Genomic DNA, 113175 nt, shown 5'->3' with positions numbered 1-113175 from the left:
AGTTGACCGGATCGAGGCTCTTCAGCTCTTTCTCGTTGATCCGCCCCATGTAACCGACCGAGTGCGCAAAATGCGCGCCCTGCGGATAGTGACGGACCAATTGCGCGACCACTTCCACGCCGGGCAGGCGGAACTGGTTCACCGCGATCCGGGCGATCTGCTCTTCACTCAACTCGAACAGGATCGGCACCGGCTCGAACGGCCGACGGCCCTGACGCATGCGCTTCTCGAAAATCACCCGATCCTCGGGCGTCAGCTCCAGCACTTCGACGATCACGTCGAGCACTTGCTGCCAGTCGCCGGAACGCTCGCGGGTCATGCTCAGGCTGAAGCTTGGCCGGTTGTCCGCGACCACCACGCCATTGCGGTCGAAAATCAACCCGCGGGTCGGTGGAATCGGCTGCACATGGACGCGGTTGTTTTCCGAAAGTGTCGAGTGGTACTCGTACTGGATCACCTGCAAGTAATACAGCCGCGCGATCAACACACCGATCAGCAGCATGATCGCAATGGCCCCGAACACGACGCGGCTGCGCACCAGGCGTGCGTCCTTTTCGTGGTCCTTGATGCGGATCGGCTGAGACATGGGGGCTGGCTTACTTGTGGTAAGGGTGACCGGACAACACGGTCCAGGCACGGTACAACTGTTCGCCGATCAGGATCCGCACCAGCGGGTGCGGCAACGTCAGCGGCGACAACGACCAGCGCTGATCGGCACGGGCGCAGACTTCCGGCGCCAGCCCTTCCGGGCCACCCACCATGAAGTTGACCGTGCGCGAATCCAGCCGCCAGCGGTCGAGCTCGACCGCCAGTTGCTCGGTGCTCCAGGGTTTGCCGTGGACTTCCAGCGTGACGATCCGCTCGTTCTGCCCGACCTTGGCCAGCATGGCTTCGCCTTCCTGGCGGATGAATCGGGCCACGTCGGCATTTTTGCCACGGGTGTTGAGCGGTATTTCCACCAGTTCCAGCGCCAGCTCGGACGGAAGACGCTTGGCATATTCATGCCAGCCTTCTTCCACCCACTTGGGCATGCGTGAACCGACGGCGATCAGGCGCAGTCGCACAGCAATCCCTTACAGCTGGTCTTTGTTGAGCTTGGTGAAGTGCTCGTGGGTGTTTTCCGGGCTGTGGTGCTTGGCGTCGGCCGCACGGCTCTGCTCGGCACCGGCCCACAGGCGCTCCAGGTCGTAGAACTGGCGTGCCGAGGCAGTCATCATGTGCACGATCACCAGGTCCAGGTCGAGCAGCACCCAGTCGCTGTCGCCCTTGCCTTCTTCGCCCAGCGGCTTGGCGCCCTGTTTTTTGACTTCTTCGCGAACCTTGTCGAGCATCGCGTTGATCTGGCGGTTGGAGGTACCGGTGGCGATGATCATGTAGTCAGTGATGCTCTGCTTGTCGCGAACATCGATGATCTGGATGTCTTGCGCCTTGACGTCTTCCAGAGCGGCTACGGCGATCTTGACCAGCTCGTCGCCTTTCAGCGGTTCGTTGGTGTTGACCGGCTCAGGCAGCGGGGCGCTCTTGAATGTGCCTTTGCGCTTTACTTTGGTTTGGTCTTTGTCAGTCATATAAAACTCGTTTTGCTCATATATTCGGCGGCTTGGCGACACGTGGATTCGTATCAGTGAAGCACGCCTTGTTCAGTTCGACGCACGGTACAGACCGTGCGCATCGATGTAGGCCAGGACCGCGTCGGGCACCAGGAAACGTACCGACTTACCGCTGGCCAGCAGTTGACGGATCTGGGTGGCGGAAACCGCGAGCGGTGTCTGCCAGACGAATGCAATCTGTCCGCTCGGCCCTTTCAGGGCCAGCGGGTCGCTCACCGAACGCGCTGCCAGCAGGTTGCGCAAGGCATCCGGCGGTTCGCTGTCGGCGTCCGGGCGCTGTAGCACCAGGATGTGGCAATGCTGGAGCAACTCTTCCCAGCGATGCCAAGTGGGCAGGCCGCAAAATGCGTCCCAGCCCAAAAGCAGAAAAACCTGGGTCTCGGCGGGCATTTCAGCGCGCATCGACTCCAGGGTATCAATGGTCCAGGACGGCTTGTCCCGCTGCAGTTCGCGGGCGTCCACCACCAGCGGCGGCATGCCGGCCACCGCACACTCGACCATCGCCAGCCGATCCTGCGCCGACACCTGCGGCGCCCCGCGATGGGGCGGGCGCGCATTCGGCATCAGGCGCAACTCGTCAAGCGCCAGCGCTTCGGCGACTTCCAGCCCACCGCGCAAATGGCCGATGTGCACCGGGTCGAACGTACCGCCCAGGACGCCGATGCGTTTAGGGCGGGACTCGCTGCCGGTTTGCGGCGCTGTCAGGTCGAGGTCGGTCAAGTCAGACCGTCGCCTGGCCGCGCAACTGGCCATCACCGACCACGATGTACTTCTCGCAGGTCAGCCCTTCGAGGCCCACCGGGCCGCGGGCGTGCAGCTTATCAGTAGAAATGCCGATCTCGGCACCCAATCCGTATTCAAATCCATCGGCAAAGCACGTCGGCGTGTTGATCATCACCGACGCCGAATCGACTTCCGCCACGAAACGACGAGTGTCAGCGAGGTTTTCGCTGACGATCGAGTCGGTGTGATGAGAGCCATAATGGTTGATGTGTTCAATGGCCTGATCCAGACCGTCGACCACGCGAATCGACAGGATCGGCGCCAGGTATTCGGTGCTCCAGTCGTCTTCGCTGGCGACAACGGCGTCAATGATTGCCCGGGTGCGCTCGCAACCTCGCAACTCGACGCCTTTTTCGCGGAACTGCGCGGCCATCGCCGGCAGGAAATCCCTGGCAACAGTCTGGTCGACCAGCAACGTCTCCATCGCACCGCAAATTCCGTAGCGATAAGTCTTGGCATTGAAGGCAATGCGCTGGGCTTTCGGCAAATCGGCATGGGCACTGACATAGACGTGGCAGATGCCGTCCAGGTGCTTGATCACCGGCACACGGGCATCGCGACTGATACGTTCGATCAGGCCACGACCACCGCGCGGCACGATCACATCGACGTACTCGGGCATGGTGATCATCGCGCCAACGGCGGCCCGGTCAGTGGTTTCGACCACTTGCACCACGGCGGCCGGCAGTTCGGCTTCGGCCAGACCGCGCTGAATGCACGCGGCAATTGCCCGGTTGGAATGAATCGCCTCGGAGCCGCCGCGCAGGATAGTCGCGTTGCCGGACTTCAGGCACAGGCTCGCGGCATCGATGGTCACGTTGGGGCGGGATTCATAGATGATCCCGATCACGCCCAGCGGCACACGCATCTTGCCGACCTGAATGCCCGACGGGCGGAAGCTCATGTCACGGATCGCTCCGACCGGATCCGGCAGTGCAGCGACCTGACGCAAACCGACGATCATGCCGTCGATGCGTGCCGGGGTCAGTTCCAGACGTTCCAGCAAGGCTGGCTCCAGACCATTGGCGCGACCGGCGGCCAGATCCTGTTCATTGGCTGCGGCGAGCTCGGCACGGGCGGCGTCCAGGGCATTGGCAGCAGCCTGCAAGGCGCGGTTTTTCTGCGCGGTGCTGGCACGGCCGATGACCCGGGAAGCTTCGCGGGCGGCGCGACCCAATCGGGTCATGTAGTCAAGAACGGACTCAGTCATGGTCTGCTGGGGTCTTGGCAAAGAGGAAAGCGGCAGATTATAGCTGTCGCGTCCCGGGACTAACAGCGGTGACGGGCGGATGGTCGAAATGAACGCGGATTCGCCGGTGTTCAGGCCCAATTAAGCCTTCCGTTGTTATCATCACGACCTCCTGAGTCTGGATAAACGTTGCCTGCCATGTCCAACCTGACCGTTCGCAACCGCACCGAACGCCTGCCGCTGGGGCTGCCGGACGCTTTTTTCGACCGAGATGCGCAAGTACTCGCGCAGGATCTGCTCGGCAAAGTCATTCGTCACCGGGTCGGCGATCTGTGGCTGAGCGCGCGAATCATCGAAACCGAAGCCTATTACTGCGCCGAAAAAGGCAGCCACGCCTCGTTGGGCTACACAGAAAAGCGTAAGGCTTTGTTTCTGGATGGCGGCCACATCTATATGTATTACGCCCGGGGCGGCGATTCGCTGAATTTCAGTGCGCAGGGTCCGGGCAATGCGGTACTGATCAAATCTGCCTATCCGTGGGTCGATGAAATCAGCGGGCAGGCGAGTCTGGCGCAAATGCTGTTGAACAATCCCGACGCTCAGGGACGTGCGCGTCCTTCGCAAAAGCTCTGCGCCGGGCAAACCTTGCTGTGCAAAGCGTTGGGATTGAAAGTGCCAGTGTGGGACGCCAAGCGTTTCGATCATGAAGTCCTTCTGGTGGAAGACACCGGGCCGGCACCTTCGCACATCATTCAAACCACCCGACTGGGCATTCCCCATGGCCGTGACGAGCACCTGATGTACCGTTTTGTCGACGCAGCCTATGCGCAGTGGTGCACGCGGAACCCGCTGCGACGCGGTCAGGTCGAAGGCCGGGATTATTTTCTGCTGTAAACACAAACCTGTGCAGCCTTTGGCAACTCCTGCACAGGGATCATCAATGGTTTGGAGTTTTTCTGTATGGGCCCATGGCTCGATAGCGTGACCGGGTGGCTGGCGGCCAATCCGCAGTGGCTGGCTGTTGCGGTGTTCATTGTTGCCTTCGTGGAATGCCTGGCAATTGCCGGCCTGATCGTGCCGGGCACCGTGCTGTTGTTTGCCGTCGCCGTTCTGGCTGGCAGCGGCGCTCTGTCGCTGAGCGAAACCCTGTTGCTGGGTTTCCTTGGCGGGATTCTCGGCGATGCTGTTTCGTATTTCCTCGGCCGCCACTTCCACCAGAACATTCGGCGTCTGCCGGGGCTGCGGCATCATCCGGAATGGATGGCCGGCGCCGAGTCGTATTTCCAGCGCTACGGCATTGCCAGCCTGCTGGTCGGCCGCTTCATCGGGCCACTGCGACCGATGCTGCCCATGGTCGCCGGTATGTGCGACATGCCCTTCCCGCGCTTCGCCGCTGTCAGCCTGCTGGCCGCCGCCGGCTGGAGTCTGGCCTATCTGCTGCCGGGCTGGGCCACCGGCGCGGCCTTCCGCCTGCCATTGCCTGAAGGCTTCTGGCTGGAAGCCGGGATTGTTGCCGGCAGCATCGCTGTCATGGTCGGGCTCAGCGTCAACAGCAGCCTGCGCCGCCACCGTCGGGCGACGATCTGGATCAGCAGCATGAGCCTGCTGATTCTGATTGGCCTGTTCGTAGGCTATCCGTACCTGACAGCGCTCGATCAAGGCGTCATGACGCTGGTGCAGGAACATCGCCAGCCCATGCTGGATGAAATCGCGGTCACGCTGACTCTGATCGGCGAGTTCCGCAACATGCTGCTGTTCAGCGTCCTGCTGACCGGCCTGTTGCTGCTGTGCCGGCAATGGCGCCAGGCAATCTTCGCCGGCGGCACGCTGTTGATCACTGCACTGGCCAACACCGGGACCAAATACTTCTTTGCCCGGGTGCGCCCGGAAGTGCTGAGCGATCCACTGACCACTTACAGCATGCCCAGTGGCCATGCCTCAGGTTCTTTCGCCCTGTTTCTGACCCTGGCCGTGCTGGCGGGGCGCGGACAACCACCGCGCATGCGCCTGACCTGGTTGTTGATCGCCTGTATTCCGGCACTGTCCATCGCCCTGTCACGGGTCTATCTGGGAGCTCATTGGCCAACTGACGTATTGGCCGGCGCCATGCTCGCCGCCTGTGTCTGCGCCGCCACATTGTGGCTGAGCCAGCGCAAGACCCCGCTCAATCCCATGCCATTCAAGATCTGGTGGTTGATCCTGCCAGCGATGGTGGCGCTGTTCGGCTTTTTCGTGCTGCGGCATCTGCCCCATACACTGTTGCGTTACGCCTATTGAACGAGCCGATATACAAGCCTTATTCCTTTCGCGCTGCTCTTTTAGGAAATCTCCGACATGAGCAGCGCTGTTCCCTTATCAAAATTTACTTACCCAAGGGAAAACTTCTTATTGCCAAAACTGCAACTTCCTACACTTCAAACTAAAAACAATAGAAGTTACACATCATTTAGAAACCGCCACAACAACGCCTTCCATAACTCGAAAAACCGGTTAGATTAAATTCAAACCCATTGAAACCCGCCGACACTTGCTCAACACAGTGAACATGCTTGCACTTGCCTGCCAGACAAAAACTTCACTTACACATCGAGGGTTTCAATACATCAACTGATTTCGAGAGTTTCATGAGTCCAAAAACACCCCGCAAACCTTCCCTGCCCTCAACACAACAACCTGATGCGAACGCATTCCCACCGCAGCGAATCGATACCTCCCTCCCCCCAGGCGGGCCTTCGACTTTCCGCTTACTAGGTTTCCCAGGTGGCCAGGAACCCGTGCACAACACTGGCGGCCATCCGAACCTGACTAACACCCCGCCTGCCGTTGTCGTCCAGGCCATACCGGTTCCACGATCGCCGCATCTCGCCCGGGATAAATCGCCAGACACTTATTGGCTGCGCGATGAATTTCTGCGCGGAATGAAACCGGCAGAGGACGACGGCTTTCGCTGGATCGTCGGACGGCAGTTTGTCGACGTCGAACATGAAGGCCGTTTACGCACCACCCATGTCGGCCAGGATGCCGCCGGCGTTTATCGCTGCAAGTTGCTCGCCGAGCGAACAGCGTCCGGCTCGGTGCTTTACAGGAACGAAGGAAGATTGACCTGGCGCCTGACGGAACATCCAGCGCCTGCCATGGCCCCGACAAAACGACCTGCGCCGTCCGCGAGCGATCAACCCGGCGCCGCCCCGGTGGCGAAACGGCCTCGACCCGCCCACCTCGATTCGAATCGCTACAAGGCATCGCTGCGGTCACCGGATGCCCAAGGCTATTACGAACTGACACCCGCATTCGCGGTGAACCCGGCGGTCACGCAATTTGCCTTCAGGGATCAATTCGGCCGGTGGATCCCGGTCGATCCACCCGCTGGCGGATTCGCTGCCCAGCCTGCACATTTGCAGCACTGGACCGATCACGAGATCTGGCAAACGTATGACCTCCACGGTCAGGAACTCGTGCGTTTTCGCGTCGAAGCCCAGGCCAATGGCAAGCGCCCGCAATGGGCGGAACCTGTAGTCACAAACCCACACACAGACTTGCTGCGCGACGCCCTGCGCTGGCTGCAGCCAACCATGAACCTTAAACAGCGCGAGGCATTCCTGCAGTCCTACAACCTGCTGCCCAGTCAATTGACCCGCTTGCAACACGACTTGAAAACCGAGCCGAAAATGCCGCAATGGGCACAGGCACACAAACGGCTGATCGACGACGTCGACAATCCGCAGCGCCTCGAACAGATGAGCCGCGACGCCGTCGAGGCGCTCAACCTCAAGCGCGATGCCCGGCATGACTGGTACAACCCCGAAACCAGCCTGACTGCGCCCGTGCGCGAAGCGCTGCTGAGCCAGCTCGGTTATAGGCGCAACAAGAACAACTGTTTGTACAGAACGGACGTTCCGGCGCTGTTCCGGGGCGATGAACGCACACCGTTCGAACTCGCCAGTGACGGCTTCATGCTGCCGCGATACCAGCACAGCCCCGGGGCGACCACACATAAGCCGATGAGCGCGACCTTCAGCCTCAAAGAAGGAAAGATGTACGCGCGCGCGCCTGATCCTGAGTACTTGCGCTTCAACCGCCAGACCAACAAACACCCGGGAAGAGAGGCTGACGATAGCGCTTCGGGCAGCGATGCCAGCGACACAGAAAGCACCTCGTCGTCCGAATGGTCCGATGCCGCAAGCCCGGTCCCGTGGGATCACGATCGACACTACGCATCAACCCGCACACGGCAGCAGGAAATGTTTTTGTATGTGCTCGACACCCGCCACCTGGAGGTGGTGCCCCATGAAGAAAACATGAGTTTCAATTCCGCGGCCCGCGACACACCCCCCACCTGGTTTCCCGACGATGACTTCGAAGGGCTGATATCGGTCAGCCGCAGCGGTCTGGGTGCCGAGCGCATCTGGCTGCTGAACTCAGCCCTGACCAAAGCAATGAAGATCGATGACATCCGCACTCAGGCAGGCGCCAGTGCAGAGCGCATCGAAGCCGCTACCCATGGCGGACAGCCGAACAAATTCGAATACGACCAGTTGATCGATAACGCCGAAGCCGCTGGCAAGCCTGTACTCAGGCTGTCGGGCAACGGCGACGAGTTCGCCTATGACATCAACTGGCCGGAGCCGCCAAGGCCCACGTCTCAAAATCAGTAACACACCGGTACGGACACCGCCCCTGCACTTTCATTAAAGGATTAATGACATGTCAAAACCTATCGCTGCACCCCCGCACATTGCCAACCTGAGCCCGATTCAGGTCGCCACCATCAGCACCTCGGCCAACCCTCATTCGCCATCGGCCGGCGTTCTCAAGGACGCAACCCCGGCAGACGATGCGGGTGCCCCCTACCGACGCACGCTCAAAGCCCTCGACCAGCATTTCGGCCCCTTGCGCATCGGCGAGGTGATGGCCAGCCGCGTCGAACTTCAGGCTTTGGGCGCGAAGGTCAATGGCCAGCCCATCAATACGGCGAATGCCGGCATGCAACGAGCGGATCAACGCTTTATCGACGGACTGAACTTCAATGCCGACAGGGTGCAGGCGCGCTTGAGATCCGTGGACATCGCAGACAGCGGCGAGGCGGCCATGCTGTTCTACGAAATCGCCTGCAAACGTTCCATCGATGCCACACCGCTGTTCGTCGCCGACACCACCATAGATCCCGGTAGCGCGATGGATCGTCTGAACCAATTGGGCAAAGCCGTGCAGAAGCTGGATATTCACCGCACCGACGCCCTGGAAAATGCCCCGGGCTGGATCAGCAAAAACAAAAGCTATCTGATGAGTGGTGCCGGTGTCGGTATGCAAGCGTTCGGCATCTACAGCGGTTACATAGCGATGATCGATGCGATCAAGCATGGCGACACGCTGGAAGCGGTGTTTCAGGGGGGCTCCATCGCTGCTGAATTCGGCTCATTGATCATCGAACGAGGGCTGACCAAGACCGGCGAAGCGATGCTCAGGAATGGCGGTACCGCACTGAAGTATTTCCCGTTGACCTCGGTGGGCAAATACATGAGCCGCGGTGCCGGAATGTTCGCCAGCGCAATCACCCTGCCCTTCGACATTGCCGATGCGATCAAGTCATTCAATGCCGCCGCGACAGCGCAGGGCAAAGAGGCTCAGGATCACTATGTCAACGGCAGCCTGAGCGTAGCGGGTGCGGGAATCAGCCTGATACTGGGCGTTGCCGCGCTGGCCGGTTTCGGCAGTACCGCAGGACCGGTCGGACTCGTCGCCGCCGGATTGCTCATTGCCGCCTCGATGATCTACCAGGCCGCCAGAGTCGTAGACGACATCGATGACTACATCGAACTGACCTTTGAAGAACGTCTGCGCTCGGGCTGGTTCGCCTTCACCAACAAGGAACTGGACAAGGACGTACTGGATCGTTTCAAGATTGCCAAGGGCTATCGAGACCACCAGCAACAACTCGAATTATCGGCCAAAGACATGCTGGAGGGTGCCTACAAACACTCCATCGAGCACGTGATCAACGGCGCCTTCCAGGTGGAGTTGAAGCCCGTTGAAATCTGGCGCTACCAATGGGACGAAAGCGCTGGCGAACAACCGTTCAAGCTCGACAGCCAGGCAGTGGTTGTCGGCGGTGACGACGTGATTGATGCCGGCGACGGCCTGCCCGCCAGTCTCAACGGCAAAGTTTCCGGCAGTGCCGGGGACAACAAAGGTGTTTTCTGGCGTCTGGGTGATGGCAATGACCGGGTCATCGGGGTTCGGGACAAGCCCAATCTGTTCACCTATCGCGCGGATCACAAGGCACTGACCGGGGGCGACCGCAACGATGCTTTTTATCAGGACATCACCGAGCAGGAATTGAACCGGACCGGCAAACCGGCGCATCTCAATGTGCTGGATGGCGGAGCAGGTTCCGACACGCTGGCCTTCGAAGGCAGCCGTCCGCTCAGCGATACCCGCCAGGTCGGCCACGACATCAGTCTGCACAGCGGCAGGGTGCTGCTGCGAGCCCTCGATCCTGCGGTGAATGCGATTGAGGTCGCGCACCTCACCTCAATCGAAAACGTCTCGACACTGCGCCAGGGCACCAGCCGGATCGAGGGAAACGACGAGCCCAATCAGATTTCCGCCCATGGCTCCGACAGCATCAGCGCGGGCGCCGGCGACGACACGATTGCCCTTTACGGAGTCGACTGTCGGGTGGAAGGCGGCAGCGGCGCAGATCGTTATTACATCGCGAATACCAACGTTCGAACGACCATTGTCGAGGACGGTGAACAATCAAGCCTGATCGAATTCGGCTGGCCCGCGGACATCATTCAGCGCTGGCAGATCCTCGGCACCTCGCTGGTGATCAGGTCATTGCGTGGCGAGGATGGCAACGATCCCGAGCATGTGCTGACGCTGGAAAATGTCTATCAAAGGATCGATGGCAAACGCCAGCTGAAAAATGATCGATTCCGCTTCAAGACCCAGGATGGTTATGAACTGCTGGCGCAGTTGCCTAAGCAGCTGGATGACGTACCAAGTCAGGATATCAAGCCTGCAGTGGTCGTGATCGGCCAACCGGCCCCTGCACCACAGATCGTGAATGGCGGCACAGTGGAGATCGTGGAACAAGGCTTGAAACAACACTTTGTCTGTCGAACCGATCGTCAGGTGGAGTTTGTCGCCCGGCACAACACTGCCAAAACGTCCCGCATTGTTTATCTGGAATTCGACAACACTGAAATCATCGACGTGCAAGTCAGCTATGACGTGCAGGTGCGCGAAGGCGTCTCGGGCAACACCCACCTGTACTACAAGGACTTCACCCTGTCGGTCAGGCTGCCCTCGAAAGTCGTGATGTTCAAAGGCATCGTCCAGCCCATCGCGGCGGCTACCGGCTACAGTGGCAGAAACAGCCTGAAAGTCACTACGCCATACCTGCAGCAAAACATTGTTCTGATCATGCAGGACCAAGTCTCATACCGACTGCAAGTGCCAGAACTGGATTATGAAGACGATGCGAAGAGCCCCGGGCTTCGCGTACGCAGCACTCGCAGTTGCCTCAAACAACGCAACGGCAATTACCGTTTTGTCAGATCGCTGGTCAGCGCAAAGCCATCAATCACGGCACAACCCAGTCGCATCACCATCGACAAGGGTCCGCACACAGGCATTTATGTGCTCGAAGGCCAGAGTTCGACTTACGATGTGCATCTTGCCAGCAACACCATCATTCGCCTTTCGACCCCAGGTGCTACAGCCAAAACCGCGGATGCTTCGACCTGGACGTTGTATACCCGAGCAATGGAAGAAACGGTCACCCGCGACGACATGCAACTGGACGGCAAGCGTTTGCGCATCGCCAGCGTCACGATTGAATTGCCCGAAATCGACAACGACGCGCCGGTGGAATCCATCAGCGTGGCCACTTCGTCCGGCAATATTTATGAAATTTCCCTGCTGTTCGAAGTACTGCAACTTTACGTCATCGATGCCAGCGCCTACGCCAGTGTCGAAGCATTGTTGGCCGAGATCAACGCACATCAACAACGAAACGAACTGGCGACGAGGGTTCATGTAACCCACATCGGCATCAAGGCAAAAACCGTCAGCACAGTGGTTTACAACTCAGTGCACAAGTACTGGAGCCTCGATAGCGATCCGCAGGCGAGAATCAACCCGCAGGATCTGGTCTTTTCAAGCAACAGGACCTGACCGCGACCTGTCCGTCTTCAACAAGGTGCCCGGGTGAATCACACGTTCAGGCGGGCACCTGCCCACGTCAGCCAAAGGATGGCTGGCTCAATCACATGGAGTGACCTTTATGCGCCAAAAACCTGGGCCGCTACGCCCTTCCCCGACATCCGAAACGTCCGGCACCTCGACATCCCGTACGGTGCCCCACGAACGTCCAGTCGAGCCGGACTTCCATTTGCATGGTCGCGTCAGGCCGGATGGCACGAACGAATCGCCGGGTTTTCATGCCGACGACCCTCACAGCAGCACCGCGAGAGTCGAGCCCAGCATAACGATCACGCAGATGCCCGAGACGCAGATCGCCCGGCGCGGGGCGGCGACGTCGCCTCTGCAGCCCTATTTGCAAAGAGTCGACGCGTCTTTGGGCCACGATGCCGACGGATTGAAGGTGCACAAGGGACGCAAGTTCGCCGACATCGCCAACGAAGATGGATCAGCCGCCGACATGACGGTGATGGTGGCGTTCCACGACCTGATCAAGGCCTATCGGGCGCGGTTGCCCAGTGAGCGGGTGCCATCAGGGCCTCCGCTTTATCGAGTGGCCGACAGTAACCTCTGGAGTCTGAAGAAGCCCATTGAGTACTACTCTCCCGAGCGCTACACCTTGAATGAAAGACTTACTTATTATTCTCGTTATGTGCCAGACGCACAGGGCTACTACGCGGTGCACGAAACGGCGCTTGTGCCGCATCAGGGTCGGGTGATCTCAAGCAGGAATGTCGGCTTTGCCTTTGAGGATACTGACGGCAGGCTGGTTAAAGTCGAACCGAGCGAGGCTCGCGGAGATGCATCCGTACCTTTGAAACTTGCGCACTGGACCGATGGTGAAATATGGAATGCGTACAACATTCACGGTGCAGAAGTGCTGGCCTTTCGTGACGAAGCCCAAGCCCTCGGCAGAGCGCCAGAGTGGGCAAGGCGCGTAGACAATGCCAATCAGGACAAATCGCTCTTGAATTCCATGAAGTGGTGTTACCCGCAGAAATCCCGAATTGAACGCGCCGAACTTCTGCGCAGCTACAACTTGAGCATTGCCCAGCAAAAACGCTTGATTCCTGACATGGACAAGGGTTTTCCCGAATGGGCCGAACAGCACAAGCAATTGACCCTGAGTAATGATGAACAGCGTTTCAGCCAGATTGCCGAAGAACTGGAACCGTATATTCTCAGGTTGAGAAATGAAGGCGAGCATCCAAGCAACGCGCTACCCGATGTCGAGTTGCGTTATCAGAACGACTTTCTGGAAGGCTATCTAATGCACTCAGGCTACAAGCGAAATGTGCACGGGATGCTATACCGAACCGACATCCCCGGCATGTTCCGTGCCGATCTGCGCACACCCTTTGAACTGGCGCGAGACAAGCGCCTGTTCAGACTGAAGGGCAACTACTACGACTCCACCACGGAACTGCCTTTCAGCACGACCTTCAGTCTCGACGACGCCTTGGGCTACATGAACTTCGATTACTATTCCGACCCTCTGCGGTACAACAGCCAAGCCAATCGATATCCGGGACATGTCAGTTCTGACAGCGGCTCGTCGTACGGAGGGCGCTTTGGTTCGACGGACGATTCTGACAATTCGTTTGAACTGGACTATTCGCACGACTACCCATTGCGTCGGCGCAAACAAGCCTTGGGCTTTCTTTATATCATCGACACCCGCGGCGTCGAGGTGGTCCCCCAAGCGGAAAACATTTATCTGAACAACATGGATTTTCAGGGCGATAAACTGGAAGGCCAGATATCCATGCCCAAGCGCGGAATCAGCGCCGAGCGAATCTGGCTGGTGCACTCGGACCGCAGCCGGGCTGCACGAGTTGAAGATGTCTTTCGAGAGGCCGGAGATAACGTTGAGTCTATCGAGCAAGCAACATGGGATGGGACCCTCAGGACTCATACCTTTTTTCGCCCTACCCCCTATGACGATCTGATAGCGAAAATCGCCAGCTCCGGCGGAGTGATTCTGGACTTGCCGAAGGGTGCTGAGACGTTTTCGAACGACATCATCTGGCCCGTTCCCGAGCACTACCGTACCTGATCCGACAACCATTAAAACGCGCTACTCATCACAGCGATGAATAGCGCGCCTCATCATGCGGCGAGGGGGAGTTGATCAATAATCTTGAGTACAAATATTACCGGCTTGTTGTTAAACGCATTATGCCCGGTGACATTGGGGTCGACGTTGTTAAAAACATTCATTCTATCAGCGGTATTTCGATACAACGGTTTGTTGTTCGACTCGCTCTCAATTTCAATATAAAGCGGTCCCGGTTGAAGATCACGGAAGACCGCCCGTGACAGCCCCACTGTCCTGATCGAAAACAACTCACCCGATTCTTTTTGGCTCACCAGCACATTGTGCGTGCGACTTTCGATAAACAGTCGCGCGCCGTCGTGAACACCGCGCAAGGCAACAGTGATCGCAAAGCTGTCGCCATGGGGCGTGAAGGTCAACAACAGCGGTTTGTCATCTTCGTGATCGGCGAGTGTCAGAAAGCGGGTCTCGCGTTTGTCGGCCAAGGCCACTTCCACCTCCATTTGCTCACGCCGGGTAAGGCGCGGATCGCGCAGGCGCTGACGCAAACGCTGATGATTGAGCACCACGGGCAGACCGTCGACATATAGATTTGCGGTAAATGCACTGTTTTCTTTTTTATTCGTAGACATGTAACCACCTCTGTGCGGACACCTGCCGTCGGCAGTCTCTGCGCGGCAGATTGTTTCGCACATCACAAAATAGTTCAGGCAATCGCGGCTGCGGCCACGGACTCGGCTGTCGCGGTAATTCGAGGGATATCGCCGGCAGGCATTCTGGCGGCTTTACGTTTGCGTCGTGCGAGCACCATCAAGTCCGAGTATGTGGCCGCGGCATCAACAATATGATTTGCGTTGTGATCGACTCCGGCATTCTTGAGAATATATTTACCGGCAATGTCGTCCCAGAAACCCCACTCATCTTCATAAACAGTCATGATTCATTCCTTATTGTCATTCAGGTCACCCGCGTCCTGCGGGCAACTTGAAGTTAAGTCAAAGGGTTCATCACGACAATGCTGGCAAGTGCCAGTATTTGATTCAAATAACAACTAGGCAAACAACTCGCCCTGCAACTCATCGAGCAATGCCTGGATCGCATCCAGCCGCTGCTGCGGATCGTCGAGTTGCAACAGATCGATCTTGTCCTCTTCGGCAAACGGCAGCAGATAGGCCAATTGATTGGCCAGCGATTGCTGCCCCAGCGCGTCGGTGCCCATGTTCAGCGCTTCCACCATCGGGTGCTCGGCCAATGCCTTGAGCAGCGCCACCAGGTCAGCGTCTTCGTCCTGCAGCGGTTGCTCGGGTTCGTCATCCAGCCAGTCGACCTCAGCGAGGATCAACTGGTCGCGCTGCACTTCGGTACGCAACACTGTGAACCGCCGCCCGCCCTGCACACGAATGCCGAGCAAGCCGTTGTCCTGCTGCTGGAAATCGGTGATACGTGCTTCACAACCGACCAGCGCGAACCCTTGGGGCGCGACGCCGACTTCGTGCCCATCAAGAATGCACACCACGCCAAAGCCGCCGCCCTGTTTCATGCAGCGGCCGATCATGTCCAGGTAGCGCGCCTCGAAGATCTGCAAGTCGAGATTGCAGCCGGGAAACAGCACTGTGTTCAGCGGGAAAAGCGGCAGACTCATAGACATTTCCTTACACCACCATCGACACCGCCAACGGCAGGAACACCGCCGTGGCCACGCCCATCAGACTCATCGCCAACGCCGCAAAAGCGCCGCACTCATCACTTTCCTGCAACGCCACCGAGGTGCCGACCGCATGTGCGGTCATGCCCAGCGCCATACCGCGCGCTTCGGGGCTGTGCACGCCGAGGCGGGTCAACAGTGCCGGGCCGAAGATCGCCCCAATCACCCCGGTGATCAGGACGAACACCGCCGCCAGCGCGGCGACGCCACCGATCTGCTCGGCCACCAGCATCGCGATCGGCGAAGTCACCGATTTCGGTGCCATGGTCATCAGGATCATGTGCTCGGCACCGAACCACCAGCCCAGCAACACGCCCATGCCCGTGGCAACCACCCCGCCTATCACCAGCGTAGTAAAAATCGGCCAGAACAATTGGCGAATACGCCGCAGGTTGAGGTACAGCGGCACCGCCAGTGCCACAGTCGCCGGGCCAAGCAGAATGCTGAGGATCTCGGTGCTTTTGCGGTATTCGGCATACGTCAGGCCGCAGCCGACCAGCACGCCGATCACCAACAGCATGGAGACCAGCACCGGTTGCAGAAAGATCCAGCGGGTTTTCTCGAACGCCGCCAGCACCAGTTGATAGGCACCGAGGGTGATGCCTATGCCGAACAGCGGGTGATGAATGACCGAAGCCCAAGCGCCCTGCCAGTCGAAAAGCATCAGGACTCCTCCGACGTGGGTGCGTGCCGTCTGACCAGGCGCTGCATCAGCACCCCGGCGAAAGCCATCGACAGAATCAGCGACAGCACCAGCGCGCCGACAATCGCCCAGAAATCTGCAGCGATTGCCGTGGCGTAAACCATCACGCCGACGGCTGGCGGCACCAGCAGCAATGGCAAATAACGCAGCAGACTGCCGGCCGCGAGATTCAACGGCTCACCGACTTCACCACGCATGATCAGGAAGACCAGCAACAGCAGCAGACCGATGATCGGCCCTGGCAGCACCGGCAACAGCAAATGATTGAGCGCCGTGCCGAGCAATTGAAACAGCACCAGCAGGGTCAGGCCACGTAGCAACATCCGACATCTCCGTCTTACTTTTCGCCCAGCAGGGGCTCGGCATTATAAGCACGCCTGCGCTATGGATCGGCATTCGCCAAAAGCATGGTCGGTTGACCGGAGCAAATCGCCATGATGATCTACAGTGGTTCGCAGGGAGGTCAAATCCCCCCACCTGAAAAACTATAAAACCGATGAACCCAAGGAGAGTCTCAATGCCCTATGTTCCCGTTGCAGAGCTCAAAGATTATGTCGGCAAGGAACTCGGACGTTCCGAATGGCTCACCATCGATCAGGAACGCATCAACCTGTTCGCCGAAGCCACCGGTGATTATCAGTTCATTCACGTCGACCCGGTCAAAGCCGCGCAAACGCCCTTTGGCAGCACCATTGCCCACGGTTTCCTGTCGTTGTCGCTGATTCCGAAATTGATGGAAGACATCCTCATCCTGCCGCAAGGCGTGAAGATGGTGGTCAACTATGGTCTGGACAGCGTGCGTTTCATCCAGCCAGTGAAGGTCAATTCCAAAGTTCGCCTGAAGGTCGATCTGGGCGAAGTGACCGAGAAAAAACCGGGCCAGTGGCTGCTCAAGGCCACCGCGACACTGGAGATAGAAGGCTCGGACAAACCTGCCTACATCGCCGAGCCGCTGTCGCTCTGCTTCGTCTGATGGTTCTGGATGCGAAGCAGCGCACGCTGTTTCGCGTCAACACTGGTTTTACCGGCTGCATTAGGTCACGTAGCTGCGGCATACTCGGTCGCCTAATTGCCCGGATCCCGCTATGCGCTCACTTGCTCGTCTTGCACCCCTTGCCTTGACCCTGATGCTCACCGCGTGCGGCGACGGCGAATCGCTGTTGCCCCCGGATGCGCGTCTGCCCGACGGCGGACGCTATCGCGGTGAACTGGTCGATGGCTTGCTGCAAGGTCAGGGCCGCGTCGACTACCCCAACGGCAGTTGGTATGCCGGGCAGTTCGACAAGGGCCAGTGGCATGGTCAGGGCGAATGGCACGGCAGCAATGGCGAAGTTTATCGCGGGCAGTTTCAGCAAGGCCTGTTCGACGGCCAGGGCAGTCTGACCACTAACGCCAGCAGCTACACCGGTGGCTTCAAGCAGGGACGCCGCGAAGGCGAAGGTACCCTGAAAGAAAACGGCATGACCTACCGTGGCGAATTCAGGGCTGACCAGTATTCCGGGCTCGGCCGCCTGGAAATGGACGACGGCAGCTCCTATCAAGGCCAGTTCGCCCACGGCAAACCCAACGGTGAGGGTCAGCGCGGCGATGCCAGCGGCAACTCGTTCAGCGGGCATTTCGTCAACGGTCAGCTGGAAGGCAACGGTACCTTCAACAGCGCAGACGGCGACATCTATGTCGGCGGCTTCAAGAACAATCAACTGCACGGCAAAGGTCGCTACGAAAACGCTGACGGCGATGTCTGGCTCGGTCAGTTCAAGGAAGGCGCCCTGACCGGCAAGGGCGAACTGATCGGCGCCGACGGCAGCCATTACATCGGCGTGTTCAGTGACTGGCGCTTTAGCGGTCAGGGCCGTCTGAACCTCTCCGATGGCAGCTTTTACATCGGCGGCTTCGACAACGACAGCTACTCCGGACGCGGCACTCTGGTGCTTACCGATGGCAGCGTGCTGAGCGGCATCTGGATCAATGGCCAGCGCGTGCGCAACGCCGATGGCAAGTTGCTGCCCGATACACTCGAACTCGGCTTGCTCGCTCAGGGCCGCCTGCTCGATGACGCGTTGGCCGCCATCCCCGCTTCGACCCCGGCTGTCGAGTTGTACACGTTGACCCTCGGCGGAGACGGCAAGCAAAGCGTATTTCTGCGTGAATCCGATTACGTCGCCAATATGCTCAACACGCGCTTCGGGGCCTATGGCCAGATTCGCCTGGTCAACCACCGCGACCATCTCGGCGATCGGCCGATGGCCACCCGCGAGAACCTGCGCCGCGCCGCGCAAACCCTCGCCGAACGCAGTGGCCCGGAAGACTTGCTGTTCATCTACCTGACCAGCCACGGCACCGCCGAGCATGAGCTGGTGCTCGACCAGCCGCGCATGGAACTGGCCGATCTGCCCGCCGACGAACTCGCCGCGGTGCTGGCGCCGCTGAAAAACCGCGACAAGATTATCGTGATTTCGTCGTGCTACTCCGGCGGCTTCATCCCGGCGCTGAAAGACGAGCGCACGTTGATCATGACCGCCTCGCGCGCGGATCGGGTGTCTTTCGGCTGCTCGGAGGAAGCCAACTTCACTTACTTCGGTGACGCGTTGTTCGCCCAGGCCCTGAACCAGACCGATGATCTGGAGCAAGCTTTCAAACTGGCCAGGGCCACCGTCGCCGAACGGGAACTGGCGGACAATTTCGAAGCCTCGGAGCCGCAGATCTGGGCGCCGAAAACCGTGCTGTCGCACTGGCAACTGCTGCGCAAACAGCAAGCCAGAAAAGCTTTGCAAAGTGCTGCGTTGAACGACGGAGCGACAAAGAGCAACTAAGCTGAACAGTATCAAGGGAGAGACACTATGTACTTGACACCTCAGCACGTATTGCTTGCCGGAGCCACCGGGTTGACCGGTGAACATCTGCTCGACCGTTTGCTCAACGAGCCGACGATTTCTCGCGTGCTCGCCCCGTCCCGTCGGCCATTGGCCGAACATCCGCACCTGGAAAATCCGGTAGGTGATCCGCAGGCGTTTCTGCCGCAGCTCAGTGGCCGCGTCGATATCGCCTATTGCTGCCTCGGCACCACCATCAAACAGGCCGGCTCGGAAGCGGCGTTTCGCGCAGTGGATCTGGACATGGTGGTGGCGTTCGCCAAGCGCGCGCGGGAGATGGGCGCGCGGCATCTGATCGTGATCAGCGCGATCGGCGCGGATCCGAAATCCTCGGTGTTTTACAACCGGGTCAAAGGCGAAATGGAGCAGGCCTTGCGTGCGCAGAACTGGCCGCAACTGACCATTTGCCGACCTTCATTGTTGCTGGGTGAACGGACTGAACCGCGCCTGGCCGAACAATTGGCCGGGCCATTGTCGAAGCTGATCCCCGGCAAATACCATGGGATCGAGGCGTGCCAGTTGGCGCGGGCGATGTGGCGGTTGGCGCTGGAGGAACAGGATGGAGTGCGGGTGATCGAGTCGGATGAATTGCGCAAGTTAGGCAAATAATCTTGCGGTGCCTGGGCTGGCCTCTTCGCGGGCAAGCCCGCTCCCACAGTGTTCTTCAGCGACCACAGATTTTGTGAACGACATCGAAACCGGTGGGAGCGTGGCTTGCCCGCGAATGGAGTGCGCAGCACTCCTCTACAATCCGCCAGTCGCCTGAAAACTCACGCCAATCACCGTCAGCAGTGACAACGGCAACAACAGCGTATCGAGCAACGCACTCGCCGGCAGATCCACCCCCGGATAACTCGGCGCCTCAGCCCCGAAACGGTCCATCGCGCAACATCCACCATTCAACGCATACAGATCCAGCCGCGTTCCGGAGTACACCACCGGCGCCCCCGGTTTGGCTGCATCCAGCGTGCGCGCCGTCGCACACCCGGTCAGCAACAACGCCAGCCCGATCGCCAGCAGCTTATTCATCGCTGCTCAGATGATGCTCGCCCCAACGCGGCAGCATGTCCTGCGGAATGCCGAGCAGATTGAGGATTCGCGCCACAACGAAATCGATCAGGTCATCGATGGTCTGCGGCTGGTGATAGAACCCCGGCGAGGCCGGCAGAATGGTTACGCCCATGTTCGACAGCTTGAGCATGTGCTCCAGATGAATGCTCGAATACGGCGCTTCACGCGGCACCAGAATCAATTGGCGACGCTCTTTCAAAGTGACATCAGCCGCACGTTCGATCAGGTTGTTGCAGGCGCCCGTGGCAATCGCCGACAGCGTCCCGGTGGAGCACGGCACCACCACCATCGCTGCTGGCGCGCCAGAACCCGAAGCGACCGGCGACATCCAGTCTTCCTTGCCGTACACGCGGATCTGCCCAGCAGCGGCGCCGGTGTATTCGGTCAGGAACGCCTGCATCATCTGCGGCTTGGGCGGTAGCGTGACATCAGTCTCGGTGGCCATCACCAATTGCGCAGCCTTGGAGATCAGGAAATGCACCTCGCGATCTTCCCGCACCAGGCAATCGAGCAGGCGCAGGCCATATTGGGCGCCAGAGGCACCGGTCATGGCCAGCGTGATGCGTTCCGGGCCGTTGCTCATTGCAGCGCCTCGGCGAGTTTGCCGTGCAGGCCTCCGAAGCCGCCATTGCTCATGATCACCACGTGAGTGCCGGGCTGGGCCTGGCTTTTCACGCGCTCGATGATGCCTTCCAGCGAGTCGCTGACAATCGACGGCACCGTGCACAGTGCGGCGGTGGCGGCCAGGTCCCAGCCAAGGTTGGCCGGGGCGTACCAGATCACCTGATCGGCATCGACCACGCTGTCCGGCAAACCGTCACGGTGGGCGCCAAGTTTCATCGAGTTGGAGCGCGGTTCGATGATGGCGATCAGCGGTGCGTCGCCGATGCGCTTGCGCAGGCCATCGAGGGTGGTGGCAATTGCCGTCGGGTGATGAGCAAAGTCGTCATAGATGGTGATGCCGCGTACTTCGGCGACTTTCTCCATGCGGCGTTTGACGTTCTTGAACGCGCTCAGACCGGCGATGCCCATCGACGGCACCACGCCGACATGACGCGCAGCCGCCAAAGCGGCCAGGGCGTTGGCGACGTTGTGCTGGCCAGTCAGCTCCCACTCGACGGTGCCTTGCGACACACCTTCGAACATTACTTCGAACGCCGAACCGTCCTCGCTCAACAGTTTGACCTGCCACTGACCGCCGGCGCCGGTGGTTTGCACCGGGGTCCAGCAGCCCATTTCAATCACACGTTGCAAGGCCGGCTCGGTGGTCGGGTGGATGACCAGACCTTCGCTTGGGATGGTGCGCACCAGATGGTGGAATTGCCGCTCGATCGCCGGCAAGTCCGGGAAGATGTCGGCATGATCGAACTCAAGGTTATTAAGGATCGCAGTGCGCGGACGGTAGTGAACGAATTTCGAGCGCTTGTCGAAGAAAGCACTGTCGTACTCGTCTGCCTCGATCACGAAGAACGGCGTGCCGCCCAAGCGAGCGGACACCGAGAAATTCTGCGGCACACCACCAATCAAAAAGCCCGGGCTCATGCCGGCGTGTTCCAGTACCCAGGCGAGCATGCTGCTGGTGGTGGTCTTGCCGTGCGTACCGGCCACCGCCAGCACCCAGCGCCCTTGCAGTACATGATCGGCCAGCCACTGCGGGCCGGACACGTACGGCAGGCCTTTGTTCAGCACATATTCCACTGCCGGATTGCCGCGGGACATGGCGTTGCCGATCACCACCAGATCCGGTGCCGGATCAAGTTGCGCCGGATCATAGCCCTGCGTCAGTTGAATGCCTTGGGCTTCCAGTTGCGTGCTCATCGGCGGATAGACGTTGGCGTCGGAACCGGTCACGTGATGGCCCAGCTCTTTGGCCAACACCGCCATCGAGCCCATGAAAGTCCCGCAGATACCCAGAATATGAATGTGCATAGTCGACCTCGTAAAACATGGCCGCAGGTTAGCGTAGGGAGGGGGAAATCGCACTCTTTAGGTGAGGGGCGGGGCTGAGTGGGCCTGGCATTTTGGCTCGACTGAAGTTTGCCGCCCCTCACCCCAGCCCTCTCCCGAGGGAGAGGGAGCCGATCTCGGTTACCTTCAAATCCTGAGTTCGGCTCGATAACCCAGGTCGGCGCAGATCGCTAAAACACCCCGTTCAGTTCCCTCTCCCAAGGGGGAGGGAGCCAATCCACGTTGCTTTCAAATCCTGAGTTCGGCTCGCTCGTTCAGGTCGGCGCAGATCTCCAGAACACCGCGGTCAGTTCCCTCTCCCGAGGGGGAGGGAGCCGATCCACGTTGCTTTCAAATCCTGAGTTCGGCTCGCTCGTTCAGGTCGGCGTAGATCTTCAGAACACCGCGGTCAGTTCCCTCTCCCTCTGGGAGAGGGCTAGGGTGAGGGCCTTCTAACTGACTCGCCGCGCGATCCCGTGCTTACGCAGCTTTCTATAAAGAGTATTGCGGCTGACACCCAGTTGCTGCGCCGTGTGGGTCATGTGCCAGCGGGTTTGCTCCAGCGCATTGAGCAGAGCCGACCTTTCGGCGTCTTCCAGTGGATGATCGAATTCCTTAACCACCAATACTGCCGCACTCCCCTGCCGAATCATCACCGGCAAATCCTCAATCCCGATCCGCCCCTCATCACACAACGCCGCCAGCGTGCGCAGCACATTGCGCAACTGCCGCACATTGCCCGGCCAGTTGAACGCCAGCAGCGCCTGCCGCGCGGCCTCGTCGATCACGATGTTTTCGCCGCCCGCCTCTTCGGCCAGCAGAAAATCCAGCAACTGCGATTTATCACTGCGGGCGCGTAACGCCGGCAATGCCACTTCCAGGCCGTTGAGCCGGTAATACAGATCCTCGCGGAAGCTGCCGTCGGCGACCCGCTCCAGCAGATTGCGGTGGGTGGCGCTGATGATTCGCACATTGACTGATTCCGGCTCGCCACCGATCGGCACCACTTGCCGGTCCTCAAGCACGCGCAACAAGCGAGTCTGCAAAGCCAAAGGCATATCGCCGATTTCATCGAGGAACAACGTGCCGCCATCGGCCTGCTGCAACTTGCCACGCATGCCGTCCTTGCGCGCGCCGGTAAAGCTGCCGCCGCGATAGCCGAACAGTTCGCTTTCGATCAGGCTTTCAGGAATGGCCGCGCAGTTGAGCGCGACGAAGGCTTTGGCGCAGCGTTGACTGGCCTGATGCACGGCCTTGGCGAAGGCCTCTTTGCCGGAGCCGGTTTCGCCGTTGATCAGCAGTGGCACATCTCGCTCGAATACGCGCAAGGCTTTTCGGAAATCGGCCTGCAGCGCCTCATCACCGAGACAGATGCCCGACAGGCGCGGCGTTTCAGCCACGACTGGCGCCGCCACCGTCGGTAAAGGCTTGCGCGACTCACCGCGCAGCACGGCAAACAAATGCCGGCCGTCACGGGTGCGCAGCGGCCAACTCGCGCTGGCATTCGCACTCGCACGGCCCAGCAATTCATCCAGCGAACAATCGAAAAACGCCTCGACCGATTTACCCAGCAAGCCGCCACGAATATGCCCAAGCAAATTCAGCGCGCTCTGATTGACCGCACTGATCCGCCCTTCGCCGTCAAACGCCAGCAAGCCCTCGCTGAACAGCCCGACCGACTCAGCCTGCAGATGAAAACGCAGCAACCATTGGTTATCGAAACAGCGCAGGAAGTAGCAACTCTCGATCATCTTCGCCGACAGATTGACCAGCGCCATGGTATGGAACTGACTTTGCCGCGAGACATCGTGGCGCGCCGAAGACACGTCAAGCACCGCCAGCAGTTCACCGTGCGGATCGAACACCGGGCTTGCCGAGCAGGTCAGGCCGGTGTGACGGCCGCGAAAGTGTTCGTCCTGATGAATGGTCAGGGCCTGACGCTCGACCAGGCAGGTGCCAATGCCGTTGGTGCCCTCGCAGGCCTCACTCCAGTCGGCGCCGAGCCAGAGCCCGGCGCGTTCGAAGATCTTGCGTTCGGCAGGCGCGGTAACGCAGTTGAGGATCACCCCGCGCGCGTCGGTCAGCAGCACCGCATGACCGGCGCCGGAAAGTTGTTGATGCAGACTGCTCATTTCAGTGCCGGCGATCTGCAACACCTGTTGCAGGCGTTCGCGGCTTTCCAATACGCGCCCGTGTTCAAGCACCGTCGGCGCCATGCTCAGCGCCGGGTCGAGGTGATAGTCCTCCAGACAGCGCAGCCACGAACGGGCAATCGACGGATCGGCACCGGGCCCGTGCAGGTGCGGTTTGCCCTGGGTCACGGTGAGAACCTGTCGGGCATGGCGACTCAAATGGTTGTCGTGCATTTCTTATTGTTCTCCCCGAGACTCTACGGCCCAATGCTGAGGTGATGCCCAGCATCCTCCAGCCATCGATGCATTGCAATGCTGGCAAGACTGCCCGGTCACTGCCTGTGCCAAAAGCGGTACAAACTGTCACCCCCTCTGTACCGAAACCATCACAGACGTCATCCATTCGTCCGACAGAAATCACGCAACGCCTTGATTTACCTGCCCTGCACCGCAGTGGCCCGACCTTTGCTCTACGCTTATAGCAAGCGCACTTGCGCGTTTCTCTAATAAGTACAAAGCCAAGGAGAACATCATCATGCGTTACGCTCACCCCGGTACTGAAGGCGCCAAAGTCTCGTTCAAGAGCAAGTACGGTAACTACATCGGCGGCGAGTTCGTCGCGCCTGTCAAAGGTCAGTACTTCACCAATACCTCGCCAGTGAATGGCCAACCGATTGCCGAATTCCCTCGTTCCACTGCCGAAGACATCGACAAGGCACTGGACGCCGCCCACGCCGCTGCCGAGGCGTGGGGCGCGACCTCCGTGCAGGCGCGCTCGCTGATTCTGCTGAAAATCGCCGACCGCATCGAAGCGAACCTCGAACTGCTGGCGATCACCGAAACCTGGGACAACGGCAAAGCCATCCGCGAAACCCTCAACGCCGACATCCCGTTGGCCGCCGACCATTTCCGCTACTTCGCCGGTTGCCTGCGCGCCCAGGAAGGCAGCGCTGCCGAAATCGACGGCAACACCGTGGCCTATCACATCCATGAACCACTGGGCGTGGTCGGCCAGATCATCCCGTGGAACTTCCCGCTGCTGATGGCCGCGTGGAAACTCGCTCCGGCCCTGGCTGCCGGTAACTGCGTGGTGCTCAAGCCTGCCGAGCAAACCCCGTTGGGCATCTGTGTACTGATGGAGCTGATTGGCGACCTGCTGCCGCCGGGTGTGCTCAACGTGGTGCAAGGGTTCGGTAAAGAGGCCGGCGAAGCCTTGGCCACCAGCAAACGCATCGCCAAAATCGCGTTCACCGGTTCGACCCCGGTCGGCTCGCACATCATGAAGTGCGCGGCCGAGAACATCATTCCGTCCACCGTGGAACTGGGCGGCAAATCGCCGAACATCTTCTTCGAAGACATCATGCAGGCCGAACCGAGCTTCATCGAAAAAGCCGCTGAAGGTCTGGTGCTGGCGTTCTTCAACCAGGGCGAGGTGTGCACCTGTCCGTCCCGCGCGCTGGTGCAGGAATCGATCTACGACGAATTCATGCAGGCAGTGATGAAGAAAGTCAGCCAGATCAAACGAGGCGATCCGCTCGACACCGAGACCATGGTGGGCGCGCAGGCGTCCGAGCAGCAGTTCGACAAGATCCTGTCGTACCTGGAAATCGCCAAGGGCGAAGGTGCCGAGCTGCTGACCGGCGGCAAGGTGGAAAAACTCGAGGGCAGTCTGGCGACCGGCTATTACATCCAGCCGACCCTGCTCAAGGGCACCAACAAGATGCGCGTGTTCCAGGAAGAAATCTTTGGCCCGGTGGTGAGCATTACCACCTTCAAGGATGAAGCCGAAGCCCTGGCGATTGCCAACGACACCGAGTTCGGTCTCGGCGCCGGTCTGTGGACTCGCGACATCAACCGCGCCTATCGCATGGGCCGGGCGATCAAGGCCGGTCGTGTGTGGACCAACTGCTACCACCTGTACCCGGCGCACGCCGCGTTCGGCGGGTACAAGAAGTCCGGGGTTGGCCGTGAAACCCACAAGATGATGCTCGATCACTATCAGCAGACCAAAAACCTGCTGGTGAGCTACGACATCAATCCGTTGGGCTTCTTCTAAAACCTGAGGGCGATACAGATATTTCTGTGTCGCCCGCTCGACCGCTTTCGCGAGCAAGCCCGCTCCCACAGGGATCTGTATCGGATCTCAATATTGAGCTGACCACAGAAACCTGTGGGAGCGAGCTTGCTCGCGAAAGCGGCGTGCCATTCAACCCGATGTTTCCTGACGGAACACCCGGGCCAATACAACAATAAAAATGGTGAACCCTATGCCTGGCGAATCCCCGGCTGGCGCTCCGGCGACCGGCGCCTCCGTCGACTTTGAAAAAGTCGGATCGGACTACTTTCAACAACGCGAACTGAAAAAAGGTGCCGCCGGCTGGGTACTGCTGGTGGGTCTGGGCGTTGCCTACGTGATTTCCGGTGACTATGCCGGCTGGAACTTCGGCCTCGCTCAGGGCGGTTGGGGCGGCATGTTCCTGGCGACACTGTTGATGGCCACCATGTACCTGTGCATGTGCTTTTCTCTGGCCGAGTTGTCTTCGATGATCCCCACCGCCGGCGGTGGCTACGGTTTCGCCCGCAGTGCATTCGGGCCGTGGGGCGGGTTTCTCACCGGCACCGCGATTCTCATTGAATACGCAATTGCCCCTGCGGCCATCGCGGTGTTCATCGGTGCCTACTGCGAATCGCTGTTCGGCATCGGCGGCTGGATGATCTATCTGGCCTTCTACATCATTTTCATTGCCATCCACATATTCGGGGTCGGCGAAGCGCTCAAGCTGATGTTTGTCATCACCGCCGTCGCCGCGCTGGCGCTGGGGGTATTTCTGGTGGCAATGGTGCCGCACTTCGACGTCGCCAACCTGCTCGACATTCCGGTGACTGTCGCGGCGGGCGCCAGCCCGTTTCTGCCATTCGGCTATGTCGGCGTCTGGGCGGCGATCCCCTATGCGATCTGGTTCTTCCTTGCCGTTGAAGGCGTGCCGCTAGCCGCCGAGGAAACCAAGAACCCCAAACGTGACCTGCCGCGCGGCTTGATCGGCGCCATGCTGGTGCTGCTCATGTTTGCCCTGCTGATTCTGATCGTCGGCCCCGGCGGTGCGGGCGCCAACTCGCTACTGACCTCCGGTAATCCGCTAGTCGAAGCGTTGAGCAAAGCCTATGGCGGCTCGACCTGGATGGGCGGTTTCGTCAACCTCGTAGGGCTCGCCGGACTGATCGCGAGTTTCTTCTCGATCATCTACGCGTACTCGCGGCAGATTTTTGCGCTGTCGCGGGCCGGCTATCTGCCACGCAAACTGTCCGAAACCAATAAAAGCAAAGCGCCGGTGCTGGCGCTGGTGATTCCCGGCATCATCGGTTTCGGCCTATCGCTGACCGGCCAGGGCGATCTGCTGATTCTGGTGGCGGTGTTCGGTGCAACCATTTCCTACGTGCTGATGATGGCCGCGCATATCACCTTGCGTATTCGCCGCCCCAAAATGGACCGGCCGTACCGCACACCGGGCGGCATCTTCACCTCCGGCGTGGCCTTGGTGCTGGCGTGCATCGCCGTGGTCGCAGGCTTCCTGGTCGATCCACGGGTGGTCATCGGTGCCGCCGTCATCTATGGAGTGTTAATTGCTTACTTTGCACTCTACAGTCGACATCACTTGGTAGCAGGCACGCCGGAAGAAGAATTCGCGGCGATCCAGAAGGCTGAGCAAGCCTTGCACTGAGTGTCGACAATCCCGGCGCAGGCTCGATCTGCGCCGTCACGGAGAATTGTGTATGGCCAGTTTCGCTCACACGGTCGGCGCCCAGACCTATCGTTTCGACAGCCTCAAGGACGTCATGGCCAAGGCCAGCCCGGCGCGCTCGGGGGACTTCCTCGCCGGCGTCGCCGCGCTCAACGACGGCGAGCGCGTGGCTGCGCAAATGGCGCTGGCCGACATCCCCCTCACGCATTTCCTGCAAGAAGCGCTGATTCCCTATGAGGACGATGAAGTCACCCGGCTGATCATCGACACTCACGACAAACAGGCCTTCGCCGTGGTCAGCCATCTCACCGTGGGCGGTTTTCGCGACTGGTTGCTCAGCGATGCCGCCGACGAAACCAGTCTGCGCGCCCTCGCCCCCGGCCTGACCCCGGAAATGGTCGCCGCCGTGTCGAAGATCATGCGCGTGCAGGATTTGGTCCTGGTGGCGCAAAAGATCCGCGTCGTGACGAAGTTTCGCGGCACTCTTGGCCTGCGCGGGCGCTTGTCGACGCGCCTGCAGCCGAATCACCCGACCGATGAACCCTCCGGCATCGCCGCGAGCATTCTCGACGGTCTGCTCTACGGCAATGGCGACGCGATGATCGGCATCAACCCGGCCACCGACAGCATCGCCTCGATCTGCGCGATGCTGGAAATGCTCGACGCGATCATCCAGCGCTACGACATCCCGACCCAGGCCTGTGTACTGACCCACGTCACCACCTCGATCGAGGCGATCAACCGTGGCGTACCGCTGGATCTGGTGTTCCAGTCGATCGCCGGCACCGAAGCGGCCAACGCCAGTTTCGGCATCAACCTGAACGTCTTGCAGGAAGGTTATGACGCGGGTCTGAGCCTGAATCGCGGCACGCTCGGGCAGAACCTGATGTATTTCGAAACCGGTCAGGGCAGTGCCTTGTCGGCCAACGCCCACCACGGCGTCGATCAACAGACGTGCGAGACACGGGCCTACGCCGTGGCGCGACATTTCAAGCCGTTCCTGGTGAACACCGTCGTAGGATTTATCGGCCCGGAGTACCTCTACAACGGCAAACAGATCATTCGCGCCGGCCTCGAAGATCACTTCTGCGGCAAGTTGCTCGGCGTGCCGATGGGCTGCGACATCTGTTACACCAACCACGCCGAAGCGGACCAGGACGACATGGACACCCTGCTGACCCTCTTGGGTGTGGCCGGAATCAATTTCATCATGGGCATCCCCGGCTCCGACGACATCATGCTCAACTACCAGACCACCTCGTTCCACGACGCGCTCTACGCCCGCCAGACCCTGGGCCTGAAACCGGCGCCTGAGTTCGAGCAGTGGCTGGCGAACATGGGTATCTTCACGCAAGCGGACGGCAAGGTTCGCTTCGGTAACAATTTGCCGCCGGCCTTTCGCCAGGCGTTGGCGCAACTGGGATGAGTCACATGGAAAAACCGCCCGTCGACCCGCAAAACCCATGGCTGGAACTGCGTCGCCTGACCCCGGCGCGGATCGCCCTCGGCCGCACCGGCACCAGTTTGCCGACCACTGCCCAACTGGATTTCCAGTTTGCCCATGCGCAGGCCCGCGATGCTGTGCACCTGCCGTTCGACCACGCCGCACTCAGCACGCAACTGACTGAGCGTGGTCGCGAAAGCCTGCTGCTGCACAGCGCGGCTGCGGATCGCAACAGTTATCTGCAACGCCCGGATCTGGGCCGCAAGCTCAGCGATGAATCAGCGCAGGCCTTGCGTGATTACGCTGCGGCGCATCCCGGCGGTGTCGATCTGGCGATTGTCGTGGCGGATGGCCTGTCGGCGTTGGCGGTGCATCGGCATACGCTGCCGTTTCTCAATCGACTGGAAGAGCAAATGAGCGCTGACGGCTGGTCAATGGCCCCCGTTGTCCTCGTGGAACAGGGTCGTGTCGCCATCGGTGATGAAATCGGCCAGCTACTCGGTGCAAAAATGCTGGTGATGCTGATCGGAGAGCGTCCGGGCCTCAGTTCACCCGACAGCCTCGGTTTATATTTCACTTACAAACCCAAGGTTGGATTGACCGACGCCTACCGCAACTGCATTTCCAACGTGCGGCTTGAAGGCTTGAGCTACGGCATGGCGGCGCATCGCTTGCTCTATCTGATGCGCGAGGCCTGTCGGCGGCAGTTGTCGGGGGTGAACCTGAAGGACGAAGCACAGGTTCAGACCCTGGAATCGGACGCAGGTGTCGACATGAAAGGCAATTTCCTACTGGATCCGCCCACAACCTGAACCGTTTCCGCATTGCGTTTCTGCGCTGCTTTCAGGCAGGATCGATGCACGGCCGCCCGGGTTTCCCATCGCCGTCAGAGCAGTTGAAGACAGCCACTTGAAGACGAGACCTATCATGCGGATTATTCAAGCGACCCTCGAACATCTGGATTTGTTGACCCCGTTGTTCGTCAAATATCGCGAGTTCTACGGTTCCCTGCCTTACCCGGATTCCTCCCGTGCCTTTCTTGAAAAGCGTCTGCGCCGCAAGGAATCGGTGATCTACCTTGCTCTGGCTGACGATGATGACAAAAAACTGATGGGTTTCTGTCAGCTCTATCCGAGCTTCTCTTCGCTGTCGCTCAAACGCGTGTGGATCCTCAACGACATTTATGTTGCCGAAGACGCCCGCCGCCAACTCGTCGCCGACAACCTGATCCGCACGGCGAAGAAAATGGCCAAGGAAACCCAGGCCGTGCGCATGCGCGTTTCCACCAGCAGCAACAACGAGGTCGCGCAGAAAACCTACGAATCCATCGGGTTCAAGGAAGACACCGAGTTCAAGAACTACGTATTGCCGATCAGCGAAGAGCTCTGAATTGAAAACAGCGCAGCCTTCGGCAGCACCTGCATTTGGAACGCGTTCCCTGTAGGCGCTGCCGAAGGCTGCGATCTTTAGAGGCCTCTTTAGTATTGCTGACAATTGTTCACAGCCCGACATCCCCCGCTACAAAACCAACGCGCTTTTCATCCTTCAGACCGTATAATTCCGATCTTTCCGGCTTGTAAGAAAAACTACACCTCGCTGTAGGCTTACACGAAGTCATCCGCACAGGCCTGCCGAGTCGGGCCGTCAAACAGGTGCCCCATGGATTTCAACCCGCTCGACCTTATCCTGCATCTCGACGTTTACCTCGATATGCTGGTGAACAACTACGGCCCATGGATCTACGCCATCCTGTTTCTGGTGATCTTCTGTGAAACCGGTCTGGTGGTGATGCCGTTCCTGCCGGGTGATTCGCTGTTGTTCATTGCCGGTGCCGTTGCCGCTGGCGGTGGCATGGATCCGGTCCTGTTGGGCGGTCTGCTGATGCTCGCGGCCATCCTCGGCGACAGCACCAACTACGTGATCGGACGAACGGCCGGCGAGAAGCTGTTCAGCAATCCGAATTCAAAAATCTTCCGCCGCGACTACCTGCAGAAAACCCACGATTTCTACGACAAGCATGGTGGCAAGACCGTAACGCTGGCGCGCTTCCTGCCGATCATCCGTACCTTCGCGCCGTTCGTCGCCGGTGTAGCGCGGATGCCGTACCCGCGTTTCTTCGCTTTCAGCGTGCTCGGCACCGTCCTCTGGGTCGGCGGTCTGGTGACGCTGGGTTACTTCTTCGGCAACGTACCGTTCATCAAGAAAAACCTGTCACTGCTGGTGGTGGCGATCATTCTGCTGTCGCTGGTGCCGATGATCCTCGGCGTGGTTCGCAGCCGTTTCGGCGGCACCAAAGCCCAATCGCACTAAGCCGATGTGGTCGCTGAGCGCCTGGCGTCGCCGGCGCATTCTGGCGAAGCACCCGATTGCCGACGAGATGTGGCAACGGGTGCGTCATCACCTGAGCTTCCTTGACGGCATCAGCGCGGCTGAAGACCAGTGGCTGCGCGAAGCCTGCGTGCTGTTCCTCGACGACAAACACCTGAGCGCCCTGCCCGGCGTCGAACTGCATCAGGAACAGCGCCTGCTGCTCGCCGCCCAGGCGCAGTTGCCACTGCTGCATCTCGGCGACTTGAACTGGTATCAGGGTTTCCACGAGATCGTGCTCTACCCCGACGACTTTCTCAGCCCGCAGCGTCATCGCGACGCCAGCGGTGTCGAGCATGAATGGGACGGTGAACACAGTGGTGAAGCCTGGCAGCAGGGGCCGATCATCCTCGCCTGGCCCGGCGTGATGGCCAGTGGCGGCTGGGAAGGTTACAACCTGGTGATCCACGAACTGGCGCACAAGCTCGACATGCTCAACGGCGACGCCAATGGTCTGCCGCCGCTGCATGCGGACATGCGGGTCAGCGACTGGGCGCAGGTGATGCAACACGCCTACGACGATCTCAACCGTCAGCTCGACCATGACCCGGACGCCGAAACCGCCATCGATCCCTATGCCGCCGAAAACCCGGCCGAGTTCTTTGCGGTCACCAGCGAATATTTTTTCAGCGCCCCGGATCTGCTCCACGAGGCTTATCCACAGGTGTATGCGCAGTTGCAGCTTTTCTATCGTCAGGACCCGTTGAGCCGGTTGCGGCAACTTCAGGCCACAGACCCGGTCTATCAGGCGCACGACTAAGGTCTGCACGACTTTCGGTACATGGCGCCGACGGCAGAATATGCCTATAATCGCCGCCACTTTTTGGTCAATCCGGCCAAGTGTTTTTGGTCAACTACGGGGGCACCGCCCAATGAGCTACAGCAAGATTCCGGCTGGCAAAGACCTGCCGAACGACATCTACGTCGCGATCGAGATCCCGGCCAACCACGCGCCGATCAAATACGAAATCGACAAAGACAGCGATTGCCTGTTCGTTGACCGTTTCATGGCCACCCCAATGTTCTACCCGGCCAACTACGGTTACATCCCGAACACCCTGGCTGACGACGGTGATCCCCTCGACGTGCTGGTTGTGACCCCTTACCCGGTTGCGCCAGGTTCGGTGATCCGCGCGCGTCCAGTCGGCATCCTGAACATGACCGACGACGGCGGCGGCGATGCCAAAGTCATCGCAGTGCCACACGACAAGCTGTCCCAGCTGTACGTCGACGTGAAGGAATACACCGACCTGCCGCCTCTGCTGATCCAGCAGATCGAGCACTTCTTCGCGAACTACAAAGATCTCGAAAAAGGCAAGTGGGTCAAGATCGAAGGCTGGGCTGGTGCAGACGCCGCCCGCGAAGCGATCACCAAGTCGGTTGCCGCCTACAAAGGCTAAGCACCTGCACCGCGCGTGAGACTTGAAGAAAACCCCGGTTGATCCGGGGTTTTTTGTGCTTGGCAAAAGCTGCCTTAAACAGCGTGTTTACGGCGGACTACAGAAAAGTTTTCAGCTGTGTAATTTCCCACAAGTACGTCTTACATCCGGTCGCAAAATTCAGCCCGTTTTTGAACGTCCGGTTTATTCAAACCGCTCTGGCACGGCCGTAGACTCCGTGTTTATGAGAAAGAACACTAGCGGTCCAAGATTCAAGGCACTCCTGGAAGCTGCGAACATCTCGACGACGGGTTTCGCAAAGTTCTGGGGCACGGAAGCCCAAAATGTCCACAACTGGTACACCCGGGGCGTCCCGGCGTATCGCATGGAAGAAGTCTCACGCCTGCTGTCCGTCAACAGTGAATGGCTGAAAACCGGCGAAGGCACGAAAGAGTTGCCGAGCCTGACTCCGCCTGCCAGTAACGGCGACAGCTTCGACGCCCAGGACCCTCAGGGCGCCTACCGATTCATCCATCCCAACGACATCGAACTGGCCTTCTTCAAAGAAACACCGTTGACCAACGGCTCCGACAAAACCCATGTCATCCAGGACCCGGACCTGTCCATCCGCCTGCTGCGCGCGCCACTGGATCAACTGGAAATCCGCCACGCCGACGCCATCTGCGCGCACATGATCGGCAACAGCATGGCCGAACGCATCGAAGACGGCTCCATCGTTGCCATCGACCGCAGCCTGACCCAAGTGGTCGACGGCGAGATCTACGCCATCGAACACGACGGCATGCTGCGTATCAAATACCTGCACCGCATGCCCGGCAACGGCTTGCGCCTGCGCAGCCACAACAACAGCGAATACCCGGACGAAGTCTTCCGCGCGGCACAGATCGAGGAGCAACGGATTCATATATTGGGCTGGGTGTTCTGGTGGTCGACGGTGAGCAAGCGGCGGCCGGTGGTGCCGTTTCTTTGACTCGACAAGGCTTTCGAACTTGCACATCCCCCTGTGGGAGCGGGCTTGCCCGCGAAGAGGCCCTGAAAAACAGTACAAATCCCGAATTTCTATTGCAGCCGTCGCTCTAAACCGCACTTCAGGCTGGGAATCCCAGGCAAAACTCAGTATCCTGCGCCCCACATTTGCGCATCGACCCGCCACGCGGCTCAGACAGCGCCCGACGCGGCAGACCAACGTCTGACCAAGTCCCACAGCCGGACGCAGATCCGGATGTACGTTTTGAAGGCTGGCAAGGCTTACCAAAAATAGGCCAAGCCAGTCCCCGAGAAGCCGGCCACAAGCCGGCTTTTTAATGCCTGCTGGAAAGTGCTCAGGTCAGCCGCTCGACACATGATAGAGCCATGAAACAGCAGCTTACGCTTTCACGGCACCAGCGCTTACTCTCGAAGGCATCCTCAGCGAGCGTTAACTTATACTCGCCCGCCGGTTAGTTCAAAAACACCCATCAGCACAGGGATGCGCCCATGTCTGTTCCAACCTACGATCAGTTCATCGAACCGATTCTGCGTTTCCTCGCCACAAAACCCGACGGTGCAATTGCTCGGGACGCCCACGAAGCGGCAGCCAAAATGCTGCAATTAACAGAAGCGCAGCGTGAGGATCTGATCGCGAGTGGTCAGGCCACCTACAAGAACCGATCAGGCTGGGCGCACGACCGTCTCAAGCGTGCCGGTCTTTCCAGCAGTGCCAAACGCGGTTATTGGAAGTTGACTGACGCAGGTGTGCAATACGCCAAGGAGCATGCATTTCCACTGTCGGCCAAGGATGTGGAGCATTTAGCAATCGGCTACATGAATGTGAAGCTGAAAGTCGCGCCTGATGCCGAGCCACTGGATGACCAACCAAATGTGGAGCCTGATCTGGCCTCTGCCACCGAAAGCCCCGACGACCGACTGGAGCGAGCGCTAAAGGAATTGCGCGATGCCACGGCGGCAGACCTTTTGGACAACTTGCTGCAAGTCAGCCCCAACCGTTTCGAAGTGATCGTGCTGGATGTGCTTCATCGCCTAGGTTACGGAGCGAGTCGTAATGATCTGCAACGTGTTGGCGGTTCCGGTGATGCTGGCATCGACGGCATTATCTCGCTCGATAAATTGGGGCTGGAGAAGGTTTACGTTCAGGCCAAGCGCTGGCAGAACACGGTTGGCCGGCCTGACTGCAGGCGTTCTACGGAGCGCTCGCTGGGCAAAAAGCCAAGCGAGGCGTTTTCATCACTACGTCCGGCTTCACAGCGCACGCTGTCGACTTTGCCAAATCGGTGGACGGAATTGTGTTGGTGGATGGCACGCGGTTGGTGCATCTGATGATTGATCATGAGGTTGGAGTGACATCGCGTTTGTTGAGGTTGCCGACGCTGGATCGCGATTACTTTGATGAGGAATGAGTTCAGGAGTTTTGCTGCTTGACTCTGCCAACCAATTTCCATATTGGGCTTGTGGTCAAAATTGATGGCACACTAGAATCACGATGACGGTTCTACCAACCCCCACGGATCGAGGGTTACATCAGCGCGGGGCAAGGCCGGGACTGAATTCAGTTTAGGTTGATGTGCAGGTCAAGGAGACCACAATGTCGGACGCAAACATCAGGGAAAAATACTTCGTTTACCACCTCACCTCCGTTGAAAATCTGGATGGGATCTTTAAGGAAGGCCTAAAGCCTCGCGCCAGTCTGGAAAATTTCACAGACGTCGCAGACAGCGAAATCCTCAGGAAGCGCAAAGCGCTCAATCTTGATCGCTATGTTCCGTTCCACTGGTTTGCTGCGAATCCGTTTGATGGACGGGTACAGCTAAGCCGGCCCAAAGAGAAGTTCGTCCTCATCTCCGTGTTTAGATCATTTGCCAAACAAAGCGGTTGGAAAATTATTCCCCGGCACCCACTCGCTGATGATGCGATTCAACTGCTCGATTACAACGCAGGTTTTGAAGCAATTAATTGGGAGCTGATGAGTACTCGGGACTATCAGAACCCCGAATGCAAAAGCGTTTGCATGGCCGAATGCCTATCTCCGGAAGTGGTAAACCCCAAAAACTTTTCCAGAATTTATGCACCAACCGATGAAGTCAGCTCGCTTTGTGAGGCTAAAATGCGCGAGGCAAAGCTTGCGACTCCTATCAGCGTGAATCCCGGAATGTTCTTATAAATGAACTACACCAGCCTGAATCCAGAGAAAGCTCTGATTTGGCGTATCGTCCATCGCGATAACCTGCCCTGGATTCTGGACAACGGTCTGCATTGCGCAAACTCGGAAGCACAGGCACCTCAGTACGTGAACATCGGTAACGTCGATTTGATCGACAAGCGCCGTTCCCGTCAGGTGCCTATCGCACCCGAAGGCGTTCTGGCCGACTACGTGCCCTTCTATTTCACGCCCTTCTCGGTGATGATGCAGAACATTCACTCTGGCTGGAGTGTCCAGCAGCGCAGCAACGACGAGATCGTAATTCTGGTCTCAAGCCTGTATCGCGTTAAAGAGCTCGGCCTACCGTTTATCTTCACAAATGCGCACGCCTATCCGAGTTGGACAAACTATTACAGCGATCTGGCGAATCTCGACCAGATTGATTGGTCTATCCTTCAACGGCGCGACTTCAAGCGCGATCCTGATGATCCTCGCAAAATGGAGCGTTATCAGGCTGAGGCGCTGATCCACCATCACTTACCGATTACGGGACTACTGGGCATCATGTGCCACACCGATGCAATGAAAGTACGCATAGAAGCAGACGTTGCTGCTAGAGGCCTGACGTTGCCAGTCCATGCGCGCCCCAAATGGTATTTCCAATGATCAGATTCACCCAAGGCAATTTGCTGGAAGCCAAAACCGAAGCCCTCGTCAACACGGTGAATACCGTGGGTGTAATGGGTAAAGGCATCGCGCTGATGTTCAAAGAGCGCTTTGCGCAGAATTACCGCATGTATGCAGCGGCATGTAAGGCCGGGGAAGTAGAAACCGGCAAAATGCACGTGACTGCCACCAACGAACTCGATGGCCCTCGTTGGATCGTGAACTTCCCAACCAAACGCCATTGGCGCTCTCCGTCGCAAATGGTGTGGATAACGGAAGGCTTGCATGATTTGCGTCGGTTTCTGCTTGAGAACGACGTGAAATCTGTCGCCGTCCCGCCTCTGGGTGCTGGTAACGGCGGTTTGAAGTGGCCTGAAGTCCGTGAACAGATTGTCGAAGTGTTGGGGGATCTCGATGCTGATGTCTTGGTGTTCGAGCCGTCCAACCAGTATTTGAATGTCGCCAAACGTACTGGCGTTGAAAAACTCACGCCAGCCCGCGCTCTTATCGCCGAACTGGTTCGTCGCTACTGGGTTTTAGGCATGGAGTGCAGTCTGCTGGAGATCCAGAAGCTGGCCTGGTTTCTTGAGCGCGCAATCGAGCAGTTGCCGGATACCGAAAACCCTCTGAGTCTGAAATTTGTCGCGCACAAATATGGGCCGTACGCCAACCGACTGGAACACCTGCTCGATAACCTTGATGGCAGCTATCTGCATTGTGACAAGCGCATCAGTGACGCGGGCATTAGTGATGTGATCTGGTTTGATCAAGAGCGCAAAGTTTTTTTACAGACGTATCTCAAGACTGAGGCCAAGGAATACTCTCAAGCGTTGGAACGTACGGCTCAACTGATTGACGGTTTTGAATCGCCATTCGGTATGGAGTTATTGGCCACGGTTGATTGGCTGTTGAGCCAGGAAGGGGTATCTGCGAATGTTCCAGCGGTGCGCGAAGCATTGAAGCAGTGGGACGGTGGCGCCGGCGCTGCGGCTCGCAAGAGCAAACTGTTCGATGATCAGGCAATTGATATTGCACTCAAGCGCCTGACTTCGAGCAGTTTTCGGCCTGAATTAGCGGCCTGAGCAAATGAAAGGAATTGGGCAGCAACTTGCTGCCCAATCTCCCTCACGGATAACTAAACGCCTTCACCAACGTCAGCTCACCCACCGCCCGCATCGGGATCAGAAACGTCTCCATCTTCTCGTTCGGTGTGCCTTCTTCGGTAATCACCGTCACCTGCGCCGTGGTCAGCGGCTGCACCGCTTCATCTCCACCCTCGTCATCCCCGCGATAGCCACCGCCGTAGTAATTCACATACACCAGATACTGGCCCTTGATCGGCGCCGGCATGGCGAAGATTTCCGGGCCGTAACCGGTGGTGACGTCGACGTCGAGGGCGGCGCCGTTGGCGGCGCTGCGGTTGCCGTACCAGATGTGCGCGCCGTCGGGGGTGACGAGGTGCAGGTCAAGGTCGGTGCCGTCACTGTCCCACGCTAGCAACACGCGCAGTTTCGCCGGGGTGGCGCCGCCGCTGGTGTTGAGGAACTGCGCGCGATGGCGTTGTTGACCGTCGGGGCTGCGCACTTCGACGCTGTTGCTGCCGTTGGGGAAGGAGAACGGGCGGTCGAAGCGGCCGCTGTCGTCGATTTTCAGCGGCATGCTCACGCCGTTGACGATCAAACGACCGGGTTCGCTGCCCTTCCGCGTAGCGTTGATCTCGCCGCTGATGCGGGCGGTATTGGCCTGGCCGACCGGGGTATTGACCGACGAGGCAGGGTAATTGACGGTCTGGCGGAAGCTTTCGCCCTCGCCTTGCGGCGCGCCGCTGCGCCAACCGCCGACCGGAGTGTCGAGTTTGACGCTGTCGGCAGCAATAACCGGCGAGAGCGCAGTCAAGGTGCAAAGCAGCAGCAAGACCTGTGGATAACGGAGTGTCATGGTCTATTCCAGCAAAAGATGACGGGCGAGCCCTTCGATGTAGGTTTCATCCTGGCCGTTCGGGTGTGCTTCAAAGGCCAGGTGCAGATATTCGTGGGTCAGGTCGAGACGGTCCTGCAAGGTGAGTACGCCGCGAACGTAGATGCGTTGACGTTCGCGGTCGACGAAAGGCCGACCGAAAGCCAATTTGCACACGGCGAAGGTGCTGACTTCGTTGTAGCCGGTTTCGCTCTCCAGCGTCGGACGCCAGCCGCGTCGCTGTTTCTGTAGCCAGTCTTGCGCAGCGGGCAGCGCTTCGCAGGAGGCGACGGGGTTGTCCCAGCGGCTGAGGCTGGCGCGCGGATAGGCGTGCAGCAGAATCGCGTCGTAGCGCTGACCGGCGTTGGCCTGCTCGACGGCTTGTTGCCAGGCGAGTTTGTCCGGGCCGGGTTGATCGGAGTGATAGGTGACAGTGCTGCCGGCCAGAACCAGGTCTGCCGTCCACGCAGCAATGTTGCGCGACCCGGCCGAAGCCGGGCGCGGTGCGACGCGTTGGCGGTTGCTGCTGTCATCAATGGTCAGGCAGTCGCCATTGCGCGTGGCGTTTTGCAGCAGATAAGTGCGAATCGCTACGGCGAGTGCCTTGGCCGCTTCGGCGGGTTCGGGTTTGGCTTCGCGCTCAAGTACGCGGGCGACATACTCTTCGCGATCAAGTCTTGCGACGAGTTTGTCGTTGAGCAGAAACAGCTCGCCATCGCTATGGATATCCAGCGCGTTGCCATTGGCAAACTCGACGCGGTAGTCGCCCTGCAACGGGCCGGAGGTCACCTCCCGCCCGCCAGCCAAAACTCGCGTAACCGGATAGCGCGAAAACAGCCCGACTTCAACACAACGCCCCGCCTCGGCCGGCCATGTCGCTGGCAACACCGTCGCCAATGCCTGCCCGTAATGGCGCAAGACCATCTGACTGGTGCCACGCCCGCCCGCCCAGACCGGCGAGCCGTCCGCCGTCCAACCGGCGAAACCACCCTGACGCGACTGCGGATCTTGATCACCGAGCCAGCTCCAGGTTTTCACCCGCAGGCGCCCGCCCAGTTCGCCAACGACGTTGCCGTCAGCAGCATTCAGCACCACATCGAGCAGCACGCGGCGCATTTGAGCCTGCGCCGGCAGCACAGATAAAACGCTCAATAACTCAGCCACCGGAACCCTTGTTGCTGGCTGCACGGTTGGCAAATCCAGCAACCACGAAGGTGCCTGTCGCGCCTGCCAATACGTGCGCCAATCGGCAGAAGAAATGCCCAACCGCGCAGGTTCGAAATACAACCCGCAGGATTTCACCAGCGCCTGATCACGCTCGATCTTGCCACCCGCCGAGCAGCAATAAACTTCTTCCTTCGACTGCCCGCGACACTCATACGCCGGTTCCCGCGCGCCGGTATCCACCAGCCACGCGTAGACAAACAACTTCCACAGACTGCCCAGCGGCGCATCCAGCGATGACGGCAGCGGTTCACGGGCGATCAGTTGTGTCTGACTCAAGGACAACAATTCGCCCTTGTAGGCCACGCGCAACGGCTCATCCTGCGCCGTCGCCAGCGCAGGCATCACACACATCAGCAGCCACAGCAGCGGCCGGCTCATGTCAGTTGACCGTGACCTGACCGAGGGCGGCTTTCGCTTCCTGGGCCTGATGCTGCGGCGCGTAGACTTGCTTGAAACGCACCGGCGGCAGGTTGAACTGGCCCTTTTGCGAGAAACGCACCAGATGGCGCAGGCGCAATTCGCCGCTCAGCGCATCGACGGGCACCGCGTAGGCCAGTTGCCCCGGTTCGAAGCGTGCCTTCTCCAGCGCGGTCGGCTCGGTGCCGTCCTTGCCCTGCAACTTGATGCCCCACGTGGTGCGCTCGACATCGGCGCCCGGTGGCAGCGGCACTTCAAGCATGCCGTAGCGCAGCGGTTTCGGCGCTTTGCTGGTGAGGATCACTTCGTCCAGATACAGGCTGTCGCTGGACAGCGGCTTGCTGCCGACCGGCTCCAGTTTGAAGGTGAACGCTTCATCGCCCGGCACCAGTCGCGACAGGCGACGGGTGAGGGTCACAGCCATTGGATCGACTGGCGGTTGCCGGGTCTGGAAACTCAGCGCTGCACGCAGCGGACGCTCTTGCGTACCCGACACCGTCAACACACTCGGCATCGGCGTTGCGCCTTGCCAGGTCCAGTACATCTCACCGGTTGCACCGTAGTTTTTCTTCCAGCCTTCCCCCGGCGTCAGCGCGATGGTCGGCGAAGCCTGGGCGATGCTGCGTTGCAGCCAGGTCAGCGCCAGCGCACGTTCGAGGGTTGATTGCTGGGGCAGCAGACGTTGCAACAACGCCGTCGCACGGGCCTGATCGAACGCTTGCAGCGACAGGTTCAGCGCTTCGGCAAACGGCTGCGAGCTGACCGACAGACGCTGTTGCGCCGCAGCCACTTGACGATTGAAAGCATCGGGCAGGGCAACCTTCGACTGCGCGGCCAACGAAGCGGTCAACACCCGCGCCGCCGCCAGACCGAGCGCCGAATCCGGGTCGCTCATCACCAGACTGTCTTCGCCGTCGTCCATCAGGGTTTCGGCGCTGCCTTCACCGGCCTTGGCCAGATCCTCCATCAAGCCGCTGAGCAAGGTGTTCACCGGCAAATGCATCTGCTTGGCGAACGACAGAATCAGCGCCCGCTGCAGCAGCGGCGTATTCGGCGCTTGCTTGGCGTAGACCTCCAGCACTCGCTGCCAATGCTCCGGCGGCAAGGTCAGCTCCAGCACTTGGCTGGCGTTCCAGTCGGCGTAATAGGCATAAGCCGTCAGGAATGCATCCGGTTCACCGTCGTAGCCCCACCAGGTGAAGCTCGCCGACGGCCCGGCCATTTGCACCAGACGCAGGCGGCTGTTCTGCATGATCAGACGCAAGCGATCACGAATCTGCGGATTCGATGCCAGCGATGGATAGGCAATGCTCAGCGGCAACAAACGACTGGCAGTCTGTTCGACGCCGCCGTACGGATAGCTGAGCAGATCATCGAGGGCCGAGCGGAACAGCGCTTGCGGACTGTCATCCAGGCGCAAGCGAATATCGGTGGCGTCCGCCGGCAGGCTCAACGGTGTATCACCGCTGGCCACGTCGAGGCTTTGCGTCTGCGTCACTTGCCAGCCGTCCCCGGTCGCACTCAGGCGCACAGCCAGAGCGTCAGCGGTTTTGCCGTCCTGCACCAACTCCGCCGTCCACTCGCCGGAGGCCAAGGCAAACGCCGGCAGCGGCACATAGTTGATGCCGTTGTTCAGGGTCACCGGCAAGCGTTGCTCGGCGCCCGCGTAGTGAGTAACCAGTTCAGCCTTGACCGGTTTCTCTGCCCGACTGAACGCGAACACGCCGAGTTGCGGCTGATCGCCCTTGCGGAATTTGCTCGGCCCGCTCCACTTCAGGTACAGCGGTTTTTCCGAACGCACGAACTGTTTCTTCTGGCCGACCTGACCATCATCGGCAATCGCGCGGGCGGTGATGCGCCAACGGGTCAGCGAGTCCGGCATCTTGAAGGTGAAACGGGTTTTGCCATCGGCACCGGTGAGCAACTCTGGCTGCCATGCGGCGGTGTCGACGTCTTCCCGACGCGGCCGCTCCAGCACTTTCACCCCACGCTCGCTACGGTTGGCTTTGCCCGGCGCGCCGGGGCTGCCTGGCAATGCCACGTCGTAACTGATGAACGACAGGCTGGCACTGGTGCGCACATTGTTACGGCGCGGGTGGTAGAAGAACTGGTCGATGGTCGGCGCGACTTCCGGTTGCAACGCATAGACCATTTCGTCGACGACGCTGACGGTCAGATGCGCCGGAACCGCTTTACCGGCGAACTGCGTGGTCAGGTCAACCGTGACCGTGTCGCCCGGCAGGTACACCGCTTTGTCGGTGCTGATCGCCACGTCGATTTGCGGCGCAATCACCTTGATCCCGGCGTTCTGGAAGCTGTACTGACCGCCTTTGGTGTACAGCACGGAGAACGTCAGGTTGGGCGCGAAGTTATCCTTCACCGGGATGCGCGCGCGGTATTGGGTGTCGCTGAGTTTTTCCAGCTTCAGCCAGTCACTGCCCTTCGCCAGCAACGCAGTCGCTTCGACCTTGTCGCGCTCCAGCGACAGCAACGCATCGCCGACCGGTTCCGGGAACGTGATCAGCGCCAGCGCTTCATCGCCCGCCTTGTACTCAGGCTTGTCGAGGACGATTTCTACAGTGCCCGGCACCGCTTTGACGCCGTCGCCAGTCACCGAATGGCCAGTGGCACCAAGGACGCGACCGTGTTGATCTTTCAATGTCAGGTTGTAAGTGCCCGGACGATCAAACGCCAGACTGAAGCCCTTGTCCGTCGCCGCAAGTTTGCCTTCACCGGTGCTCTGGTCTTCCAGACGCACCCAGTTGTAGCTGCTCGGGGTGACCGCTTTACCCTGCTCGCTGCCGCCCTCATTGGCGTAGCTGAACGCGACTTTGTCCTTGACCGCACTGAAGCGCTGCGGCGCGCTCAGACGGAAGCTCGCCGCGCCACGGTCGATGAGGATTTCCTTGGTGGTCTTGACCCGATACGCCGCACCATCGCTGGCGAACACGGTGAGCATGTAGCGGCTCGGTTTATCGGCCGCCGGCAAATCGAGAGTCGCGTTGCCTTTGCTGTCGGTGGTCAGTTCGGTGCTGGTCAGTTCCACCGGGAATTGCCCGAGGTATTGCAGCTCGTTGTCGACCATCGACAGTTGCTGGGCACGCAGGCTCAAAGTCAGTTTGGCGTTGGCCACCGGTTTGCCGTCGGGATAGAGCAACACCAGACTGCCTTTGACCGGCTCGCCGGTGCGGTAATCCTGTTTGGCCAGGTTCAGCGAAATCTCGAAGTGCGGCTTGATGTATTCAGCGACGCGGAAGGCGCTGCTGTAGGCCTGATCCTTGTAGTTGAAACGGATCTCGTAACCCCCGGCCACGGCGTTGTCCGGCAACTGGAAACGGCCTTGGGTTCCGGCCTTCGAATCGAGTTTCAAATCCAAGTGCTGCAGCTCGGTGCCGGTGGCGTCGAGCACGCTGACAGTGACATCCGCTGCGCCAGGCAACACCGAATCGCGCGCATTCTTGAACTCGCGACCGACGATTTTCAGCGACACCCAATCACCCGGGCGATAGAGCGGCCGGTCGGTAAACGCGTAGAGCTTGGTGTCATAGATTTCGCTGTCGTAATAGAAGTTTTCCGAGACGAACACTCCACCCTCTTCGTCCTCACCGATGACGAACGAGCGCTCGGGGCTGACGTGTTTCAGGCGCAGCAAACCATCGGCGTCAGTGGCGCCGCTGCTCATGACGCCGAGGCCATCGGTCCACAGCACATTCACCTTCGGCACAGAACTGCCTTCGTGTTTACGCGCAGCCCAGACCAACAATTCATCACCGGCAATCTTGCTCACCGCCACCGTGTTGGAGACGAACACCATAGTGGTCGCGCGGTACTTGCCGATCAGCGCTTCGACCAGATACAGGCCCGGTTTCAGCTTACCCAGCGGGATATACACGTTGCCCGGCGCGACGCTGACAAAGTCACTGGAAGACCCGGCCAGATTGACCCCGGCCGGCGGTTGTATCGGCTTGGCCTGCCACAGCGGATAACGGAACTGGCTGACCACCGGCAGACCCGGGATCAAGGCAAATTGCGGCTGCGCGTCATATGGCGTTGGCGCGGCCATGGCATTGCCCATCTTCAGTTCCGGCACTTCCTCGGTGACCTGTTTGCGCGATTCATAGGAGAACGCGCGCTGCATCACCCGCCGGGATTTGCGGTACCAGTTGTCCCACAGGTACGCGAGGGTGTTGGAGAGGCCTTCGCCCTTGAACTGGCCGTCGCTGACCACACGATGCAGGTTTTTCTGGCGCTTGAGGAAATCCAGCGGTTTGTCGATCCGGTACACGCGGATGTCGGCGCCGCCGTACGGTTCCATGCGAAAGCGACGGTAATCACGGCCCGGCGCTTCGAGACGGACCATCGCCTGCTCGTCCGCCGCGAAACTGCTGTCGGCGAGCAGGAAGAAGCTTTCACCGGAGACCGGCGTGTAGCCGCTCGGCTCGACCGCGTCTTCGGCACTGACGGTGGCCACTCGCAGCAACAGCGCCAGCAGCAGAGGAATTCGGGAGCAGATACGCAACATGCGGGCACCGGTCATTGGGAGAGGAAGTTCAGTCGATAGACGCCGATGAAGTTGGGATTGGCTGCGTCGGGTATCCATCGGGTGTCCTTCCATGTCATGAGTTGCTGCAGGCTTGCCGAACGCATGCCGTTGTCAGTGGGGGTGGTGGTGCCGGTGTGATAGGCGATGTAGCGGCCCATCCAGATCATCAGGTGCTGGTCGTCGCCCTGATCGAAAAACATCAGATCACCGGGTCGTGCCTGCGACACGTCGCGGCTGACCAGGTGACTGTTGAACTGAATCAGTTTGATCGCGTTGACGTACGGTCCGACCTTGCCGCCGCCCTGCTGCCACTGCTGGGCAAACTTGCGTTGTTCATCGCTGAGCGACAGCTCCGGCGGCAGGTAGCGATTGGACAGGCCATTGCTGCGCAGCCACTTGTCGTCGTGGACTTTCAGCGCTTCGTTGGCGGCAAAACGCACCAGCCCGGCGCAGTCCTGTTGATACCAGCGCGGGCTCGGGCCCTGGCTCAGTTGCTCCTGGGCGATGCGCACAAACCAGGCACGAAACACCTGGGACTGCGCCGGATCCAGCGCCGGAATTTCGCTGGCACGGGCGCCCGCACTGAGCAACAGCGCGAGCAGGCCGAGGCTGCGGATCAGTGTCGTCACAGCGCTTTCCATTCCAGCGGCAGCCATTGCCAGTGGCCATCAGGCTCACTGCCTTCGGGCAGGGTCAGGGCGTATTTGCCGTAGCCGCCAAGCGTGCGCAGTTTCGGGATCAGGTAGGTTTGCGCCGCGTTGTAGAACACCGGCTCCATGTCCTGCGGCAGGCTGTCGAGGGTTTCCTGCTGCATCAGTTGCGCCATCGAATCCGGGCCGAAATAGATCGGCATCAGCACATCTTTCGGCAGGACGTCGGCCATCGGCGGGAAGCGTTTATCGAGGGTGCCGAGGGCCTTGTCGACGAGTTTGTCGTCGAGGGAAAACAGCAACGTCGAACCGTGACGGGCGAGGCTGACTTTCATGAACGCCTTGCCGGAAATCGCGTCCGGGTTCTCGGCAGTCTTCGCCGCATACGGGCCGAAGTTGGAGCTGACCTGACGCTGCCAGACGTGGCTCTGACCTTCCTGCTTTTCGACCACCGGGAATACGTTCTCGGCGACGTTGGATTCAAACGCACCAACCATCGAGCCAAACAGCTTGCCAAGGTCGCCGTCGAGTTTGCTGCTGTCTTCATCTTTCAGGCTGGCAACCAATAGCGGCGTGTACAACCGCGAATCGGCGTACCAGCACAGGCCTGCCGCGCCGGCCACATGTTCGGTGAGGGTTTGCGCCACGGCTTCTTCAGCGCCGAGTTTCACCAGCAATGGTTTTTGCGGTTCGGCCGCGACCGGCAGGGTCACGCAGGCACTGGCGCCCAACGGCATCGCTTGCCAGACCGGTTTGAAGTCGAAATCGGGCTGGTTTTCCAGCTCGTCCATGGCGAGGTAGCTGTGCCAGCCCTTGTCGTCCATGTCGAAGCGCAGTCCGGCGAAATTCGGAATGAAGCGTTGATAACCCATGGCGAGAACGCTGGAGTTGACCGACAGGCGCTGTTTGGTTTCCGGTGCCTTGGCAGGCAGACCGAAAGCCTCGGGGAACAGTTTTTCGCCGTTAAGCAGTGCTGCCAGCGCTTGCGAAGAGACGTGGCCCGGTTCCTCCTGGGTGCCACTGTCCGAGTCGTAGTACTTGTTCGGATTGGACAGCACCACCAGTTTGTCACCGCGCGAAGCGAACAGCAGCGATTTGCTGGCGTTGTAGCTCAACTGGTACAGCGGCACCTCGTCGCTGCCGACTTTGATATGGCCCAACACGCTGAGCTGCGAATCATCCAGCGCCACTTTCGCCAGCGGCTCCAACAGTTTCGCCAACCCGCCGCGATCCATTACCAACAGGAAATCCTTCAGGCGACCATCCGCACCACGCCACAGCGCAACATCGGCCGGTTGATCGAAAAGCTGCTCGATCAGGCTGTCCTGCAACTTCAGGTCATGCTCGTAGATGATCCGGCGCAGGCTACCGATCAGCCCGAGGCGATCCGCATGGGTCTCGTAATAGAAGACGAAATCTTCGGTGAGCGTGGCCTTGAGGAACGGCACCGTCAGCAAGTCCTTGGGCAACTGGCTCAACGAGCGGGTTTCCAGCAGCGCATCCGGACGGCTCAGGCCGAGCTTGTCACTGGCCAATTCCGCTGGCGGCGCCTTGGGCTTTAGCAGCAGCCAGCCAAAACCGCCCGCTACCCCGGCCACCAGGCACAACCCGGCCAACAGCAAAGGCCAGCGCCGCATGGGTTTGGCCGCTGGCGTGTCGGCAGTCGAAGTCACTGTGTTATCGCTCATCTTCTCGCTCATTTCCCAAAGCTCAGGATTTCATCCGTGGCGGAATGCTTAATAGTTGAAAGTCTTGACCAGCAGCAGATCACCGATCGCCCGCAGGGGCACGATGAACGTTTCGCGTTTTTCATCGACGGTGTTTTCGTTGAGCACCAGCGTGATTTGTGAGGTGATCACCTCGTTCTGGTTGCTGGTCTCCTCGAAGTTATAGCCGCCGTTGCCGAAGTTGCCCCAATAGTTGACGTAAACCAGATAGGTGCCGTGCAACGGCGCCGTCATGGTGAACATTTCCGGACCGGGGCCGTCGACGCCATCCGGGTCAAGACCGCCACCATTGCTCAGAGCCGGCCGTGCCCAGAACGCATGCTGACCGTCGGGCGTGACAATGTGCAGATCCAGCTCGGCTTTCGGATCGTCCCAGCCCAAGACAAGACGAATCCGTGCCGGCGTGCGCAAATTGTTTGCTTCATAAAATTGCACGCGCTTGAGCGACTCGCCCTCGGCGCTGATCACTTCAACGCTGTTGGAGCCGGCGCCGAACGCGTACGGCCGGGCGAAACGGCCCTGGTCGTCGGTGTACAGATTCAATGGATTGCCATTCACCGCGAGGCTGTGCGGCGGGCGCATATGGCCGATGGCCTTGAGCTGGCCCTGGATCATTGTGCGATTGCGCTGGATGCCGCGATCGATCGGCGGCGTCGGGTAGGCGACTTGCGGGTTTTCCGTGCGATCGAGCAAGCCGTGATAGCGCCAGCCACCGACTGGCTCTGACAGTTCAGCGCTCGGCGCGGCCAGCAGCGCGGGCGCGCAGGCCAACCCGAACAACAGCGAAAGAAATGAACGCATGTGATGCCTCCTGCCATGCCTGAACGAAACCTTGCACCCGATCCTCGGTACTTCACAGCGGTGAAACTGCGTTTCGTCTGAAAGCCCCGTGACTGTGGGGTCGTAGAAGGCGCGAAGATTAGCGATTCGGCAGTTTTTTAACAATCGGATACATGTGCTTTTACTGTAGGAAACCTGCTTTTAAGGGGCGTGAGCCGAATAGAGAGATTATTCGGCTCACAAAATGAGCCGAATAGGTTTCAGCCTTCCAGAATCGCCTCAGGAAAAAGGGCCGGTCGCACCCTGCTCATTTGCCCATACCCCCCCTATCTGCTAGTGTCGCGCCGGTTTAACGTCAACCGGAAACTGCCGCCATGGCCCGCAAAAAAGCTGCACTGGATTTCGAACAGTCCCTCGCCGACCTGCAAACACTGGTCGAGCGTCTGGAGAACGGTGAATTGTCGCTGGAAGACTCGCTGACCGCTTTCGAGCAGGGCATCGGTCTGACCCGTGACTGCCAGGCAGCGCTGGCGCAAGCCGAGCAGAAGGTGCAAGTGCTGCTGGAGCGCGATGGCGAACTCGCCGAGGAACCCTTCGACGCGGAACAACCAGAATGATTGCAGCGTATACGGCGAGCAGCCAGACCCGGGTCAACGCAGCGCTGGAAACCCTGTTCAACGCGCCGTTGCCAGAGTTGGCGCGGCTTTACGAAGCCATGCGCTACAGCGTGATGAACGGTGGCAAACGCGTGCGTCCGCTGCTCGCCTACGCCGCTTGCGAAGCGCTGGGTGGCAAGGCCGAGCAAGCCAACGGCGCGGCCTGCGCGGTGGAGCTGATCCACGCCTACTCGCTGGTTCATGACGATCTGCCGGCGATGGACGACGACGATCTGCGTCGCGGCCAGCCGACCACCCACAAGAAATTCGACGAAGCCTGCGCGATTCTTGCCGGTGACGGCCTGCAGAGTCTGGCCTTCAGCGCCCTGCTCGACCCGCGCCTGAGCGACTGCAGCAGCGACATCCGCCTGCACATGGTCGCCGCGCTGGCCAAAGCCGCTGGCCCGGCAGGCATGGTCGGCGGGCAAGCCATCGACCTTGGCTCGGTTGGCCTCAAACTCGATCAGAAAGCCCTCGAACAGATGCACCGGCACAAGACCGGCGCGCTGATCGAGGTCAGCGTCAAACTCGGTGCTCTGGCCAGCGGTCGCGCCGAACCGGATGAGCTCACGGCTTTGCAGACCTATGCACAGGCTATTGGTCTGGCCTTTCAAGTGCAGGACGATATCCTCGACGTCGAAAGCGATACCGCCACCCTCGGCAAACGCCAGGGCGCTGATATCGCTCGCGACAAGCCAACCTACCCGGCGCTGCTCGGTCTTGACACCGCCAAGGCGTATGCCCTGGAACTGCGCGATCAGGCCCTGCATGCCCTGCGACCGTTTGACGCGGCAGCCGAGCCCTTGCGCGAGCTGGCCCGGTATATCGTCGAGCGGCGTCACTGATCAGCAATCGGTCAAAAAATACCAACGCGTGGGCAGGGGGCGATGCATCAGGTAAACTGCCGCATCTTCTATACCTATAACGATTCGCCTGATGCCCACGACGTTTCATGAGATTCCCCGCAAGCGCCCGACCACGCCCCTGCTCGACCGCGCGAATACGCCGGACGGTCTGCGCCGGTTAGGCGAAGCCGAGCTGGAAACCCTGGCCGATGAGTTGCGCCTGGAATTGCTCTACACGGTCGGTCAGACCGGTGGGCATTTCGGTGCCGGCCTGGGCGTGATCGAGCTGACCATCGCGTTGCATTACGTCTTCGACACGCCAGACGACCGTCTGCTGTGGGACGTCGGGCATCAGGCGTATCCGCACAAGATCCTTACCGGTCGCCGCGAGCGCATGGGCACCCTGCGCCAGAAGGACGGCATTGCCGCTTTCCCGCGTCGCTCCGAGAGCGAGTACGACACCTTTGGCGTCGGCCACTCCAGCACCTCGATCAGCGCTGCACTGGGTATGGCGATTGCCGCCCGCCTGCAGAACAGCGATCGCAAGGCAATCGCCGTCATCGGTGACGGCGCATTGACCGCCGGCATGGCTTTCGAGGCGCTGAACCACGCGCCGGAAGTCAACGCCAACATGCTGGTGATCCTCAACGACAACGACATGTCGATCTCGCGCAATGTCGGCGGTCTGTCGAACTACCTGGCGAAAATCCTTTCCAGCCGCACCTACGCGAGCATGCGCGAGGGCAGCAAGAAAGTCCTGTCGCGCCTGCCCGGCGCCTGGGAAATCGCCCGCCGCACCGAAGAATACGCCAAAGGCATGCTGGTTCCCGGCACCCTGTTCGAAGAGCTGGGCTGGAACTATATCGGCCCGATCGACGGCCACGACCTGCCGACCCTGATCGCCACGCTGCGCAACATGCGTGATCTGAAAGGCCCGCAGTTCCTGCACATCGTTACCAAAAAAGGCAAAGGCTTCGCCCCGGCGGAAGTCGACCCGATCGGTTACCACGCCATCACCAAACTCGAACCACTGGATGCCCCGGCCGCCGCGCCGAAGCAGGCCAGTGGGCCGAAATACTCGGCAGTGTTCGGCGAATGGTTGTGCGACATGGCTGCAGCCGATCCACGCCTGGTCGGGATTACCCCGGCGATGAAGGAAGGCTCGGATCTGGTGGCGTTCAGCGAACGCTTTCCGCTGCGCTATTTCGACGTGGCGATTGCCGAGCAACACGCGGTGACGTTCGCCGCCGGTATGGCCTGCGAAGGTGCCAAGCCTGTCGTGGCGATCTACTCGACGTTCCTGCAGCGCGGTTACGACCAGTTGGTGCATGACGTCGCGGTGCAGAACCTCGACGTGTTGTTCGCCATCGACCGCGCCGGTCTGGTGGGTGAAGACGGCCCGACCCACGCCGGAAGTTTCGACTTGTCCTACCTGCGCTGCATCCCGGGCATGGTCATCATGACCCCGAGCGATGAAAACGAGTTGCGCAAGATGCTCACCACCGGCCACCTGTACAACGGCCCGGCGGCGGTGCGCTACCCGCGCGGCACAGGCCCGAACGCAACGATCGACAAAGATCTCGAGCCGATCGAAATCGGCAAAGGCATCGTCCGTCGTCAGGGCAATAAAGTCGCTCTGCTGGTGTTTGGCGTGCAACTGGCCGAAGCCCTGAAGGTGGCTGAAAAACTTGATGCCACCGTGGTCGACATGCGTTTCGTCAAACCGCTGGATGAAGCGCTGGTACGCGAGATTGCCGCGAGCCACGAGTTGCTGGTGACGATCGAAGAGAACGCGATCATGGGCGGCGCCGGTGGCGCGGTCAGCGAATTCCTCGCGCGCGAGAATATCCTCAAGTCGATGCTGCATCTGGGCTTGCCGGATATCTACGTCGAACACGCCAAGCCTGCGCAAATGCTCGCCGAGTGCGGGCTGGATGAGGCCGGGATCGAAGCGTCGATTCGTCAGCGTCTGGTATTGCTCAACCGCTAAATCGCTAAACACACAATCCCTGTGGGAGCGGGCTTGCCCGCGAAGAGGCCGGCACATCCAACATCAATGTTGAGTGTGCCGACGCCTTCGCGGGCAAGCCCGCTCCCACAGTGTTTTGTGTAGCTCCAAAATGTGTGTACACCTGAAACACCAGTGGACTGTCCATGAAACTCTCGCGCTTCGCCCTGCCTTTCATCCTGCTGCCATCCGCCAACGCCTTCGCCGACACCTTCGAACGCGATCAGGCGTTAAAACTGCCGGACACGCTGATCTCCGCCAACCGCCAGGTCGAAGCCCGCAACGACAGCAGCGCCGCCAACACCGTGTTCACCCGCGAAGACATTGATCGCCTGCAGCCGAGCGACGTGCCGGACCTGCTGCGTCGCGTCCCTGGCGTGCAAGTGGCGCAGGCTGGCGGGCGCGGCAGCCTGCCGGGCATCTACATTCGCGGCACGCAATCGGCGCAGAGCCTGGTGCTGGTCGATGGCCAGCGCATTGGCAGTTCCACTTCCGGTGACAGCAACCTGCAGCATCTGGATATCGAGCAGATCGAGCGGGTGGAGGTGCTACGCGGTTCGCGTTCGGTGATTTACGGCAGCGATGCGATTGGCGGGGTAATTCAGATTTTCACCCGACGCGGTACCGAGCAGGGTTTAAAGCCACGCCTGCACGTCGGTTTCGGCAGCAATCAGACCTGGGAGCGCAGCCTCGGTTTGTCCGGGGGCGATGAGCATACCCGTTTCAACCTGGGTGCCAGCCTTGACGAAACTGCCGGGTTTGACCGTACCCACGAGTCGTATCCGAGCGATGGTGATCACGATGCTTATCGCAACAAATCCGTCAGTCTGAGCCTCAGCCATGCGCTGACCGATGACATCGAAGTCGGCGCCAATCTGCTGGATAACCGTGGCAAGAGCGAGTTCGACAACCCGTTCGGCCGCTTCGATATGACCACGTTCGAGTCTGTGCAACAGCAGCCGTACAGCGATTTCAACGTCAGCAGCGTCAGCAGTTATATCGATGCGCGGATCAACGAAACCTGGAAAACCCGCGTCGAGTTCGGCCACACCGAGAACCGCGAGAAGACCCTCGACAAGCTCAGCGACGAGCGCACGGTATTCAACACCTACCGCGACTCGCTGAACTGGCAGAACGACCTGACACTGGACGCACGTAACAGCCTGATCCTCGGCGGCGACTGGTACGAAGATCGAGTCAACAGCAGCACCGCGTTCGATGAAGACAGCCGCTGGAACCGCGCCGCGTTTATTCAGCATCGTTTCCAGGCCGACAACTTCTCCACGGAGCTGGGTCTGCGCCACGACGATAACCAGCAGTTCGGCAGCCAGAACACCTGGAGCGGCACCTTCACCCTGCCACTAAACTCGGATAACGATCTGTTGCTGAGCTACAGCGAAGGTTTCCGCGCCCCAACCTTCAATGACCTGTATTACCCCGAATACAGCAATCCGGATCTGAAACCGGAAACCTCGAAAAGTTATGAACTGCAGTGGCGCAGTCAGTTGACCGATAGCACCCGCCTGGAAGCGTCGATTTACCGTACCGATCTGGAAGACGCGATCATCTTCGGCAGCAATTCACGTCCGGAGAACGTGGCTTCGGCGCGAATCAATGGATTTGAAGCGGCATTGAAGCAGGAACTGTTCGGCTGGCAGAGCAACCTTGGGGTTTCAATCATCGATCCGCGTGATCGCGATACCGGGCACACGCTGGCCCGGCGTGCGCGACGCACGTTGAGTTGGGATCTCGATCGACAGTTTGACCAAGTCAGCCTCGGCGCCAGTTGGCAAGCGGTCAGCAGCAGTTATGACGACCTGAACAATCAGCAGCCGCTGGGTGGCTATGCGCTGTTCGGCTTGCGCAGCAGTTGGGCGTTGAACCGCGAGATCAAACTGGAACTGAAGGTCGATAACCTGTTGGACAAGGGCTATAGCCGGGCGAATTACAGCTATGACGGCAGCCAGTACGGTTATCGCGAGGAAGGTCGGGCGTGGATGTTCGGGGTGACCTGGACTCCCCAGCTTTGATTTAAATCTTCGCTGATTTGACTGGTCCCTTCGCGAGCAAGCCCGCTCCCACAATCTGGAATGCGATTCCCTGTGGGAGCGGGCTTGCTCGCGAAGAAGTCACCTCGGTACGCGCTCTGGTGCAATCAATTGACAGAGCTTGGCAGTGGCATCAATCATCTGGCCGCTGGGGCGTTCAAGGCCCTTGTCGGTGATCAGCAACAGATTGCCTCGCTTCACCGCCGCCACCTGTGGCCAGGTTTTCCATGCATTCAACTGCGCCTGATCACTCGCCAGAATCACCTCTGGATCACGCTGCAATACCGCCTCAATACTCACCTGTGGCGCCGGTAAATTCAGATCGCCGAAGACATTACGCGCCCCGCACACTTGCAGCGCATCACTGATGATCTGTCCGCCCCCGACGGTGTACAGCGGCTTGTCCCACACCTGATAGAACACCCGCAACGGCACCTCGCGGCGATAGCGCTGGCGCAGCTCAGCGAGTTGTTTGCGCAGTTCGGACGCTCGCGCCACCCCGCGCGCAGGTCGCCCCAATTGCGCGGCAATGCTTTCAATCTGGGTGGTGAGTTGTTCGAGGGAATGCGGTTCGGCGACAAAGGTCGGGATGCCCAGGCGCTTCAACTGATCACGCTGCGCCGGACCGACACTGCCGGGCCACAGCAGCAATAAATCAGGCTTGAGACTGAGTAGCTGCTCCATGTCGAGCTGGCCATAACGGCCTACCGAGGGAACATGGGCAATCGCAGAAGGCCGATCACCGGCGTCCAGCACGCCAACCAACAGGTCAGCCGAATCCAGCTCAACAACGATTTCAGAAAGAGAAGGGGCGAGGCTGACAACCCGCAGTTGCGCCAGCGCAGGGCCACTGATGGCCAGCAACAACAGCGCCAGCCAGAGACGGCGCATCAGCCGAGTTGACGCGGGATACGGTAGAGGTAGAACAGCACCGCCGTGGACAGTGCCAACAGCATCAGCGGAACCGCTTCAAGGCCAACGAACACTGCCAATGCACCGATCCACGCCGGCAAGGCTGCCGCGAGAAATGCCGTGCGACGGCGTGCTGCGAGGGCAATCCACGCGGCCGGTTCATCCGGGGTATCGAGGGCTTTTTGCGTAGCTATCAGCGCATGTTTGTAGCGGCCGAAAAACTTCAGGCTGACAAACATCGACGCCACGCCGGCAATAAAAAACGGCATCGCCAGCACTGGCAGAAGTCCGTCGCCCTGACCAAACAAAGCGTTGAGTACAAACAGCGGCAACAGCGCCAGCGCCAGGTATTTCCACCAATCGACCGACAACCGGCGCCGCACCTGACCCCGCGTCACGCGCGATCGACCTCGCCTTGATGCTCGTTGCCCATCATGTGGTCGAGCTTGCTGGCCTTGGTCGCCAGATACAGTTTGTTGTGCGGGTTATGACCGGTGTGCAGCGGTACGCGCTCGGCGACGGTGATGCCCATGTCGGTCAAGGCTTTGACCTTGCGCGGGTTGTTGGTCATCAGGCGCAGGGATTTCACGCCCAGATGCTCGAGCATCGGCAGGCACATGGCGTAGTCGCGCTGGTCAGCGGCAAAGCCCAGACGTTCGTTGGCTTCAACGGTGTCGGCGCCGCCGTCTTGCAATTCGTAAGCGCGGATCTTGTTCAACAGACCGATGCCACGGCCTTCCTGACGCAGGTACAGCAATACGCCACGACCTTCACGGGCGATGGCTTTAAGCGCGCCTTCCAACTGCGAGCCGCAGTCGCACCGCTGGCTGAACAAAGCATCGCCGGTCAGGCATTCGGAGTGCAACCGGCCGAGTACCGGGGCACCGTCGGCAATTTCACCCAGGCTCAGCACGACGTGCTCGCGGCCGGTGGCTTCATCGAGAAAACCGTGCATGGTGAATTGCGCAAAAGGCGTTGGCAGCTTGGAAGCGGCGACAAAGACGACAGGCACCGGTGTGCTCCTGATCTAAAGAGTCTGAAAATTCGCAGGCCGGCATTGTAACAGCAGGTTCCTACAGACGCTTAGGCTGAATTATCGGGCATAACGATCAAAAAGTTTGATAACGATCCCACGGACACTGCGCACTCCTACAAGGGAATTGTGCAGGCCATCAGTTCGAGGTGAATGGGTAGGGCTGCTTCCACTTCTCGAAGATAGGCTTTAACTCGCCACTCTTCACCAACCGCTCCATACGCTGGTCATACAGCGCCATCAGCGCCCGGGCCTGTGGCGTGTCGGCAAAACCGAGATACAGCGGCAACTCGGCCAGATGCGAATAGCGATACTGCGCCGGATCGGCTGCGGTCTTCACCACGGCTTCTACCTCGGTCAGCGCATCGATGTAGTAATCCGCCCGCCCCTGCTTGAGCATCGACAGAATCCCCGTACGCCGTTCGATCTGGTTGTAGCGCTTGATATTGGGCAGGTAGTTTTCGTAGCGATAACCGCGCACCCAGGCCAGCCGAAACTTGCCCAGTGTCGCCTCGGTGGGCACCGGATTGCTCGCCAGGCCCAATGCGTAAATGTGGTCGGAATCGAAATTCCAGCGTGGATAAAGCACCTGCTCGGCTTCATCACGGTAGGAGCCGACCAGCGCGTCGACTTCCTTCAACTGCACCAGCCCGATCGAACGGGTATAAGGCACGCTGCGGATATCCAGCTTGACCCCGGCCGGCTCAAACACTTTGCGCAACACGTCCCAACCCAGGCCATGGCCGTCGGCGGCAGTGTAGTCTTCCCAGTCTTCGCTGGCCAGATGGATGACCGCCGGCGTCGGCGCAGCTTCCTGTGCACTGGCCGCGGTGCTCAGCAAAGCCAAAACCACTAGCGCCAACCAGCCTCGAGCCATCCCTTGTCCCCTCACTTGACCCTGATATCCCGTGGCATCAGGCGAAAATCCACACCAGCCCCTGCATGGCCAGCCAGGCAAACACACCGGCCAGCACGTCATCGAGCATGATCCCGACGCCGCCATGCACATGCCGGTCGATCCAGCGAATCGGCCACGGCTTGAGAATGTCGAAGAAGCGGAACACCAGAAAACCCGCAAGCAACCAGTACCAGCCTTCCGGCACCAGCCACAGGGTGATCCACATGCCGACCATTTCGTCCCAGACGATGCCTTCGTGGTCGTGTACCCGCAAATCGTCGGCGACCTTGCCGCACAGCCAGAAGCCGAACAGCATGGTGACCGCCAGCATCAGCCAGTAACCCCAGTCGGGCATCATCTGCCACAACGGGATAAAGGGTAGCGCCACTAACGAACCCCACGTGCCCGGGGCTTTCGGTAGCGTGCCGGAACCAAAACCGAACGCGAGGAAATGCCAGGGATTGCGCCAGACCGACGGCGGAACGAATTCGGCCGGAACCTGTTTCGGGTGATCTGTCACGGTGTCTCCTGAAAATGTTGATAGCCCCGGATTTGCGGGGTGATGTCGTGCCCTTCGCGGTCCAGCAGGACCACGCCCTGACCTTCTGATACACGACCGATCACATGGATCGGCCAGCCAGTGGCCAGCAGCGCCGGCAACTCGACGGCCGGCAAGGTGAAGGCCAGCACGTAATCATCGCCACCGCTCAGCGCTGCGCGCTCGGCGCCGCGCTGACCGAGAAATGCCACTAATGCATCCGACAGCGGTACGCGCTCGCGTTCAATCTCAAGCCGCACCTTTGAGGCCAATGCAATGTGGCCGCAGTCGGCGAGCAGGCCATCGGAGATATCCAGCGCCGACGTCGCTATGCCACGCAGAGCCTGACCAAGGGCCAGTTGCGGTTGTGGCGACCAGTAATGATCGAGCAGCGGTTGGGCGATATGCGCTTCAGCGTCACGTTGCCCCAGCACCAGTGGCAAGGCGCCGGCTGCATTGCCCAGTTCACCGCCAACACAGAGCAAATCGCCCGGTTGCGCACCGCTGCGGGTCAACGCCTGACCGGCCGGGACACGCCCGAACACCGTCACCGTCAGACTCAACGGCCCGCGCGTGGTATCGCCGCCGACCAGCGCAACGCCGCAGCTCTGCGCCATGCGGTTCAATCCGCCGGCATAGGCTTGCAACCAATCGGCGGTCACCGTCGGTACAGTCAGGGCAAGGGTAAAGGCAACGGGCGTGGCGCCCATGGCAGCCAGATCGCTGACCGCCACGGCCAGCGAGCGCTGACCGAGCAGAAACGGATCGCAAGGGTCGGCGAAATGCACACCGGCCACCAGCGTATCGGTGGAGATCGCCAACTGTTCCCCGGTAGGAACAGCGAGCAAAGCGCAGTCGTCGCCGACCCCCAAAGCAACGCCTTCGCCGCCCTGCGCACAAGGCGCGGCGGCGAAGAAATTGCGGATCAGCTCAAACTCGCCCATGGCTGAGAAAAAGTATTCAAGCGCCGATCAGCGCTTGAACGCCTTCACTTCAGCTTCACGCAGGCGCGGGGCCAGCTTGTCGAGCACACCGTTGACGAACTTGTGGCCGTCGGTCGAACCAAAGACTTTCGCCAGCTCGATACCTTCGTTGATCACCACGCGGTACGGCACGTCGACGCGCTTGAGCAGTTCCCAGGTCGACAGGCGCAGAACGGCCAGTTCAACCGGGTCGAGCTCTTCGATCGCCAGATCCAGGCACGGCGTCAGGGCGTCGTCGATTTCGGTCTTGAACTGCGGAACCCCATGGAGGATTTCGCGGAAGTAGGCACCGTCGACATCGGTGAAATCGTTATCAACGCGAAACTGCGCTTCGATCTCGTTCAGCGATTGTTTGGCCATGTGCCACTGGTACAGCGCCTGGGTCGCGAGCTGACGGGCTTCGCGACGCTTGACGCTTTTCGAGGGCTTGCCGGCATCCGCAGGTTTCGGATCGCGCGGGTTGAAACGATCGCTTTCGTCGCTAATCACTTGGCCTCCAACTGCGCCAGCAGGCTGACCATTTCCAGAGCGGACAGGGCAGCTTCGGCACCTTTGTTACCGGCCTTGGTGCCGGAACGTTCGATGGCTTGCTCGATGGAATCAACGGTCAGGACGCCGAAGGCAACCGGAACGCCGAACTCCATGGACACCTGGGCCAGGCCCTTGGTGCACTCGCCTGCCACGTATTCGAAATGCGGAGTACCGCCACGAATGACCGCGCCGAGGGCGATGATGGCTGCGAACTCACCTTTCTGGGCGACTTTCTGCGCAACCAGCGGGATTTCGAAGGCGCCAGGTGCGCGGATGATGGTGATGTCGCTTTCGCTCACGCCGTGGCGAACCAGGGCATCAACTGCACCGCTGACCAGGCTTTCAACCACGAAGCTGTTGAAACGGCCCACTACCAAAGCGTAGCGGCCTTTAGGGGCGATGAAGGTACCTTCGATGGTCTTCAGGGTCATTCGTCAGTTCTCTTAAAGAGCCGGGACGCGTCTGCTACGCGTCCCTCAGTGATTTATTTGCCGCGAATCGGAGGCCGGAAACAACCGGTCATTATTCGGAGGGCACGTATTCTACAACTTCCAGATCGAAACCGGATATCGCATTAAATTTCATTGGCGCAGACATCAGGCGCATTTTGCGTACGCCGAGGTCACGCAGGATCTGCGAACCGGCACCGACGATGCTGTAGGTCGTCGGTTTTTTCGGCGCTGGCTGATCACCGGTTTCACGGATATGCGCCAGCAGCACGTCGCCATCGAGCGGGTGACCGAGCAACAGCACCACACCGCTGCCGGCCTCGGCCACCGCAGCCATGGCGGCGCGCAGGCTCCAGCGGCCCGGTTGCTTGACCATCAACAGGTCGCGCAGCGGGTCCATGTTATGCACGCGAACCAGCGTCGGCTCTTCCGCGCAAACAGTACCCAGGGTCAGTGCCATGTGCACATCGCCTTCCACCGAATCACGATAGGTCACCAGGTTGAATTGGCCCAGTTCGCTGTCCAGTGGCTGCTCGGCAATCCGCTGAACGGTACGTTCGTGAATCATCCGGTAGTGAATCAGGTCGGCGATGGTGCCGATCTTGATGTTGTGCTCTGCAGCGAACGCTTCCAGCTCAGCGCGACGGGACATGGTGCCGTCGTCGTTCATCACTTCGCAGATCACGCCGCTCGGCTCGAAACCGGCCATGCGTGCGAGGTCGCAAGCGGCCTCGGTGTGGCCGGCGCGAGCGAGGGTGCCGCCGGCCTGGGCCATCAACGGGAAGATGTGGCCCGGGCTGACGATGTCTTCAGCCTTGGCGTCTTTGGCGGCAGCCGCTTGCACGGTGCGCGCACGATCGGCGGCGGAGATGCCGGTGGTGACGCCTTCGGCCGCTTCGATGGACACGGTGAACTTGGTGCCGAAACCGGAACCGTTGCGCGGCGCCATCAATGGCAGCTTCAACAGTTCGCAGCGCTCGCGGCTCATCGGCATGCAGATCAGGCCACGGGCGTGCTTGGCCATGAAGTTGATGTGTTCGGCCTGGCAGCATTCGGCAGCCATGATCAGGTCGCCTTCGTTCTCGCGGTCTTCGTCATCCATGAGGATGACCATCTTGCCTTGGCGGATGTCTTCAACCAGTTCTTCGATGCTATTGAGCGCCACAAGGCACCCCCTTCAGTCAGGATTTGAGGTAGCCGTTGGCGGCCAGAAAGCTTTCAGTAATACCGCCAGCGCTCGGCTCTGCGGCCTTGTCGCCGAGGAGCAGACGCTCCAGATAACGCGCCAGCAAGTCGACTTCCAGATTCACCCGACGACCTGGCTTGTACGACGCCATGATGGTTTCGCTCAGGGTGTGCGGAATGATCGTCAGCATGAACTCGGCGCCATCGACTGCGTTCACGGTGAGGCTGGTGCCGTCGACGGTGATCGAGCCTTTATGAGCGATGTACTTGGCCAGCTCTTTCGGCGCGCGGATGCGAAATTCCACGGCGCGGGCATTGTCACTGCGCGAGACGATTTCGCCGACACCGTCGACGTGGCCGCTGACCAGATGCCCGCCGAGACGGGTGGTCGGGGTCAGGGCTTTTTCCAGATTGACCGGACTGCCGCTTTTCAGGTCATTCATGGCGGTGCAGTCGAGGGTTTCACGGCTGACGTCAGCGGCAAAGCCGTCGCCCGGCAGCTCAACCGCCGTCAGGCAGACGCCGTTGACCGCGATGCTGTCGCCGAGTTTGACGTCGCTCAGGTCGAGCTTGCCGGTGGCGACGTGGACCCGCACATCACCGCCCTTTGGGGTCAGTGCGCGGATACTGCCGATGGATTCGATGATGCCGGTAAACATGCGGTTCTCCTTGAGAACTGGGCCAGCGCTAACGCGATGGCCGGGAATTATACGCTCGCCGAAACGACAGGGATGGCTGTGACTCGCCAGTCATCGCCCACCGCGCGAATTTCAGTGATTTTCAGCTCAGGCGCGTCCTTCATATAAGTCAGCGGCCAGTCGAGCAGCGGACGCGCCGAGGAGCCGAGGAACTTGCCGGCGATGAAGATCACGAACTCATCAACCAGACCGAGCTGCGCAAAAGCACCGGCCAGGCGTGGACCGGCCTCGACCAGCACTTCGTTGGTACCACGACTGGCCAGTTCGATCAGTAATCGATGCAAGTCGACCTGGCCGTCCTCACCCGGCACGATCAGGCACTCGGGGCCGTGAGCGTATTGCTCTTCGATTGCGACACAGGTGGCGACCAGCGCCGGGCCGGCCTTGAAGAACGGCGCATCCAGTGGCACTCGCAGACGGCCGTCGATCAGCACGCGCAGCGGTGGTCGACTCATGGCCAGCGCCGTTTGCTCACTGTCCAGACCGAGTTCGTCGGCGCGTACGGTCAACCGCGCGCCGTCGGCCAACACCGTGTCAGCGCCAGTCAGAACCACGGCGGCCTGAGCGCGCAAACGCTGCACCGCCGAACGTGCAGCAGGGCCGGTGATCCATTGGCTCTCGCCGCTTTCCATCGCCGTGCGCCCGTCGAGGCTCATGGCCAACTTGACCCGCACGAACGGCAAGCCGTGTTCCATGCGCTTCAGAAAACCTTGATTGAGCTGGCGTGCCTCGGCTTCCAGCACACCACTTTCGGTGGCGATGCCGGCATCGGCCAGACGCTGCAAACCACGTCCGGCGACTTGCGGATTAGGATCGCACATTGCCGCCACTACCCGACTCACCCCGGCATTCACCAGCGCATCGGCGCACGGCGGCGTGCGGCCATGGTGGCTGCACGGTTCAAGGGTCACGTAGGCAGTGGCGCCCCGGGCCAACTCACCGGCGGCGCGCAGGGCATGGACTTCGGCGTGGGGTTCGCCGGCGCGTTCATGCCAGCCTTCGCCGACAATCTGCCCGTCACGCACCACCACGCAGCCAACCCGAGGATTGGGGTGGGTGGTGTAGTGACCTTTGCGCGCCAGTTCCAGCGCGCGGGCCATGAAGTGGGCGTCGAGGATGGCCTGCTCGGCGGCGGTGGTCATTCTTTCACCGGTTCGCGGGCGAGGCGGTCGATTTCTTCGCGGAATTCGTTGAGATCCTGAAAGCGTTTGTATACCGACGCGAAACGGATGTAGGCGACTTCATCAAGCTTTTGCAGCTCGGCCATCACCAGTTCGCCGACCACGAGGGATTTGACCTCGCGCTCGCCGGTGGCGCGCAGCTTGTGCTTGATGTGGACCAGAGAGGATTCGAGGCGCTCGACGCTCACCGGACGTTTCTCCAGCGCGCGTTGCATGCCGGCGCGGAGTTTTTCTTCGTCGAACGGTTGGCGGCTGCCGTCGGTTTTGATCAGGCGCGGCAACACCAGTTCGGCCGTCTCGAATGTCGTGAAACGTTCGCCGCAGGCCAGGCATTCACGCCGGCGGCGCACCTGTTCGCCCTCGGCGACCAGACGCGAGTCGATGACCTTGGTGTCGTTGGCACCGCAGAAGGGACAGTGCATGGTGGCTGGCAACAAAAAAAGGGAGGGCCATGGTAGCGCATCCCGGTGGCAAGACAAGCCATAGGCTTTGCGGTATACAGAACGGCATGATCGTTTGATCCATGGATTTCATTTTGCCGGAGCATCCAATGCCGTTACGTCCGCTCGTTTTGCTCAGTCTTTTCAGCCTGTTGGTGGCCTGTGGCAGCGATGCACCCAAGCCTCAGCCGCCGACGCCAGGCCCGGCACCGCAGCAAGCGCAGAAAAAAGCCAAAGAGGCCGCCGACCTCGGCCCGCTGCCGGCTTATCAACGGGAACTGAGCGGCACCCTGCAAGGCGTGCCGGCCGGCGCTGAAGTCGAACTGGCGCTGCTGGTGATCGACGAGAAGGATCGCCCGCAACAATTGCTCGCCAGTTCCAGCCTGATCGGCAACAACCAGATCCTGCCGTTCCGCCTGCGCTTCAACCCGGACGCGTTCCCGGCCGGTGCGCGGGTTGAGCTGCGCGGTCGCGCCAGCCAGTCCGGCCAGTTGATCCTGCACCTGCCGTCGCAGACCATCAGCCAGCCGACCACTCAGGCACTGGGCCAACTGCAATTCGTCAAAGCGCCATGAATGCACCGCTCGATCTGCAACGGGCGTTGGGTGAATTGCTCGGCGACGCCAGACTGAAGACCTGCGCGTTGCCGGACACCGATTTGCAGTTGTGGCTGATCGATGGCGACAACATGGCTCGTGAATTCAGCCAGGAAGAAATTCAGCGAATCCTGCATGAACCGCCGTACTGGGGTTTCTGCTGGGCCAGTGGTCTGGCGGTGGCGCGGTATCTGGCGGAGTTTCCCGAGTGGGTGCGCGGTAAACGCGTGCTGGATTTCGGCGCCGGTTCCGGGATTGCCGGGATCGCGGCAGTAAAGGCCGGCGCGCTGGAAGTCGTGGCGTGCGATCTCGATCCGCTGGCGATTGCCGCGTGCCGGGCGAACGCCGAGCTTAATGATGTGCAAATGAGTTATTCGACGGATTTCTTTGCCGAGGCGGATCGCTTTGATCTGATTCTGGTGGCCGACGTGTTGTACGACCGGGCGAATCTGCCGTTGCTGGATGCGTTTTTAAGCCGTGGCCGTGAAGCGCTGGTGGCGGATTCGCGGGTTCGGGATTTTCGTCATCCGTTGTATGAGCGGATTGAAATGCTTGAGGCGATGACCTTGCCGGATCTGGCGGAGCCGGAAGAGTTCAGGCATGTCAGCCTGTACCACGCGCGGCGTTAGCTAAAAGCTTCGCGAGCAGGCTCGCTCCCACAGGGTCTGATGTCGTCCGCAGACTTTGTGTATCACCAAAATACTGTGGGAGCGGGCTTGCCCGCAAAAGCGTCCTCCCAGGCGACACATATCTCAAACCCCGCCCCGCTTCCGGCCACACCCCACCAAGCCGTATAGTTGCCCCATCCACGCTTTGACGAGATCCCCCATGAGTGAGCAAACGCCGTACATCTTCGACGCTACGACGGCCGATTTCGACCAGTCGGTGATCGAGGCCTCTTTCAACAAACCGGTGCTGGTGGATTTCTGGGCCGAGTGGTGTGCGCCGTGCAAGGCGCTGATGCCGATGCTGCAAGGCATTGCCGAGAGCTATCAGGGCGAGTTGCTGCTGGCCAAGGTCAACTGCGACATTGAGCAGGACATCGTCGCCCGCTTCGGTATTCGCAGCCTGCCGACCGTGGTGCTGTTCAAGGACGGCCAACCGGTCGACGGCTTTGCCGGTGCACAACCGGAATCCGCCGTGCGCGCCCTGCTTGAGCCGCATGTGCAGATGCCGCCACCCGCTGCAGCCGATCCGTTCGAACAGGCTCAGGCGTTGTTCGATGACGGCCGTTACGCCGACGCTGAAGCAGCGCTGGTGGTGATGCTCAATGAAGACAACACTAATGCCAAGGCGCTGATTCTCTACGCGCGCTGCCTGACCGAACGCGGCGAACTGGACGAAGCGCAAAACGTGCTCGATGCAGTCAAGAGCGACGAGCACAAAGCCGCGCTGGCCGGGGCCAAGGCGCAGATCAAGTTCCTTGGCCTGGCACGTGACCTGCCGGATGCCGCCGATCTGAAAGCGCGTTTGGCGAAAAATCCGCAGGACGATGAGGCGGTGTATCAACTGGCGATTCAGCAACTCGCTCGCCAGCAGTATGAAGCGGCACTGGATGCTTTGCTCAAGCTGTTCATCCGCAACCGCAATTATGGCGAGGGGCTGCCGCACAAGACCTTGCTGCAGGTGTTCGAGCTGCTGGGCAATGATCATCCGCTGGTGACGGTGTACCGCCGCAAGATGTTTGCGGCACTGTACTAAGCCTTCATTCGATCCAGCTGTAGAGCGGCGTATCCCCGCCGCTCACCACTTTCACGTCCGAACTGTGGCGCAGGCGCACCAGCAAGCGTTTGCCCGCCGCCCCACTACCGGTCAGTCCTTCCAGTTGTTCAAGCAGATCCGGCCCGCTGAGCTGCCCGGCCTTGCGCAACAGATCCTTGGCCACCTGCCACAACGCATCGTCCTGATTCAGCGGTTTCGCCGCCGGAGCCGCCGCTGCTGTCTCAGATTGAGCAACCGGCGCCTGTCCATTCAGGGTCGAACCGAGCTTCGCCCAGTCGCCGTCATCCAGTTCCACCGTCAAATCCACCGGCACGTCGCCGACGGTTCCGCGTATCCGCAACATTGAGTTCGCTCCCGCACATTTCTGACCTGCATGCTCCCACGGGACTTGTGCAACGCCAAGCGCACGGGCAAACTCTGCGGACTTTCGTTATAAGATTACATAACAAACTCTTCACTTTACTTCCCGGAGACCGCCATGCGTCGTCTGTTGCTCGCTTTGCCGTTTGCCCTGTTGCCGCTGGCCATCGCCCACGCGGCTGATGAGCATGACCACGATCACGACCATGAACACGGCAGCCTCGGTGCACACGAACACGGTGTTGGCCGTCTGAACGCTGCGCTCGACGGTCAGACTCTGGAACTTGAACTGGAAAGCCCGGCGATGAACCTCGTCGGTTTTGAGCACGTCGCCACTTCGGATGCCGACAAGGCCAAGGTCGCTGCTGCCCGAGCGCAACTGGAAAAACCATTGGCCCTGTTCAGCCTGCCCGCGGCTGCCGGTTGCAAAGTGGTCAGCCAGGAACTGGAAAGCCCGCTGTTCGGTGACAAGCCGGATGCCGACGACCATGACGACGATGAAGCGGACAAGGACGGTCACGAGCATCACCACGACCACAGTGAAATCCACGCGCACTATCAATTCAACTGCGCCACACCAGGTGCGCTGAAGACCCTCGATCTGGCGAACATCTTCAAGACCTTCCCGGCGACGCAGAAAATTCAGGTACAACTGATCAGCGCCAGCGGCCAGCAGGGTACCGAAGTGACGGCCAAGGCTGCTGCCCTGAAATTCTGATCACACCGAAAATCCCTTGTGGGAGCGGGCTTGCTCGCGAATGCGGTAGATCAACCCAGTCTACGTAGACTGACACACCGCATTCGCGAGCAAGCCCGCTCCCACAGGCAATATGCGTTCACCTCATGAAACTGGTGCCATGACCCAAGCACTCATCGAACTGTCCGACCTGGGCTTCAACTGGCCCGGTCACCCGCCGCTGCTGGACATCCCGGCGTTTCGTCTGGAAGCTGGCGAAACCCTGTTTCTCAAAGGCCCCAGCGGCAGCGGCAAGACCACCCTGCTCGGCTTGCTCGGCGGTGTGCAGAAACCCGGTCGCGGCAGCATTCGCCTGCTCGGCCAGGAGCTCACCGAACTCTCCGCCGGCGCCCGCGATACGTTTCGCGTTGATCACACCGGCTACATCTTCCAGCAGTTCAACCTGCTGCCGTTTCTCTCGGTACGCGAAAACGTTGAGCTGCCGTGTCACTTCTCGAAACTGCGTGCGCAACGGGCGAAACAGCGCCACGGCAGCGTCGATCAAGCCGCCGCCACGTTGCTCGCTCACTTGGGTTTGAAAGACGAAAGCATCCTCAGTCGCCGCGCCGACTCGCTGTCGATCGGCCAGCAACAGCGGGTCGCTGCCGCACGCGCGCTGATCGGTCAGCCTGAGTTGGTGATCGCTGACGAACCGACCTCGGCACTGGACTACGACGCCCGGGAAAACTTCATTCGCCTGTTGTTCGCTGAATGCCGCGAGGCCGGTTCCAGTCTGCTGTTTGTCAGCCACGACCAGAGCCTGGCGCCGCTGTTCGACCGTCACCTGTCCCTGGCCGAACTCAATCGCGCCGCCACGTCTGCCGAGGTCTGAGATGTATCTGTTTCGTCTGGCCATGGCCAGCCTGGCCAACCGCCGCTTCACCGCCCTGCTCACTGCATTCGCCATCGCCCTGTCTGTATGCCTGCTGCTCGCCGTTGAACGAGTGCGTACCGAAGCCAAAGCCAGCTTCGCCAGCACCATCAGCGGCACCGACCTGATCGTCGGCGCCCGCTCCGGTTCGGTGAACCTGCTGCTGTACTCGGTGTTCCGCATCGGCAACGCCACCAACAACATCCGCTGGGACAGCTTCGAACACTTCGCCAGCAACCCGAAAGTGAAGTGGGCGATCCCGATGTCCCTCGGCGATTCCCATCGCGGCTATCGCGTAATGGGTACCACCGAAGCCTATTTCGAGCACTACCAGTACGGTCGCCAGCAACACTTGGAACTGGCCGACGGCCGCGCGTTTGCAACGGATCCGTTCGAAGTGGTGCTGGGTGCCGAGGTCGCGGATGCGCTGCATTACAAGCTCGGCGACAAACTGGTGCTGGCCCACGGCGTCGCCGCGATCAGTCTGGTCAAGCACGACGACAAACCGTTTACCGTGGTCGGTATTCTCAAGCGCACCGGCACCCCGGTCGATCGTACGCTGCACATCAGCCTCGGCGGCATGGAGGCGATTCACATCGACTGGCACAACGGCGTGCCGGCGCGTGGCAACGGCCGAATCACCGCCGATCAGGCGCGCAACATGGACCTGACGCCGCAAGCGATCACCGCGTTCATGCTCGGCCTCAACAGCAAGATTTCCACCTTTGCCCTGCAACGCGAGATCAACGAATTCCGTGGCGAACCGATGCTGGCGATTCTGCCGGGGGTGGCCTTGCAAGAGTTGTGGAGCCTGATGAGCACCGCTGAAAAAGCGTTGTTCGTCGTGTCGCTGTTCGTGGTGCTGACCGGGTTGATCGGCATGCTCACCGCAATTCTCACCAGCCTCAACGAACGGCGCCGCGAGATGGCGATTCTGCGCTCGGTCGGTGCACGGCCATGGCACATCGCGAGCCTGTTGGTGCTTGAGGCTTTCGCACTGGCGCTGACCGGGGTGATTGCCGGGGTAGCGCTTTTGTACATCGGCATCGCCGCCGCGCAGGGCTATGTGCAGGCCAATTACGGTTTGTATCTGCCGCTGGCGTGGCCGAGCGAGTATGAATGGACGCTGCTCGGTGGCATTCTGGCGGCCGCGCTGCTGATGGGCAGTGTGCCGGCCTGGCGCGCTTACCGCCAATCCCTGGCCGATGGCCTGTCGATCCGTTTATGAGGATGTTCACCATGCCCCGCGCCTTGCTTGCGCTGCTGTTGCTGGTCGCTCTGCCCGTGTGGGCAGCGGCGCCGAAAGACCTGACGTGGTCGGAAATGATCCCACCGGATGCCGCGCCGGAAGTACCGAACATGACGCCGCTGCACGACCTGTCGAAAATGAGTGATGCGCTGTCCGCCGAGTCGGCGCCAGCGGCGAAACAGGACATGCCGAACGCGCCGGTGGTGCAGTCACTCGACGGGCAGAACATCCGCTTGCCGGGCTATATCGTGCCGCTGGAGGTCAACGAAGAAGGACGCACCACGGACTTTTTGCTGGTGCCGTATTTCGGCGCCTGCATCCACGTGCCGCCACCGCCGTCGAACCAGATTGTGCATGTGAAAAGCGAGTTGGGCGTGAAGCTGGATGAGCTGTATCAGCCGTATTGGGTCGAGGGGCCGTTGCAGGTCAAGGCGTCGAGCAGCGAACTGGCGGATGCCGGGTATCAGATGGATGCAGACAAGATTTATGCGTATGAGCTGCCGGAGTAATCCCCGGTAGTTTTGTGCTGTTTGCAATGCCCCCTTCGCGAGCAGGCTCGCTCCCACAGGTTTCGGTGGTGACCATAAATTTTGTGGTTGACTCGATCACTGTGGGAGCGAGCTTGCTCGCGAAGGGGTCGGCAAAGGTTCCACAGAAGCTCGCCCCTTCACTGTTTCATTGAGCTGAGTCAAAAGACCGTATCAGTTGGCTTCGTACCATAGGACATCAGACATTTCCAACGTCCTTTCGGAGCCCCCATGAACAAGTCCCTGCTCAGCGCCTCGCTGTTTGCCCTCGCGCTCACAGCCCCGCTCGCCCACGCCCACGAAGCCGGTGACATCCTCATCCGCGCCGGTGCGATCACCGTCAATCCGAAGGCCGACAGCTCCAGCGTCAAGGTCGATCAGGGTCCGTTGAGCGGCACCAATCTGGGCGGCAAGGCGACCATGAGCAGCGACACCCAACTGGGTCTGAACTTCGCCTACATGCTCACCGATCACGTCGGTCTCGAACTGCTCGCCGCCACGCCGTTCGAGCATGACGTCAAGCTCAAGGGCACTGCCCTGCCAGCAGCCAACGGCAAACTCGGCACCCTGAAACACCTGCCACCGACCCTCAGCGTTGTCTACTACCCGCTGGATGCGAAGTCGCCGTTCCAGCCGTATGTCGGTGGCGGTATCAACTACACCTGGATCTATGACGAGCACGTCGGCAGCGAAGCCAGCGCCAACGGCTTCAGCAACTTCAAGGCGAAAAACTCCTGGGGCCTGGCCTGGCAGGTCGGTGCTGACTACATGCTGACCGACAACATCATGCTCAACGCCCAAGTGCGTTACATCGACATCGACACCCGCGCCACCGTCGAGAACAACGCCGTTGCGCCGGGCACTCGCGCGCGCGTCAACGTGGATGTGGATCCGTTCATCTACATGGTTGGCTTGGGCTATAAGTTCTAAGTCGAGTTAACGAACGTTCACGTGGTGGTGAATGAGGCTTGGTGGCGAGCAGGCATAGAACTGACGGCGACCGTACGCAGTTGATCGGGGGATAACATTCCCTCGCCACAGGAGTAGCGATATATATTCCGGCCGTGAAAAAGGCGCCTGTCAAAGGGCGCCTTTTTCATGTCTGCCGCAACTGTGTGGCGTGAGTTGGATCTCCCCCTCACCCCAGCCCTCTCCCTCAGGGAGAGGGGGAAAGGGAGCCGATTTGTGTGTTCTTCAAAATCTCAGTTCGACTCGGTATTTCACGTCGGCGTAACTCGAAAGTACACCTCGATCAGTCCCCTCTCCCTCAGGGAGAGGGTTAGGCGGGCGGCGTTCCGATGAGGGGCTTTTCAGGAGCTACCGAGCAAGCGCGCCAAACCCACACTCATCGGCGTCTGCTGCGGCAGCTTGAAACGCTCCAGCAAACGCGCGTTGTTCGCCCGCGAATGACGGATGTCACCGGAACGCGCCGGGCCATAGCTGATCGGCGGCAGTTCACCAACCACCGCTTGCAGGGCGTCAAGCATCTGTTTGAGGCTCATAGCCTGATTCCAGCCGACGTTCACCGGGCCGACTTCCACCTCAGGCTTTTCGATCCCCTGCACCAGCAAATCAACCAGATCTTCGACATACAGGAAATCGCGGGTCTGCTCGCCATCACCGAACACGGTAATCGGCAGGCCTTTCTGCGCACGCTCGCTGAAAATGCTGATCACCCCGGAGTACGGCGAGGACGGATCCTGACGCGGGCCGAAGATGTTGAAGAAGCGGAAAATCACCGGTTCCAGGCCATGCTGGCGGCGATAGAAATCGAAATAGTGTTCGCCTGCCAGTTTGTCCGAGGCATAAGGCGTCAGCGGGGCTTTGGGCGTGTCTTCATCAATCGACTCGCCTTCACCGTTGTTGCCGTATACCGCCGCACTGGAGGCATACACCACACGCTTGACCCCGGCCACACGCATGGCTTCGCAGACGTTCAGCGTACCGATGAAATTGCTCTGGTGAGTCTTCACCGGATCGTCCACCGAGGCCTGCACCGAGGCCACCGCCGCGAGGTGAGCAACCGCGCTGCAGCCTTGCATGGCGTTGGTCACCAACGCGGCATCGGCAACATCACCGACAATCAGCTCCACCTGCGGATTATCCAGCGGCAGGTTGCTGCGTTTGCCGGTCGACAAATCGTCGAGGATGCGCACCGAATGCCCCTTGGCGAGCAAGGCGTCGGTCAGGTGCGAGCCAATGAAGCCGGCGCCTCCGGTGATTAAAACAGTCCCTTCAGCCATGTCGGTAAAACCTATCCAGTAAGCCCGGGAGCGCGGCACGCCAAGCGCGCGGCTTGATCCCGAAAGTGTGCAGAATTTTCTTACAGGCCAGCACCGCGTGTTGCGGCTCTTCCGCAGCGTCCGGTCGCGCGGCGTGAGCCTGGGCGGTCGGTGCTTCGATGGCCAGGGCGTGCAGGCTGCGCGCCTCGGTCAGAATCGCCTGGCCCAGCGCCAGCGGTGTGGTCGCTTCGTGGCCGGCGTAGTGGTAAGTGCCCCACAGCGGCGCGGCGCAATCGAGTTGCTTGAGCACCGAAATGATCACGCGTGCAGCATCGTCGACCGGGGTCGGATTGCCGCGGCGGTCATCGGCCAGGAGCAATTCATCCGGTAGTTCGGCGCGGGCGAGGAAACGTCCGAGGGTGCCGTCCGGGCTGTCATCGAGCAACCAGCCGAAACGCAGCAGTACGTGCTGCGGGCACGTGGCGCGAACGCTCTGCTCGATCCGCCACAACGCCTGACCGCGCAGGCCCAGCGGCACTGGCTCGTCTTTTTCACTGTACGCCGTGGCCCGTGAACCATCGAACACCCGATAACTGGAGGGCTGCACAAGGACGATATTGTGGTGCTGGCACAGTTCGGCCAGACGCTCGATCGCACGCTCTTGCCCGGCCATGCGGCTTTCGCTGACGGTTTCGGCCTGGAACCAGTCGAAATAGTAGGCGAGGTTGATCAATGCATCGGGACGGGTGTCGTCGAGCAATTGGGTCAGGCTCGCGGCATCCCAGCCGTTTTCGGGCGGGCGGGGGGCGAGGAAACCGATGTCTTCCTCTGCACCGAGGCGAATCAGCGCCTGCCCAAGGGCATTTCCGCCGCCCAGTAACATAAGGCGCATTCGCATAGAGTCAGCAGGCCCAGTCTGATTGGAACGATGGCTTTAGCGACGGATCGTGTGGAACCGTCGTCGATAATTGCCGGAATCGTTGCATTTTGCGGGTTTAGTGCGCAACCGTCATCCGTAAAGTGTAGATCGCCGGGATTTGTGTCGTGGCGACTGGCCCCATCGCTGGCAAGCCAGCTCCCACAGGGTTTAGTGCTGACCACATATTCTGTGTCCACCGCAATCCTTGTGGGAGCTGGCTTGCCAGCGAAGAGGCCATGCCAGACGCTGAAGATCCCAGCGGTACTTGCATCTTCCCACCCGCGCCCGCATAACTTGAGCCATGAATCTGCCCATCCCTACGGACGCGGCCCTGGCAGGCTTTCACCCCGCCGTCAGCGCCTGGTTCAGCAATACGTTCCCGACGGTCACCGCCGCCCAGGCCCGCGCATGGCCGTTGATCCGCCAGCGCCGCTCGACGCTGATCGCCGCGCCCACCGGCTCCGGCAAAACCCTCACTGCATTTCTCGCCGTGCTCGACGACCTTGTCCATCGCGGTCTGGAAAATCCCGACGGCCTGCCCGACGAAACCCTGGTGGTCTACGTCTCGCCGCTGAAGGCGCTGTCCAACGACATTCGCATCAACCTGCAAAACCCGCTGGCCGGGATCACCGGGCAACTGCGGCAGATGAATCTGCCCGAACTGGAAATCACCACCGCCGTGCGCACCGGCGACACCCCGCAAAAAGAACGCGCGGCCATGCGCAAGTCCGCGCCGCACATTCTAGTCACTACCCCTGAATCGCTTTACGTCCTGCTCGGTTCCGAATCGGGACGAAAAATGCTCGGCACCACGCGCACGGTGATCATCGATGAGATTCACGCGATGGCCGCCGGCAAGCGCGGCAGTCATCTTGCCCTGAGCCTTGAGCGCCTGCAGGCGTTGTGCGCCGAACCGCTGACCCGCATCGGCCTGTCCGCCACGCAGAAACCGGTCGAAGCCGTGGCGCAATTTCTCGTCGGCCATGAACGCCCCTGCGAAATCATCGACATCGGCCATGCGCGGCCACGGGATCTGGGCATTGAGGTGCCGCCCGTGCCGTTGTCGGCAGTGATGGCCAACGATGTCTGGGAACTGGTTTACGACCGCCTCGCGGAGCTGGCACGCGCACACCGCACCACACTGATTTTCGTCAACACCCGGCGACTGGCCGAGCGTCTGAGCCGGCATCTGAGCGAACGCCTGGGCAAACATGCCGTGGCGGCGCACCACGGCAGTCTGGCCAAGGAATTTCGCCTCGACGCCGAACAACGCCTCAAGCGCGGCGAGCTGCAGGTGTTGATCGCCACCGCCTCGCTGGAACTGGGCATCGATATCGGCGAAGTCGATCTGGTCTGCCAGATCGCCTCCCCGCGCTCTATCGCCGGATTCTTGCAACGCGTTGGCCGCTCCGGGCACCAGGTAGGCGGCACGCCCAAGGGGCGTTTGTTCGCCACCACCCGCGATGATCTGATCGAATGCACCGCTCTGCTCGACTGCGTGCGCCGGGGTGAACTCGACACCCTGCACATCCCCGAAGCGCCACTGGATGTATTGGCACAGCAGATCATCGCCGAGGTCAGTTGTCAGGAGTGGCCCGAAGACGCGCTGTTGGCGATGTTCCGCCAAGCCTCGCCCTACCGCGACCTCGACGAAAAACATTATCAGGCCCTGCTGAGCATGCTCGCCGAGGGCTACAACGGCCGTCAGGGCATCCGCAGCGCCTACCTGCACCGCGACGCCGTCAGCCGCACCTTGCGTGGCCGACGTGGCTCGCAACTGACCGCCGTGACCAGCGGCGGCACCATTCCCGATAACGCCGACTACAGCGTCATGCTCGAGCCGCAAGGCTTGAACATCGGCAGCGTCAACGAAGACTTCGCCGTGGAAAGCATTGCCGGCGATGTATTTCAGCTCGGCAACACGTCCTATCGCATCCTGCGCGTGGAAACCGGCAAGGTGCGCGTCGAGGATGCCCACGGCCAACCGCCGACCATTCCGTTCTGGCTCGGCGAAGCGCCGGGGCGCAGCGATGAACTGTCGTCCGCCGTGGCGCGCCTGCAAGCGCAGCTCGATGAACTGCTCAGTGCCAGCCCCGGCAATCTGCAACCGGCGCTCGACTGGCTGACACACACCCTCGGCCTCAACCTCGCCAGCGCCGAACAACTGGTCGAATACCTGGCCCGCGCCCGACAAACCCTCGGCGCCCTGCCTTCGCAGGACACGCTGCTGATGGAGCGTTTCTTCGACGAGTCCGGCGGCACACAATTGATCATCCACTCGCCGTTCGGCAGCCGCATCAACCGCGCCTGGGGCCTGGCCCTGCGCAAGCGTTTCTGCCGCACCTTCAACTTCGAATTGCAGGCCGCCGCCAGCGAGGACGCGATCGTCCTGTCGCTGTCCACCAGCCACAGCTTCGAACTCGATGATGTCTGGCGTTACCTGAACAGCAACAGCGCCGAGCACACCCTCATTCAAGCGGTACTCGACGCGCCGCTGTTCGGCGTGCGCTGGCGCTGGAATGCCGGCGTGGCGCTGGCATTGCCGCGTTTTACTGGCGGGCGCAAAGTCGCCCCGCAGTTACAGCGGATGAAAAGCGAAGACCTGATTGCCAGCGTGTTTCCCGATCAGATTGCCTGCCTGGAAAACCTCGCCGGTGAACGGGAAATTCCTGAGCACCCGTTGATCGAACAAACCCTCGACGACTGCCTGCACGAGGCGATGGACAGCGAAGGCTGGCTGAACTTGCTGCGGCGTATGGAGCGTGGCGACGTGCGCCTGATCAGCCGCGATCTGCCGGCGCCCTCGCCGCTGGCGGCGGAAATCCTCAGCGCCCGACCGTACACGTTCCTCGACGACGCGCCGCTTGAGGAACGCCGCACACAAGCGGTGATCAACCGCCGCTGGAGCGATCCGCAATCGACCGACGACCTCGGTGCGCTGGACGCGGACGCGATTGCCGCCGTGCGTGAAGAGGCGTGGCCGAAGCCGAACGCTGTGGATGAAATGCATGAAGCGCTGATGAGCCTGGCGTGCATCAGCGAGGCAGAAGTGCAAGCGAACGAAGGTTGGCGTGCATGGCTGGAAAATCTCGCCCACAGCGGTCGCGCCTGCCGTTTGCAAATCGATGCCGAGCATTGTGTATGGCTGGCCCGCGAACGCCTGACCTGCCTGCAAGCGCTTTATCCACAAGCCAGACTGCAGGACGAGCTGGTGGCATTGCCGGGATTTGCTGAGCCCTGGACGTTTGACGAGGCATTGGTCGAAGTGATCCGCGCCCGCCTCGGCGCCTTCGGCCCACTGCCGCTGCTCGCCATCGCCGAACCGCTCGCGCTGCCGAGCGCTCAAGTCCATCAGGCCCTCGCACAACTGGAGCGCGAAGGTTATGTGCTGCGCGGCCAATTCACGCCCGGCAGTAATGTCGAGGAATGGTGCGAACGCCATCTGCTCGCGCGCATTCATCGCTACACGGTCAAGCGCCTGCGTCGGGAAATCGAACCGGTCGCGCTGCAGGATTTCATGCGGTTTCTGTTTGACTGGCAGCATCTGTCGCCCGCGACTCGCGGTCAGGGCAGCGCCGTGCTGCCGGCGATCGTCGGCCAATTCGAAGGCTACGCGGCGGCCGCTTCGGCGTGGGACAGCGACATTCTTCCGGCGCGTCTCAAAGATTATTCGCAGAGCTGGCTGGATGACTTGTGCCGCAACGGCAAGCTGGTGTGGATGCGCCTCAGTGCCCGGCAGAAAGTCAGCGGCACGGCGTTGCGCAGTACGCCGATCGTATTGTTGCCGCGCAGTCAGGTCGGTTTGTGGAGCGCGTTGGCCGAACAGACACCAGTGAGCGAACTGTCGCCAAAAACCCAGAAAGTCTATGAAGCCTTGAGTCAGCACGGCGCGCTGTTTTTTGACGAACTGAGTCATGAAGCGCACCTGCTGCGCACGGAGCTGGAAATCGCCTTGCAGGAACTGGTCGGCGCCGGCCTGGTGAACGCCGACAGCTTTGCCGGCCTGCGCGCGTTGATCACCCCTGCGAGCAAGCGCCAGCAGCGCAGCAGTCGTCGCGGGCGCGGGGCCTTTGTCGGTGGGATGGATGACGCCGGACGTTGGGCCTTGCTGCGGCGCGGGATGGCAGTGGATAACAGCGACACCCTTGAACATGTCGCGATGACGTTGTTAAGACGCTATGGCGTAGTGTTCTGGCGCTTGCTGGAGCGCGAGGCGGACTGGTTGCCGAGTTGGCGTGAGTTGCTGCGTACGTTTCATCGCCTGGAAGCGCGCGGCGAGATTCGCGGCGGGCGCTTTGTCAGTGGTTTGGCGGGGGAGCAGTTTGCCTTGCCCGAGGCGATTCCATTGTTGCGCGAAGTACGGCGGCGGCCACATGACGGTAGCCTGGTCGCAGTGTGCGGGGTGGATCCGCTGAACCTAGCCGGGACGTTGTTGCCGGGGGTGAAAGTGCCGGCGTTGGTAAGTAATCGCTTGGTCTATCGGGATGGTTTGCCGGCAGCGGCGGAGATTGCCGGTAAACAGCAATTTTGGCTGGAGCTGGATCAGATCGGCATGGAACAGGTGCGCAGCAAGCTGATCCGGCATTGAGGTTGTCCTCACCGGCCTCTTCGTCGGAACGCCGCCCGGAGCAAGCTCGCTCCCACAGGGCTTGCGGCGTCCACAAATCCAATGTGGGAGCGAGCTTGCTCGCGAAGGGGCCGGCACTGCACCACTAATATTGCGTTAAGTCCGCGACTCCTGCGGCACCTCGCTCGCCACCACAGCCTCCTCCTGCTGCCGCTTGGGCAACAACACCTGCTGTGGATAAGTTTGCGCGAAATGCACGGTCGCGGTGTTATCCACAAGCTTCTTCAAGCGCTGGTTAAACGCCCGACTCACCGCATACTGCCCGCCCGACACGGTGCGGAACTGCGCCGTCAGCACCACACCGTTCAAATCCATCCTGTCCACGCCAAACACATCCAGCGGACCTTGCAGGTTGTATTTGAGGAACGGGTCTTCGCGGATCGAATCACCGGTCTCGCGGATCAGCTCGATGGCTTTATCCACATCGGTGTCGTAAGTGAACTGCACCGAGAAAAACGCGAAGGCAAACTGCCGTGATTGGTTGGTCACCGCTTTGATCTGACCGAACGGCACCGAGTGCACAAACCCTTTGCCATCGCGCAAACGCAGGGTGCGAATGGTCAGCCCTTCGACGGTACCGGCATGCCCTGAATCGAGCACCACCCAATCGCCAATCGACAGCGTGTCTTCAATGATGATGAACAGACCGGTGATCACGTCCTGCACCAATTGCTGCGAACCAAAACCGATGGCCAGCCCGACCACCCCGGCACCGGCCAGCAGTGGCGCAACGTTGATACCCAGATTGGCCATGGTGGTGATCGCGCAAATCACCACAAGGATGATTTTGATCGCATTGCGCAGCAGCGGCAGGATGGTTTTCACCCGCGTGCTCGGCTGGCGCGCCGCGCGTTTGCTGAGCGGCGGCTTCAGCGCTTCCTGAATTGCCGTGTCGAGCACCACCCACAACAGCCACGTGACCAGGAAGATCAGGCCGATGCTGCTCAGCGCGTTACTGATGGCTCGTCCGACCGTGCTGCTCTGGGCGAAATCGAGCAGCGACACGCCCCAGATCCGCCCGAGGATATCGATGAACGCGATGGCGATGACGATTCGCAGCAAGGCATGCAACAGACTGAGAAACCGCTCTTTGTAGGCGCTGCTGCGCTGGATCGCTTCGGCTTTTCTTGACTTGAACAGGTGCTGCAGGATTGTGCTGAGAAACACCGTGCCGATCAGCAACACCGTGGTGAACAGCGCGCAACGCAGGGCCTTCTGATTGTCCTCGCCGATGCCGATCAGATTGACCGCCGAGACCAGCACCATCAGCACGATCGGCCAGTACCACAGCCCCGAGAAAATCCGCAGCGACTCCTGCAACGAAGGTTGTTTCAGCCGTTGGCTCAGCGAGCGATTGCGGATCAGATGCGCCACCGGGCGACGCAGGCGAATCACCAGCAAGCCGAAAATCACCGAGGCGATCAGCCCGGTGAACACGGCAATGCTGCTGGTGATGTTGCCACCCAATTGTCGGGCGATCTGCGGGCTGGTCAGCGCATCGCTGAGGGCGGCGAGGAAACCGATCAGGAACAGCGGTCGTGGGCAGTAATTGCGGATGATCCGCGCCGCCGGGCGTTTATGGCCAACGTTGAACATCACCACCACACACAACAACATCGAGGTGGAAAAGATGCCGCTGCTGGTGGCGTAGGCCAGGCACAGCGCCAGCGCGCGTCCGACTGAGGCTTGCAGAAAATGACTGACGTACAGCGTCAGCGGCAGACAGATCAGCGCCGGCAAGGTGTAGGGCAGCAGGTAACCGATTAGATCCTGACTGCGCTGGCGGGTGCGCAACCAGCGCCCCTCGCGCAGACGCTTGGCCAACAGGCTGCCGAGCACGGTCAGCAACGCGAAACTGCCGAGCCAAGTGCCGGACAACGAGAGAAAATCACCGGCAACGCTCCAGCCCGAGCGGTTTGACGGTTGATTGACCAGTTTGTCCACCTCATCGGCGGCGCGATCGGCGCGCAGCCGCCAGGCATCGACCAGATGTTCGTTGAGATCGAGTTTGTCCTGGACGTCGTCGATGCTCGAGCTAATCGCACCGAGCAGACCGCCCTGCACGATCGGCTCAGGTTTGTCCGCCTCTGCGGTGGCGGCCGGGACGCCCGGCAATGCGGCGGCGTCGATTTCACTGGCGCCGAGAAACAGCAGTGCTCCCAGCAGAATGGCGATCCTGAACTTGCGCAAAACTCCGATCTCCCGTGACTGAACCTGTAAGGAACTGATCGATATTTGCACGGCAAGTTCAAGAGCCCCTCACCCCAGCCCTCTCCCGGAGGGAGAGGGAGCCGACCGAGTTGAATGGCAGAGGGACGTCGACCTGATAGCCCGGAGTCGAACTCAAGCTCTGGAAACCTGAAGACCAGCTCCCTTATCTCTCGCGAATCGAACTCCAACCCCGAGAACCTGGATATCTGCCCTTCCCCCTCGCAAGTCGAACTCAAACCCCGAGAACCCTGAAGATCTGCTCCCTTGCCCCCTCACAAGTCGAACTCAAACCCCGAGAACCCTGGAGATCTGCTCCCTTCCCCTCGCAAGTCGAACTCAAACCCCGAGAACCCTGGAGATCTGCTCCCTTCCCCCTCGCCCCCTCTGGGGGAGAGGGTTGGGGTGAGGGGGCGCTTTTGATCTTTGCCTTAGACGTGACCGTCCGTAACACCATCGAAACTTTCCCGAGCCGCCCACAGTCATCAAAAGATACCGGCTACACGAGGACTTTCGACGGAGGGCGGCATGGCAACGATTCACATCGGTATTTCTGGCTGGCGTTACGAACCGTGGCGCGGAGACTTCTACCCCAAGGGACTGGCGCAGAAACGCGAATTGCAGTTCGCTTCGCGGGCGGTCAACAGCATCGAAATCAATGGATCGTTCTATGCGCTGCAACGGCCCGAACGCTACGCGCAGTGGTACGCGGAAACGCCCGACGACTTCGTCTTCAGCGTCAAGGCGCCACGCTTCATCACCCACATCCGCCGCTTGCGCGAGATCGAAAAACCGTTAGCCAATTTCTTCGCCTCCGGGGTGCTGGAACTCAAGGAAAAACTCGGGCCGATCCTCTGGCAATTCCCGCCTAACTTCAAATTCGACCCTGAACGCTTCGAACACTTTCTCGCCCTGCTGCCCCACGACACCGAAGCCGCCGCCACCCTCGCCCGTCAACACGATGACCACCTGCACGGCCACGCCAGCCTGAAAGCCTGGCGCAAAAAACCGTTGCGCCATGCCGTGGAGATCCGCAACGAAAGCTTCATTGATCCGGAGTTCGTGCGCTTGTTGAAACGCTACAACACGGCACTGGTGATCGCCGACACCGCGAACAAATGGCCGTATCGCGAAGACCTCACCAGCGACTTTGTCTACTTGCGCCTGCACGGCGCCGAGGAACTCTACGCCAGCGGCTATAGCGCGCAGGCGCTCAAACGCTGGGCCGAGCGCATCGACGCCTGGCACCACGGCCAGCAACCGCAAGACGCGCACCTGATCGCCCCGCGCCTGAAACCACGCGCACGCAAATCCCGCGAGGTGTTCTGCTATTTCGACAACGACATCAAGGTTCGCGCGCCCTATGACGCCCGCGAATTGCTGCAGCGTTTCGAGCTGGATAAAAATCTCGCCACCGCCCCTGGCGTACCCGCTGGCGAAGGAGTGTTGCCATGAGCATTCCGGAACCGGTCGGCTTCACCGATGAAGGCTCGGTGGTCGCGCCGTCGGTGCGTACGTTCACCGTGCTGACGGTCAATACGCACAAGGGTTTTACCGCGCTCAACCGGCGTTTCATTCTTCCGGAGTTGCGTGAAGCGGTGCGCAGCGTTGCCGCCGACGTAGTGTTCCTGCAGGAAGTCCACGGCACCCACGAACAGCATCCCAAGCGCTACAACAATTGGCCGACGATGCCGCAGTACGAATTCCTCGCCGACAGCCTCTGGCCACAGTTCGCTTATGGACGTAACGCGGTGTACCCGGAGGGCGATCACGGCAACGCGCTGCTGTCGAAATTCCAGATCATCCGCCACGACAACCTCGACGTGTCGATCAACGGTCACGAGAACCGCGGCCTGCTGCATTGCGTGCTGCGCCTGCCGGGTGACGGCACCGAAGTGCATGCGATCTGCGTGCATCTGGGCTTGCGCGAAAGTCATCGCAACGCGCAGCTGGATTTGCTCATGCAACGCTTGGCGGAGTTGCCCGACGACGCGCCGGTCATCGTCGCTGGCGACTTCAATGACTGGCGCCAGCGCGCCGATGCCCAGCTCAAACCCTGCGGCCTGCGCGAAGTGTTCGCCGAGCACCAAGGCAAACCGGCGCGCAGTTTTCCGGCGCGTTTGCCGGCGCTGCGGCTTGATCGCATTTACGTGCGCAACCTCAAGGCCAGCCAGCCGAAAGTCCTGGCGAACCGTCCCTGGTCGCACCTTTCCGACCATGTCCCGTTATCGGTGGAGATCGAATTATGAGCAGCGCGCCGCTGGAGAAATCCGCCGTGGAACCGATCGCCATCAACCCGCCGATCCGCGAGCCCGGCCACGTTGATGTCGAGTACAGCTGGCAGGGTAATAATCGCGTCGAGTTACTGGAAAACGGCGAGGAATATTTCCCGCGGGTGTTCGCCGCGATGCGCGCGGCGAAGAGTGAAATCCTCCTCGAGACCTTTATCGTGTTCGAAGACAAGGTCGGCGCCGAGTTGCAGGAGATTCTGATCGATGCCGCCCGGCGCGGCGTGCGCACCACTGTCAGCCTCGACGGTTTTGGTTGCGGCGAATTGAGCACCGGTTATCTGGCTGCGTTGAGCGAGGCCGGCGTGCATCTGCAAATCTTCGATCCGGCACCGAAACACCTGGGCATCCGCACCAACTGGTTCCGCCGTTTACACCGCAAGATTGTGGTGGTCGACGGCCTGATCGCGTTTATTGGCGGGATCAACTTTTCCGGCGATCACCTTGCCGATTTCGGCCCCGAAGCCAAGCAGGATTATTCGGTGGAAGTCCAGGGTCCGGTCGTCACCGACATCCACCACTTTGCCCTGCTGCAAAGCGGTCGTCCCGGACGCGCACGCTTCTGGTGGCAACGCCGGCGCCAGCGTCGTGCAGAAATGGCCTTCACCGATCACGACGGTCAGGTGCGTCTGGTGTTCCGCGACAACGATCAACACAGCACCGACATCGAAGATGTGTATTTGCAGGTGCTGCGCCGGGCCAAGCGCCGGGTGGTGATCGCCAACGCCTACTTCTTTCCCGGTTACCGTTTGCTGCGAGAAATCCGCAACGCCGCACGTCGCGGGGTCGAGGTGCGCCTGATTCTGCAGGGGCAACCGGACATGCTGGTGGCCAAACTCGCGGCGCGCATGACCTACGACTACCTGCTCAAGGCCGGGGTGCAGATCCACGAATACTGCCAGCGCCCGCTGCACGGCAAAGTCGCGCTGGTGGACGAGGAATGGAGCACGGTCGGTTCCAGCAATCTCGACCCGCTGAGCCTGTCGCTGAACCTGGAAGCCAACGTGCTGATCCGCGACCGCGCGTTCAATCAGCATCTGTTCGAGCGCCTCGACGACCTCAGCCAAAATCACTGCAAAGCCATGGACGCCAGCAAGTCCCCGCGTGGGCGGATCTGGCACATGACCGTGGGTTTTCTGGTGTTTCACTTTCTGCGGCATTTCCCGGCGATGGCCGGTTGGCTGCCGGCGCATAAACCACGGCTCAAGCCATTTCGAGGGACCACGCCATGAGCCATTCCGACGTGCATTCGAGCAGCCATGCAGCGCCAGCGACCCCGTCGAAATGGAGCCGCTGGAAACGCCCATTGACCCTGCTGTTTTTCCTCGCGCTGATCGTCTTGCTGACGATGTTCGCTACGCGCATCGAGTGGGCCGAGGTCCTGCAAACTCTGGCCGACTTCAAGGTGCGCACGTTGATCATCGCCGCGGGCGTGACCTTGCTGAGTTTTCTTACCTACGCCAGTTTCGACCTGATCGGGCGCACCTACATTCGGCAGGACCTGACCTGGAAACAGATTCTGCCGGTGGGGATCATCAGCTACGCGTTCAACCTCAATCTCAGCGCCTGGGTCGGTGGTATCGCCATGCGCTACCGCCTGTACTCGCGGCTTGGGGTAAGCAAAAGCAATATCGCCAAAATTCTTGGCTTAAGCCTGGCAACCAACTGGTTCGGCTACATGACCATTGCCGGCGTGGTGTTCAGCAGCGGCCTGGTGAGCATGCCGCCGGGCTGGAAAATCAGCAGTGATGCGTTGCAAGGCATCGGTGTGTTGCTGCTGCTGGCCAGCGCAGGCTATCTCGCCGCGTGTCAGTTTTCCAAGCGCCGCGAGTGGTCGATCCGCGGCGTGGAAATCAACCTGCCGTCGCTGCGCATGGCGGTTCTGCAGTTGCTGCTGGGCGCGTTGAACTGGTCGCTGATGGCGGCAGTGATTTTCACCTTGCTGCCGAGCAAACTGGACTATCCACTGGTGCTGGGCGTGTTGCTGATCAGCGCGATTGCCGGGGTCATCACGCATATTCCGGCGGGTCTTGGCGTGCTGGAAGCGGTGTTTGTCGCCTTGCTGCAACACGAGGCTTCGCGCGGCAGTCTGGTGGCGGGGCTGCTGGCGTATCGGGCGATTTATTTTCTGTTGCCGCTGTTGATCACGGTGGTGATGTATCTGGTGGTTGAAGCCAAGGCCAAGGCGCTTCGAATAGAGAAGAAACCTTCCTGAATTCTTGGGTGAAGTTGATGGCCTCTTCGCGAGCGAGCCCGCTCCCACATTTGAAACGCGATCCCCTGTGGGAGCGAGCTTGCTCGCGAAGGCGTCCGAAAGAACACTAAAAGATCAAGCCGACTGGATAATGCTCAACCGCTCACCCACGACCATCTCGGTAATCCAGTCCACCAGAATCGAGGTGTAGGCCTGCTGCGACACCGGCTCGCTCAACGCATGATCGGCACCGTCGATAATCCGGTGCGTCAGTGAATGGGTCTGCTGGCACGCTGCGCGGTAACTCATGATCGCCGCATGGGGCACGTAATCGTCGGTTTCCGATTCCACCAACAACACATCGCCGGTGAATTGCGAACAGGCATGCAATGCCCGATTGGTGTCCGCACGCACCAGCGTGCTGCGGTAATCGCGCAAATCAGCCTTGTCCAGCTCACGCTTGGGCGTGTGCCATTGTTCGTCGCGATACAGCGCCGGCACCCGCAGCGCCAGCCAGCGCACCGGGCGCAGCGAAGTGAGGATGGCGGCCAGGTAGCCGCCATAACTGGTGCCGACCACGGCAATCGCCGAGGTGTCCAGCGCCGGGTGCGCAAGCAAGCGATCATACGCCGCGAGCAAGTCACGCAGATTGTCTTCGCGAGTCACGCGGGTCAGCGGAATTCCGGTGCCGCCGGTGTGCCCGCGCAAGTCGAAGGTCAGACATACACAACCCAGACCGGCAATGCCTTTGGCGCGCTCGAGGTCGCGCTCCTGGCTACCACCCCAGCCGTGGACAAACAACACCCCCGGTACTTTCGATTTGGGACTGAGAAATGTCCCGCTCATCTGTTCATCATCAATGTCGATTTGAATGCTTTCGCTTCTAGCCGTCATAGGATTGGACCGTTACGTATTTGAGGAGAAATTCGCTGTTCTCAGCCGGGCCGCGGTAAACCTCGATGGCGTGCGCCGGCAGCGGCTGATCGACGTAGGTTTCCACCGAAGACACGCGGATCGCGCGCATCCCCGGATCATTGACGAAGCTTTGCAGCGCTGCAATTTCTGCGCTGCTGGCACCGCCCATGCGCCAGGACTGTTCGAGCACGCCACTGCGGGATTTGCCGTTGCTGTCCAGGCCTTGGGCGATGTCGTAGTTGCGCCTTGAGGCATAGAAGCGCGGATAGGCTTCATCAGCCGCGCTGTCGAACACCTGCGCCTGCTCGATGGCCAGACGCACATCGTCGGGCAGATCCAGATTCAGCAGTTCGTCGTAGCCACCCTGCACCACCAACAAGTTCGAGCCGCCGTAAACCTCTTCGCCGTGGGCATCTTTGGTCAAGTATTGATCACCGCAGTAGGTCAGTACTTTATCGCCGATAAACGACTGGCCGACGCTGTGGGTGACAACGTTGCTCAAGTCCTGCTCCAGCACGACGCCCTCGCTGAATTGTTTGCCAATGTCGGGGCGGGCGAGGATTTCGTCGAAGGCATCAAGGCTCTTGATCACTTCCTGACCGCGACCGGCGCAGGCGTGAACCGGTTTCATGCGGATGGGGCCGCTGTACAGCAGATGTTCGGCGGCGGGTCGCGCATCCTCCAGGGCAAACACGCTGAGGCCGTCGAGTACCACATTGCGCACCCGCTCGGAAAACAATGGCGACCAGCCCTGCGGCGCACGGGCCAGATGACTGCGCAGGCCATGGCTGATGGCTTTGGTGCAGATGAAATCGTACTCGACAAAACCGCCCCAGAGGTCCGCCGGACCCTTGATGCCGAGTTCGCGAGCGTGGGCGGTTCCGACGATGGTTTGCGTTGGCAGCAGATACAGGTCACGACCGCGATGTTTGTCGGGATCGTAACTGCCACCGAATTTGCAGCCGAGAATCTGCGCCAGCCAGCGTGCCAGGGCCTTGTTGGTCTGTACTTCATGTTGCGGCGCGCCAAGGCGCACCGAATGGGCGACAACGATTTTCGTGCGGGGTGTCGGGGTCATGCGTCCCCCTTCCATCAATTGGATGACTGTAGCGATGAACGGTGCAGAGATCAGGCCAACCACCGTTTCGAGAAAACCTTCAACGAATCAGAAGGTTGCCGGAATCGTGCTGGCACCGCGCCTGTTTCAATCTGCACGAACGCGTGCGAAACCCCGGCAAATTGCACGATCTCACGCTTTGCATCGTTTCCTGCAGGAGTGAGCCTGCTCTCGACTGCGGTGGGTCAGGCACATCACTGTTTTCTAACAGACTGCCATCGCGAGCAGGCTCACTCCTACATTAGACATTCATTGCTTTTGGGTTCGGGGACACTCCAAACCGCGCCCGATAATCACTCGGCGCCAGCCCGGTAATCTTCCTGAAGATCGCGCGAAACGCGCCGGGATCCTGATAACCCACCGTCCACGCAATGTGATCAATCGTGCCATTGCTGAACTCGAGCATCTCGCGCGCCTTGCCCACGCGTAGATGCTGGCAGTATTCGGTCGGTTTCAACCCGGTCGCCGCTCGGAATCGACGCAGAAAGGTGCGCTCCTCCAATCCGGACCGCTGCGCCATCGCCGTCAACGAGACATCCGTCGCACCGGTGCTTTGCAGCCAGTGCTGAACCTTGAGAATCGCTGCGTCGCCATGGCTGAGAATCGGCGCAAAGTTGCTGCCGCACTCGCTGGCACTGTCGCTGTGCTCCACTACCAGAAACCGAGCGGTGCCGGTAGCAATGCTCGGCCCGAGCAAGCGGTCGACCAGACGCAAGCCCAGTTCCGACCACGCCATCAAGCCAGCGGTGGTGATCAGGTCACCGTCATCGACGATCGGCGTGTCGGCCTTGAGTCTGATCTGCGGATATCGCTCGGCAAAAGCTTTGGCCGACGTCCAGTGAGTGGTCGCACTGCGGCCGTCGAGCAGACCGCTTTCGGCCAGCATCAGCGAGCCTACACAGACCCCGCCCAGCGTCGCACCGTGGGCATGCTGATCACGCAACCATTGCATCAGGCTGGCCGGCGCTTGCGCCGCCGAAAATCCGCCGATCGATGGCGGGATAAGCACTGCCAGCAAAGCGCTGTCGTCACCGGAATGACTGGTGTAAATGCGCGTCGGCGGCTGATCACCTTCGACCTGCCAGTGACTCACCCGCAGCAACGGCAACTGCGCCGCCTGATGTTCGGCGGCAATCCGGTTGGCCACCGCAAACAGATCGGTCAGACCGTGCACCGCTGCCATCTGCGCGCCGGGATAGATCAGTACGCCCAGTTCAGCGATGGCGGCCCTTTCTGCGCCCATTGTCAGTTTTCCCCTGTCTATTGTCGGTGCGGCCAATCCTCGAATCGCTGGACAGCGCCAATACTGCTGCCACTTCCAGCCAATACACCGAGGACCCACCCATGGCCAAGCAAGCGCTCATCGTAGTCGATATCCAGAACGACTACTTCCCCCAAGGCAAGTGGCCGCTGGCCGGTGCCGACGCCGCCGCCGACAACGCCGCCCGGCTGATCGCCGCGTTCCGCAAGGCAGGCGATTCGGTCGTTCATATCCGCCACGAATTCACCTCAGCGGATGCGCCTTTTTTCACCCCGGGTTCGGACGGCGCCAGGTTGCATCCGAAAGTACTCAACCGTGCCGATGAACCGGTGGTGCTCAAGCACTTCGTCAACTCGTTCCGCGAAACCGAACTGCAAGCGATCCTCGACGAGCAAGGCATCAAGGAGCTGGTGGTGGTCGGCAGCATGAGCCACATGTGCGTTGACGGCATCACCCGCGCGGCGGCGGATCTGGGCTATGCCGTCACGGTGATTCACGACGCCTGCGCCAGCCGCGACCTGGAGTTCAATGGTTTGACGGTGCCGGCTGCCCATGTCCATGCGGCTTTCATGTCAGCGCTGGGTTTCGCTTACGCCAGCGTGGTGTCCACTGACGAATTCCTCGTCGCCAAACACTGATTCATATTTCACAAACACCATGGCCCGCCTCGCAGCGGGCCTTTTTTCGCTTGTCATGAAAATCTCACGCGTGAGCCATTGATGGCACTTTGAATTGGTTGTAGTGTGGCTCACGCGTGAGATGTTCATAACCGAGCCATTGCCATGAAAAGCCGTTCCCCCACCGCGAAATCAGAAAGCCCGAAGGGAGAGCGTGCGAAAGCGTCCACGAAAAAACCGTCAAGCTTCTATATGAAGCAGATGCGCGCGGGCCTGGCCGCTGCCGGTTATGTGAAACACGAAACTTGGGTGCTTCCCGAAAACCGAAGCTTGCTCAAGCAAATGGAGCAACAGCTACGCCAACCGATTCTGGCTGGCTCTTTCATGTCGGAGAATTACATGAGCGCAGGCAACAACTGGACCATCGATAGCCTCTTCAACGCCCTCAAGGCCCTGGACGAGGTGGCTTCGCAAGAAATCACGCTGTCGCTGATCCAGAGCTCCGAGCCCAGCATCAAGCTGGAAATGAACGAATTCGGCGGTCTGCCGATTCACATCGCCCTGGCCGGCCAGCAGATCATCGTCGACACCGTGTTGGTGGACATCGACTCGATCTCGGACGTAGCAGCCTTCAACGATGCCGTGTTGCGCAGCCGGGAAATGTTCCCGCTGTCGTCGATCGGGATCGAGTCGATGCCGAACGGGCAGACCGTTTACAACATGTTTGGCGCCCTCAGCGCCGACTCGAGCCTGACCAACGTGGTCACCGAGGTGAAAACCCTGGTCGACAACGTGCAGCGCGCGAGCGAAGCCTTCGAACACTTCTTCAAGTAATCAACAGGGAATATCCAATGACTCAGTCCATCTGGAGCAAGTTGTTCACCGCACTGCGCGGCGGCGCCAATGAAGTCGGCGAAGCGATCGCTGACCAACAGGCCCTGCGTATCCTAGACCAGGAAATCCGCGACGCCGACAGCGCGCTGTCGAATGCCCGTCGCGAGCTGGTGACCATCATGGCCAAGCACAAACTGGCCGCCGACCGCGTGAGCGAGTACGACGCCAAGATCAAGGATCTGGAAGCCAAAGCCGTCTCGGCACTGAACGCCGGCCGTGAAGACCTGGCACTGGAAGTGGCCGAAGCGATTTCGACCCTGACCAACGAACTGGACACCGAGAAAAAGCAGAGCGACGAATTCGGCACCTACGCCGAAAACATGCGCAAGGACATCAGCAAGGCCGAGTCGCGCATCAAGAGCCTGCGCCAGCAAGTGGACATGGCCAAGGCCCGTGAAAGCGTGCAGAAAGCCCAGGTCAGTGCTTCCATCGCCAGCGGTGGTGCCAATGGCAAACTGGAAACCGCCGTCGGTACGCTGAACCGCCTGCAAGCCAAGCAGCAACAACGCGCGGCTGAACTGAGCGCGGCAGACGAACTGGCTGACGCGTCGACCGGCAACGACCTGGAACGCAAACTGCGCGACGCCGGCATCACGCCGAACGAAGGCAGCGCCAACGCGATTCTTGAGCGCCTGAAGCAAAAGTCCGCTCAGTAAACACTGCGAAAAAACCTGTGGGAGCGAGCCTGCTCGCGAAAGCGTCGTATCAGCCGACATTGATGTTGACTGACACGCCCTCTTCGCGAGCAAGCTCGCTCCCACATGGTTTGCGACGTGTCGTTCGCCACGCGGCCCGGTACACTAGCGACGCTTTTTCGCCGACGAACACTTCCACCCGCTTCAAGGAACGTACCCATGGGATGGTTTAAAGACTTGCTGGGCACCAGCAACTGGCAGACCGCTGCGCCAACACCGACCGTTGCCAGTGGCCCCCTCGGCATGGCGCAAGGCAAGGCCGTCAGGTTCGATACAACCCTGGCGCTGCTGCTCGATGGTTCGACCAGCGTGCGGGTGCCCTTCGATCAGGCGATCTGGAGCCATGGCTGGGTCGACCTCGGCCAGTCCAACAAACTGCACCGCTATTACATGAACGACGAGGATTTCTGGTTGCAGATCCACGTCACCGGTGAAGATCAGATCGAATCGGTCACCCTGTTCAACTACCTCAGTTACGTGACGGTCAACAGTGACGCGGAACTGCAGCGCCTGGCCGGCCCCAACAGCCTGATCGGTTTACCGACCTACGCCCACGAGGGTGTCGAATACACCCGCGAATGGGGCACCGAACAAGGCCAGACCGAACTGGTGCCGATGACCGAACAGGTGGTCAACCCGGACGAGAGCTACACCGTCGAACACCATTCAATGCTTTATGCGCGCGAGACCGGCCTGACCGATCGCCGCGAATTGCTGCTGTTCTCCGTCGAACAGGATGAAGAAGGCACCGTCAGCCTGAGCACTTCGCTCGGCATCTCGCTGTACACGACTGATCTGAGCACCATTTAAAAAAAGGAAGTTTTTCATGCTGGAAGTGCTGGCCGTTTCCCTGAACAAAACCGCACTGGTCGGTTTCGTCGTCTACCTCATCGGCGCCGTGCTGCTGTTCATGCTGTTTCAATTCGTCTACACGCGCATCACGCCGCACAAAGAGTTCGAGCTGATCCGCTCCGGCAACGTTGCCGCCGCCATCGCCTTGGCCGGCGCGATCATCGGCTTCGCGATTCCGGCCAGTAACGTGATCGCGTTTTCGGTCAATGTCCTCGACTTCGTGCTCTGGGCCGTAATTGCCGCCGTGGTGCAACTGTTGGCGTTCCTTGCCACGGGCCTGGTGCTCAAAGGCACTTCGCAGCGCATCGCCAACGGCGAGGTGGCTTCCGGCATCTATGTCGCGGCGGTCGCGATTAGCGTCGGCATGCTCAACGCCGCGTGCATGACACCGTCCAACTGATCGGCAGGAAGCCTTAAATGAAACGCAGCAAATACGTTCAGTTGTCCCTCGCCGCTTCGGTGGCCATGGCCATTTCCGGCCAGGCGACAGCCGCGGATCAACCGCGCAACTTCCAGAGCGTGGAACAGTGTGTCGACGCCGAAGTGGCCGCCGATGTCTGCTCCAACGCCTTTGTCGCCGCGCTGACCGAACACCGGCGCATTGCCCCGGCCTACGACGACAAGGCCAAGTGCGACGCGGACTTTGCCGCTGACTGGTGCCAGAAAAACTCCGACGGCCGCTTCGTACCGAAACTCGGCGGCTTCAAAGTGCCGCAAAACGGTGAACCGGCGCAGAACCTCGACACCATCGCCAATGCCCAAATGCCTGTGGGAGACGCGGCGGCTGTGCAGAATGTGCAAAACACTTCGCACACCTCAAGTGGCGGCGGCAACGGCTGGTTGACTGGCTGGCTGATCGGCAACGCGATGAGCAACAACTCCGAACGCACGGTTTACCGCGATCGCGATACGCGCCAGCCATATAACACGTCAACGCAGTACCGCAGAGCCGAAACCACGACGCGCAGCCAACCGGATTACGAGAGCAGCAAAAGCAAACCGGTCAACGTGGCCTCGTCGACCTCACGCGGCGGCTTCGGCAGCCAGTCCAGCGCACGTAGCGGTTGGGGTGGCTGGGGCAGCAGTTCCGGTCGTTCGAGCAGCTGACGATGAAGAAGATCCACTGCGCCGAGCGGCCCGACTGGAAACAGACCGCCGAAAGCCTCGGCTTCATGTTCCACACCATCGACGACGAGCCCTACTGGGATGAAAGCGCGTACTACCAGTTCACGCTCGCCCAGATCGAAAACGATCTCGAGGACCCGACCACCGAATTGCACGAGATGTGCATGGACCTGGTCGACCGCGTCGTACACAGCGAAGAACTGCTGGATCGCCTGAGCATCCCGGCACCGTACTACGACATGATCCGTACTTCCTGGCTGGAAGGTCATCCGCATCTGTACGGGCGCATGGACTTTTCCTACAGCGGCAACGGCCCGGCGAAACTGCTGGAGCTCAACTACGACACGCCGACCAGTCTTTACGAAGCAGCGGCGTTTCAATGGGGCTGGCTGGAACAGTGCATCGAGCGCGGCACGCTGCCGCGCCATGCCGACCAGTTCAACAGTATCGACACCCAGTTGCACCAGGCCTTCGCCGAATTACAGCTCAAGCGCCCGTTCTATTTCGCCTCGATGAAAGACTCGGTCGAAGACAAAGGCACCACCGATTACCTGCGCCTGATCGCCGAGAAGGTCGGCATCGAGTCGCGGCACATCGATATCGAAGACATCGGCTTGACGGCTGAAGGCCGGTTTGTCGATCTAGAAGATCGCTGGATCCCCCACCTGTTCAAGCTGCATGCCTGGGAGTTCATCTTCCACGAGCCCTTCGGCGCAGCAATTGCCGAGTGCGATACACAATTTTTCGAACCGGCGTGGAAGGCGATTCTGTCGAACAAGGGTGCGCTGCCGTTGCTGTGGGAAACGCACAAAGGCCATCCGAACCTGCTGGCAGCGCATCTTGATCCGAATCCGGCCAGCACCGTGCCCAAGGGCTGGGTACGCAAGCCATACTTTTCCCGCGAAGGCGCCAACATTGAGCTGCAAACGGCCGACGGGTTGATCGTCAAAGAGGACGGGCCCTACACGGATGCGCCGTTTATCCTGCAGGAGTTTGCGCCGCTGCCGAAGTTTGGCGACAGCTACACCCTGATCGGATCCTGGGTGATTGGCGATCAGGCAGCAGGGATTGGTGTACGGGAAGACAACAGTTTGATCACCAAAGACTCCAGCCGATTCCTGCCGCACCTGATCCTTGACTGAAACACCAATACCCATTGTGGGAGCATTGCAGGCTATTTGATCCACAAAAAAGGCCCGTCGCATCACGCGACGGGCCTTTTTGGTTTGTAGCGATTACAGCAGCCAATCAGAACGGAATATCGTCATCGAAGCTGTCGAAATCCGGAGCCGGTTGCGGTGCGGCCTGCTGTGGCGCCGGGGCCGAACGCTGTTGCGGAGCCGACTGCTGCGGGCGCGGTGCCTGTTGGCGTGGAGCCGGAGCGGATTGCTGGTAATTGTTGCCCCCGCCTTGCTGGTCGCCCTGTTGTGGACGGCCGCCGAGCAGTTGCATGGTGCCTTGCATGTCGACCACGATTTCGGTGGTGTAACGCTTGATACCGTCTTTTTCCCACTCGCGGGTCTGCAGCTTGCCTTCGATGTAGACCTGCGAACCCTTGCGCAGGTATTCGCCAGCGATTTCCGCGACCTTGCCGAACATCGACACACGGTGCCACTCGGTCTTCTCGACCTTCTGACCGGTTTGCTTGTCGGTCCATTGTTCGCTGGTGGCCAGACTCAGGTTGGTCACGGCATTACCGTTAGGCAGGTAGCGAACTTCGGGATCCTGGCCGCAAGTGCCGACCAATATGACTTTGTTAACCCCACGGGCCATAACGTTCTCCTAGGCTTCGCAAGCAGCCCCGGCCGGGTTGTTCACCAGGCGTTCGAGGGTGTCGCGATCCACTAATTCTTTGTCCAGTTTGATGTAAACAGCCGCTTCGTCAGCGACTATCACTGCATCGGTTACCCCTACGAGGGCCTTGAGGCGCTCGACCAGACCCGCTTCGCGGATCGCCTCGGGCGACAACGGCAAGCGCAGGCTCGTCACGTAGGGAGGTTCACGCATGGTAACAGCAAAGGCCAGCCAAAGTGCAGCCAGCCCGGCACATCCAAGGAACACAACCGACAGACCGCCATGCTGAAACAGCCAGCCGCCGAGTATCCCGCCGAGTGCCGAACCGAGGAACTGGCTGGTGGAATACACGCCCATGGCCGTGCCCTTCCCGCCCGCCGGTGAAACCTTGCTGATCAGCGACGGCAATGAAGCCTCCAGCAGATTGAACGCGGTGAAAAACACCACCGTACCGATCACCAGAGCCCGCAGGCTGTCGCCGAACTGCCAGAAGAATAGCTCAGTCAGCATCAACGTCAGGACGGCGCCGAGCAAAACTCGTTTCATTTTGCGTTTCTTCTCGCCATAGATGATGAACGGGATCATGGCGAAGAATGAAATCAGCAGCGCGGTGAGATAGACCCACCAGTGCTGCTCCTTGGGCAAACCGGCTTTTTCCACCAGTGCCAACGGCAACGCAACGAAGCTCGACATCAACATGGCATGTAACACAAAGATGCCCAGATCGAGGCGCAGCAGGTCGGGATGCTTGAGCGTCGGCATCAAGGCCTGACGCGCCACGCCGGATTCACGATGCTGCAAGGGTCCAGTGGAGCGCGGCACCATGAACATGATGATGGCAATACCGACAAGTGCCATGGCGCCGGTGGCGAGGAACAGTCCGGACAAACCGAAAGCGCGGGTCAGCAAAGGCCCGACCACCATGGCCACAGCGAACGACAAACCAATGGTCATGCCGATCATCGCCATTGCCTTGGTGCGGTGCTGTTCGCGGGTCAGGTCGGAAAGCAGCGCCATGACCGCAGCGGAAATCGCCCCGGCGCCCTGCAGAATTCGCCCGGCGATGACGCCCCAGATCGAGTCGGCCTGAGACGCGAGCACACTGCCGAGAGCGAAGACGATCAGCCCGAGGTAAATCACCGGACGACGGCCTATGCGGTCGGAAATGATCCCGAACGGAATCTGGAAAATTGCCTGTGTCAGGCCGTAAGCGCCGATAGCCAATCCGATCAGGGCCGGGGTCGCTCCTGCCAGATCCATGCCGTAGGTCGCCAGTACCGGCAACACCATGAACATGCCCAGCATACGGAAGGCGAACACCAGGGCCAGACCGCTCGCCGCGCGGGTCTCGCTGCCACTCATGCGTTCGCTGTGGGGATCGTGCATGGAAAAACCTCGTGTGAACCGGCGGCGATTCTACCAGTCCCATCGGTAGACGGGGTATATCGCGACGCTTTGACGCGTATAGATGAAACTCTCTTCATCCAGGGCCAAAAGCCCCTGCGTTTGATAGTGTGCATCCATCCAGTATTTGGCCGTATACTCCTACGTTTTCGACGCCCGCCGAGCGAGGCCACTTTGGACAAGATCCTGATACGTGGGGCCCGTACCCACAACCTGAAGAACATCGACCTGACCCTGCCACGGGACAAGCTGATCGTCATCACCGGCCTGTCCGGATCCGGCAAGTCGTCCCTGGCCTTCGATACGTTGTATGCCGAAGGTCAGCGCCGCTATGTCGAATCGCTGTCGGCCTACGCCCGACAGTTCCTGTCGATGATGGAAAAACCCGACGTCGACACCATCGAAGGCCTGTCGCCGGCGATCTCCATTGAACAGAAGTCGACCTCGCACAACCCGCGCTCCACGGTCGGCACCATCACCGAAATCTACGACTACCTGCGCCTGCTTTATGCCCGCGTGGGTACGCCGCGTTGCCCGGATCACGACATTCCGCTGGAGGCGCAGACCGTCAGCCAGATGGTTGACCTGGTACTGGCGCAGCCGGAAGGCAGCAAATTGATGCTGCTGGCGCCGGTGATCCGCGAGCGAAAAGGCGAGCACCTTTCGGTCTTCGAAGAACTGCGCGCCCAGGGTTTCGTTCGTGCCCGGGTTAACGGGCGGATCTGCGAGCTCGATGAGCTGCCGAAGCTGGATAAACAGAAGAAGCATTCGATCGATGTGATTGTCGACCGCTTCAAGGTTCGCGCCGATCTGCAGCAACGCCTGGCCGAATCCTTCGAGACCGCACTGAAACTGGCGGACGGCATCGCCCTGGTCGCACCGATGGACGACGAGCCGGGCGAAGAGATGATCTTCTCCGCGCGCTTCGCCTGCCCGATCTGTGGCCACGCGATCAGCGAACTGGAACCGAAGCTGTTTTCCTTCAACAACCCGGCCGGCGCTTGCCCGACGTGCGATGGCCTGGGGGTGAAGCAGTTCTTCGACATCAAGCGACTGGTCAACGGCGACCTGACTCTGGCCGAGGGCGCGATACGCGGCTGGGACCGGCGCAACGTCTATTACTTCCAGATGCTCGGTTCGCTGGCTTCGCACTACAAGTTCAGCCTGGAAAAACCTTTCAATGAACTGACCGCCGAACAGCAGAAACAGATCCTGCATGGCAGCGGTTCACAGAATGTCGACTTCAAATACCTGAACGACCGTGGCGATATTGTCAAACGTTCGCACCCGTTCGAAGGCATCGTGCCGAACCTTGAGCGTCGCTACCGCGAGACCGAATCGGCGAGCGTGCGTGAAGAACTGGCCAAATTCCTCAGCCATCAGGCTTGCCCGGACTGCCGCGGCACGCGCCTGCGCCGTGAGGCGCGGCATGTCTGGGTTGGCGAGAAGACTTTGCCGGCAGTGACCAACCTGCCGATCGGCGATGCCTGCGAATACTTCGGCAAGCTGAAGATGACTGGCCGCCGTGGCGAGATCGCTGACAAGATCCTCAAGGAGATTCGCGAGCGTTTGCAGTTCCTCGTCAACGTCGGTCTCGACTATCTGTCGCTGGACCGCAGCGCCGACACGCTGTCCGGCGGCGAGGCGCAACGAATTCGTCTGGCCAGCCAGATCGGTGCCGGTCTCGTCGGCGTTCTTTACATCCTCGACGAACCGTCCATCGGCTTGCACCAACGCGATAACGATCGACTGCTTGGCACCCTCAAGCACCTGCGCGACATCGGCAACACGGTAATCGTGGTCGAGCACGACGAAGACGCGATCCGCCTGGCCGACTACGTGGTGGATATCGGCCCGGGCGCCGGTGTGCATGGCGGGCAGATCGTGGCTGAGGGCACGCCGGCGGAAGTCATGGCGCACCCGGATTCCCTGACCGGTAAATACCTGTCGGGCCGCGTGAAGATTGAAGTGCCGGCCAAACGTACGCCACGTAACAAGAAGCTGAATCTGTCGCTAAAAGGGGCGCGCGGCAACAACCTGCGCAATGTCGATCTGGACATCCCGATTGGATTGCTGACGTGCGTGACCGGCGTGTCCGGCTCGGGCAAGTCGACGCTGATCAACAACACCCTGTTCCCGCTGAGCGCCACAGCCCTCAACGGCGCGACCACTCTGGAAGCGGCAGCGCACGACAGCATCAAAGGCCTGGAGCATCTCGACAAGGTGGTCGACATCGACCAGAGCCCGATCGGTCGCACACCGCGCTCCAACCCTGCAACCTATACCGGCCTGTTCACCCCGATCCGCGAACTGTTCGCCGGCGTGCCCGAGTCACGCTCCCGTGGTTATGGCCCTGGACGTTTTTCGTTCAACGTCAAGGGTGGCCGCTGCGAAGCGTGTCAGGGTGACGGCCTGATCAAGGTGGAAATGCACTTCCTGCCGGACATCTACGTGCCGTGCGACGTGTGCAAGAGCAAGCGCTACAACCGCGAGACCCTTGAGATCAAATACAAGGGCAAGAACATCCACGAAACCCTCGAGATGACCATCGAGGAAGCCCGGGAGTTCTTCGACGCCGTGCCGGCACTCGCGCGCAAGCTGCAAACGCTGATGGATGTCGGCCTGTCGTACATCAAACTCGGGCAGTCGGCGACGACGTTGTCCGGTGGCGAGGCGCAGCGCGTCAAGCTGTCTCGCGAGTTGTCGAAGCGCGACACCGGCAAAACGCTGTACATCCTCGATGAGCCGACCACCGGTTTGCACTTCGCGGATATCCAGCAATTGCTCGATGTACTGCATCGCCTGCGCGATCACGGCAACACCGTGGTGGTGATCGAACACAACCTCGACGTGATCAAGACAGCCGACTGGCTGGTCGATCTCGGGCCCGAGGGTGGTTCAAAAGGCGGGCAGATCATTGCCACGGGCACGCCTGAGGATGTCGCCGAGATGAAGCAATCCCATACCGGTCATTACCTCAAGCCGCTGCTGATCCGTGATCGGGCTTAACCGCCAGGCATGAAAAAGCCCCTGTCACTTTGATCAGTGACAGGGGCTTTTTTTGTATCGATTGCAATCAGGACGTGTGGGATTGCAGGTAGTTCTCGAGACCGATCAGCTTGATCAGGCCCAACTGTTTCTCCAGCCAGTAGGTGTGATCTTCTTCGGTATCGTTGAGTTGAACCCGCAGGATCTCACGGCTGACATAGTCTTTGTGTTGTTCGCACAGCTCGATGCCTTTGCACAGGGCGGCACGGACTTTATATTCAAGACGCAGATCCGCTTCAAGCATCTCCGGCACAGTGGTGCCGACATCCAGATCATCCGGACGCATGCGCGGCGTACCTTCGAGCATCAGAATCCGGCGCATCAACGCATCAGCGTGCCCGGCTTCTTCTTCCATTTCGTGGTTGATTCGCTCGTAGAGCTTGGTGAACCCCCAGTCCTCATACATCCGCGAATGAACGAAATATTGGTCACGCGCGGCCAGTTCGCCGGTCAGCAACGTGTTGAGGTAATCGATTACGTCTGGGTGGCCTTGCATCGCCCTACATCTCCCTACTTGAAAGTCTGTAGTTTGAACCAAGCTGACCGGAAGGTCACCCGATTCGCGCAATAAAAGCGAAGATATTCTTAGAAAAGCAGCCTAAATAACGCAAAAACCGCCCAGATGAGGGCGGTTCTGCTTCTCGTTTAGACTTCGTTAAGCTGTACGTTGAGCAGCTTTGCGATTGCTTCTCCATACGCCGGATCGGCTTTGTAGAAATGCTGCAACTGACGATCAACTACATCTGGTGAAACACCGTTCATGGCACCGGCGATATTGCTGACCAACAAAGCTTTCTGATCGTCGCTCATCAGACGGAACAGCGCACCGGCGTGGCTGTAGTAATCGGTATCTTCACGGTGATCGTAGCGATCGGCAGCACCGCTCAAGGCCAGTGCAGGTTCTGCGTAACGCGGAGCTTGTTTCGGCGCTTCGGTGTAGCTGTTCGGTTCGTAGTTAGGCGCTGCACCACCGTTGCTGCCGAACGCCATCGAGCCATCACGCTGGTAGGTGTTCACCGGACTGCGTGGAGCATTCACCGGCAATTGCTGGTGATTGGTGCCAACGCGATAACGATGAGCATCGGCGTAAGCGAACACACGACCTTGCAGCATGCGATCCGGCGACAGACCAACACCCGGCACCATGTTGCTTGGACCGAACGCCGCCTGCTCGACTTCAGCGAAGTAGTTTTGCGGATTGCGGTTCAGCTCCAGTTCGCCCACTTCGATCAGCGGGAATTCTTTCTGCGACCAGGTTTTGGTGACATCGAAAGGATTCTCGTAGTGCGCCGCCGCCTGGGCTTCAGTCATGATCTGAATGCACACACGCCATTTCGGGAAATCACCGCGCTCGATGGCTTCGAACAGGTCGCGCTGGGCGTAATCTGGATCAGTGCCCGCTAACCGTGCAGCATCCGCAGGAGCCAGATTCTTGATGCCTTGTTTGGTCTTGTAGTGCCATTTCACCCAGTGACGCTCACCTTTAGCGCTGATCAGGCTGTAGGTATGGCTGCCGAACCCGTGCATGTGACGGTAACCATCAGGAATGCCACGATCGGAGAACAAAATGGTGACTTGGTGCAGCGCTTCCGGCGAATGCGACCAGAAGTCCCACATCATCTGCGCGCTTTTCAGATTGCTTTGCGGCAGGCGTTTTTGAGTGTGAATAAAGTCAGGGAATTTCAGTGGATCGCGGATGAAGAACACTGGCGTGTTGTTGCCAACAATGTCCCAGTTACCTTCTTCGGTATAGAACTTCAAAGCAAAACCACGTGGATCGCGCTCGGTGTCGGCAGAACCGCGTTCACCACCGACAGTAGAGAATCGCAAAAAGGTCGGGGTTTGTTTGCCCACAGATTCAAACAGCTTGGCGCTGGTGTATTCAGTGATATCGCGGGTGACGGTGAACGTGCCGTAAGCTCCCGAGCCTTTGGCATGAACACGGCGCTCAGGGATGTTCTCACGGTTGAAGTGGGCAAGCTTCTCGATCAGATGAAAGTCGTCGAGCAATAACGGGCCACGCGGGCCGGCGGAGCGAGAATTCTGGTTATCGGCAACAGGTGCGCCACTGGCGGTCGTAAGTGTTTTCAACTGGCTCATACGGTCTTCTTCCTCTGTCGGTCTTGAAACTGCCGGCTAATCGGCTTGGTGGGAAGTATTGATCATCCATGTGACAGGAACAAATTCATTAACCTGCGCACATCGATAGATAATTTCTAATTACGTTTCCCGGGACATAGTGACAAAAGAGACATGTCAGAAGCTTGTATGAACAGCTCATTTTCTTGCGGGCACAAAAAACCGGGCACTAGGCCCGGTTCTTTGTTTCAGACTGACGTCTTACTCGGCGGATACAGCTTCGCCAGCAGTAGCACGATCAACCAACTCGACGTACGCCATAGGCGCGTTGTCGCCAGCGCGGAAACCGCACTTGAGGATGCGCAGGTAGCCACCCTCACGGGTAGCGTAACGCTTGCCCAGGTCGTTGAAGAGCTTACCAACGATAGCTTTCGAACGAGTACGGTCGAAAGCCAGACGGCGGTTAGCCAGGCTGTCTGTCTTGGCCAGAGTGATCAGCGGCTCGGCAACGCGGCGCAGTTCTTTGGCTTTTGGCAGAGTAGTTTTGATCAGCTCGTGCTCGAACAGCGACACCGCCATGTTTTGGAACATGGCCTTGCGGTGCGAGCTGGTGCGGCTCAGGTGACGACCACTTTTACGATGACGCATGGTTCATTCCTTACCAAACACTACGTTCGGTGATTACGACGATCAGGCAGTCGCCTTGTCGTCCTTCTTAAGACTTGCAGGCGGCCAGTTGTCGAGGCGCATGCCGAGGGACAGACCGCGGGAGGCCAGAACGTCCTTGATTTCAGTCAAGGATTTCTTGCCCAGGTTCGGAGTCTTCAACAGCTCTACTTCGGTACGCTGAATCAGGTCACCGATGTAGTAGATGTTTTCCGCCTTAAGGCAGTTAGCCGAACGTACAGTCAGTTCCAGATCGTCAACCGGGCGAAGCAGGATCGGATCGATCTCGTCTTCCTGCTCGACAACCACTGGCTCACTGTCACCTTTGAGGTCGACGAACGCAGCCAACTGCTGTTGCAGGATGGTTGCAGCGCGGCGAATAGCCTCTTCAGGATCCAGAGTACCGTTGGTTTCCAGATCAATAACCAGCTTGTCCAGATTGGTACGCTGCTCGACACGGGCGTTTTCCACCACGTATGCGATACGGCGAACCGGGCTGAACGAAGAGTCAAGCTGCAAGCGACCGATGCTGCGGCTTTCATCTTCATCGCTCTGACGCGAGTCGGCTGGTTCATAACCACGACCACGAGCTACGGTGAGCTTCATGTTCAGGGCGCCGTTAGACGCCAGGTTAGCGATTACGTGATCGGGATTAACGATCTCGACATCATGATCCAGCTGAATATCGGCAGCGGTAACCACCCCCGAACCCTTCTTCGACAAGGTCAGCGTAACTTCGTCACGACCGTGCAGCTTGATGGCCAGACCTTTAAGGTTCAACAGGATTTCAATTACGTCTTCCTGTACACCTTCGATGGCGCTGTACTCGTGGAGCACACCGTCAATCTCGGCCTCGACTACTGCGCAGCCGGGCATTGAGGACAACAGGATGCGTCGCAGCGCGTTGCCCAGGGTGTGGCCAAAACCACGCTCGAGAGGCTCGAGAGTGATCTTGGCGCGGGTTGGACTGACAACCTGCACATCAATGTGGCGGGGTGTCAGGAACTCATTTACCGAAATCTGCATGGATGCACCTATTTTCTAGCCCTTACTTGGAGTAGAGCTCGACAATCAGGCTTTCGTTGATGTCGGCGGACAGATCACTGCGAGCAGGAACGTTCTTGAAAACGCCCGACTTCTTCTCAGTGTCTACTTCTACCCATTCTACGCGGCCACGTTGGGCACACAGATCGAGAGCTTGGACAATGCGAAGTTGGTTTTTTGCTTTCTCGCGAACTGCAACCACGTCACCAGCACGAACCTGATACGACGGAACGTTTACGGTCTGACCGTTGACGCTGATCGACTTGTGCGATACCAGCTGACGGGATTCGGCACGAGTCGAACCAAAGCCCATACGGTATACAACGTTGTCCAGACGGCATTCGAGCAGTTGCAGCAGGTTTTCACCGGTTGCACCTTTCTTGCCAGCAGCTTCTTTGTAGTAGCCGCTGAACTGACGCTCGAGAACGCCGTAGATACGACGGACCTTCTGCTTTTCACGCAGTTGGGTGCCGTAATCGGACTGGCGACCGCGGCGTTGGCCGTGGATACCAGGTGCTGCTTCAATGTTGCACTTCGATTCGATCGCGCGCACGCCGCTCTTCAGGAAGAGATCGGTGCCTTCGCGACGAGCGAGTTTGCATTTTGGACCAATGTAACGAGCCATTCTTTACAATCTCCTGGATTACACGCGGCGCTTCTTCGGCGGACGGCACCCGTTGTGCGGGATTGGCGTCACGTCGGTGATGCTGGCGATCTTGTAGCCACAGCCGTTCAAAGCGCGGACTGCGGATTCACGACCTGGACCTGGGCCCTTGACGTTAACGTCGAGGTTTTTCAGGCCATATTCCAGCGCAGCTTGACCAGCACGTTCAGCAGCTACTTGAGCAGCAAACGGGGTGGACTTGCGGGAACCGCGGAAACCCGAACCACCGGAGGTAGCCCAGGAAAGAGCGTTACCTTGACGGTCGGTAATGGTCACGATGGTGTTGTTAAAAGATGCATGGATGTGGGCGATGCCATCAACCACTGTCTTTTTAACTTTTTTACGAGGACGAGCAGCAGGTTTTGCCATGATTAAATTCCTGTCGATTCGCTGGGGCGATTACTTGCGGATCGGCTTACGCGGACCTTTACGGGTACGCGCGTTGGTCTTGGTACGCTGACCGCGTACTGGCAGACCACGACGATGACGCAGACCGCGATAGCAACCGAGGTCCATCAAGCGCTTGATTTTCATGTTGATTTCGCGACGCAGGTCACCTTCAGTGGTGAACTTCGCCACTTCGCCACGCAGCTGTTCAATTTGCTCGTCGCTCAGATCTTTGATCTTTGCTGCTGGGTTTACCCCAGTCACTGCACAGATCTTCTGTGCAGTAGTGCGACCAACACCATAGATGTAGGTCAGCGAGATAACAGTATGCTTGTTATCTGGAATGTTAACGCCTGCAATACGGGCCATTCAGTGGGACTCCAATTGACAGCTACCTACGCCCCGGAAGCCAAGAAATAGGGCGCGAGATAATATCGCTGTAATAACAAATAATCAACCCGGTAGCGCACTAGCTACCGGGCTTGAAGCACAATCACACTCAGCCTTGGCGCTGTTTGTGACGCGGTTCCGCGCTGCAAATTACTCGAACAACACCTTCGCGGCGAATAATCTTGCAGTTACGGCACAGCTTTTTCACCGATGCACGAACTTTCATCACCAACTCCTCGAACCTTATGGGTACTCAGCGCAACATGCCGCTGCCGTAACCCTTCAGGTTGGCTTTCTTCATCAGGGATTCGTACTGGTGCGAAACGAGGTGCGATTGTACTTGGGACATGAAGTCCATCACAACCACGACCACGATCAGCAACGAGGTCCCGCCAAGGTAGAACGGAACGTTTGCTGCAACCACCAGGAACTGGGGCAACAGGCACACGGCCGTCATGTAAAGAGCACCGAACATGGTCAAGCGGGTCAGAACGCCATCAATGTAGCGCGCAGACTGCTCACCTGGACGGATGCCCGGAATAAAGGCACCGGACTTCTTCAGGTTTTCCGCTACGTCTTTCGGATTGAACATCAACGCCGTATAGAAGAAGCAGAAGAAAATAATCCCTGCACTAAACAGCAGAATATTCAACGGCTGACCAGGAGCGATCGACTGCGAGATGTCCTGCAACCAGCCCATACCTTCAGACTGACCGAACCAGGCACCCAACGAAGCCGGGAACAGCAAAATGCTGCTCGCGAAAATAGCCGGAATAACACCGGCCATGTTCACCTTCAACGGCAGGTGGCTAGTCTGCGCAGCAAAAACCTTGCGGCCCTGCTGACGCTTGGCGTAGTGAACAGCGATACGACGCTGACCACGCTCAATGAACACCACGAAACCGATAATCGCTACTGCCAGCAAACCGATGGCAACCAAGGCGAAGATGTTGATATCACCCTGACGCGCAGACTCGAAAGACTGCCCGATTGCTCTCGGAAGACCGGCGACGATACCCGAAAAAATCAACATCGAGATACCGTTGCCTACACCACGCTCAGTAATCTGCTCACCCAGCCACATCATGAACATCGCACCAGCCACAAAAGTGGATACCGCGACGAAATGGAAGCCAAAGTCACCAGTGAACGCAACGCCCTGCCCCGCCAGACCAATGGACATGCCAATAGCCTGAACGAGAGCGAGAACGACGGTGCCGTAGCGGGTGTACTGGCTGATCTTGCGACGGCCAGCTTCACCTTCCTTCTTCAACTGCTCCAGCTGCGGGCTGACGGCGGTCATCAGTTGCATGATGATCGATGCCGAAATGTACGGCATGATCCCCAGTGCAAAGATGCTCATCCGTTCCAGCGCGCCGCCGGAGAACATGTTGAACAAGCTAAGAATGGTCCCCTCATTCTGTCGAAACAGGTCTGCGAGTCGGTCCGGGTTGATACCTGGAACCGGGATGTGTGCGCCTATTCGGTAGACGATAATCGCCAGGAACAGAAAACGCAGACGAGCCCAGAGTTCAGACATACCGCCTTTGCCGAGCGCAGAGAGAGCACCTTGCTTAGCCATTTATTCCTCGAACTTGCCGCCAGCTGCTTCGATAGCCGCACGCGCACCTTTGGTGGCGCCGATTCCCTTGCCGATAGTGACAGCGCGAGTCACTTCACCGGACAGCATGATTTTCACACGCTGTACGTTGACGTTGATCACGTTGGCATCTTTCAGGGACTGCACGGTGACGATGTCGCCTTCCACTTTGGCCAGTTCGGACAGACGCACTTCTGCGCGATCCATGGCTTTCAGGGAAACGAAACCGAACTTCGGCAGGCGACGATGCAGCGGCTGTTGACCGCCTTCAAAGCCTGGAGCAATGGTGCCACCGGAGCGGGAGGTCTGACCTTTGTGACCACGGCCACCAGTCTTACCCAAACCGCTACCGATACCACGGCCCGGACGATGCTTTTCGCGACGGGAACCCGGCGCTGGACTCAGATCATTGAGTTTCATCGATTAACCCTCGACACGCAGCATGTAGTAAGCCTTGTTGATCATCCCGCGATTCTCGGGAGTATCCTGGACTTCTACAGTGTGACCGATGCGACGCAGACCCAGACCCTTAACGCACAGTTTGTGGTTAGGGATGCGGCCGGTCATGCTTTTGATCAGCGTTACTTTAACGGTAGCCATGATCAGAAGATCTCCTTGACGCTTTTGCCACGCTTGGCGGCAATGGATTCAGGAGACTGCATAGCTTTCAAACCTTTGAAAGTGGCGTGAACCACGTTTACCGGGTTAGTCGAGCCGTAGCACTTGGCCAGAACGTTCTGAACGCCAGCAACTTCGAGGACAGCACGCATAGCGCCGCCAGCGATGATACCGGTACCTTCAGAAGCAGGCTGCATGTACACCTTCGAAGCGCCGTGAGCGGACTTCATTGCGTACTGCAGAGTGGTGCCGTTCAGATCAACTTGGATCATGTTGCGGCGAGCAGCTTCCATTGCCTTCTGGATCGCAGCAGGCACTTCACGCGACTTGCCACGGCCGAAGCCAACACGCCCTTTACCATCACCAACCACGGTCAACGCGGTGAAAGTGAAGATACGGCCGCCTTTAACGGTTTTGGCTACGCGGTTAACTTGAACCAGCTTCTCAATGTAGCCTTCGTCGCGCTTTTGGTCGTTATTTGACATAACTTAGAACTCCAGCCCAGCTTCACGAGCAGCATCAGCCAGCGCTTTAACGCGGCCATGGTACTTGAAGCCAGAGCGGTCGAAAGCCACTTGCGAGACGCCAGCGGCCTTAGCACGCGTAGCGACCAGCTGGCCAACCTTTGTGGCCGCGTCGATGTTGCCAGTGGCGCCATCACGCAGTTCTTTATCCAAAGTCGAGGCGCTTGCCAGGACTTTGTTGCCGTCGGCCGAGATGACCTGGGCGTAGATGTGCTGCGACGAGCGGAACACGCAGAGACGCACGACTTCGAGTTCGTGCATTTTCAGGCGTGCTTTGCGAGCGCGACGCAGTCGAGTAACTTTTTTGTCGGTCATTTGCTATGCCCTACTTCTTCTTGGCTTCTTTACGACGGACGACTTCGTCCGCGTAGCGCACACCTTTGCCTTTGTACGGCTCTGGTGGACGGAAGTCGCGGATCTCAGCGGCCACTTGACCTACCAGCTGCTTGTCGATGCCCTTGATCAGGATATCGGTCTGGCTAGGAGTCTCAGCGGTGATGCCTTCCGGCAGTTCGTAATCCACTGGGTGCGAGAAGCCAAGGGCCAGGTTCAGAACCGAGCCTTTTGCTTGCGCCTTGTAACCAACACCGACCAGCTGGAGCTTGCGCTCAAAGCCTTGGCTTACGCCTTGGACCATGTTGTTTACCAACGCACGCGTGGTACCGGCCATTGCGCGAGTTTGTTGATCGCCATTGCGAGCAGCGAAACGCAGCTCACCAGCTTCTTCAACGATCTCAACGGACGAATGGATGTTCAGTTCAAGAGTACCCTTGGCACCCTTCACCGAAAGCTGTTGACCTGCGAATTTTACTTCGACACCGGCTGGCAGCTTAACGGGGTTCTTAGCGACGCGAGACATGCTTATCCCCCCTTAGAACACAGTGCAAAGAACTTCGCCGCCGACACCGGCAGCGCGCGCAGCACGATCCGTCATCACACCTTTGTTGGTGGAGACGATAGACACGCCAAGACCGCCACGAACTTTCGGCAGATCTTCAACGGACTTGTACTGACGCAGGCCTGGACGACTAACGCGCTTCACTTCTTCGATAACCGGACGGCCTTCGAAGTACTTCAGCTCGATGGACAACGACGGCTTAGCGTCGGTGGTGATCTGAAAACCCGCGATGTAACCTTCGTCCTTCAGGACTTTTGCTACAGCCACCTTCAACGTGGAAGACGGCATGCTTACGACAGACTTTTCAGCCATCTGGGCATTACGGATTCGAGTTAGCATGTCCGCTAACGGGTCCTGCATACTCATGGGCTAGACGCTCCTAATACAGAAAAATTAGCCTTGCGGCTACTACTTGTCGCCGAGAACTTCCGGGCGTGAAAAACACGGGCTCAGGCGAGCCGGTCATTCTAGACACACCCCAGAAATGAATCAAGCCCCAAAAGGGGCTTGATTCAGATTCAAGGCCACCGATGGTCAGGTTCTTGCGAACCCGAACATCGAGACTTTGACAGCAATTACCAGCTGGCTTTAACCAGACCTGGTACGTCACCACGCATTGCAGCTTCACGCAGCTTGTTACGGCCAAGGCCGAACTTGCGGTAAACGCCGTGCGGACGACCAGTCAGGCGGCAACGGTTACGCATGCGCGAAGCGCTTGCGTCACGTGGTTGCTTCTGCAGAGCTACGGTAGCTTCCCAACGCGCTTCTGGACTTGCGTTCAGATCGACGATGATAGCTTTCAGCGCTGCACGCTTGGTGGCGTACTTGGCAACGGTGAGCTGACGCTTCAGCTCACGGTTTTTCATGCTCTTCTTGGCCATTTTCCTACTCCAATCAGTTGCGGAACGGGAATTTGAAAGCACGCAGCAGAGCGCGGCCTTCATCATCGTTCTTGGCAGTGGTGGTCAGGGTAATGTCCAGACCGCGGAGAGCATCGATCTTGTCGTAGTCGATTTCCGGGAAAATGATCTGCTCTTTCACGCCCATGCTGTAGTTGCCACGACCATCGAAGGACTTGGCATTCAGGCCGCGGAAGTCGCGAACCCGAGGCAGGGAGATCGACAGCAGACGATCCAGGAACTCGTACATACGCTCACGGCGCAGGGTCACTTTGACGCCGATCGGCCATCCTTCACGGACTTTAAAGCCAGCGATGGATTTACGAGCGTAGGTCACAACGACTTTCTGGCCGGTGATCTTTTCCAGGTCAGCAACAGCGTGCTCGATGACTTTTTTGTCGCCGATCGCTTCGCCCAGACCCATGTTCAGGGTGATTTTGGTAACGCGCGGAACTTCCATCACGTTCGAAAGCTTAAGTTCTTCCTTAAGTTTCGGAGCGATTTCCTTCCGGTAAATCTCTTTTAGTCGTGCCATGGTCTTCTACCTAGCAGTGTTCAAGCATCAACCGCTTTTTGGGTCGACTTGAAGACACGAATTTTCTTACCGTCTTCTACTTTGAAACCAACGCGGTCAGCCTTGTTGGTTTCGCCGTTGAAGATGGCGACGTTGGAAGCGTGCAATGGCGCTTCTTTCTCGACGATACCGCCCTGTACGCCCGACATCGGGTTAGGCTTGGTATGACGCTTGACCAGGTTCAGACCACCAACAACCAGACGGTTGTCAGCAAGAACCTTCAGCACCTTACCGCGCTTACCTTTGTCTTTGCCGGCGATCACGATGATCTCGTCGTCACGACGAATCTTTTGCATGTCGGATCTCCTTACAGCACTTCTGGGGCGAGCGAGACGATCTTCATGAACTTCTCAGTACGAAGTTCACGGGTCACTGGCCCAAAGATACGGGTGCCGATCGGCTCTTGCTTGTTGTTCAGAAGAACAGCAGCGTTGCCATCAAAGCGGATAATGGAGCCATCAGCACGACGTACGCCGTGACGAGTGCGGACTACAACAGCAGTCATCACTTGGCCTTTTTTCACTTTACCGCGAGGAATCGCTTCCTTGACGGTAACTTTGATGATGTCACCGATACCAGCGTAACGACGATGGGAGCCACCCAGCACCTTGATGCACATAACACGGCGAGCGCCGCTGTTATCGGCCACATCGAGCATGGATTGAGTCTGAATCATATAATTTCTCCGACCCCTAGCCCTTAGACTTCCACAGCGCGTTCGAGAACATCAACCAGCGCCCAAGACTTGGTCTTGGCCATCGGACGAGTTTCACGAATAGTGACTTTGTCGCCGATGTGGCACTGATTGGTTTCGTCGTGCGCGTGCAGCTTAGTCGAACGCTTAACGTATTTACCGTAGATCGGGTGCTTTACGCGACGCTCGATCAGAACGGTGATGGTTTTGTCCATCTTGTCGCTGACAACACGGCCAGTCAGCGTACGGACAGTTTTTTCGGCTTCAGCCATGATCACTTACCTGCCTGCTGGTTGAGCACAGTCTTCACGCGAGCGATGTCACGCTTAACTTGCGAGAGCAGATGAGACTGCCCCAACTGGCCAGTTGCTTTCTGCATACGCAGATTGAACTGGTCGCGCAGCAAGCCGAGCAGTTGCTCGTTCAGCTGCTGTGCGGATTTTTCACGAAGTTCATTCGCTTTCATCACATCACCGTCCGTTTAACAAAGGAGGTGGCGAGCGGCAGCTTTGCAGCAGCCAGGGCGAAAGCCTCACGCGCCAGCTCTTCAGAAACACCCTCGATTTCATACAGGACTTTGCCTGGCTGAATCTGGGCAACCCAGTACTCCACGTTACCCTTACCTTTACCCATACGAACCTCGAGAGGTTTTTTGGAGATCGGCTTGTCCGGGAATACACGGATCCAGATCTTGCCGCCACGTTTTACGTGACGGGTCAGAGCACGACGCGCTGACTCGATCTGACGAGCGGTGAGACGACCACGAGCAACAGACTTCAGCGCGAACTCGCCGAAGCTGACTTTGCTACCGCGCAGTGCCAGACCACGGTTGTGGCCGGTCATCTGCTTGCGGAACTTCGTACGCTTTGGTTGCAACATTTGGCGTACCCCTTACTTAGCAGCTTTTTTACGAGGCGCTGGTGCTTGTGGTTTCAGTTCTTCTTGGCGACCACCAATAACTTCGCCTTTGAAGATCCAAACCTTTACACCGATCACACCGTAAGTGGTGTGAGCTTCGTAGTTGGCATAGTCGATGTCGGCACGCAGGGTGTGCAATGGCACACGACCTTCGCGATACCATTCAGTACGTGCGATTTCAGCACCGCCGAGACGACCGCTCACTTGGATTTTGATGCCTTTGGCACCAATGCGCATGGCGTTCTGTACTGCGCGCTTCATAGCGCGACGGAACATTACGCGACGCTCCAGCTGCTGAGCTACGCTCTGCGCAACCAGCATACCGTCGAGCTCCGGCTTGCGGATCTCTTCGATATTGATGTGCACAGGCACACCCATTTGCTTGGTCAGGTCCTGACGCAGTTTCTCAACATCTTCACCTTTCTTCCCGATAACGATACCTGGACGAGCGGTGTGGATGGTGATGCGTGCAGTTTGAGCCGGACGATGGATATCGATACGGCTTACGGACGCGCTTTTTAGTTTGTCTTGGAGATACTCACGCACTTTCAGATCTGCGAACAAGTAGTCCGCATAAGTCCGACCGTCTGCGTACCAGACGGAGGTGTGCTCCTTGACGATTCCCAGGCGAATGCCAATGGGATGTACTTTCTGACCCATCTCTTCGACTCCGTTACTTGTCAGCAACCTTGACAGTGATATGGCAAGACCGCTTGACGATGCGATCAGCACGGCCTTTGGCACGTGGCATGATGCGCTTCAGCGAACGCCCTTCGTTGACGAAAACGGTGCTGACTTTCAGGTCATCAACGTCTGCGCCTTCGTTATGCTCGGCGTTGGCTACGGCCGACTCCAGCACTTTCTTCATGATCTCGGCGGCTTTCTTACTGCTGAAAGCCAACAGGTTGAGCGCTTCGCCCACCTTCTTCCCGCGGATCTGGTCGGCGACCAAGCGGGCTTTCTGGGCGGAGATTCGAGCGCCCGACAACTTAGCGGCTACTTCCATTTCCTTACCCCTTAACGCTTGGCTTTCTTGTCAGCCACGTGCCCGCGATAGTTGCGGGTACCGGCGAACTCGCCCAGTTTGTGGCCGACCATGTCTTCGTTAACGAGAACTGGGACGTGCTGACGACCGTTGTGTACTGCGATGGTCAGACCGACCATTTGTGGCAGGATCATCGAACGACGCGACCAGGTTTTAATTGGTTTGCGATCGTTCTTTTCCGCCGCCACTTCGATCTTCTTCAGTAGGTGAAGATCAATAAAAGGACCTTTTTTCAGAGAACGTGGCACTGTCGTATCCCTCTATTTACTTGCGACGACGGACGATCATTTTGTCGGTACGCTTATTACCACGAGTCTTCGCGCCCTTAGTCGGGAAGCCCCATGGCGATACCGGATGACGACCACCAGAGGTACGACCTTCACCACCACCATGTGGGTGGTCAACCGGGTTCATGGCAACACCACGAACGGTTGGGCGAACGCCACGCCAGCGTTTGGCACCAGCTTTACCCAGCGAACGCAGGCTGTGCTCGGAGTTCGAGACTTCACCCAGGGTCGCACGGCATTCAGCCAGGACTTTACGCATTTCACCGGAACGCAGACGCAGGGTCACGTAGACACCTTCACGAGCGATCAGCTGAGCCGAAGCGCCAGCGGAACGAGCGATCTGTGCACCTTTACCTGGCTTCAGTTCGATGCCGTGTACGGTAGAACCGACTGGAATGTTGCGCAGTTGCAGAGCGTTGCCTGGCTTGATTGGAGCCAGAGCGCCTGCGATCAACTGGTCGCCAGCACTCACGCCTTTAGGGGCGATGATGTAGCGGCGCTCGCCGTCTGCGTAGCAGAGCAGTGCGATGTGAGCAGTACGGTTTGGATCGTATTCGATACGCTCGACAGTGGCGACGATGCCATCTTTGTCATTGCGACGGAAATCGACCATACGGTAATGCTGCTTGTGACCACCACCGATGTGACGAGTGGTAATACGGCCATTGTTGTTACGACCACCAGTCTTCGATTTTTTCTCGAGCAGCGGTGCGTGAGGAGCGCCTTTATGCAGCTCCTGGTTGACCACCTTGACCACAAAACGGCGGCCAGGGGAAGTCGGTTTGCATTTAACGATTGCCATGATGCACCCCTTCCTTACTCAGCACTGCTGCTGAAATCGAGATCTTGGCCTGGCTGAAGGGAGATAACTGCCTTCTTCCAGTCATTACGCTTGCCCAGACCGCGAGCAGTGCGCTTGCTCTTACCCAGAACATTCAGGGTAGTGACGCGCTCTACTTTCACGCTGAACAGGCTTTCGACGGCCTTCTTGATTTCCAGCTTGGTTGCGTCAGTAGCAACCTTGAAAACGAACTGGCCTTTCTTGTCTGCCAGAACCGTAGCCTTCTCGGAAACGTGCGGGCCAAGCAGAACTTTAAATACGCGTTCCTGGTTCATCCCAGCAGCTCCTCGAATTTCTTCACGGCCGACACGGTGATCAATACCTTGTCGTATGCGATCAGACTAACTGGATCGGAACCTTGAACGTCACGTACATCTACGTGCGGCAGGTTACGAGCAGCCAGGTACAGGTTCTGATCAACAGCGTCCGACACGATGAGAACATCGGTCAGGCTCATGTTGTTCAGCTTGCCCAGCAGATCTTTGGTTTTCGGAGTTTCAACAGCGAAATCCTGAACCACGACCAGACGATCAGTACGCACCAGCTCAGCAAGGATGGAACGCATTGCTGCGCGATACATCTTCTTGTTCAGCTTCTGGGAGTGATCCTGTGGACGAGCTGCGAAAGTGGTACCGCCGCCACGCCAGATTGGGCTACGGATAGTACCGGCACGAGCACGGCCAGTACCTTTCTGACGCCATGGGCGCTTGCCGCCACCACGAACGTCGGAACGGGTCTTCTGCTGCTTGCTACCTTGACGGCCGCCGGCCATGTAGGCCACGACTGCTTGGTGAACCAGCGTCTCGTTGAATTCGCCGCCAAATGTCAGTTCGGAAACTTCGATCGCTTGAGCGTCATTTACATTTAATTGCATGTCAGCTTCCCCTTAACCGCGAGCCTTGGCTGCTGGACGTACAACCAGGTTGCCGCCAGTAGCGCCAGGAACAGCGCCCTTGACCAACAACAGATTGCGTTCAGCGTCCACGCGCACTACTTCCAGGGACTGCACGGTCACGCGCTCAGCGCCCATATGACCGGACATTTTTTTGCCCTTGAATACACGACCAGGAGTCTGGCACTGGCCGATAGAGCCTGGGACGCGGTGGGATACGGAGTTACCGTGGGTGTTATCTTGCCCGCGGAAATTCCAACGCTTGATCGTACCCTGGAAGCCTTTACCCTTGGACTGACCGGTTACATCAACCAGTTGGCCAGCGGCGAAGATTTCAGCGTTGATCAGATCGCCAGCCTGGTACTCGCCTTCTTCAAGACGGAATTCCATGGTGGTGCGACCAGCGGCAACGTTCGCTTTAGCGAAGTGGCCAGCCTGAGCTGCTGTTACACGCGAAGCACGACGCTCGCCGACAGTGACTTGCACTGCACGATAGCCATCGGTCTCTTCAGTTTTGAACTGGGTGACGCGATTCGGCTCGATCTCAATGACCGTGACCGGAATGGAGACACCTTCTTCGGTGAAAATACGGGTCATACCGCATTTACGACCGACTACACCAATAGTCATGTTGTAAACCTCATGAGTGTACGGGGCTTTCACCCGCTATGGCCGCCCATTTCAGAGCGTTACACGACCAAGACCGAGTCTTAGCCGAGGCTGATCTGCACTTCCACACCGGCCGCAAGATCAAGCTTCATCAGCGCATCAACGGTTTTATCCGTTGGCTGGACGATGTCCAGAACACGCTTATGAGTGCGGATCTCGTACTGGTCACGCGCGTCTTTGTTGACGTGCGGGGAAACCAGAACGGTGAACCGCTCTTTACGGGTAGGCAGTGGAATTGGACCACGCACTTGAGCACCAGTACGTTTCGCGGTTTCCACGATTTCCTGGGTTGATTGGTCGATCAGGCGATGGTCGAAAGCCTTCAACCTGATACGGATTTGCTGATTTTGCATTGGATTTCAGACTCCGGCTGCTATTCCCACCGGGCGCAATACGCCCGTTAAAAGGAGGCGCAATTCTATAGACGCCCCAGATAGGTGTCAACCCAATAAAAAAGCCCCCGCTGAGCGGGGGCTTTTTCAATCCATCAAGCAGACTCTATAAAAGAGA

116 protein-coding genes and 1 pseudogene (1 of these 117 only partly in view) are annotated in these 113175 nt (G+C 59.5%); 46 read left to right on the top strand and 71 right to left on the bottom strand.

Features of this window, described 5'->3' with window-relative positions:
• The 5 genes from mrdA to ACM6IV_RS24735 form a co-directional block, all read right to left on the bottom strand.
• On the bottom strand, nt 1-586 hold the start of the coding sequence (gene mrdA / locus ACM6IV_RS24755) for a penicillin-binding protein 2 (protein WP_414872036.1). 1310 nt of this gene lie to the left of the window's left edge; only the first 586 of its 1896 coding nucleotides appear in the window; its start codon is at nt 584-586; its stop codon lies beyond the left edge, outside the window.
• A gap of 10 nt (nt 587-596) precedes the next feature.
• A complete protein-coding gene (rlmH, locus tag ACM6IV_RS24750) occupies nt 597-1064 on the bottom strand; it encodes a 23S rRNA (pseudouridine(1915)-N(3))-methyltransferase RlmH (RefSeq protein WP_009051038.1) in 468 nt (155 codons plus the stop codon).
• 9 nt (nt 1065-1073) lie between these two features.
• Nucleotides 1074-1568: a ribosome silencing factor gene (rsfS, locus tag ACM6IV_RS24745; protein WP_008087903.1), complete on the bottom strand. Its 495-nt coding sequence runs from the start codon at nt 1566-1568 to the stop codon at nt 1074-1076.
• A 72-nt stretch (nt 1569-1640) separates the two neighbouring features.
• A complete protein-coding gene (gene nadD, locus ACM6IV_RS24740; protein WP_414872035.1) occupies nt 1641-2363 on the bottom strand; it encodes a nicotinate-nucleotide adenylyltransferase in 723 nt (240 codons plus the stop codon).
• Nucleotides 2332-3603 carry a glutamate-5-semialdehyde dehydrogenase gene (locus ACM6IV_RS24735; RefSeq protein ID WP_414872034.1) on the bottom strand — a complete coding sequence of 424 codons (1272 nt, stop codon included), beginning with the start codon at nt 3601-3603 and terminating at the stop codon, nt 2332-2334. The genes nadD and ACM6IV_RS24735 overlap by 32 nt, the downstream gene beginning before the upstream one ends.
• Before the next feature lie 177 nt (nt 3604-3780).
• On the opposite strand from ACM6IV_RS24735, the gene ACM6IV_RS24730 reads away from it, so the two are divergent.
• From ACM6IV_RS24730 to ACM6IV_RS24710, 5 genes are all read left to right on the top strand, one after another.
• A complete protein-coding gene (locus tag ACM6IV_RS24730) occupies nt 3781-4476 on the top strand; it encodes a DNA-3-methyladenine glycosylase (protein ID WP_414872033.1) in 696 nt (231 codons plus the stop codon).
• A gap of 66 nt (nt 4477-4542) precedes the next feature.
• Nucleotides 4543-5859, top strand: a complete 1317-nt coding sequence (locus tag ACM6IV_RS24725; RefSeq protein WP_414872032.1) for a bifunctional DedA family/phosphatase PAP2 family protein — start codon at nt 4543-4545, stop codon at nt 5857-5859.
• Between the two features lie 272 nt (nt 5860-6131).
• Nucleotides 6132-8237, top strand: a complete 2106-nt coding sequence (locus ACM6IV_RS24720; RefSeq protein ID WP_414872031.1) for a hypothetical protein — start codon at nt 6132-6134, stop codon at nt 8235-8237.
• A 49-nt stretch (nt 8238-8286) separates the two neighbouring features.
• Nucleotides 8287-11763, top strand: a complete 3477-nt coding sequence (locus ACM6IV_RS24715) for a calcium-binding protein (protein ID WP_414872030.1) — start codon at nt 8287-8289, stop codon at nt 11761-11763.
• 109 nt (nt 11764-11872) lie between these two features.
• Complete coding sequence (locus ACM6IV_RS24710; protein WP_414872029.1) at nt 11873-13846, top strand: hypothetical protein; 1974 nt, start codon at nt 11873-11875, stop codon at nt 13844-13846.
• 53 nt (nt 13847-13899) lie between these two features.
• On the opposite strand, the gene ACM6IV_RS24705 is transcribed toward ACM6IV_RS24710, so the two are convergent.
• The 5 genes from ACM6IV_RS24705 to ACM6IV_RS24685 all read right to left on the bottom strand — a co-directional run bounded on the left by ACM6IV_RS24705 (nt 13900) and on the right by ACM6IV_RS24685 (nt 16577).
• On the bottom strand, nt 13900-14478 hold the full coding sequence (locus ACM6IV_RS24705; RefSeq protein WP_414872028.1) for a hypothetical protein: 579 nt from the start codon (nt 14476-14478) through the stop codon (nt 13900-13902).
• Nucleotides 14479-14552: 74 nt separating this feature from the next.
• A complete protein-coding gene (locus ACM6IV_RS24700) occupies nt 14553-14783 on the bottom strand; it encodes a hypothetical protein (RefSeq protein WP_414872027.1) in 231 nt (76 codons plus the stop codon).
• A 114-nt stretch (nt 14784-14897) separates the two neighbouring features.
• Nucleotides 14898-15488, bottom strand: a complete 591-nt coding sequence (locus tag ACM6IV_RS24695; RefSeq protein WP_414872026.1) for an LON peptidase substrate-binding domain-containing protein — start codon at nt 15486-15488, stop codon at nt 14898-14900.
• Nucleotides 15489-15498: 10 nt separating this feature from the next.
• Nucleotides 15499-16215: an LrgB family protein gene (locus ACM6IV_RS24690; RefSeq protein WP_053124192.1), complete on the bottom strand. Its 717-nt coding sequence runs from the start codon at nt 16213-16215 to the stop codon at nt 15499-15501.
• Nucleotides 16215-16577, bottom strand: coding sequence for a CidA/LrgA family protein (locus tag ACM6IV_RS24685; RefSeq protein WP_414872025.1), 363 nt, complete (start codon nt 16575-16577; stop codon nt 16215-16217). The genes ACM6IV_RS24690 and ACM6IV_RS24685 overlap by 1 nt, the downstream gene beginning before the upstream one ends.
• Before the next feature lie 194 nt (nt 16578-16771).
• Between ACM6IV_RS24685 and ACM6IV_RS24680 the strand changes: the two genes are divergently transcribed.
• The 3 genes from ACM6IV_RS24680 to ACM6IV_RS24670 all read left to right on the top strand — a co-directional run bounded on the left by ACM6IV_RS24680 (nt 16772) and on the right by ACM6IV_RS24670 (nt 19736).
• Nucleotides 16772-17227 (top strand): MaoC family dehydratase, encoded by a 456-nt coding sequence (locus ACM6IV_RS24680; RefSeq protein WP_007909575.1) that lies wholly within the window; start codon nt 16772-16774, stop codon nt 17225-17227.
• 112 nt (nt 17228-17339) lie between these two features.
• Complete coding sequence (locus ACM6IV_RS24675; RefSeq protein ID WP_414872024.1) at nt 17340-19067, top strand: C13 family peptidase; 1728 nt, start codon at nt 17340-17342, stop codon at nt 19065-19067.
• 27 nt (nt 19068-19094) lie between these two features.
• Nucleotides 19095-19736, top strand: coding sequence for an oxidoreductase (locus ACM6IV_RS24670; RefSeq protein WP_414872023.1), 642 nt, complete (start codon nt 19095-19097; stop codon nt 19734-19736).
• 135 nt (nt 19737-19871) lie between these two features.
• Here the strand turns inward: ACM6IV_RS24670 and ACM6IV_RS24665 are convergent, their stop codons facing one another.
• From ACM6IV_RS24665 to ACM6IV_RS24650, 4 genes are all read right to left on the bottom strand, one after another.
• Complete coding sequence (locus ACM6IV_RS24665; RefSeq protein ID WP_414872022.1) at nt 19872-20156, bottom strand: YceK/YidQ family lipoprotein; 285 nt, start codon at nt 20154-20156, stop codon at nt 19872-19874.
• Entirely contained in the window at nt 20149-20781 is a 633-nt protein-coding gene (gene ubiX / locus ACM6IV_RS24660; RefSeq protein ID WP_414872021.1) for a flavin prenyltransferase UbiX, read from the bottom strand. Before ubiX ends, ACM6IV_RS24665 begins: the two co-directional genes overlap by 8 nt.
• Nucleotides 20778-22127, bottom strand: coding sequence for a UDP-N-acetylmuramate:L-alanyl-gamma-D-glutamyl-meso-diaminopimelate ligase (mpl, locus tag ACM6IV_RS24655; protein ID WP_064364045.1), 1350 nt, complete (start codon nt 22125-22127; stop codon nt 20778-20780). Before mpl ends, ubiX begins: the two co-directional genes overlap by 4 nt.
• 470 nt (nt 22128-22597) lie before the next feature.
• Nucleotides 22598-24511 carry a sigma-54-dependent Fis family transcriptional regulator gene (locus ACM6IV_RS24650; protein WP_414872020.1) on the bottom strand — a complete coding sequence of 638 codons (1914 nt, stop codon included), beginning with the start codon at nt 24509-24511 and terminating at the stop codon, nt 22598-22600.
• A gap of 301 nt (nt 24512-24812) precedes the next feature.
• Between ACM6IV_RS24650 and ACM6IV_RS24645 the strand changes: the two genes are divergently transcribed.
• The 13 genes and pseudogenes from ACM6IV_RS24645 to ACM6IV_RS24585 all read left to right on the top strand — a co-directional run bounded on the left by ACM6IV_RS24645 (nt 24813) and on the right by ACM6IV_RS24585 (nt 38112).
• Entirely contained in the window at nt 24813-26333 is a 1521-nt protein-coding gene (locus ACM6IV_RS24645) for an aldehyde dehydrogenase family protein (RefSeq protein WP_414872019.1), read from the top strand.
• Nucleotides 26334-26544: 211 nt separating this feature from the next.
• Nucleotides 26545-27996 carry an ethanolamine permease gene (gene eat / locus ACM6IV_RS24640; protein ID WP_414872018.1) on the top strand — a complete coding sequence of 484 codons (1452 nt, stop codon included), beginning with the start codon at nt 26545-26547 and terminating at the stop codon, nt 27994-27996.
• 52 nt (nt 27997-28048) lie between these two features.
• Nucleotides 28049-29443, top strand: coding sequence for an ethanolamine ammonia-lyase subunit EutB (locus ACM6IV_RS24635; RefSeq protein WP_414872017.1), 1395 nt, complete (start codon nt 28049-28051; stop codon nt 29441-29443).
• On the top strand, nt 29440-30273 hold the full coding sequence (eutC, locus tag ACM6IV_RS24630; RefSeq protein WP_414872016.1) for an ethanolamine ammonia-lyase subunit EutC: 834 nt from the start codon (nt 29440-29442) through the stop codon (nt 30271-30273). The genes ACM6IV_RS24635 and eutC overlap by 4 nt, the downstream gene beginning before the upstream one ends.
• 115 nt (nt 30274-30388) lie before the next feature.
• On the top strand, nt 30389-30850 hold the full coding sequence (locus ACM6IV_RS24625; RefSeq protein ID WP_007910890.1) for a GNAT family N-acetyltransferase: 462 nt from the start codon (nt 30389-30391) through the stop codon (nt 30848-30850).
• Nucleotides 30851-31120: 270 nt separating this feature from the next.
• Nucleotides 31121-31771, top strand: a complete 651-nt coding sequence (locus ACM6IV_RS24620; protein WP_414872015.1) for a DedA family protein — start codon at nt 31121-31123, stop codon at nt 31769-31771.
• 4 nt (nt 31772-31775) lie between these two features.
• Entirely contained in the window at nt 31776-32588 is an 813-nt protein-coding gene (locus ACM6IV_RS24615) for a zinc-dependent peptidase (RefSeq protein WP_414872014.1), read from the top strand.
• Between the two features lie 112 nt (nt 32589-32700).
• A complete protein-coding gene (ppa, locus tag ACM6IV_RS24610) occupies nt 32701-33228 on the top strand; it encodes an inorganic diphosphatase (RefSeq protein ID WP_003205933.1) in 528 nt (175 codons plus the stop codon).
• A 223-nt stretch (nt 33229-33451) separates the two neighbouring features.
• Nucleotides 33452-34198 (top strand): S24 family peptidase, encoded by a 747-nt coding sequence (locus tag ACM6IV_RS24605; protein ID WP_414872013.1) that lies wholly within the window; start codon nt 33452-33454, stop codon nt 34196-34198.
• Nucleotides 34199-34776: 578 nt separating this feature from the next.
• A pseudogene (locus ACM6IV_RS24600) lies at nt 34777-35624 on the top strand (restriction endonuclease).
• Nucleotides 35625-35809: 185 nt separating this feature from the next.
• Entirely contained in the window at nt 35810-36385 is a 576-nt protein-coding gene (locus tag ACM6IV_RS24595) for a DarT ssDNA thymidine ADP-ribosyltransferase family protein (protein WP_414872012.1), read from the top strand.
• Complete coding sequence (locus ACM6IV_RS24590) at nt 36386-37030, top strand: DUF4433 domain-containing protein (protein ID WP_414872011.1); 645 nt, start codon at nt 36386-36388, stop codon at nt 37028-37030.
• A complete protein-coding gene (locus tag ACM6IV_RS24585; RefSeq protein WP_414872010.1) occupies nt 37027-38112 on the top strand; it encodes a macro domain-containing protein in 1086 nt (361 codons plus the stop codon). Before ACM6IV_RS24590 ends, ACM6IV_RS24585 begins: the two co-directional genes overlap by 4 nt.
• A 43-nt stretch (nt 38113-38155) precedes the next feature.
• On the opposite strand, the gene ACM6IV_RS24580 is transcribed toward ACM6IV_RS24585, so the two are convergent.
• Genes ACM6IV_RS24580 through ACM6IV_RS24555 form a run of 6 tightly spaced genes read right to left on the bottom strand, consistent with a single transcriptional unit; the run spans nt 38156 to nt 48351 of the window.
• The gene (locus ACM6IV_RS24580; RefSeq protein WP_414872009.1) at nt 38156-38968 is read right to left on the bottom strand and encodes a YfaP family protein; all 813 of its coding nucleotides are present in this window, start codon (nt 38966-38968) and stop codon (nt 38156-38158) included.
• Between the two features lie 3 nt (nt 38969-38971).
• On the bottom strand, nt 38972-40591 hold the full coding sequence (locus ACM6IV_RS24575) for a DUF2300 domain-containing protein (protein WP_414872008.1): 1620 nt from the start codon (nt 40589-40591) through the stop codon (nt 38972-38974).
• Between the two features lies 1 nt (nt 40592).
• Nucleotides 40593-45167: an alpha-2-macroglobulin family protein gene (locus ACM6IV_RS24570; protein WP_414872007.1), complete on the bottom strand. Its 4575-nt coding sequence runs from the start codon at nt 45165-45167 to the stop codon at nt 40593-40595.
• Nucleotides 45164-45814 carry a DUF1175 domain-containing protein gene (locus tag ACM6IV_RS24565; protein ID WP_414872169.1) on the bottom strand — a complete coding sequence of 217 codons (651 nt, stop codon included), beginning with the start codon at nt 45812-45814 and terminating at the stop codon, nt 45164-45166. The genes ACM6IV_RS24570 and ACM6IV_RS24565 overlap by 4 nt, the downstream gene beginning before the upstream one ends.
• Entirely contained in the window at nt 45799-47511 is a 1713-nt protein-coding gene (locus tag ACM6IV_RS24560; protein ID WP_414872006.1) for a DUF2138 domain-containing protein, read from the bottom strand. Before ACM6IV_RS24560 ends, ACM6IV_RS24565 begins: the two co-directional genes overlap by 16 nt.
• A gap of 48 nt (nt 47512-47559) precedes the next feature.
• On the bottom strand, nt 47560-48351 hold the full coding sequence (locus ACM6IV_RS24555; RefSeq protein ID WP_414872005.1) for a YfaP family protein: 792 nt from the start codon (nt 48349-48351) through the stop codon (nt 47560-47562).
• A gap of 353 nt (nt 48352-48704) precedes the next feature.
• On the opposite strand from ACM6IV_RS24555, the gene ACM6IV_RS24550 reads away from it, so the two are divergent.
• The 4 genes from ACM6IV_RS24550 to ACM6IV_RS24535 all read left to right on the top strand — a co-directional run bounded on the left by ACM6IV_RS24550 (nt 48705) and on the right by ACM6IV_RS24535 (nt 53869).
• On the top strand, nt 48705-48947 hold the full coding sequence (locus ACM6IV_RS24550) for an exodeoxyribonuclease VII small subunit (protein WP_003228627.1): 243 nt from the start codon (nt 48705-48707) through the stop codon (nt 48945-48947).
• Nucleotides 48944-49831, top strand: a complete 888-nt coding sequence (ispA, locus tag ACM6IV_RS24545) for a (2E,6E)-farnesyl diphosphate synthase (protein ID WP_414872004.1) — start codon at nt 48944-48946, stop codon at nt 49829-49831. Before ACM6IV_RS24550 ends, ispA begins: the two co-directional genes overlap by 4 nt.
• Before the next feature lie 91 nt (nt 49832-49922).
• Complete coding sequence (gene dxs, locus ACM6IV_RS24540; protein WP_414872003.1) at nt 49923-51821, top strand: 1-deoxy-D-xylulose-5-phosphate synthase; 1899 nt, start codon at nt 49923-49925, stop codon at nt 51819-51821.
• A 164-nt stretch (nt 51822-51985) separates the two neighbouring features.
• Nucleotides 51986-53869, top strand: a complete 1884-nt coding sequence (locus ACM6IV_RS24535) for a TonB-dependent receptor domain-containing protein (protein ID WP_414872002.1) — start codon at nt 51986-51988, stop codon at nt 53867-53869.
• A 99-nt stretch (nt 53870-53968) separates the two neighbouring features.
• Here ACM6IV_RS24535 and ACM6IV_RS24530 read toward each other — a convergent pair whose 3' ends face one another.
• From ACM6IV_RS24530 to nrdR, 12 genes are all read right to left on the bottom strand, one after another.
• Complete coding sequence (locus tag ACM6IV_RS24530; protein WP_414872001.1) at nt 53969-54778, bottom strand: cobalamin-binding protein; 810 nt, start codon at nt 54776-54778, stop codon at nt 53969-53971.
• Nucleotides 54778-55197, bottom strand: a complete 420-nt coding sequence (locus ACM6IV_RS24525; protein WP_414872000.1) for an MFS transporter — start codon at nt 55195-55197, stop codon at nt 54778-54780. The genes ACM6IV_RS24530 and ACM6IV_RS24525 overlap by 1 nt, the downstream gene beginning before the upstream one ends.
• A complete protein-coding gene (gene ribA / locus ACM6IV_RS24520) occupies nt 55194-55811 on the bottom strand; it encodes a GTP cyclohydrolase II (protein ID WP_016984117.1) in 618 nt (205 codons plus the stop codon). Before ribA ends, ACM6IV_RS24525 begins: the two co-directional genes overlap by 4 nt.
• A gap of 160 nt (nt 55812-55971) precedes the next feature.
• Nucleotides 55972-56709: a substrate-binding periplasmic protein gene (locus ACM6IV_RS24515; RefSeq protein WP_414871999.1), complete on the bottom strand. Its 738-nt coding sequence runs from the start codon at nt 56707-56709 to the stop codon at nt 55972-55974.
• A 37-nt stretch (nt 56710-56746) separates the two neighbouring features.
• Nucleotides 56747-57250 carry a phosphatidylglycerophosphatase A gene (locus ACM6IV_RS24510; protein WP_414871998.1) on the bottom strand — a complete coding sequence of 168 codons (504 nt, stop codon included), beginning with the start codon at nt 57248-57250 and terminating at the stop codon, nt 56747-56749.
• Nucleotides 57247-58212, bottom strand: a complete 966-nt coding sequence (thiL, locus tag ACM6IV_RS24505; RefSeq protein ID WP_414871997.1) for a thiamine-phosphate kinase — start codon at nt 58210-58212, stop codon at nt 57247-57249. Before thiL ends, ACM6IV_RS24510 begins: the two co-directional genes overlap by 4 nt.
• 27 nt (nt 58213-58239) lie before the next feature.
• On the bottom strand, nt 58240-58740 hold the full coding sequence (gene nusB, locus ACM6IV_RS24500) for a transcription antitermination factor NusB (protein WP_414871996.1): 501 nt from the start codon (nt 58738-58740) through the stop codon (nt 58240-58242).
• Entirely contained in the window at nt 58737-59213 is a 477-nt protein-coding gene (ribE, locus tag ACM6IV_RS24495; RefSeq protein ID WP_003228649.1) for a 6,7-dimethyl-8-ribityllumazine synthase, read from the bottom strand. The genes nusB and ribE overlap by 4 nt, the downstream gene beginning before the upstream one ends.
• Nucleotides 59214-59304: 91 nt before the next feature.
• The gene (gene ribBA, locus ACM6IV_RS24490; protein WP_008081846.1) at nt 59305-60396 is read right to left on the bottom strand and encodes a bifunctional 3,4-dihydroxy-2-butanone-4-phosphate synthase/GTP cyclohydrolase II; all 1092 of its coding nucleotides are present in this window, start codon (nt 60394-60396) and stop codon (nt 59305-59307) included.
• A 16-nt stretch (nt 60397-60412) separates the two neighbouring features.
• Nucleotides 60413-61075 carry a riboflavin synthase gene (locus tag ACM6IV_RS24485; protein WP_093434480.1) on the bottom strand — a complete coding sequence of 221 codons (663 nt, stop codon included), beginning with the start codon at nt 61073-61075 and terminating at the stop codon, nt 60413-60415.
• A 47-nt stretch (nt 61076-61122) separates the two neighbouring features.
• Nucleotides 61123-62256 (bottom strand): bifunctional diaminohydroxyphosphoribosylaminopyrimidine deaminase/5-amino-6-(5-phosphoribosylamino)uracil reductase RibD, encoded by a 1134-nt coding sequence (gene ribD, locus ACM6IV_RS24480; RefSeq protein ID WP_414871995.1) that lies wholly within the window; start codon nt 62254-62256, stop codon nt 61123-61125.
• Nucleotides 62253-62717 carry a transcriptional regulator NrdR gene (gene nrdR, locus ACM6IV_RS24475; protein WP_007910946.1) on the bottom strand — a complete coding sequence of 155 codons (465 nt, stop codon included), beginning with the start codon at nt 62715-62717 and terminating at the stop codon, nt 62253-62255. The genes ribD and nrdR overlap by 4 nt, the downstream gene beginning before the upstream one ends.
• 128 nt (nt 62718-62845) lie before the next feature.
• Here nrdR and ACM6IV_RS24470 point away from each other — a divergent pair, with 128 nt between their 5' ends.
• The 3 genes from ACM6IV_RS24470 (at nt 62846) to trxA (ending at nt 65032) form a co-directional block, all read left to right on the top strand.
• A complete protein-coding gene (locus tag ACM6IV_RS24470) occupies nt 62846-63310 on the top strand; it encodes a YbaY family lipoprotein (RefSeq protein ID WP_123375935.1) in 465 nt (154 codons plus the stop codon).
• The gene (locus tag ACM6IV_RS24465; RefSeq protein WP_414871994.1) at nt 63307-63960 is read left to right on the top strand and encodes a class I SAM-dependent methyltransferase; all 654 of its coding nucleotides are present in this window, start codon (nt 63307-63309) and stop codon (nt 63958-63960) included. The genes ACM6IV_RS24470 and ACM6IV_RS24465 overlap by 4 nt, the downstream gene beginning before the upstream one ends.
• A 199-nt stretch (nt 63961-64159) precedes the next feature.
• Nucleotides 64160-65032, top strand: a complete 873-nt coding sequence (gene trxA / locus ACM6IV_RS24460) for a thioredoxin (protein WP_414871993.1) — start codon at nt 64160-64162, stop codon at nt 65030-65032.
• Nucleotides 65033-65036: 4 nt separating this feature from the next.
• Here the strand turns inward: trxA and ACM6IV_RS24455 are convergent, their stop codons facing one another.
• Nucleotides 65037-65396 (bottom strand): hypothetical protein, encoded by a 360-nt coding sequence (locus tag ACM6IV_RS24455; RefSeq protein ID WP_414871992.1) that lies wholly within the window; start codon nt 65394-65396, stop codon nt 65037-65039.
• A gap of 135 nt (nt 65397-65531) precedes the next feature.
• Between ACM6IV_RS24455 and ACM6IV_RS24450 the strand changes: the two genes are divergently transcribed.
• The 5 genes from ACM6IV_RS24450 (at nt 65532) to ACM6IV_RS24430 (ending at nt 69726) form a co-directional block, all read left to right on the top strand.
• Complete coding sequence (locus ACM6IV_RS24450; protein WP_414871991.1) at nt 65532-66131, top strand: DUF2796 domain-containing protein; 600 nt, start codon at nt 65532-65534, stop codon at nt 66129-66131.
• Nucleotides 66132-66270: 139 nt separating this feature from the next.
• Nucleotides 66271-66981 (top strand): ABC transporter ATP-binding protein, encoded by a 711-nt coding sequence (locus ACM6IV_RS24445; RefSeq protein ID WP_016984101.1) that lies wholly within the window; start codon nt 66271-66273, stop codon nt 66979-66981.
• A 1-nt stretch (nt 66982) separates the two neighbouring features.
• Complete coding sequence (locus tag ACM6IV_RS24440; RefSeq protein WP_414871990.1) at nt 66983-68248, top strand: ABC transporter permease; 1266 nt, start codon at nt 66983-66985, stop codon at nt 68246-68248.
• 11 nt (nt 68249-68259) lie between these two features.
• Entirely contained in the window at nt 68260-68778 is a 519-nt protein-coding gene (locus tag ACM6IV_RS24435; protein WP_414871989.1) for a DUF3299 domain-containing protein, read from the top strand.
• 249 nt (nt 68779-69027) lie between these two features.
• On the top strand, nt 69028-69726 hold the full coding sequence (locus ACM6IV_RS24430) for an OmpW/AlkL family protein (RefSeq protein ID WP_414871988.1): 699 nt from the start codon (nt 69028-69030) through the stop codon (nt 69724-69726).
• A 380-nt stretch (nt 69727-70106) separates the two neighbouring features.
• Here the strand turns inward: ACM6IV_RS24430 and ACM6IV_RS24425 are convergent, their stop codons facing one another.
• Both ACM6IV_RS24425 and ACM6IV_RS24420 read right to left on the bottom strand, forming a co-directional pair.
• A complete protein-coding gene (locus ACM6IV_RS24425; protein ID WP_414871987.1) occupies nt 70107-71039 on the bottom strand; it encodes an NAD-dependent epimerase/dehydratase family protein in 933 nt (310 codons plus the stop codon).
• Complete coding sequence (locus ACM6IV_RS24420; protein WP_414871986.1) at nt 71032-71916, bottom strand: sugar nucleotide-binding protein; 885 nt, start codon at nt 71914-71916, stop codon at nt 71032-71034. The genes ACM6IV_RS24425 and ACM6IV_RS24420 overlap by 8 nt, the downstream gene beginning before the upstream one ends.
• 322 nt (nt 71917-72238) lie before the next feature.
• Here ACM6IV_RS24420 and ACM6IV_RS24415 point away from each other — a divergent pair, with 322 nt between their 5' ends.
• Nucleotides 72239-76525 (top strand): DEAD/DEAH box helicase, encoded by a 4287-nt coding sequence (locus ACM6IV_RS24415; RefSeq protein ID WP_414871985.1) that lies wholly within the window; start codon nt 72239-72241, stop codon nt 76523-76525.
• A gap of 135 nt (nt 76526-76660) precedes the next feature.
• On the opposite strand, the gene ACM6IV_RS24410 is transcribed toward ACM6IV_RS24415, so the two are convergent.
• Complete coding sequence (locus tag ACM6IV_RS24410) at nt 76661-78754, bottom strand: mechanosensitive ion channel family protein (protein WP_414871984.1); 2094 nt, start codon at nt 78752-78754, stop codon at nt 76661-76663.
• Between the two features lie 546 nt (nt 78755-79300).
• Between ACM6IV_RS24410 and ACM6IV_RS24405 the strand changes: the two genes are divergently transcribed.
• From ACM6IV_RS24405 to ACM6IV_RS24390, 4 genes are read left to right on the top strand one after another with little or no spacing between them, the layout of a single operon-like run.
• Nucleotides 79301-80227 carry a DUF72 domain-containing protein gene (locus ACM6IV_RS24405; protein WP_414871983.1) on the top strand — a complete coding sequence of 309 codons (927 nt, stop codon included), beginning with the start codon at nt 79301-79303 and terminating at the stop codon, nt 80225-80227.
• Entirely contained in the window at nt 80224-81021 is a 798-nt protein-coding gene (locus ACM6IV_RS24400) for an endonuclease/exonuclease/phosphatase family protein (protein ID WP_414871982.1), read from the top strand. Before ACM6IV_RS24405 ends, ACM6IV_RS24400 begins: the two co-directional genes overlap by 4 nt.
• Nucleotides 81018-82292, top strand: a complete 1275-nt coding sequence (clsB, locus tag ACM6IV_RS24395; RefSeq protein ID WP_414871981.1) for a cardiolipin synthase ClsB — start codon at nt 81018-81020, stop codon at nt 82290-82292. Before ACM6IV_RS24400 ends, clsB begins: the two co-directional genes overlap by 4 nt.
• Nucleotides 82289-83275, top strand: a complete 987-nt coding sequence (locus ACM6IV_RS24390; protein ID WP_414871980.1) for a lysylphosphatidylglycerol synthase domain-containing protein — start codon at nt 82289-82291, stop codon at nt 83273-83275. The genes clsB and ACM6IV_RS24390 overlap by 4 nt, the downstream gene beginning before the upstream one ends.
• Before the next feature lie 114 nt (nt 83276-83389).
• Here ACM6IV_RS24390 and ACM6IV_RS24385 read toward each other — a convergent pair whose 3' ends face one another.
• The 3 genes from ACM6IV_RS24385 to ACM6IV_RS24375 all read right to left on the bottom strand — a co-directional run bounded on the left by ACM6IV_RS24385 (nt 83390) and on the right by ACM6IV_RS24375 (nt 86529).
• A complete protein-coding gene (locus tag ACM6IV_RS24385; RefSeq protein ID WP_007917206.1) occupies nt 83390-84148 on the bottom strand; it encodes an alpha/beta hydrolase family protein in 759 nt (252 codons plus the stop codon).
• Complete coding sequence (locus ACM6IV_RS24380) at nt 84138-85247, bottom strand: DUF3182 family protein (protein ID WP_414871979.1); 1110 nt, start codon at nt 85245-85247, stop codon at nt 84138-84140. Before ACM6IV_RS24380 ends, ACM6IV_RS24385 begins: the two co-directional genes overlap by 11 nt.
• 280 nt (nt 85248-85527) lie before the next feature.
• Entirely contained in the window at nt 85528-86529 is a 1002-nt protein-coding gene (locus ACM6IV_RS24375; protein ID WP_414871978.1) for a GlxA family transcriptional regulator, read from the bottom strand.
• A 101-nt stretch (nt 86530-86630) separates the two neighbouring features.
• Here ACM6IV_RS24375 and ACM6IV_RS24370 point away from each other — a divergent pair, with 101 nt between their 5' ends.
• The 7 genes from ACM6IV_RS24370 (at nt 86631) to ACM6IV_RS24340 (ending at nt 91872) form a co-directional block, all read left to right on the top strand.
• Nucleotides 86631-87185, top strand: a complete 555-nt coding sequence (locus ACM6IV_RS24370) for a cysteine hydrolase family protein (protein ID WP_414871977.1) — start codon at nt 86631-86633, stop codon at nt 87183-87185.
• Nucleotides 87186-87329: 144 nt separating this feature from the next.
• Nucleotides 87330-87998, top strand: coding sequence for a YjfI family protein (locus tag ACM6IV_RS24365; RefSeq protein WP_102901728.1), 669 nt, complete (start codon nt 87330-87332; stop codon nt 87996-87998).
• Nucleotides 87999-88015: 17 nt separating this feature from the next.
• Nucleotides 88016-88714, top strand: coding sequence for a PspA/IM30 family protein (locus tag ACM6IV_RS24360; RefSeq protein WP_414871976.1), 699 nt, complete (start codon nt 88016-88018; stop codon nt 88712-88714).
• A 198-nt stretch (nt 88715-88912) separates the two neighbouring features.
• Nucleotides 88913-89563 (top strand): DUF2491 family protein, encoded by a 651-nt coding sequence (locus ACM6IV_RS24355; protein WP_414871975.1) that lies wholly within the window; start codon nt 88913-88915, stop codon nt 89561-89563.
• Between the two features lie 16 nt (nt 89564-89579).
• Nucleotides 89580-90005, top strand: coding sequence for a DUF350 domain-containing protein (locus ACM6IV_RS24350; RefSeq protein WP_277759498.1), 426 nt, complete (start codon nt 89580-89582; stop codon nt 90003-90005).
• 17 nt (nt 90006-90022) lie between these two features.
• Complete coding sequence (locus ACM6IV_RS24345; protein ID WP_414871974.1) at nt 90023-90712, top strand: DUF1190 domain-containing protein; 690 nt, start codon at nt 90023-90025, stop codon at nt 90710-90712.
• Nucleotides 90713-90714: 2 nt separating this feature from the next.
• Entirely contained in the window at nt 90715-91872 is a 1158-nt protein-coding gene (locus ACM6IV_RS24340; protein WP_414871973.1) for a glutathionylspermidine synthase family protein, read from the top strand.
• A gap of 106 nt (nt 91873-91978) precedes the next feature.
• Here the strand turns inward: ACM6IV_RS24340 and ACM6IV_RS24335 are convergent, their stop codons facing one another.
• Both ACM6IV_RS24335 and ACM6IV_RS24330 read right to left on the bottom strand, forming a co-directional pair.
• Nucleotides 91979-92503, bottom strand: a complete 525-nt coding sequence (locus ACM6IV_RS24335) for a single-stranded DNA-binding protein (protein ID WP_008081898.1) — start codon at nt 92501-92503, stop codon at nt 91979-91981.
• Nucleotides 92504-92512: 9 nt separating this feature from the next.
• Nucleotides 92513-93910, bottom strand: a complete 1398-nt coding sequence (locus ACM6IV_RS24330) for an MFS transporter (RefSeq protein ID WP_007950096.1) — start codon at nt 93908-93910, stop codon at nt 92513-92515.
• A 192-nt stretch (nt 93911-94102) separates the two neighbouring features.
• Here ACM6IV_RS24330 and uvrA point away from each other — a divergent pair, with 192 nt between their 5' ends.
• Nucleotides 94103-96937 (top strand): excinuclease ABC subunit UvrA, encoded by a 2835-nt coding sequence (uvrA, locus tag ACM6IV_RS24325; protein ID WP_414871972.1) that lies wholly within the window; start codon nt 94103-94105, stop codon nt 96935-96937.
• 67 nt (nt 96938-97004) lie between these two features.
• Here uvrA and bfr read toward each other — a convergent pair whose 3' ends face one another.
• The 30 genes from bfr to rpsJ form a co-directional block, all read right to left on the bottom strand.
• Nucleotides 97005-97472 (bottom strand): bacterioferritin, encoded by a 468-nt coding sequence (gene bfr, locus ACM6IV_RS24320; RefSeq protein ID WP_007918444.1) that lies wholly within the window; start codon nt 97470-97472, stop codon nt 97005-97007.
• Nucleotides 97473-97621: 149 nt separating this feature from the next.
• Nucleotides 97622-99076: a catalase gene (locus ACM6IV_RS24315; protein ID WP_414871971.1), complete on the bottom strand. Its 1455-nt coding sequence runs from the start codon at nt 99074-99076 to the stop codon at nt 97622-97624.
• A 240-nt stretch (nt 99077-99316) separates the two neighbouring features.
• Nucleotides 99317-99703 carry a 50S ribosomal protein L17 gene (gene rplQ, locus ACM6IV_RS24310; RefSeq protein ID WP_003176402.1) on the bottom strand — a complete coding sequence of 129 codons (387 nt, stop codon included), beginning with the start codon at nt 99701-99703 and terminating at the stop codon, nt 99317-99319.
• A 42-nt stretch (nt 99704-99745) separates the two neighbouring features.
• Nucleotides 99746-100747, bottom strand: coding sequence for a DNA-directed RNA polymerase subunit alpha (locus ACM6IV_RS24305; RefSeq protein WP_003186012.1), 1002 nt, complete (start codon nt 100745-100747; stop codon nt 99746-99748).
• Nucleotides 100748-100769: 22 nt separating this feature from the next.
• On the bottom strand, nt 100770-101390 hold the full coding sequence (rpsD, locus tag ACM6IV_RS24300; RefSeq protein ID WP_003176404.1) for a 30S ribosomal protein S4: 621 nt from the start codon (nt 101388-101390) through the stop codon (nt 100770-100772).
• An 18-nt stretch (nt 101391-101408) separates the two neighbouring features.
• A complete protein-coding gene (gene rpsK / locus ACM6IV_RS24295; protein WP_002555466.1) occupies nt 101409-101798 on the bottom strand; it encodes a 30S ribosomal protein S11 in 390 nt (129 codons plus the stop codon).
• Between the two features lie 30 nt (nt 101799-101828).
• Nucleotides 101829-102185, bottom strand: a complete 357-nt coding sequence (gene rpsM / locus ACM6IV_RS24290) for a 30S ribosomal protein S13 (RefSeq protein WP_003186020.1) — start codon at nt 102183-102185, stop codon at nt 101829-101831.
• 130 nt (nt 102186-102315) lie between these two features.
• A complete protein-coding gene (gene rpmJ, locus ACM6IV_RS24285) occupies nt 102316-102432 on the bottom strand; it encodes a 50S ribosomal protein L36 (RefSeq protein ID WP_002555468.1) in 117 nt (38 codons plus the stop codon).
• A gap of 27 nt (nt 102433-102459) precedes the next feature.
• Entirely contained in the window at nt 102460-103788 is a 1329-nt protein-coding gene (gene secY / locus ACM6IV_RS24280; RefSeq protein WP_003228718.1) for a preprotein translocase subunit SecY, read from the bottom strand.
• Entirely contained in the window at nt 103789-104226 is a 438-nt protein-coding gene (rplO, locus tag ACM6IV_RS24275) for a 50S ribosomal protein L15 (RefSeq protein WP_003228720.1), read from the bottom strand. It lies immediately after the preceding gene.
• A 3-nt stretch (nt 104227-104229) separates the two neighbouring features.
• Nucleotides 104230-104406, bottom strand: coding sequence for a 50S ribosomal protein L30 (gene rpmD, locus ACM6IV_RS24270; RefSeq protein WP_003176408.1), 177 nt, complete (start codon nt 104404-104406; stop codon nt 104230-104232).
• A gap of 2 nt (nt 104407-104408) precedes the next feature.
• Entirely contained in the window at nt 104409-104909 is a 501-nt protein-coding gene (rpsE, locus tag ACM6IV_RS24265; RefSeq protein ID WP_003186035.1) for a 30S ribosomal protein S5, read from the bottom strand.
• Nucleotides 104910-104912: 3 nt separating this feature from the next.
• Nucleotides 104913-105263 carry a 50S ribosomal protein L18 gene (gene rplR, locus ACM6IV_RS24260; RefSeq protein WP_003186037.1) on the bottom strand — a complete coding sequence of 117 codons (351 nt, stop codon included), beginning with the start codon at nt 105261-105263 and terminating at the stop codon, nt 104913-104915.
• A gap of 10 nt (nt 105264-105273) precedes the next feature.
• A complete protein-coding gene (gene rplF, locus ACM6IV_RS24255) occupies nt 105274-105807 on the bottom strand; it encodes a 50S ribosomal protein L6 (RefSeq protein WP_024077677.1) in 534 nt (177 codons plus the stop codon).
• Between the two features lie 12 nt (nt 105808-105819).
• Nucleotides 105820-106212 carry a 30S ribosomal protein S8 gene (gene rpsH / locus ACM6IV_RS24250; RefSeq protein WP_007955638.1) on the bottom strand — a complete coding sequence of 131 codons (393 nt, stop codon included), beginning with the start codon at nt 106210-106212 and terminating at the stop codon, nt 105820-105822.
• 209 nt (nt 106213-106421) lie between these two features.
• Nucleotides 106422-106727 carry a 30S ribosomal protein S14 gene (gene rpsN, locus ACM6IV_RS24245; protein WP_003228726.1) on the bottom strand — a complete coding sequence of 102 codons (306 nt, stop codon included), beginning with the start codon at nt 106725-106727 and terminating at the stop codon, nt 106422-106424.
• Between the two features lie 13 nt (nt 106728-106740).
• The gene (gene rplE, locus ACM6IV_RS24240) at nt 106741-107280 is read right to left on the bottom strand and encodes a 50S ribosomal protein L5 (RefSeq protein ID WP_003210069.1); all 540 of its coding nucleotides are present in this window, start codon (nt 107278-107280) and stop codon (nt 106741-106743) included.
• 20 nt (nt 107281-107300) lie between these two features.
• Entirely contained in the window at nt 107301-107615 is a 315-nt protein-coding gene (gene rplX, locus ACM6IV_RS24235) for a 50S ribosomal protein L24 (RefSeq protein ID WP_003186046.1), read from the bottom strand.
• 11 nt (nt 107616-107626) lie between these two features.
• Complete coding sequence (gene rplN, locus ACM6IV_RS24230; protein ID WP_002555479.1) at nt 107627-107995, bottom strand: 50S ribosomal protein L14; 369 nt, start codon at nt 107993-107995, stop codon at nt 107627-107629.
• Nucleotides 107996-108018: 23 nt separating this feature from the next.
• On the bottom strand, nt 108019-108285 hold the full coding sequence (gene rpsQ, locus ACM6IV_RS24225) for a 30S ribosomal protein S17 (RefSeq protein ID WP_003194644.1): 267 nt from the start codon (nt 108283-108285) through the stop codon (nt 108019-108021).
• 2 nt (nt 108286-108287) lie between these two features.
• A complete protein-coding gene (gene rpmC / locus ACM6IV_RS24220; RefSeq protein WP_002555481.1) occupies nt 108288-108479 on the bottom strand; it encodes a 50S ribosomal protein L29 in 192 nt (63 codons plus the stop codon).
• Nucleotides 108479-108892: a 50S ribosomal protein L16 gene (rplP, locus tag ACM6IV_RS24215; RefSeq protein ID WP_003228729.1), complete on the bottom strand. Its 414-nt coding sequence runs from the start codon at nt 108890-108892 to the stop codon at nt 108479-108481. The genes rpmC and rplP overlap by 1 nt, the downstream gene beginning before the upstream one ends.
• A 12-nt stretch (nt 108893-108904) precedes the next feature.
• A complete protein-coding gene (gene rpsC / locus ACM6IV_RS24210) occupies nt 108905-109591 on the bottom strand; it encodes a 30S ribosomal protein S3 (RefSeq protein WP_003176422.1) in 687 nt (228 codons plus the stop codon).
• 13 nt (nt 109592-109604) lie between these two features.
• Nucleotides 109605-109937, bottom strand: coding sequence for a 50S ribosomal protein L22 (gene rplV, locus ACM6IV_RS24205; protein WP_003103908.1), 333 nt, complete (start codon nt 109935-109937; stop codon nt 109605-109607).
• An 11-nt stretch (nt 109938-109948) separates the two neighbouring features.
• Nucleotides 109949-110224, bottom strand: a complete 276-nt coding sequence (gene rpsS, locus ACM6IV_RS24200) for a 30S ribosomal protein S19 (RefSeq protein WP_011336172.1) — start codon at nt 110222-110224, stop codon at nt 109949-109951.
• Between the two features lie 16 nt (nt 110225-110240).
• Nucleotides 110241-111065: a 50S ribosomal protein L2 gene (rplB, locus tag ACM6IV_RS24195; RefSeq protein ID WP_003228734.1), complete on the bottom strand. Its 825-nt coding sequence runs from the start codon at nt 111063-111065 to the stop codon at nt 110241-110243.
• 14 nt (nt 111066-111079) lie between these two features.
• Nucleotides 111080-111379, bottom strand: a complete 300-nt coding sequence (gene rplW / locus ACM6IV_RS24190) for a 50S ribosomal protein L23 (RefSeq protein WP_002555488.1) — start codon at nt 111377-111379, stop codon at nt 111080-111082.
• Nucleotides 111376-111978 (bottom strand): 50S ribosomal protein L4, encoded by a 603-nt coding sequence (gene rplD, locus ACM6IV_RS24185; RefSeq protein WP_003228735.1) that lies wholly within the window; start codon nt 111976-111978, stop codon nt 111376-111378. Before rplD ends, rplW begins: the two co-directional genes overlap by 4 nt.
• Nucleotides 111979-111990: 12 nt before the next feature.
• Nucleotides 111991-112626 (bottom strand): 50S ribosomal protein L3, encoded by a 636-nt coding sequence (rplC, locus tag ACM6IV_RS24180; protein ID WP_003228738.1) that lies wholly within the window; start codon nt 112624-112626, stop codon nt 111991-111993.
• Between the two features lie 80 nt (nt 112627-112706).
• Entirely contained in the window at nt 112707-113018 is a 312-nt protein-coding gene (gene rpsJ, locus ACM6IV_RS24175) for a 30S ribosomal protein S10 (protein WP_003186070.1), read from the bottom strand.
• Nucleotides 113019-113175: the final 157 nt, after the last annotated feature.

Origin of the sequence: Pseudomonas sp. IT-347P (assembly GCF_949768005.1) — a bacterium.
GTDB lineage: Bacteria > Pseudomonadota > Gammaproteobacteria > Pseudomonadales > Pseudomonadaceae > Aquipseudomonas.
The sequence above is the reverse complement of the archived record's forward strand: the minus strand, read 5'-3'. Positions and strand labels throughout refer to the sequence as shown.

Coding starts and splice junctions, on each gene's coding strand:
- rsfS (WP_008087903.1), bottom strand. CDS start 1,568: ATGACTGACAAAGACCAAACCAAAGTAAAGCGCAAAGGCACATTCAAG.
- nadD (WP_414872035.1), bottom strand. CDS start 2,363: ATGGCCAGTTGCGCGGCCAGGCGACGGTCTGACTTGACCGACCTCGAC.
- ACM6IV_RS24735 (WP_414872034.1), bottom strand. CDS start 3,603: ATGACTGAGTCCGTTCTTGACTACATGACCCGATTGGGTCGCGCCGCC.
- ACM6IV_RS24730 (WP_414872033.1), top strand. CDS start 3,781: ATGTCCAACCTGACCGTTCGCAACCGCACCGAACGCCTGCCGCTGGGG.
- ACM6IV_RS24725 (WP_414872032.1), top strand. CDS start 4,543: ATGGGCCCATGGCTCGATAGCGTGACCGGGTGGCTGGCGGCCAATCCG.
- ACM6IV_RS24715 (WP_414872030.1), top strand. CDS start 8,287: ATGTCAAAACCTATCGCTGCACCCCCGCACATTGCCAACCTGAGCCCG.
- ACM6IV_RS24710 (WP_414872029.1), top strand. CDS start 11,873: ATGCGCCAAAAACCTGGGCCGCTACGCCCTTCCCCGACATCCGAAACG.
- ACM6IV_RS24705 (WP_414872028.1), bottom strand. CDS start 14,478: ATGTCTACGAATAAAAAAGAAAACAGTGCATTTACCGCAAATCTATAT.
- ACM6IV_RS24700 (WP_414872027.1), bottom strand. CDS start 14,783: ATGACTGTTTATGAAGATGAGTGGGGTTTCTGGGACGACATTGCCGGT.
- ACM6IV_RS24695 (WP_414872026.1), bottom strand. CDS start 15,488: ATGAGTCTGCCGCTTTTCCCGCTGAACACAGTGCTGTTTCCCGGCTGC.
- ACM6IV_RS24690 (WP_053124192.1), bottom strand. CDS start 16,215: ATGCTTTTCGACTGGCAGGGCGCTTGGGCTTCGGTCATTCATCACCCG.
- ACM6IV_RS24685 (WP_414872025.1), bottom strand. CDS start 16,577: ATGTTGCTACGTGGCCTGACCCTGCTGGTGCTGTTTCAATTGCTCGGC.
- ACM6IV_RS24680 (WP_007909575.1), top strand. CDS start 16,772: ATGCCCTATGTTCCCGTTGCAGAGCTCAAAGATTATGTCGGCAAGGAA.
- ACM6IV_RS24675 (WP_414872024.1), top strand. CDS start 17,340: ATGCGCTCACTTGCTCGTCTTGCACCCCTTGCCTTGACCCTGATGCTC.
- ACM6IV_RS24670 (WP_414872023.1), top strand. CDS start 19,095: ATGTACTTGACACCTCAGCACGTATTGCTTGCCGGAGCCACCGGGTTG.
- ACM6IV_RS24665 (WP_414872022.1), bottom strand. CDS start 20,156: ATGAATAAGCTGCTGGCGATCGGGCTGGCGTTGTTGCTGACCGGGTGT.
- ubiX (WP_414872021.1), bottom strand. CDS start 20,781: ATGAGCAACGGCCCGGAACGCATCACGCTGGCCATGACCGGTGCCTCT.
- mpl (WP_064364045.1), bottom strand. CDS start 22,127: ATGCACATTCATATTCTGGGTATCTGCGGGACTTTCATGGGCTCGATG.
- ACM6IV_RS24650 (WP_414872020.1), bottom strand. CDS start 24,511: ATGCACGACAACCATTTGAGTCGCCATGCCCGACAGGTTCTCACCGTG.
- ACM6IV_RS24645 (WP_414872019.1), top strand. CDS start 24,813: ATGCGTTACGCTCACCCCGGTACTGAAGGCGCCAAAGTCTCGTTCAAG.
- eat (WP_414872018.1), top strand. CDS start 26,545: ATGCCTGGCGAATCCCCGGCTGGCGCTCCGGCGACCGGCGCCTCCGTC.
- ACM6IV_RS24635 (WP_414872017.1), top strand. CDS start 28,049: ATGGCCAGTTTCGCTCACACGGTCGGCGCCCAGACCTATCGTTTCGAC.
- eutC (WP_414872016.1), top strand. CDS start 29,440: ATGAGTCACATGGAAAAACCGCCCGTCGACCCGCAAAACCCATGGCTG.
- ACM6IV_RS24625 (WP_007910890.1), top strand. CDS start 30,389: ATGCGGATTATTCAAGCGACCCTCGAACATCTGGATTTGTTGACCCCG.
- ACM6IV_RS24620 (WP_414872015.1), top strand. CDS start 31,121: ATGGATTTCAACCCGCTCGACCTTATCCTGCATCTCGACGTTTACCTC.
- ACM6IV_RS24615 (WP_414872014.1), top strand. CDS start 31,776: ATGTGGTCGCTGAGCGCCTGGCGTCGCCGGCGCATTCTGGCGAAGCAC.
- ppa (WP_003205933.1), top strand. CDS start 32,701: ATGAGCTACAGCAAGATTCCGGCTGGCAAAGACCTGCCGAACGACATC.
- ACM6IV_RS24605 (WP_414872013.1), top strand. CDS start 33,452: ATGAGAAAGAACACTAGCGGTCCAAGATTCAAGGCACTCCTGGAAGCT.
- ACM6IV_RS24595 (WP_414872012.1), top strand. CDS start 35,810: ATGTCGGACGCAAACATCAGGGAAAAATACTTCGTTTACCACCTCACC.
- ACM6IV_RS24590 (WP_414872011.1), top strand. CDS start 36,386: ATGAACTACACCAGCCTGAATCCAGAGAAAGCTCTGATTTGGCGTATC.
- ACM6IV_RS24585 (WP_414872010.1), top strand. CDS start 37,027: ATGATCAGATTCACCCAAGGCAATTTGCTGGAAGCCAAAACCGAAGCC.
- ACM6IV_RS24580 (WP_414872009.1), bottom strand. CDS start 38,968: ATGACACTCCGTTATCCACAGGTCTTGCTGCTGCTTTGCACCTTGACT.
- ACM6IV_RS24575 (WP_414872008.1), bottom strand. CDS start 40,591: ATGAGCCGGCCGCTGCTGTGGCTGCTGATGTGTGTGATGCCTGCGCTG.
- ACM6IV_RS24570 (WP_414872007.1), bottom strand. CDS start 45,167: ATGACCGGTGCCCGCATGTTGCGTATCTGCTCCCGAATTCCTCTGCTG.
- ACM6IV_RS24565 (WP_414872169.1), bottom strand. CDS start 45,814: ATGGAAAGCGCTGTGACGACACTGATCCGCAGCCTCGGCCTGCTCGCG.
- ACM6IV_RS24560 (WP_414872006.1), bottom strand. CDS start 47,511: ATGAGCGATAACACAGTGACTTCGACTGCCGACACGCCAGCGGCCAAA.
- ACM6IV_RS24555 (WP_414872005.1), bottom strand. CDS start 48,351: ATGCGTTCATTTCTTTCGCTGTTGTTCGGGTTGGCCTGCGCGCCCGCG.
- ACM6IV_RS24550 (WP_003228627.1), top strand. CDS start 48,705: ATGGCCCGCAAAAAAGCTGCACTGGATTTCGAACAGTCCCTCGCCGAC.
- ispA (WP_414872004.1), top strand. CDS start 48,944: ATGATTGCAGCGTATACGGCGAGCAGCCAGACCCGGGTCAACGCAGCG.
- dxs (WP_414872003.1), top strand. CDS start 49,923: ATGCCCACGACGTTTCATGAGATTCCCCGCAAGCGCCCGACCACGCCC.
- ACM6IV_RS24535 (WP_414872002.1), top strand. CDS start 51,986: ATGAAACTCTCGCGCTTCGCCCTGCCTTTCATCCTGCTGCCATCCGCC.
- ACM6IV_RS24530 (WP_414872001.1), bottom strand. CDS start 54,778: ATGCGCCGTCTCTGGCTGGCGCTGTTGTTGCTGGCCATCAGTGGCCCT.
- ACM6IV_RS24515 (WP_414871999.1), bottom strand. CDS start 56,709: ATGGCTCGAGGCTGGTTGGCGCTAGTGGTTTTGGCTTTGCTGAGCACC.
- thiL (WP_414871997.1), bottom strand. CDS start 58,212: ATGGGCGAGTTTGAGCTGATCCGCAATTTCTTCGCCGCCGCGCCTTGT.
- ribE (WP_003228649.1), bottom strand. CDS start 59,213: ATGACCCTGAAGACCATCGAAGGTACCTTCATCGCCCCTAAAGGCCGC.
- ACM6IV_RS24485 (WP_093434480.1), bottom strand. CDS start 61,075: ATGTTTACCGGCATCATCGAATCCATCGGCAGTATCCGCGCACTGACC.
- ribD (WP_414871995.1), bottom strand. CDS start 62,256: ATGACCACCGCCGCCGAGCAGGCCATCCTCGACGCCCACTTCATGGCC.
- nrdR (WP_007910946.1), bottom strand. CDS start 62,717: ATGCACTGTCCCTTCTGCGGTGCCAACGACACCAAGGTCATCGACTCG.
- ACM6IV_RS24470 (WP_123375935.1), top strand. CDS start 62,846: ATGCCGTTACGTCCGCTCGTTTTGCTCAGTCTTTTCAGCCTGTTGGTG.
- ACM6IV_RS24465 (WP_414871994.1), top strand. CDS start 63,307: ATGAATGCACCGCTCGATCTGCAACGGGCGTTGGGTGAATTGCTCGGC.
- trxA (WP_414871993.1), top strand. CDS start 64,160: ATGAGTGAGCAAACGCCGTACATCTTCGACGCTACGACGGCCGATTTC.
- ACM6IV_RS24455 (WP_414871992.1), bottom strand. CDS start 65,396: ATGTTGCGGATACGCGGAACCGTCGGCGACGTGCCGGTGGATTTGACG.
- ACM6IV_RS24450 (WP_414871991.1), top strand. CDS start 65,532: ATGCGTCGTCTGTTGCTCGCTTTGCCGTTTGCCCTGTTGCCGCTGGCC.
- ACM6IV_RS24445 (WP_016984101.1), top strand. CDS start 66,271: ATGACCCAAGCACTCATCGAACTGTCCGACCTGGGCTTCAACTGGCCC.
- ACM6IV_RS24440 (WP_414871990.1), top strand. CDS start 66,983: ATGTATCTGTTTCGTCTGGCCATGGCCAGCCTGGCCAACCGCCGCTTC.
- ACM6IV_RS24435 (WP_414871989.1), top strand. CDS start 68,260: ATGCCCCGCGCCTTGCTTGCGCTGCTGTTGCTGGTCGCTCTGCCCGTG.
- ACM6IV_RS24430 (WP_414871988.1), top strand. CDS start 69,028: ATGAACAAGTCCCTGCTCAGCGCCTCGCTGTTTGCCCTCGCGCTCACA.
- ACM6IV_RS24425 (WP_414871987.1), bottom strand. CDS start 71,039: ATGGCTGAAGGGACTGTTTTAATCACCGGAGGCGCCGGCTTCATTGGC.
- ACM6IV_RS24420 (WP_414871986.1), bottom strand. CDS start 71,916: ATGCGAATGCGCCTTATGTTACTGGGCGGCGGAAATGCCCTTGGGCAG.
- ACM6IV_RS24415 (WP_414871985.1), top strand. CDS start 72,239: ATGAATCTGCCCATCCCTACGGACGCGGCCCTGGCAGGCTTTCACCCC.
- ACM6IV_RS24405 (WP_414871983.1), top strand. CDS start 79,301: ATGGCAACGATTCACATCGGTATTTCTGGCTGGCGTTACGAACCGTGG.
- ACM6IV_RS24400 (WP_414871982.1), top strand. CDS start 80,224: ATGAGCATTCCGGAACCGGTCGGCTTCACCGATGAAGGCTCGGTGGTC.
- clsB (WP_414871981.1), top strand. CDS start 81,018: ATGAGCAGCGCGCCGCTGGAGAAATCCGCCGTGGAACCGATCGCCATC.
- ACM6IV_RS24390 (WP_414871980.1), top strand. CDS start 82,289: ATGAGCCATTCCGACGTGCATTCGAGCAGCCATGCAGCGCCAGCGACC.
- ACM6IV_RS24385 (WP_007917206.1), bottom strand. CDS start 84,148: ATGACGGCTAGAAGCGAAAGCATTCAAATCGACATTGATGATGAACAG.
- ACM6IV_RS24380 (WP_414871979.1), bottom strand. CDS start 85,247: ATGACCCCGACACCCCGCACGAAAATCGTTGTCGCCCATTCGGTGCGC.
- ACM6IV_RS24375 (WP_414871978.1), bottom strand. CDS start 86,529: ATGGGCGCAGAAAGGGCCGCCATCGCTGAACTGGGCGTACTGATCTAT.
- ACM6IV_RS24370 (WP_414871977.1), top strand. CDS start 86,631: ATGGCCAAGCAAGCGCTCATCGTAGTCGATATCCAGAACGACTACTTC.
- ACM6IV_RS24365 (WP_102901728.1), top strand. CDS start 87,330: ATGAAAAGCCGTTCCCCCACCGCGAAATCAGAAAGCCCGAAGGGAGAG.
- ACM6IV_RS24360 (WP_414871976.1), top strand. CDS start 88,016: ATGACTCAGTCCATCTGGAGCAAGTTGTTCACCGCACTGCGCGGCGGC.
- ACM6IV_RS24355 (WP_414871975.1), top strand. CDS start 88,913: ATGGGATGGTTTAAAGACTTGCTGGGCACCAGCAACTGGCAGACCGCT.
- ACM6IV_RS24350 (WP_277759498.1), top strand. CDS start 89,580: ATGCTGGAAGTGCTGGCCGTTTCCCTGAACAAAACCGCACTGGTCGGT.
- ACM6IV_RS24345 (WP_414871974.1), top strand. CDS start 90,023: ATGAAACGCAGCAAATACGTTCAGTTGTCCCTCGCCGCTTCGGTGGCC.
- ACM6IV_RS24340 (WP_414871973.1), top strand. CDS start 90,715: ATGAAGAAGATCCACTGCGCCGAGCGGCCCGACTGGAAACAGACCGCC.
- ACM6IV_RS24335 (WP_008081898.1), bottom strand. CDS start 92,503: ATGGCCCGTGGGGTTAACAAAGTCATATTGGTCGGCACTTGCGGCCAG.
- ACM6IV_RS24330 (WP_007950096.1), bottom strand. CDS start 93,910: ATGCACGATCCCCACAGCGAACGCATGAGTGGCAGCGAGACCCGCGCG.
- bfr (WP_007918444.1), bottom strand. CDS start 97,472: ATGCAAGGCCACCCAGACGTAATCGATTACCTCAACACGTTGCTGACC.
- ACM6IV_RS24315 (WP_414871971.1), bottom strand. CDS start 99,076: ATGAGCCAGTTGAAAACACTTACGACCGCCAGTGGCGCACCTGTTGCC.
- rplQ (WP_003176402.1), bottom strand. CDS start 99,703: ATGCGTCATCGTAAAAGTGGTCGTCACCTGAGCCGCACCAGCTCGCAC.
- ACM6IV_RS24305 (WP_003186012.1), bottom strand. CDS start 100,747: ATGCAGATTTCGGTAAATGAGTTCCTGACACCCCGCCACATTGATGTG.
- rpsD (WP_003176404.1), bottom strand. CDS start 101,390: ATGGCTCGTTACATTGGTCCAAAATGCAAACTCGCTCGTCGCGAAGGC.
- rpsK (WP_002555466.1), bottom strand. CDS start 101,798: ATGGCAAAACCTGCTGCTCGTCCTCGTAAAAAAGTTAAAAAGACAGTG.
- rpsM (WP_003186020.1), bottom strand. CDS start 102,185: ATGGCCCGTATTGCAGGCGTTAACATTCCAGATAACAAGCATACTGTT.
- rpmJ (WP_002555468.1), bottom strand. CDS start 102,432: ATGAAAGTTCGTGCATCGGTGAAAAAGCTGTGCCGTAACTGCAAGATT.
- secY (WP_003228718.1), bottom strand. CDS start 103,788: ATGGCTAAGCAAGGTGCTCTCTCTGCGCTCGGCAAAGGCGGTATGTCT.
- rplO (WP_003228720.1), bottom strand. CDS start 104,226: ATGAAACTCAATGATCTGAGTCCAGCGCCGGGTTCCCGTCGCGAAAAG.
- rpmD (WP_003176408.1), bottom strand. CDS start 104,406: ATGGCTACCGTTAAAGTAACGCTGATCAAAAGCATGACCGGCCGCATC.
- rpsE (WP_003186035.1), bottom strand. CDS start 104,909: ATGTCAAATAACGACCAAAAGCGCGACGAAGGCTACATTGAGAAGCTG.
- rplR (WP_003186037.1), bottom strand. CDS start 105,263: ATGACCGACAAAAAAGTTACTCGACTGCGTCGCGCTCGCAAAGCACGC.
- rplF (WP_024077677.1), bottom strand. CDS start 105,807: ATGTCTCGCGTCGCTAAGAACCCCGTTAAGCTGCCAGCCGGTGTCGAA.
- rpsH (WP_007955638.1), bottom strand. CDS start 106,212: ATGAGTATGCAGGACCCGTTAGCGGACATGCTAACTCGAATCCGTAAT.
- rpsN (WP_003228726.1), bottom strand. CDS start 106,727: ATGGCCAAGAAGAGCATGAAAAACCGTGAGCTGAAGCGTCAGCTCACC.
- rplE (WP_003210069.1), bottom strand. CDS start 107,280: ATGGCACGACTAAAAGAGATTTACCGGAAGGAAATCGCTCCGAAACTT.
- rplX (WP_003186046.1), bottom strand. CDS start 107,615: ATGCAAAAGATTCGTCGTGACGACGAGATCATCGTGATCGCCGGCAAA.
- rplN (WP_002555479.1), bottom strand. CDS start 107,995: ATGATTCAGACTCAATCCATGCTCGATGTGGCCGATAACAGCGGCGCT.
- rpsQ (WP_003194644.1), bottom strand. CDS start 108,285: ATGGCTGAAGCCGAAAAAACTGTCCGTACGCTGACTGGCCGTGTTGTC.
- rpmC (WP_002555481.1), bottom strand. CDS start 108,479: ATGAAAGCGAATGAACTTCGTGAAAAATCCGCACAGCAGCTGAACGAG.
- rplP (WP_003228729.1), bottom strand. CDS start 108,892: ATGTTGCAACCAAAGCGTACGAAGTTCCGCAAGCAGATGACCGGCCAC.
- rpsC (WP_003176422.1), bottom strand. CDS start 109,591: ATGGGTCAGAAAGTACATCCCATTGGCATTCGCCTGGGAATCGTCAAG.
- rplV (WP_003103908.1), bottom strand. CDS start 109,937: ATGGAAGTAGCCGCTAAGTTGTCGGGCGCTCGAATCTCCGCCCAGAAA.
- rplB (WP_003228734.1), bottom strand. CDS start 111,065: ATGGCAATCGTTAAATGCAAACCGACTTCCCCTGGCCGCCGTTTTGTG.
- rplW (WP_002555488.1), bottom strand. CDS start 111,379: ATGAACCAGGAACGCGTATTTAAAGTTCTGCTTGGCCCGCACGTTTCC.
- rplD (WP_003228735.1), bottom strand. CDS start 111,978: ATGCAATTAAATGTAAATGACGCTCAAGCGATCGAAGTTTCCGAACTG.
- rplC (WP_003228738.1), bottom strand. CDS start 112,626: ATGACTATTGGTGTAGTCGGTCGTAAATGCGGTATGACCCGTATTTTC.
- rpsJ (WP_003186070.1), bottom strand. CDS start 113,018: ATGCAAAATCAGCAAATCCGTATCAGGTTGAAGGCTTTCGACCATCGC.